General features: G+C 45.2%; 101 protein-coding genes, 1 rRNA gene, 2 pseudogenes and 1 other annotated feature. Of the genes and pseudogenes, 57 read left to right on the plus strand and 47 right to left on the minus strand.

Translation table 11 applies throughout. The features are described 5' to 3' along the window. Both L1D44_RS12435 and L1D44_RS12445 read left to right on the plus strand, forming a co-directional pair. Positions 1-217, plus strand: a 217-nt coding sequence (locus L1D44_RS12435; RefSeq protein ID WP_239891078.1) for a hypothetical protein, incomplete at its 5' end; no start/stop codon positions are given. A gap of 404 nt (positions 218-621) precedes the next feature. Beyond that, positions 622-735: pseudogene (locus tag L1D44_RS12445) on the plus strand (IS110 family transposase); the annotation flags it as partial. Between the two features lie 22 nt (positions 736-757). Here L1D44_RS12445 and L1D44_RS12450 read toward each other — a convergent pair. Then, complete coding sequence (locus tag L1D44_RS12450) at positions 758-1183, minus strand: GNAT family N-acetyltransferase (protein WP_239891080.1); 426 nt, start codon at positions 1181-1183, stop codon at positions 758-760. 783 nt (positions 1184-1966) lie between these two features. Between L1D44_RS12450 and L1D44_RS12455 the strand changes: the two are divergent. Both L1D44_RS12455 and L1D44_RS12460 read left to right on the plus strand, forming a co-directional pair. After that, positions 1967-2175, plus strand: a pseudogene (locus tag L1D44_RS12455) (site-specific integrase); the annotation flags it as partial. A 96-nt stretch (positions 2176-2271) separates the two neighbouring features. Then, the gene (locus L1D44_RS12460) at positions 2272-2667 is read left to right on the plus strand and encodes a tyrosine-type recombinase/integrase (RefSeq protein WP_239891217.1); all 396 of its coding nucleotides are present in this window, start codon (positions 2272-2274) and stop codon (positions 2665-2667) included. A 47-nt stretch (positions 2668-2714) separates the two neighbouring features. Here the strand turns inward: L1D44_RS12460 and gpt are convergent, their stop codons facing one another. The 3 genes from gpt to L1D44_RS12475 form a co-directional block, all read right to left on the minus strand. Continuing rightward, complete coding sequence (gpt, locus tag L1D44_RS12465; protein WP_220767506.1) at positions 2715-3170, minus strand: xanthine phosphoribosyltransferase; 456 nt, start codon at positions 3168-3170, stop codon at positions 2715-2717. Positions 3171-3455: 285 nt separating this feature from the next. Beyond that, positions 3456-3809, minus strand: a complete 354-nt coding sequence (locus tag L1D44_RS12470) for a hypothetical protein (RefSeq protein ID WP_239891082.1) — start codon at positions 3807-3809, stop codon at positions 3456-3458. Positions 3810-3985: 176 nt separating this feature from the next. Further along, on the minus strand, positions 3986-5047 hold the full coding sequence (locus L1D44_RS12475; protein ID WP_239891219.1) for an isoaspartyl peptidase/L-asparaginase: 1062 nt from the start codon (positions 5045-5047) through the stop codon (positions 3986-3988). Between the two features lie 169 nt (positions 5048-5216). Between L1D44_RS12475 and L1D44_RS12480 the strand changes: the two genes are divergently transcribed. Together L1D44_RS12480 and L1D44_RS12485 are read left to right on the plus strand one after the other, a co-directional pair. Beyond that, the gene (locus L1D44_RS12480) at positions 5217-7043 is read left to right on the plus strand and encodes an autotransporter assembly complex family protein (RefSeq protein WP_239891221.1); all 1827 of its coding nucleotides are present in this window, start codon (positions 5217-5219) and stop codon (positions 7041-7043) included. After that, a complete protein-coding gene (locus tag L1D44_RS12485; RefSeq protein ID WP_239891084.1) occupies positions 7040-11014 on the plus strand; it encodes a translocation/assembly module TamB domain-containing protein in 3975 nt (1324 codons plus the stop codon). The genes L1D44_RS12480 and L1D44_RS12485 overlap by 4 nt, the downstream gene beginning before the upstream one ends. 132 nt (positions 11015-11146) lie before the next feature. On the opposite strand, the gene fadR is transcribed toward L1D44_RS12485, so the two are convergent. After that, entirely contained in the window at positions 11147-11866 is a 720-nt protein-coding gene (gene fadR / locus L1D44_RS12490; protein WP_239891086.1) for a fatty acid metabolism transcriptional regulator FadR, read from the minus strand. Positions 11867-12159: 293 nt separating this feature from the next. Between fadR and nhaB the strand changes: the two genes are divergently transcribed. Further along, on the plus strand, positions 12160-13746 hold the full coding sequence (gene nhaB / locus L1D44_RS12495) for a sodium/proton antiporter NhaB (RefSeq protein ID WP_239891088.1): 1587 nt from the start codon (positions 12160-12162) through the stop codon (positions 13744-13746). Positions 13747-13838: 92 nt separating this feature from the next. Then, entirely contained in the window at positions 13839-14348 is a 510-nt protein-coding gene (dsbB, locus tag L1D44_RS12500) for a disulfide bond formation protein DsbB (protein ID WP_239891090.1), read from the plus strand. A gap of 100 nt (positions 14349-14448) precedes the next feature. Here the strand turns inward: dsbB and L1D44_RS12505 are convergent, their stop codons facing one another. The 3 genes from L1D44_RS12505 to L1D44_RS12515 form a co-directional block, all read right to left on the minus strand. Next, positions 14449-14889: a YcgN family cysteine cluster protein gene (locus tag L1D44_RS12505; RefSeq protein WP_239891093.1), complete on the minus strand. Its 441-nt coding sequence runs from the start codon at positions 14887-14889 to the stop codon at positions 14449-14451. Positions 14890-15096: 207 nt separating this feature from the next. Then, a complete protein-coding gene (locus L1D44_RS12510; protein WP_239891095.1) occupies positions 15097-16092 on the minus strand; it encodes a lytic murein transglycosylase in 996 nt (331 codons plus the stop codon). Between the two features lie 42 nt (positions 16093-16134). Then, the gene (locus L1D44_RS12515; protein ID WP_239891097.1) at positions 16135-16416 is read right to left on the minus strand and encodes a YcgL domain-containing protein; all 282 of its coding nucleotides are present in this window, start codon (positions 16414-16416) and stop codon (positions 16135-16137) included. A 120-nt stretch (positions 16417-16536) separates the two neighbouring features. Between L1D44_RS12515 and minC the strand changes: the two genes are divergently transcribed. The 3 genes from minC to minE are packed head-to-tail and all read left to right on the plus strand — an operon-like array spanning position 16537 to position 18306. After that, complete coding sequence (gene minC / locus L1D44_RS12520) at positions 16537-17202, plus strand: septum site-determining protein MinC (RefSeq protein ID WP_239891099.1); 666 nt, start codon at positions 16537-16539, stop codon at positions 17200-17202. A 30-nt stretch (positions 17203-17232) separates the two neighbouring features. Continuing rightward, positions 17233-18042: a septum site-determining protein MinD gene (gene minD / locus L1D44_RS12525; RefSeq protein WP_220767514.1), complete on the plus strand. Its 810-nt coding sequence runs from the start codon at positions 17233-17235 to the stop codon at positions 18040-18042. Between the two features lie 3 nt (positions 18043-18045). After that, positions 18046-18306: a cell division topological specificity factor MinE gene (gene minE, locus L1D44_RS12530; RefSeq protein WP_202720173.1), complete on the plus strand. Its 261-nt coding sequence runs from the start codon at positions 18046-18048 to the stop codon at positions 18304-18306. A gap of 80 nt (positions 18307-18386) precedes the next feature. Here the strand turns inward: minE and rnd are convergent, their stop codons facing one another. The 7 genes from rnd to tsaB form a co-directional block, all read right to left on the minus strand. Next, entirely contained in the window at positions 18387-19496 is a 1110-nt protein-coding gene (gene rnd / locus L1D44_RS12535; protein WP_220767515.1) for a ribonuclease D, read from the minus strand. A 95-nt stretch (positions 19497-19591) separates the two neighbouring features. Continuing rightward, positions 19592-21259 carry a long-chain-fatty-acid--CoA ligase FadD gene (gene fadD, locus L1D44_RS12540; RefSeq protein ID WP_220767516.1) on the minus strand — a complete coding sequence of 556 codons (1668 nt, stop codon included), beginning with the start codon at positions 21257-21259 and terminating at the stop codon, positions 19592-19594. Between the two features lie 186 nt (positions 21260-21445). Beyond that, entirely contained in the window at positions 21446-22321 is an 876-nt protein-coding gene (locus tag L1D44_RS12545) for an alpha/beta hydrolase (RefSeq protein ID WP_220767517.1), read from the minus strand. Positions 22322-22329: 8 nt separating this feature from the next. Beyond that, positions 22330-23154: a methyltransferase gene (locus tag L1D44_RS12550; RefSeq protein WP_239891101.1), complete on the minus strand. Its 825-nt coding sequence runs from the start codon at positions 23152-23154 to the stop codon at positions 22330-22332. Positions 23155-23228: 74 nt separating this feature from the next. After that, positions 23229-23972, minus strand: a complete 744-nt coding sequence (locus L1D44_RS12555; protein WP_239891103.1) for a M50 family metallopeptidase — start codon at positions 23970-23972, stop codon at positions 23229-23231. After that, positions 23965-24273, minus strand: coding sequence for a hypothetical protein (locus L1D44_RS12560; RefSeq protein ID WP_239891105.1), 309 nt, complete (start codon positions 24271-24273; stop codon positions 23965-23967). Before L1D44_RS12560 ends, L1D44_RS12555 begins: the two co-directional genes overlap by 8 nt. A 50-nt stretch (positions 24274-24323) precedes the next feature. Beyond that, positions 24324-25040 (minus strand): tRNA (adenosine(37)-N6)-threonylcarbamoyltransferase complex dimerization subunit type 1 TsaB, encoded by a 717-nt coding sequence (gene tsaB, locus L1D44_RS12565; RefSeq protein WP_220767521.1) that lies wholly within the window; start codon positions 25038-25040, stop codon positions 24324-24326. Positions 25041-25392: 352 nt separating this feature from the next. Here tsaB and L1D44_RS12570 point away from each other — a divergent pair, with 352 nt between their 5' ends. Further along, on the plus strand, positions 25393-25818 hold the full coding sequence (locus L1D44_RS12570) for a hypothetical protein (protein WP_220767522.1): 426 nt from the start codon (positions 25393-25395) through the stop codon (positions 25816-25818). Here the strand turns inward: L1D44_RS12570 and L1D44_RS12575 are convergent. Next, entirely contained in the window at positions 25811-27736 is a 1926-nt protein-coding gene (locus L1D44_RS12575; protein WP_239891107.1) for an ATP-dependent DNA helicase, read from the minus strand. The two genes, L1D44_RS12570 and L1D44_RS12575, sit on opposite strands and share 8 nt — an antisense overlap. Before the next feature lie 391 nt (positions 27737-28127). Continuing rightward, positions 28128-28246, plus strand: a sequence feature (His leader region). Positions 28247-28303: 57 nt separating this feature from the next. Between L1D44_RS12575 and hisG the strand changes: the two genes are divergently transcribed. The 9 genes from hisG (at position 28304) to L1D44_RS12620 (ending at position 37073) form a co-directional block, all read left to right on the plus strand. Next, a complete protein-coding gene (gene hisG / locus L1D44_RS12580; protein WP_220767525.1) occupies positions 28304-29203 on the plus strand; it encodes an ATP phosphoribosyltransferase in 900 nt (299 codons plus the stop codon). A 5-nt stretch (positions 29204-29208) separates the two neighbouring features. Beyond that, complete coding sequence (hisD, locus tag L1D44_RS12585) at positions 29209-30540, plus strand: histidinol dehydrogenase (RefSeq protein WP_239891109.1); 1332 nt, start codon at positions 29209-29211, stop codon at positions 30538-30540. Then, complete coding sequence (hisC, locus tag L1D44_RS12590; protein ID WP_239891110.1) at positions 30537-31604, plus strand: histidinol-phosphate transaminase; 1068 nt, start codon at positions 30537-30539, stop codon at positions 31602-31604. The genes hisD and hisC overlap by 4 nt, the downstream gene beginning before the upstream one ends. Positions 31605-31707: 103 nt before the next feature. Further along, positions 31708-32787 (plus strand): bifunctional histidinol-phosphatase/imidazoleglycerol-phosphate dehydratase HisB, encoded by a 1080-nt coding sequence (gene hisB / locus L1D44_RS12595; protein WP_239891112.1) that lies wholly within the window; start codon positions 31708-31710, stop codon positions 32785-32787. Next, positions 32784-33545, plus strand: coding sequence for an imidazole glycerol phosphate synthase subunit HisH (gene hisH / locus L1D44_RS12600; protein ID WP_239891114.1), 762 nt, complete (start codon positions 32784-32786; stop codon positions 33543-33545). Before hisB ends, hisH begins: the two co-directional genes overlap by 4 nt. Next, entirely contained in the window at positions 33542-34279 is a 738-nt protein-coding gene (hisA, locus tag L1D44_RS12605) for a 1-(5-phosphoribosyl)-5-[(5-phosphoribosylamino)methylideneamino]imidazole-4-carboxamide isomerase (RefSeq protein WP_239891117.1), read from the plus strand. Before hisH ends, hisA begins: the two co-directional genes overlap by 4 nt. Next, positions 34261-35034: an imidazole glycerol phosphate synthase subunit HisF gene (gene hisF, locus L1D44_RS12610; protein WP_239891119.1), complete on the plus strand. Its 774-nt coding sequence runs from the start codon at positions 34261-34263 to the stop codon at positions 35032-35034. Before hisA ends, hisF begins: the two co-directional genes overlap by 19 nt. 51 nt (positions 35035-35085) lie before the next feature. Beyond that, entirely contained in the window at positions 35086-35727 is a 642-nt protein-coding gene (hisIE, locus tag L1D44_RS12615) for a bifunctional phosphoribosyl-AMP cyclohydrolase/phosphoribosyl-ATP diphosphatase HisIE (RefSeq protein WP_239891121.1), read from the plus strand. Positions 35728-35969: 242 nt separating this feature from the next. Next, the gene (locus L1D44_RS12620) at positions 35970-37073 is read left to right on the plus strand and encodes a phosphoribosylaminoimidazolesuccinocarboxamide synthase (RefSeq protein ID WP_239891123.1); all 1104 of its coding nucleotides are present in this window, start codon (positions 35970-35972) and stop codon (positions 37071-37073) included. A 147-nt stretch (positions 37074-37220) separates the two neighbouring features. Here the strand turns inward: L1D44_RS12620 and lpxM are convergent, their stop codons facing one another. The 4 genes from lpxM to pheS form a co-directional block, all read right to left on the minus strand. Continuing rightward, positions 37221-38159: a lauroyl-Kdo(2)-lipid IV(A) myristoyltransferase gene (gene lpxM, locus L1D44_RS12625; protein ID WP_239891125.1), complete on the minus strand. Its 939-nt coding sequence runs from the start codon at positions 38157-38159 to the stop codon at positions 37221-37223. A 77-nt stretch (positions 38160-38236) separates the two neighbouring features. Continuing rightward, a complete protein-coding gene (ihfA, locus tag L1D44_RS12630; RefSeq protein WP_012142935.1) occupies positions 38237-38533 on the minus strand; it encodes an integration host factor subunit alpha in 297 nt (98 codons plus the stop codon). A gap of 4 nt (positions 38534-38537) precedes the next feature. After that, positions 38538-40925 carry a phenylalanine--tRNA ligase subunit beta gene (gene pheT / locus L1D44_RS12635; protein WP_239891126.1) on the minus strand — a complete coding sequence of 796 codons (2388 nt, stop codon included), beginning with the start codon at positions 40923-40925 and terminating at the stop codon, positions 38538-38540. 16 nt (positions 40926-40941) lie between these two features. After that, entirely contained in the window at positions 40942-41925 is a 984-nt protein-coding gene (gene pheS, locus L1D44_RS12640) for a phenylalanine--tRNA ligase subunit alpha (protein WP_202720151.1), read from the minus strand. Between the two features lie 441 nt (positions 41926-42366). Between pheS and L1D44_RS12645 the strand changes: the two genes are divergently transcribed. Both L1D44_RS12645 and L1D44_RS12650 read left to right on the plus strand, forming a co-directional pair. After that, positions 42367-43863 carry a methyl-accepting chemotaxis protein gene (locus tag L1D44_RS12645; RefSeq protein ID WP_239891128.1) on the plus strand — a complete coding sequence of 499 codons (1497 nt, stop codon included), beginning with the start codon at positions 42367-42369 and terminating at the stop codon, positions 43861-43863. A gap of 195 nt (positions 43864-44058) precedes the next feature. Next, on the plus strand, positions 44059-46665 hold the full coding sequence (locus tag L1D44_RS12650) for a PAS domain S-box protein (RefSeq protein ID WP_239891130.1): 2607 nt from the start codon (positions 44059-44061) through the stop codon (positions 46663-46665). Positions 46666-46747: 82 nt separating this feature from the next. Here L1D44_RS12650 and L1D44_RS12655 read toward each other — a convergent pair whose 3' ends face one another. From L1D44_RS12655 to speA, 7 genes are all read right to left on the minus strand, one after another. Then, positions 46748-47623 carry a RimK/LysX family protein gene (locus L1D44_RS12655; protein WP_239891132.1) on the minus strand — a complete coding sequence of 292 codons (876 nt, stop codon included), beginning with the start codon at positions 47621-47623 and terminating at the stop codon, positions 46748-46750. Positions 47624-48207: 584 nt separating this feature from the next. Continuing rightward, the gene (locus tag L1D44_RS12660; protein WP_220767538.1) at positions 48208-48561 is read right to left on the minus strand and encodes a DUF3802 family protein; all 354 of its coding nucleotides are present in this window, start codon (positions 48559-48561) and stop codon (positions 48208-48210) included. A gap of 252 nt (positions 48562-48813) precedes the next feature. Continuing rightward, positions 48814-49389 carry a YceI family protein gene (locus tag L1D44_RS12665; protein WP_239891134.1) on the minus strand — a complete coding sequence of 192 codons (576 nt, stop codon included), beginning with the start codon at positions 49387-49389 and terminating at the stop codon, positions 48814-48816. 201 nt (positions 49390-49590) lie between these two features. Continuing rightward, on the minus strand, positions 49591-50229 hold the full coding sequence (gene pdxH / locus L1D44_RS12670; RefSeq protein WP_220767539.1) for a pyridoxamine 5'-phosphate oxidase: 639 nt from the start codon (positions 50227-50229) through the stop codon (positions 49591-49593). 147 nt (positions 50230-50376) lie between these two features. Beyond that, complete coding sequence (gene speB, locus L1D44_RS12675; protein WP_220767540.1) at positions 50377-51306, minus strand: agmatinase; 930 nt, start codon at positions 51304-51306, stop codon at positions 50377-50379. A 24-nt stretch (positions 51307-51330) separates the two neighbouring features. After that, positions 51331-52251, minus strand: coding sequence for an S-adenosylmethionine decarboxylase proenzyme (locus L1D44_RS12680; protein ID WP_239891136.1), 921 nt, complete (start codon positions 52249-52251; stop codon positions 51331-51333). Positions 52252-52538: 287 nt separating this feature from the next. Beyond that, the gene (gene speA / locus L1D44_RS12685; RefSeq protein ID WP_220767542.1) at positions 52539-54452 is read right to left on the minus strand and encodes a biosynthetic arginine decarboxylase; all 1914 of its coding nucleotides are present in this window, start codon (positions 54450-54452) and stop codon (positions 52539-52541) included. 624 nt (positions 54453-55076) lie between these two features. Here speA and L1D44_RS12690 point away from each other — a divergent pair. The 4 genes from L1D44_RS12690 (at position 55077) to L1D44_RS12705 (ending at position 58514) form a co-directional block, all read left to right on the plus strand. After that, on the plus strand, positions 55077-55910 hold the full coding sequence (locus L1D44_RS12690) for a S1-like domain-containing RNA-binding protein (protein WP_239891139.1): 834 nt from the start codon (positions 55077-55079) through the stop codon (positions 55908-55910). Between the two features lie 119 nt (positions 55911-56029). Beyond that, complete coding sequence (locus tag L1D44_RS12695; protein ID WP_239891141.1) at positions 56030-56677, plus strand: DUF480 domain-containing protein; 648 nt, start codon at positions 56030-56032, stop codon at positions 56675-56677. Positions 56678-56802: 125 nt separating this feature from the next. Continuing rightward, positions 56803-57612, plus strand: coding sequence for an ABC transporter permease subunit (locus L1D44_RS12700; protein WP_239891223.1), 810 nt, complete (start codon positions 56803-56805; stop codon positions 57610-57612). Then, on the plus strand, positions 57609-58514 hold the full coding sequence (locus L1D44_RS12705; RefSeq protein ID WP_239891143.1) for an ABC transporter ATP-binding protein: 906 nt from the start codon (positions 57609-57611) through the stop codon (positions 58512-58514). Before L1D44_RS12700 ends, L1D44_RS12705 begins: the two co-directional genes overlap by 4 nt. A 486-nt stretch (positions 58515-59000) precedes the next feature. Here L1D44_RS12705 and L1D44_RS12710 read toward each other — a convergent pair whose 3' ends face one another. After that, on the minus strand, positions 59001-59207 hold the full coding sequence (locus L1D44_RS12710) for a cold-shock protein (RefSeq protein ID WP_011865413.1): 207 nt from the start codon (positions 59205-59207) through the stop codon (positions 59001-59003). Between the two features lie 304 nt (positions 59208-59511). Next, the gene (gene rlmA, locus L1D44_RS12715; protein WP_239891144.1) at positions 59512-60318 is read right to left on the minus strand and encodes a 23S rRNA (guanine(745)-N(1))-methyltransferase; all 807 of its coding nucleotides are present in this window, start codon (positions 60316-60318) and stop codon (positions 59512-59514) included. Between the two features lie 540 nt (positions 60319-60858). On the opposite strand from rlmA, the gene sbcB reads away from it, so the two are divergent. Together sbcB and cdd are read left to right on the plus strand one after the other, a co-directional pair. After that, positions 60859-62271 (plus strand): exodeoxyribonuclease I, encoded by a 1413-nt coding sequence (sbcB, locus tag L1D44_RS12720; protein ID WP_239891146.1) that lies wholly within the window; start codon positions 60859-60861, stop codon positions 62269-62271. A gap of 95 nt (positions 62272-62366) precedes the next feature. Next, entirely contained in the window at positions 62367-63257 is an 891-nt protein-coding gene (gene cdd, locus L1D44_RS12725) for a cytidine deaminase (protein WP_239891148.1), read from the plus strand. Between the two features lie 89 nt (positions 63258-63346). Here the strand turns inward: cdd and L1D44_RS12730 are convergent, their stop codons facing one another. From L1D44_RS12730 to L1D44_RS12785, 12 genes are all read right to left on the minus strand, one after another. Further along, positions 63347-64222: an NAD(P)-dependent oxidoreductase gene (locus L1D44_RS12730; protein WP_239891150.1), complete on the minus strand. Its 876-nt coding sequence runs from the start codon at positions 64220-64222 to the stop codon at positions 63347-63349. A gap of 153 nt (positions 64223-64375) precedes the next feature. Next, on the minus strand, positions 64376-64867 hold the full coding sequence (locus L1D44_RS12735; protein ID WP_239891152.1) for an acyl-CoA thioesterase: 492 nt from the start codon (positions 64865-64867) through the stop codon (positions 64376-64378). A gap of 65 nt (positions 64868-64932) precedes the next feature. Beyond that, positions 64933-65301 carry a hypothetical protein gene (locus tag L1D44_RS12740; protein WP_239891154.1) on the minus strand — a complete coding sequence of 123 codons (369 nt, stop codon included), beginning with the start codon at positions 65299-65301 and terminating at the stop codon, positions 64933-64935. Between the two features lie 238 nt (positions 65302-65539). Further along, positions 65540-66778, minus strand: coding sequence for a beta-ketoacyl-ACP synthase II (gene fabF / locus L1D44_RS12745; RefSeq protein ID WP_239891156.1), 1239 nt, complete (start codon positions 66776-66778; stop codon positions 65540-65542). Between the two features lie 256 nt (positions 66779-67034). Next, complete coding sequence (gene acpP / locus L1D44_RS12750; RefSeq protein ID WP_011496723.1) at positions 67035-67268, minus strand: acyl carrier protein; 234 nt, start codon at positions 67266-67268, stop codon at positions 67035-67037. 156 nt (positions 67269-67424) lie between these two features. Further along, a complete protein-coding gene (fabG, locus tag L1D44_RS12755; RefSeq protein WP_239891157.1) occupies positions 67425-68171 on the minus strand; it encodes a 3-oxoacyl-ACP reductase FabG in 747 nt (248 codons plus the stop codon). Between the two features lie 9 nt (positions 68172-68180). Beyond that, positions 68181-69107: an ACP S-malonyltransferase gene (gene fabD / locus L1D44_RS12760; protein ID WP_239891159.1), complete on the minus strand. Its 927-nt coding sequence runs from the start codon at positions 69105-69107 to the stop codon at positions 68181-68183. Positions 69108-69185: 78 nt separating this feature from the next. Continuing rightward, positions 69186-70145, minus strand: a complete 960-nt coding sequence (locus L1D44_RS12765) for a beta-ketoacyl-ACP synthase III (protein WP_239891161.1) — start codon at positions 70143-70145, stop codon at positions 69186-69188. Positions 70146-70155: 10 nt separating this feature from the next. Next, on the minus strand, positions 70156-71184 hold the full coding sequence (plsX, locus tag L1D44_RS12770; protein ID WP_239891163.1) for a phosphate acyltransferase PlsX: 1029 nt from the start codon (positions 71182-71184) through the stop codon (positions 70156-70158). 15 nt (positions 71185-71199) lie between these two features. Continuing rightward, positions 71200-71370, minus strand: coding sequence for a 50S ribosomal protein L32 (gene rpmF / locus L1D44_RS12775; RefSeq protein WP_020913118.1), 171 nt, complete (start codon positions 71368-71370; stop codon positions 71200-71202). A 17-nt stretch (positions 71371-71387) separates the two neighbouring features. After that, positions 71388-71912, minus strand: coding sequence for a 23S rRNA accumulation protein YceD (yceD, locus tag L1D44_RS12780; protein ID WP_220767556.1), 525 nt, complete (start codon positions 71910-71912; stop codon positions 71388-71390). A gap of 413 nt (positions 71913-72325) precedes the next feature. Next, a complete protein-coding gene (locus tag L1D44_RS12785; protein ID WP_239891165.1) occupies positions 72326-72520 on the minus strand; it encodes a hypothetical protein in 195 nt (64 codons plus the stop codon). Between the two features lie 339 nt (positions 72521-72859). On the opposite strand from L1D44_RS12785, the gene L1D44_RS12790 reads away from it, so the two are divergent. Both L1D44_RS12790 and L1D44_RS12795 read left to right on the plus strand, forming a co-directional pair. Next, the gene (locus L1D44_RS12790) at positions 72860-73441 is read left to right on the plus strand and encodes a Maf family protein (RefSeq protein WP_239891167.1); all 582 of its coding nucleotides are present in this window, start codon (positions 72860-72862) and stop codon (positions 73439-73441) included. Positions 73442-73728: 287 nt separating this feature from the next. Further along, positions 73729-75099, plus strand: coding sequence for a GGDEF domain-containing protein (locus tag L1D44_RS12795; RefSeq protein ID WP_239891169.1), 1371 nt, complete (start codon positions 73729-73731; stop codon positions 75097-75099). Positions 75100-75279: 180 nt separating this feature from the next. On the opposite strand, the gene L1D44_RS12800 is transcribed toward L1D44_RS12795, so the two are convergent. Both L1D44_RS12800 and rluC read right to left on the minus strand, forming a co-directional pair. Next, entirely contained in the window at positions 75280-75927 is a 648-nt protein-coding gene (locus L1D44_RS12800; protein WP_239891171.1) for an HAD-IA family hydrolase, read from the minus strand. Then, complete coding sequence (gene rluC, locus L1D44_RS12805; protein WP_220767561.1) at positions 75924-76883, minus strand: 23S rRNA pseudouridine(955/2504/2580) synthase RluC; 960 nt, start codon at positions 76881-76883, stop codon at positions 75924-75926. Before rluC ends, L1D44_RS12800 begins: the two co-directional genes overlap by 4 nt. A 595-nt stretch (positions 76884-77478) precedes the next feature. On the opposite strand from rluC, the gene rne reads away from it, so the two are divergent. After that, positions 77479-80733, plus strand: coding sequence for a ribonuclease E (gene rne / locus L1D44_RS12810; protein ID WP_239891173.1), 3255 nt, complete (start codon positions 77479-77481; stop codon positions 80731-80733). A 130-nt stretch (positions 80734-80863) separates the two neighbouring features. Then, a complete protein-coding gene (locus tag L1D44_RS12815) occupies positions 80864-82423 on the plus strand; it encodes a SulP family inorganic anion transporter (protein WP_220767563.1) in 1560 nt (519 codons plus the stop codon). A 101-nt stretch (positions 82424-82524) separates the two neighbouring features. On the opposite strand, the gene L1D44_RS12820 is transcribed toward L1D44_RS12815, so the two are convergent. Beyond that, complete coding sequence (locus L1D44_RS12820; RefSeq protein WP_239891176.1) at positions 82525-83430, minus strand: bifunctional methionine sulfoxide reductase B/A protein; 906 nt, start codon at positions 83428-83430, stop codon at positions 82525-82527. Between the two features lie 418 nt (positions 83431-83848). On the opposite strand from L1D44_RS12820, the gene L1D44_RS12825 reads away from it, so the two are divergent. Together L1D44_RS12825 and ylqF are read left to right on the plus strand one after the other, a co-directional pair. Continuing rightward, the gene (locus tag L1D44_RS12825) at positions 83849-84688 is read left to right on the plus strand and encodes a 2OG-Fe(II) oxygenase family protein (protein ID WP_239891178.1); all 840 of its coding nucleotides are present in this window, start codon (positions 83849-83851) and stop codon (positions 84686-84688) included. 117 nt (positions 84689-84805) lie between these two features. Next, on the plus strand, positions 84806-85744 hold the full coding sequence (gene ylqF, locus L1D44_RS12830) for a ribosome biogenesis GTPase YlqF (protein WP_220767566.1): 939 nt from the start codon (positions 84806-84808) through the stop codon (positions 85742-85744). A gap of 204 nt (positions 85745-85948) precedes the next feature. Here ylqF and L1D44_RS12835 read toward each other — a convergent pair whose 3' ends face one another. Then, positions 85949-86281 carry a hypothetical protein gene (locus L1D44_RS12835; RefSeq protein WP_239891180.1) on the minus strand — a complete coding sequence of 111 codons (333 nt, stop codon included), beginning with the start codon at positions 86279-86281 and terminating at the stop codon, positions 85949-85951. Positions 86282-86754: 473 nt separating this feature from the next. Between L1D44_RS12835 and L1D44_RS12840 the strand changes: the two genes are divergently transcribed. The 4 genes from L1D44_RS12840 to glpK all read left to right on the plus strand — a co-directional run bounded on the left by L1D44_RS12840 (position 86755) and on the right by glpK (position 90318). After that, on the plus strand, positions 86755-87240 hold the full coding sequence (locus L1D44_RS12840) for a transposase (RefSeq protein WP_239891182.1): 486 nt from the start codon (positions 86755-86757) through the stop codon (positions 87238-87240). After that, a complete protein-coding gene (locus L1D44_RS12845) occupies positions 87240-88079 on the plus strand; it encodes an IS3 family transposase (protein ID WP_239891184.1) in 840 nt (279 codons plus the stop codon). The genes L1D44_RS12840 and L1D44_RS12845 overlap by 1 nt, the downstream gene beginning before the upstream one ends. A 211-nt stretch (positions 88080-88290) precedes the next feature. Beyond that, the gene (locus L1D44_RS12850; RefSeq protein ID WP_239891186.1) at positions 88291-88824 is read left to right on the plus strand and encodes a nuclear transport factor 2 family protein; all 534 of its coding nucleotides are present in this window, start codon (positions 88291-88293) and stop codon (positions 88822-88824) included. 12 nt (positions 88825-88836) lie between these two features. Next, positions 88837-90318: a glycerol kinase GlpK gene (glpK, locus tag L1D44_RS12855; protein WP_239891188.1), complete on the plus strand. Its 1482-nt coding sequence runs from the start codon at positions 88837-88839 to the stop codon at positions 90316-90318. Between the two features lie 17 nt (positions 90319-90335). Here the strand turns inward: glpK and L1D44_RS12860 are convergent, their stop codons facing one another. After that, complete coding sequence (locus tag L1D44_RS12860; RefSeq protein WP_239891190.1) at positions 90336-90692, minus strand: hypothetical protein; 357 nt, start codon at positions 90690-90692, stop codon at positions 90336-90338. A 504-nt stretch (positions 90693-91196) separates the two neighbouring features. On the opposite strand from L1D44_RS12860, the gene mraZ reads away from it, so the two are divergent. From mraZ to lpxC, 15 genes are all read left to right on the plus strand, one after another. Next, positions 91197-91655: a division/cell wall cluster transcriptional repressor MraZ gene (mraZ, locus tag L1D44_RS12865; protein ID WP_220769547.1), complete on the plus strand. Its 459-nt coding sequence runs from the start codon at positions 91197-91199 to the stop codon at positions 91653-91655. A 28-nt stretch (positions 91656-91683) separates the two neighbouring features. Continuing rightward, the gene (gene rsmH / locus L1D44_RS12870; RefSeq protein WP_239891192.1) at positions 91684-92631 is read left to right on the plus strand and encodes a 16S rRNA (cytosine(1402)-N(4))-methyltransferase RsmH; all 948 of its coding nucleotides are present in this window, start codon (positions 91684-91686) and stop codon (positions 92629-92631) included. A 16-nt stretch (positions 92632-92647) separates the two neighbouring features. Beyond that, entirely contained in the window at positions 92648-92962 is a 315-nt protein-coding gene (gene ftsL, locus L1D44_RS12875; protein WP_239891194.1) for a cell division protein FtsL, read from the plus strand. After that, positions 92959-94695 carry a penicillin-binding transpeptidase domain-containing protein gene (locus L1D44_RS12880; protein WP_239891196.1) on the plus strand — a complete coding sequence of 579 codons (1737 nt, stop codon included), beginning with the start codon at positions 92959-92961 and terminating at the stop codon, positions 94693-94695. Before ftsL ends, L1D44_RS12880 begins: the two co-directional genes overlap by 4 nt. Next, entirely contained in the window at positions 94695-96161 is a 1467-nt protein-coding gene (murE, locus tag L1D44_RS12885; RefSeq protein ID WP_239891199.1) for a UDP-N-acetylmuramoyl-L-alanyl-D-glutamate--2,6-diaminopimelate ligase, read from the plus strand. Before L1D44_RS12880 ends, murE begins: the two co-directional genes overlap by 1 nt. Then, entirely contained in the window at positions 96158-97537 is a 1380-nt protein-coding gene (gene murF, locus L1D44_RS12890; RefSeq protein WP_239891200.1) for a UDP-N-acetylmuramoyl-tripeptide--D-alanyl-D-alanine ligase, read from the plus strand. The genes murE and murF overlap by 4 nt, the downstream gene beginning before the upstream one ends. After that, the gene (gene mraY, locus L1D44_RS12895) at positions 97537-98619 is read left to right on the plus strand and encodes a phospho-N-acetylmuramoyl-pentapeptide-transferase (RefSeq protein WP_239891202.1); all 1083 of its coding nucleotides are present in this window, start codon (positions 97537-97539) and stop codon (positions 98617-98619) included. Before murF ends, mraY begins: the two co-directional genes overlap by 1 nt. A gap of 51 nt (positions 98620-98670) precedes the next feature. After that, positions 98671-99990 (plus strand): UDP-N-acetylmuramoyl-L-alanine--D-glutamate ligase, encoded by a 1320-nt coding sequence (gene murD / locus L1D44_RS12900; protein ID WP_239891205.1) that lies wholly within the window; start codon positions 98671-98673, stop codon positions 99988-99990. Further along, entirely contained in the window at positions 99980-101197 is a 1218-nt protein-coding gene (gene ftsW / locus L1D44_RS12905) for a cell division protein FtsW (RefSeq protein ID WP_239891207.1), read from the plus strand. The genes murD and ftsW overlap by 11 nt, the downstream gene beginning before the upstream one ends. 11 nt (positions 101198-101208) lie before the next feature. After that, positions 101209-102306 (plus strand): undecaprenyldiphospho-muramoylpentapeptide beta-N-acetylglucosaminyltransferase, encoded by a 1098-nt coding sequence (murG, locus tag L1D44_RS12910; protein ID WP_239891225.1) that lies wholly within the window; start codon positions 101209-101211, stop codon positions 102304-102306. 1 nt (position 102307) lies between these two features. Further along, on the plus strand, positions 102308-103777 hold the full coding sequence (gene murC / locus L1D44_RS12915) for a UDP-N-acetylmuramate--L-alanine ligase (RefSeq protein WP_239891208.1): 1470 nt from the start codon (positions 102308-102310) through the stop codon (positions 103775-103777). A 105-nt stretch (positions 103778-103882) separates the two neighbouring features. Next, positions 103883-104647 (plus strand): cell division protein FtsQ/DivIB, encoded by a 765-nt coding sequence (locus L1D44_RS12920; protein ID WP_239891209.1) that lies wholly within the window; start codon positions 103883-103885, stop codon positions 104645-104647. Positions 104648-104650: 3 nt separating this feature from the next. Then, a complete protein-coding gene (ftsA, locus tag L1D44_RS12925; RefSeq protein WP_220769536.1) occupies positions 104651-105886 on the plus strand; it encodes a cell division protein FtsA in 1236 nt (411 codons plus the stop codon). A gap of 31 nt (positions 105887-105917) precedes the next feature. After that, positions 105918-107105 (plus strand): cell division protein FtsZ, encoded by a 1188-nt coding sequence (gene ftsZ, locus L1D44_RS12930; protein ID WP_239891211.1) that lies wholly within the window; start codon positions 105918-105920, stop codon positions 107103-107105. Positions 107106-107282: 177 nt separating this feature from the next. Continuing rightward, positions 107283-108203: a UDP-3-O-acyl-N-acetylglucosamine deacetylase gene (gene lpxC, locus L1D44_RS12935; protein WP_220769534.1), complete on the plus strand. Its 921-nt coding sequence runs from the start codon at positions 107283-107285 to the stop codon at positions 108201-108203. Between the two features lie 7 nt (positions 108204-108210). On the opposite strand, the gene L1D44_RS12940 is transcribed toward lpxC, so the two are convergent. Next, positions 108211-108663, minus strand: a complete 453-nt coding sequence (locus L1D44_RS12940) for a DciA family protein (protein WP_220769533.1) — start codon at positions 108661-108663, stop codon at positions 108211-108213. Positions 108664-108690: 27 nt separating this feature from the next. Here L1D44_RS12940 and L1D44_RS12945 point away from each other — a divergent pair, with 27 nt between their 5' ends. The 3 genes from L1D44_RS12945 to L1D44_RS12955 form a co-directional block, all read left to right on the plus strand. Beyond that, positions 108691-109590, plus strand: coding sequence for a M23 family metallopeptidase (locus tag L1D44_RS12945; RefSeq protein ID WP_239891213.1), 900 nt, complete (start codon positions 108691-108693; stop codon positions 109588-109590). Positions 109591-109650: 60 nt separating this feature from the next. Then, on the plus strand, positions 109651-112374 hold the full coding sequence (secA, locus tag L1D44_RS12950) for a preprotein translocase subunit SecA (RefSeq protein WP_239891215.1): 2724 nt from the start codon (positions 109651-109653) through the stop codon (positions 112372-112374). 1024 nt (positions 112375-113398) lie between these two features. After that, positions 113399-113577, plus strand: a 16S ribosomal RNA gene (locus L1D44_RS12955); the annotation flags it as partial.

Genomic DNA, 113577 nt, shown 5'->3' on the forward strand with positions numbered 1-113577 from the left:
ACCAAATATTTTAAGTAATTGGTCTATTTTGACGTGCATTACACCGCCCGCTGAATCAAATATGTTCAGCATAAAGCGCAATACCAAGCTCAAATATCGAAACCCCGACTACGATATACATCGCAATAAGGACTATAAATGTCATACATTTTTTTACGGTGCGCATCAAGGCAACAGCGTTACTGATCCGTTTATCTACCAAAGCCATACTCCTTAAATGTATAACGTCAATTTAGTCGTGAGCGCCGCTCACTACCTAACCTAAACCATTGTGCTATAAACACAAGGCTCATTACTTCAAATAATAATCCAAAGCGCTGAGGAATGATCTTAAATGCTGTGCTAAATGAACACGCTTCCGCGCCTTAATCCTTTATTGTTATATGCCATTGCCTCGCTCAACTTTTGCAATACGAACCTTGAACGCCTCATACCATAACTTACCACCCGTTTTTTGAGCTTCTCAATGCTCAGTATTCTTTTGGCAGTTTCACCATAATCATTATCAGCAATCGTCCGAAACGCAGTGAAAACAGTCGCATAATATAGTGGCTTGGGGTATTGACTGAAAGAGACTTAAAACACCTTGCTAATGAGTAAGGGCATGTGCTGCAACAATAGGCATGAAAGCCAAAGAAAGTGGCGGTAATTGCCTGTGTCAGAAAGGTGGTTGTAACGTTAAATTCGATGCTAAGAGATGGTGTAATGTGGGAAGCGCCAAAAGCTCAAAGTTAGCTATTGGCGCCATAGTCTCTTGTTATAGCTCTTTTACAAGGCAGTATGTCGTATGACCTTTTGGATAATCGGGCAACTCACCAAAAACTTTGTACCCACGTTTTTCATAAAAGGGTCTAGCCTGAAAGCTAAGAGTTTCCGTGCGTATGTATTGAAAGCCTTTTACTTTAGCAAAATTTTCTGCGGCGTCCATGAGCCTTTGCCCTACACCTTTACCTCGAGTTTCCACTGAGAGCCAAAGTAGCTCAAGGATGCAATAATTCCAGAATCCTGTTGCTCTAATACCACCTAGCACTTTGCCATTTTCATCTTTCGCAAATGCCGCAAATTTTGTATCAGGCTCGAACACAACTTCATCAGGAATATGTTGTTGATTAAACGACTGAATACCTTTACTTATTACTTCAAGGTCATTTTTATTTGGATTATCTGTTACTTCAATATTCATTTTTCATCCGAACTGCAGAGCGTTATAACGCCCCAATAAGGGGCTGGTAAATGCTTGGCTAAAATTTGCGAGGCACGAGCGCGAGCCAAGCTTTACGCGTCCGTTTTTTTTAATTGCCTTGTTAGAGGTATCTTATTACCAACCTTCTAAGTGTGAGCCTACTTCTTTCCCTTTTTCAGTATCACTTTTTTGCAAATACCCAAACCTGTTATTTTCGTCTCTAAGGCTTAACCTGTGAAATATTATGCAGAACAATAAATATACTAACCAGAAAAACATTAAAAAGGCTAAACACAAAAGAAACTTTTCTAATAAATCTAGCTCGCCACGAAAGAATATAATCGGAGCCCCAATTAATGAAATTAGCCAAGAAATATGAAGAAACGCTGTCTTAGCAGCGCTTTTTAATATTGAAAAGTTGTAATACGACACTATCAGTTCCCTCTGATACCTCTAACATTTTAATATAACGCTTGCGCGCTTTGTCGATCGTGACCGGAAAAACGCGCATAAGAACACAGACTAAATTACAAACAATAATAATACGTTAAGTGTTCTAGAGCAAAATTGTATGCAATACCACTTTTGCAAAAGCGCGCGAGCGCACTTTATTCGTTTTACATCCCAGCGAAGAAAACGCGCCCTACTCTATGCTTTTGAATTTACAATACATTTAACAAATTAGCAACAGCCGAGTCTCTGTCATTCCTGACAAAGTGCGCTTGCATTCTTACAAACACAGATAACACTGTATAAAAACACAGTTAGAAGCGAGAGACTAAAATGACACATTCCAGTCCTTTTTTAAAATCGATTAGACAAGAGATTCGATTACGAGGCTATAGTCTTCGCACAGAAAAAGCTTATCTTTACTGGATCAAGCGCTACATTTTATTTCATCATAAAGCTCACCCTGTTACGCTCTCTTCTGTTGACGTAAAACTTTTTTAAGTTGGTTAGCTAACAAACAGAATGTCGCGGTTAATACGCAAAAAGTCGCACTTAATGCATTAGCTTTTTTATACCAGCAACACTTAAAAATTGAATTAGGCGATCTAGGTTTTACGTTAGCAACAAAGCAGCGCACATTGCCTACGGTCTTATCTTATCAAGAGATTGCTCTGATATTGTCACACATGAGTGGACTAGCAAAATTTGTGGTGGAGATGCTTTATGGGAGTGGATTACGAGTCAACGAGTGCCTGCAATTGAGATTACAAGATATTAATGTCGAAAACCTCTCACTCGCCATTCGAAATGCAAAAGGCAATAAAGACAGACAAACATTATTAAGCCAATCATGCACTAATCAGCTTGATGGATATATTCAACGCGCGATAAAAATTCAACAGCAAGATAATCAGCATAGAGTCGGCCCATCATTGCCACACTCATTAGCTAAAAAATATCCTAATGCTTACTCGACCACTTTTTCTTTATTGCTTCACCCTATACGATTAACCGCGACAAAAAAAACCGAATAGCGGACTATTCGGTTTTGATTTGCGCCTTAAAACTTTAATTCAGGCAATCACTTACAAAGCGGCTCTCTAAAGCTCACACCTGTATCCCAAGGCTGCTCGATCCAAGTGTCTTGTGGGATATCAACGATGTAATCATCAACTAATGGCTTACCAGCTGGTTTAGCACACACGGTAACAAACTTAGCCTTAGGGTAGATTTCGCGGACGATTTTAGCAGTAGAGCCACTATCAACCAGATCATCGACAACGATAAAGCCTTCACCGTCTCCTGGCGCCTGCTTAATGATTTTAGTCTCACGCTGATGATCGTGATCGTAGCTAGAGATACAGATAGTATCTACATTACGAATACCTAACTCTCGAGCTAGAATAGCTGCAGGTACTAATCCACCGCGGCTAACTGCAATAATGCCTTTCCATTGTTCTGCAGGTAGCTGGCGCTCTGCCAACTGGCGGGTGTAACTTTGCATTTGATCCCAAGTGATCAGAAATTTCTTGCTCATGTGCAACCTTTTATGCGTATACGCTATTTTTAGGGGAAAGAGATTGCGCGGCATTTTGGCTTTTTATTCAGAACCATACAAATATATGTTCGTGATGTATTTCACAGATTTTGATTAACTCACCATTGATGATGAACCACACTGGCACTCTTAGGCAAAGCGTTACACGATCGGTAATGACTCTATAGGTAATTGTTAGGGATTTTGTAGAAAATGAGCTAAAAGTGGCTTAGCAATAGCCCGTGAAACTTGATAACAACAAAACAACGTCAAACTGAGGAGCAGTTAAGAATGGCTGCCAAATTTAACCCTATCATTTTTTAGCTGCTGATATTTATCTAACACACCATTACGGTCCAAGCCTCGCTTTACATTGGTACACAACTTACCAAAGCGACGGATCTCATCAAATTGTGGTGTTTGTCCGTTCGATATCGCGGCCTCCCAATAGCTCAATTCGCTATCTACTAACTCTAACAGCTTTTTAGGGCAACCTAGGCAACTCCCCTCTGGCCCACAAACAAAAGTTTCAGACTCATACAACGGCAGCTCCTGCTTAACCTGCTCGATGATTTGTTGCATTGCGGTGGTTCTATCTGGCTTTGAAGTTGCTGTGCTTGGTCTCTTTTCTGCAGTCATAAGATACTTTACCAGGTTAAATTTCACTCATTATATAACCTTGTAAAGAGTTTTATTAGTGAATAATAATTTAATGTACTTATTAAGAAGAGCTGTCGATAACATGAATACAGAAGTTAAACGAATATAAGCGCACTGAGCTCGGCTAGTTGAGCTTAATGCGCTTCATCTTTAGGTTATAGATCTGACCAGATCATCACCTGAGCGGGTTCATTTTGTTTTCGAGTTGCACGGTACATGCCTTCGGTATTAAATGGCGTAGCGATGTTACCTCGCTGATCGATAGCAATCACACCGCCTGTGCCACCAGCGGTGATCAGACGTTGATTAATCACCTCATCGGCCGCTTGAATAATTGATTTCTTCTGATATTTCACCTTGGCGCAGATATCACCCGCCACATGATAACGAATAAAGTACTCACCATGGCCTGTCGCAGAGACGGCACAGACGCCGTTCTCGGCATACGTTCCCGCGCCAATAACGGGCGAGTCACCGATACGGCCAAATCGCTTAGCCGTCATCCCGCCTGTTGAGGTGCCAGCCGCTAGATTGCCATCTTGATCTAGCGCAACAGCCCCCACTGTACCAAATTTATAGTCAAACTCGCTGTAATCTAGGGCGCTTTGCTGATAATTATGGTGTGTGTTAGAGCCTGTGCTAGCTTGGTAATCGGCGTTAGATTCCGCTTTCTGGATTTTTTCTTTGGCACTTTTCAGTTGCTGATAGCGGCTCTCGCTATCGAATGTGTTTACTGGAACTAACTGATAACCCTGAGTGAGCGCGAACTCTTCTGCACCTTGACCAGATAACATCACATGGGGTGACTTTTCCATCACAGTGATGGCTAAATCAATGGGATTTTTAATATGTTTTACCCCGGCAACCGCACCAGCATTCATGGTTTTACCGTCCATGATCGATGCGTCCAGTTCGTGCCCCCCATCATAGGTATACACAGCGCCAAGGCCCGCATTAAAAAGCGGGCTGTTTTCTAGAATATTAATCGATGCCCGAACGGCCGATAAGCTAGTTCCCCCTTTAGCAAGAATATCGTAGCCCGCGTCAACCGCTTGCTGTAATTTCTCGCGATAAGCCTTTTGCTGCTCTGGGGTTAAATTTGCCTTAGAGATAGTACCAGCGCCGCCATGAATCGCGATTGAAAAAGGCCTATCACTGGCCATGCCACTTGCCGAGATAACTGTCGATAATATAAGCAAGGCTGTACGAGTTAGCATCTTGTAGTTCACAAACTGTATCCTATTGTATTTATTTGCTCTCTTTGTAACCATTTTCGGTCATAATTACAATCAGCAACTTGCTTGAGTTAACGATTCTAGTGACAATAGCTTGGTCTAAATTAAACTATTAATAAGAGTCTAATTTTTGTTGAAAAGTTTGCTTCGTGTGCTAACCACTTCCTTACTGCTTATCGGTGTTACATCTGTAACATTTTCAGTGCGGGCGAATGATTGGTTAACACTCAAGATTAACGGTGTCGAGGGTAGCTTGGCACGTAACGTCAAGGCTCACTTAGGCAGCTTGCCTGATTCGAGCGTGCAACGCCGTGCTTTTATCTTTAATGCCGAGGATAATATTGAAGCCGCGATGCACTCTATGGGCTACTACCATAGTAAGGTGTCGCAAAGCGTCACTAGTCATGACAAGCGCCCTTGGGTACTAACGCTAGATATTGATGCTGGAAAGCCCACCTTAATTAGCTGGATTGATATTCAGGTTAAAGGTGAGATGCGTAATGACCCCGTTTTCGAAAAATGGCTTAGCCAGTTAAACGTGCGACCCGGTGACCGACTCAACCATGGGGTTTATGAGGATATCAAGGCGCAGCTACTGACACTCGCCCTCGCTCGCGGTTATTTTGATGGCAAATTCGATTTATCACAAATAGCCGTAGACCGTGACTTTAATACTGCAAAAATCTCTCTATATTATGATTCTGGCAAGCGTTACCACATCGGCAAAGTCAGTTTTACTGGTTCGACCTTAGAACCTAGACTCCTTGAACAGCTTATTCCGTTTGAGCTTGATGCTCCCTATAGCACCGGGAACCTAGGCCAGTTAAATCGTCAGTTATTAGATACAGGATACTTTTCAAACATCAAGGTACTGCCATTAGTCGATCAGGTCGAAGGACTACAAGTTCCAGTACGTGTCGAGCTAAGTTCGCGCCCCGATCACTCAATTGAGTTAGGTCTGGGTGCTGATATCGGTAATACGGTTGATAATAACCTAGAGCCTCGTGTTCGAGTGACTTGGCGGACTCCACAAATCAATCGATACGGTCATTCTCAGGAGACAACTGCCGAGTGGTCGCCTGATAAGCCTAAGTTTTTGACAACTTACACCATCCCCTTAACTCACCCTCTCGATGACCAATTAAAAATACGAATGGGCATGCTCAGAGATAAATACGGAGTTACGCAGGTTTACGATCCTGAAGAACGTGACTTTAATAATACGGGTCAGCTCGAAGCATCAAAAATGATGTTCGCACTCATTCGCCAGCAACGGCTGCAAAGCAAATGGCTATTTAATTACTCGGCAGAAGTCATGCGTGAAGACTATACCCAGTCAGGTGTGGATTATGATCCAAGATTTGTGTTATTTGGCACAAGCCTGTCTAAAACTACCCGTGGGGATAACTCGCTGGATCCCAAGTCGGGCTTTTTCCAATTTTATAGCCTCGAGTATGCCGACCCCAGCCTTGGATCCGAGGTCAGACTGGCCCGTTTACAAACCAAATTTAAATGGATCAACACCTTTTTTGATAAACACAGAATCGTCTCGCGTTTAGATATGGCGGCCAACCTCACAAGTGATGGCTCGCTCGAGAGTATTCCGCCCTCTTTACGTTATTTCGCCGGTGGTGATCAGAGTATTCGTGGTTATAGTTATAACGAACTCGGTCCCTCGATCGACTCGGTTAATGACGAAGGTGAAATCGTTCGAGAAGTTGTCGGTGGACGCTACTTGATGGTTGGCAGTATCGAATATCAATATTATGTCACGCCAACTTGGCGAGTCGCGACCTTTATCGATGCGGGTAATGCTTTTGATGTGAACCAGATTGAGCTCATTACTTCCGTTGGTGCCGGTATCCATTGGATCTCGCCAATTGGCCCAGTAAAGCTCGATGTGGGTATTGGATTAAAAGAGACTGATACCATAAGTCGTCCTTGGCGTATTCACATTACCATGGGAGCCGAGCTATGACCGCTTCCAGTCAAGGTCCCAATGAGGCCAACACTAACACGACCGCTAAAAGTAGACCCTGGTATATGCGCATATGGGCCTGGTTTAAGCTAATAAGCCGCTTCGCCATCTACACACCTTTACTCGTGCTAGTTTGCTTTGCAATCTTGTTCGGTACCCAGTTTGGTAGCCATATCGCCATCAAGCTTGCCGACATTTTTGTTCCTGACTTAGAGCTCGATTATAAGTCTGGCCAACTCAACCGCCAGATTGAGTTAGATTATGCCGCTTGGCAGATGTCGGGGGTAAAAGTTGAAATCACCGATCTGGTCTTGGCTTGGAACCCTGTGTGTTTAATGCAAAAACAGCTGTGTGTAGAGCAGCTTGCAAGCTCAAAGGTGAATGTTGAAATCGATACCGCACTTATCGGGGAAGAGGTCGCCTCTATTGGCGGCCAAGCATCAGGGACTGACCTTGACTCAAATTTAACCTCGGCGACGGATGATACCTCTGCTGACGAAGAGGAAAATCAAGAGATCACCCTTCCCTTTGGGATCACCCTCGTCAGTGGCGCGCTCAAAAATGTCACTGTTCGAGTCAACGATATGGACTTTAATGCCAATCAACTGGATTTAAGTGCTGAATGGCTGGCAACCGGGATCCGCGCAAGCTCTATCTATTCTGAAGGTCTATTGGTATCCATCCCCTTCTCCGAGTCCGCTGATGATAGCAATAACCCCGCAGTCGAGCCGAGCAAGAAAAAAGTCGCAGCCAGCAATACGCAGGTCAAAGAAGAACAACAAAGCAAGAAACAAGAGCCGAAAGAGAGTGAGTGGGTTATGGCCAACCTGCCCCAAGTCTTTATGCCTATTCCAGTCTTTGTAGACGCCTTGGATATCGAAAACGGTGACTTGATCCTCGGCCCCAGAAAAGATCATTTCTCCAAACTCCATTTAGCGGGCAGCTACCAGCAATTTCTAATCAATATCGATGACTTTAACGCTAGCCATAGCTACGGCGACATTGAGCTGAGCGGACAGATCTCACTGATAAACGATTATCCGATGGATATTCAGTCCTCGATAAACCTCACCCATATAAAGGAGGTCCCAGGCCTCGAAAACCAACAGCTAGTGGTGACTGTTAAGCATGGCTTTAAGGGGCTTAACAGCCATATTATAGGTAGCGGTCAGTTTAACTTCGATATTGAATCGACAGTCGAGCTCGCTAAGCCACAGATCCCATACCAGCTGACATTAAAGGCTGAGCAACTACAATGGCCACTAAAGAAGGCTAAATTTAGCGCAAGCAATGTAAGCCTTAGTAGCCAAGGCAACCTAGACGCGCAGCAGGTTGAGCTAAAAACTCAGTTCTGGTCACAATATCAACCAACACTCGATATCGACACGGTATTTAGTCACGCCAATAATCAGTTAGTATTTGATAAGCTCTACGGCAATAATCCAGATTTGGGCGATATCGCTGTTCAAGGCTCATTTGAATATGGAGAGGTGTTAGCATGGCAGGCCAAAGTCGCAGCGCAGCAGTTCGATATCGGTCAATTAGACCTAGGCTTATCTGAGCCTTTACCAAATAGTGAAATCACTGGACCTTTTAATAGCGCAGGCCGATTCAATCTCGCCGATAATTCGTGGGCAATCGACGTTGAAGATGCAAATCTTAGCGGCCACATCATGCATTACCCGCTACAGATCGATGGTGCAGTGTCCATCGACAGTAAATGGCACTTAAGCTCACAAGGCTTAAACGTCAGTGCATTACAGAGTCGATTGTTTGTTCAGGGTGAGGTTGACAAACAGTGGTCACTTAGCGGCGAATTAACCGTGCCAGACTTAAGCTTATGGCAGGCAGACGCCCAAGGAAATATTAAGGCCGATATCGATGTTTCAGGAGCGAGTGACCATCCCAATATTGGCGTGTCATTAAAGGCGAGCGATTTACAGATTTTTGAAGTGGAACTCGCCGACCTTGGTTTAACGGGTCAATATAAACCACTCGATAATCAAAGCTTTATTGCATCGTTCAATCTGCATGATTTTAAGTATCAGGATCTTGAACTTTCCAATATCTCCCTTAACGCACAGGGTGACTTAACTAAACAGTCGCTCATAATGACAACACTGGGAGACTTGGTCTTAAACACCGATTTAACGAGTGAGTATCACGAAGAAAAGCAGCAGATTATTGCTCAAGTCAAACGGCTATCATTAGCCTCTAAATTAGGTGATATCAATCTAGAGTCTCCCTTTAATGCCGAATATCACTTCGATTCACTGACGGGAAATGTTGCGCCATTCTGTTTATCCCATGTTGGCGGTAAATTATGCGCCAAAGAGCCGATACAATTAGGCTTAGATGGCCATGCCGCCCTCGAGTTTGTGGGCGATCTTGGCGTCCTTGCTGAGCCTTGGCTGCCGGAAAGCCTCGACTGGACGGGACCAGCAACACTCAGCTCCAAGCTACAATGGTTTGAAAATGCCAAGCCTATTGGCAGCGTTGAACTTGAGCTTCAACCAGGTAATATCGACTTCCAAGCAACCAATAATAGCGAAGTTGCCATCGGCTATAAATCCGTACAGTTACGCAGCCGCTTAGATGAAAAGCAGCTGATGACCTCACTGTCATTAGAGTCTTATGATATTGCAAGTATGGAAGCCAATCTGGGAATTAACGTCACTCCAGATAGAAATATGCACGGCCAGCTCTCATTAGACCAAATTAACTTACAAGCCCTAGCTGAGTTGCTACCTGAGCTTGAGGTCTTAGAAGGTAAGATCTCCAGTGAGTTACAAATAGGCGGTAGCCTAAGTGAGCCACAAGTTTCTGGCGAGATCTCACTCAATGACGGCTCAATTATGGCAACAGCCAACCCAACGTTGTTGGAAGATGTCGATCTCGACTTTATCTTTTCCGGCAAGAAAGCCAAAATCGATGGCGAGCTAAAAATGGGAAAAGGCCAAGCCTATGTCGATGGCGAGTTAGATTGGGCCCAACAACAGCTCAATGGTGCCTTTGCCATAAAGGGGAAAGATCTAGCAGTGATCCAACCACCACTGGCTATATTAAACGTCGGAACCGATCTACAAGTTAAGTTCACCAACGAGTCTTTCGATATCCAAGGTGATATCAACGTCCCATCAGGACGCATTACCATAGTGCAGCTACCGGAAGGCGGCGTAGCTGTTTCTAAAGATGTCGTATTTGAAGATAGTCTAGCGACCACAGAGCAGCAGGTTTCGCCGCTTGCGGTGTCAGCCCAAGTTAACCTCAATGTCGGCGACCGGCTACGTGTCGATGGTATGGGGCTTAAGGGGAGGCTAAAAGGTAAGCTGGAGCTTAAACAAAGCCCATTTAGGCCACCGCTACTCTTTGGTGAGATAAAAGTCATCGATGGTAATTACAAGTTTATGGGGCAAACCTTAGATATACGCGCGGGAGAAATGCAGTTTATCGGCCCTATCGATGTCCCGAACCTTAATATTGAAGCCGTTCGTGAGATCAAAGATGAAGATGTTATCGCTGGTGTACGTATAACCGGTACGCCGATGAAGCCGGTCGTCAACCTCTTCTCATCACCCGCAAAAGAGCAAGCTGAGATCTTAAATTATATCGTACGTGGTACTGGCCTCAATAACACCAGCGTCGATCAAAACAGTGGCTTAATGATGGGGGCGGCTCTGTCGTTAAGCAACCAGATTGGTGGCGGCGCCATCGGCAATATTGGTAATACCGCCGCTGGCATCATCGAGAAAATCGGCTTTTCAAATGTACAACTCGATGCAAACGATGATGGCCGCTTTGCCATCAGTGGCTTTATCGGTGACAAACTCATGGTCAAATATGGCGTGGGTGTCTTTAACCCTGGTTATGAGATGACGGTGAGATATTACCTTCTATCTCAGCTATATCTTGAAACCGTCTCAGGCACCATAGAACAATCTCTCGATCTCTACTATCGCTTCGACTTATAGCTAACAGTCGATGTTAATGCTCCTCTATTAGCTGGTTTAGGAAATAAAAACTCCACCTTCTGAAGGTGGTTTAGGGCTCAAAATAAAAAAAGCCATCTTTACGATGGCTTTTTTTAACACAGACAGGCTTGTTTAGGTATCTGAATGCCCCAAGTCCACAGGCATATCGTCGCGAAGGCTTTGCCACATCACGCCACTATTAATGCCATAGGTTCGCATTAATGCTGGGACATCTGAATAATTTTTATCGATTGCGAGCTGCTGTAACTGCTTATAGAAGTCCATTGCCAATGCGCGCGCTTCGGCACTAGAGAAATAGTAGCGCCCCACTCGGCTATATAGGCCTTTAAATCCATTTAAGATCAAAACATAAAGTGGATTACCCGAAGAGAAGGCCAAGGTATGTTGTAATTGATAGTCAAATTCAGCATAAGCTTGAGCGGTATCTTCTAGCTCATCGAGATGAGATAGAGCTTCTATCGCTTCATCAGGGTTATTACGAATAGCTCCTCTGAAATAAATAGCACTGACACTGCTTCTTGCCGATAACAACTGATCGACCAACTCTGGGAAGCCCTCAGGGTTCAACTCGGCAATCGTCTCTAAGATATTTAAACCAGAAGTTTCCCAAAAGTTATTCACTCTTGTGGGTTTACCATGTTGAATCGTCAACCAGCCATCACGCGCGAGACGCTGCAGCACTTCTCGCAATGTCGTGCGGGTAACGCCTATCAGTTCTGAAAGCTCGCGTTCTGCGGGCAGAATAGAGCCTGGAGGAAACTTATTTTCCCAAATGGATCGTACAATATACTTCTCTGCGAAACTTGCAGGACCTTTGGCATTGATGATCATTAACCTACTCTATCCAATTATTAGTGTTGTTCTCCGACAGATCATACCAGAGCGGCAAAAAATGAAAACCAAAACAGACCGATTCGGCGCTCTCTATTCAAATAAATTGCTAAAAGCGAGTATTTTTTACGCTAACAGCGCGTTTTAAGTGATATTTTTTTGATATAGATAGCTGTTTCGTCATAATGGGCGGCTTAAGTCATCAAAAAAGCTTTTACCTTTTCATCATCACGAGTAGCATACGGTGCAAATTTGCTACTCGTAACCATAGAAAAACAAATAGAGAGGACTCCATGCCTGTGACAATGAGTCGGGCGTTTCTTGACAACTTCTTGGGTAATTCACCGAAGTGGTTCAAACTCGCGATCATATCATTTTTGGTGATCAACCCAATCGTATTTTACTTTAATCCGTTTATTGCAGGCTGGCTATTAGTTGTCGAGTTTATCTTCACCTTAGCTATGGCTCTAAAATGTTATCCACTGCAACCTGGCGGTTTATTAGCGATTGAAGCCGTGGCCATCGGCATGACTTCGCCAAGTCAGGTGTTACATGAAATTGAGGCTAACTTAGAAGTAGTACTACTGCTGGTCTTTATGGTCGCCGGTATCTACTTTATGAAGCAACTGTTGCTGTTCGTCTTTACCAAGATGATCACTAAGGTCCGTTCAAAAGTTGCTGTATCACTTCTTTTCTGTATGGCATCAGCATTCTTGTCGGCTTTCTTAGATGCACTGACTGTTATCGCGGTTATTATTACGGTTGCGGTCGGTTTCTACTCGATTTACCACAAAGTTGCATCGGGTAAGACCTTTGGTGACACTCATGATCACACTTCTGACGGTCATCCTCAGTTATGTGAAGAGGAGCTTGAGTCGTTCCGAGGCTTCTTACGTAACCTACTTATGCATGCTGGTGTAGGTACTGCGTTAGGTGGTGTTTGCACCATGGTGGGTGAACCACAGAACCTAATTATTGCAGCCCAGGCTAACTGGCAATTCGCAGAGTTCGCGATTCGCATGTCCCCTGTGACGGTTCCGGTATTTTTTGCGGGTATTACTACTTGTTTCTTAGTAGAGAAGTTTAAAGTCTTCGGCTACGGTCAACAGTTACCAGAAGCGGTTCACAAGATCCTATCTGACTACGATGCACATGAAGATGCAAACCGAACTAAACACGATAAAGTTAAGCTTCTGATCCAAGCGGTTATCGGCGTATGGTTAATCGCAGGTCTTGCACTGCACTTAGCCTCTGTTGGTCTAATTGGTCTATCGGTGATTATTCTAGCCACTGCATTTAACGGTATCACTAACGAGCACGCACTAGGTAAAGCCTTCGAAGAAGCCTTACCGTTTACCGCGCTATTAGCTGTATTCTTTGCCGTTGTAGCCGTAATTATCGATCAGCAGTTATTCGCACCAGTTATTCAGTGGGCATTGAGCTATGAAGGTAACACTCAGTTAGTAATCTTCTATATCGCAAACGGCCTACTTTCAATGGTGAGTGATAACGTATTCGTAGGTACCGTTTATATTAACGAAGTGAAAGCGGCGCTACTTAACGGCCAGATCACCCGCGATCAGTTTGATCTACTTGCCGTTGCCATTAACACAGGTACTAACCTACCTTCTGTTGCAACACCAAACGGTCAGGCAGCGTTCCTATTCCTACTAACATCGGCAATTGCTCCACTTATTCGTCTTTCATACGGAAGAATGGTGTGGATGGCACTGCCATACACTATCGTATTGTCTATCGTAGGTATCCTCGCTATCGAGCTAGGTGCCCTAGAACAGATGACTCAGTATTTTTATGATACACAAATGTTGATTCATCACTCTGCTCAAGCAGCAACAGATAGTGTAGTATCAGGACATTGATAAGCATTTTCTGAACTATTGAACAAATAGTTAGTCATATAAAACGCCCTATTCAATAGGGCGTTTTTTTATCTGCAATGGAGACCCTGTCGTTGAATGCACTAATTCGTTTTTCCCACTCAAAAGCCGCTTGGCTAATCCTGATGATGTCTGCAATAGCCCTAGAACTGGCTGCACTATTTTTCCAACATGTCATGAAGCTTGATCCTTGCGTTATGTGTATCTATCAACGCGTAGCGGTTTTTGGTTTACTCTTTGCCGGGATCATTGGTGTTGTAGGTTACCGCTCTCGTATTGCTCGCGCTATTGGCGTTGTTGTTTGGGGTGTGAGTGCTATTTGGGGGTTAAAGCTCGCATTGGAGCTTGTCGATATGCAGATGAACCCGTCTCCGTTTGCAACCTGCTCATATCTTCCTGAGTTCCCAAGTTGGCTCCAACTCCATGAATGGTTGCCCTCTCTATTTATGCCTACAGGCATGTGTACAGATATTCCTTGGGAGTTTATGGGGGTGACTATGGGGCAATGGATGATTGTCGCCTTTAGCGGCTATCTGCTGGCACTAGCTATCTTCTTTATTCCAGCGTTGAAGAAGTCTGTTTAACCACTGGCGTAGATATTTGCCATAGAGACATTTGTCATCGATAAAAGATTGATACAAAAACGCCCTATTGAATAGGGCGTTTTTTTACTTCGGATCTTGACTATTCAACGTCTTTCATTGGCCAAAGAACAATGTGATCTTCGATATCTCGGATCTTAGTTTCGCAGGTCACCTTACCCGCAACCGACATGCCAGCCAAGATCATCGCCTCTTTTGATCCCGTTCTCAGCGGATGCCAGCTCGGCAACTCTCTCCCCATAAATAAGCGTCGATAAGCGCAGCTATCGGGTAACCAAGTCAATGATTCAATATTATCTACGGTAACCTTAGTGCAGCTCGGAACAAACTTAAAACGCTGCTCATAGCTTTTACAGTGGCCTGCTTTATTATCGAGTAACTGACAAGCGGCATTTGTGTAATAAAGATCTTCGGTTTCATCGTCGATTAATTTATTCAAACAACACTTACCACAACCATCACATAATGACTCCCACTCTTGGGTGCTCATCTGTGCTAAGGTTTTTTCATTCCAAAACGCCATGCTTAAAATCATCTACTCATATAAACCGATTAGCCGCGCATTATACAACGCACACGCCACTCGGTGCACTAGTGGCAAGACGGTCGATATGAATCGAATTAAAATTTGTGACCTTGATGGTCAAAATTAAATCAACAGCGACTTATCTATACAAAAATAGCGGCCAAGGCCGCTATTTATTTGTACTCACTCATCGCAGGTGAAAAATTAGATGATCGGAGGATATTTAATTCTTTCTGAAAGATAAGTTACTGAAATGGCAAAATAGTCCGACGCGTTCCACTGCAGTAGTCCCCGGTAATTATCATAAACTAGGTATTTACGACCATTTATGCCATCGGGCATCACCATGGAGATCTGCATATCTTCCCGTTTAGGTAAGTCACTGCCATCGAAACGCCTCACTCCCAGCGCTTGCCACTCATTGAACGTTTTCTTGACGCTTAGGCTGGCAACTGACGGCACAAACTGCTTAGGAACCCAGACTTGCCGGCCCCAAGTTTCTGACTCTTTCCAGCCAGTCTGCTGTAGATAATAAGCCACAGACGCTAAAGCATCACTGCTATTACCCCATATGTCCTTCTTACCATCTCCATCGCCGTCTTGGGCATAGGAGAGGTAAACACTAGGTAAAAAGAACGCCTTGCCCATAGAGCCAGTCGCGTTACTTTTCAGATCAGCAAAACTGAAACCACCTTGGTCAATAATCTTTAACGCCGCAAAAAACTCCGAACGAAAATATGTTTCACGTTGGCCTTCATAGGCAAGAGATGCGGTGACGGATAACACTGGGTAGTTTGCAGGGGACTGACCCAGATTAGACTCTATGCCTAATAACGCCACGATAAAACGTGGCTGCACTCCATAGCGTTTACCAATTTTCTCGAGTTCAGCGTAATGCTGTTTATAAAATGCTCGAGCCAAATCGACCTTAGATTGAGGCACTACCTGCGGTAGGTAGGTTTCGAGGGTAACGGGTGTTTCGGCCTGGTTATTTTTGGTGGCCTTGGCCTTTTTAAACATCTTAATTTTAGGGAAAACCGCATCTATGGTTTGCTGACTGAAACCTTTATCTGCAGCTTCTTGCTTTAACACCGCAACATAATCAGAAAAACTGCCCTGAGTTTCACTTTGTGCCATAGTTGTGACGGGCAATAAACTCAAACAACAGGTTAAAGCCAGAATCTGTTTCCCTAAAACCATAAATCCCCTTTATGAGAGCTTTTAATAGACTTAATCGCAGACTTACTCAGGATTAAAACCTATCTCTTTCTTATGTTGTTCTAATAAATTAACCACAGGCGGTGGCAACTGTAAATAGAATCCTTTTTCTTTCAGTTCAGATCTCACTTTTTTAATATCGGCAAAGCCCAAGTGTTCTCTTTTATCTATCGGCAACATCATCACTAATTGTGGCTCGCCAAACATCGCCATTAATGCTTCTGGAACACGCTCAAAATCGTTGCGTTTTTCAACGAAAAGGTAACTTTCAGCCTTTCGTAGGCTTTTATATACTGCACAGATCATATACGACTCAATTTCCAAACTATTCAACTTGCCAGCTAAGGGAGCACACTATACCATGGTCCGTTAGGAATATAATGGATATCGGCCCTGCGCTGACTTTTTCTAGAGAGCAATACAGGAATGCAAACACCTAGCCTCGAATTAAAAGGCTCTTCTTTTACTCTTTCTGTACTGCATATCAACAGTGATGATATGGCAGTTATCGCGGCGGAGTTAGATGCTAAGCTCGCTATTGCACCGCAATTTTTTCTAGGTGCACCTTTAGTGGTCAACCTGAGCGCCATTCAAACGAGTAATTTTGACATACTTGGATTAAAAGAGATATTAACCAGTCGTCAATTGATCATCGTTGGGATCACAAGTGCGTCAACTGAACTCACTAAACAAGCTAAAGCGATTGGTCTGGCCACGGTTAAATCGGGGAAAGAATCCAATTCACAACCTCAACTGCCTAAGACCACCAAAATCGTTAAACAAAACGTCCGCTCAGGACAACAGATCTATGCAAAAAATGCCGATCTGATTATTGTTGGCGCGGTTGGAAATGGTGCAGAAGTGATCGCTGATGGCAGTATCCATATATACGGAACTTTACGTGGTAAAGCCATGGCTGGCGCGTCGGGCGACAGACATGCCGTTATCATGGCAAAAAAACTTGAAGCAGAACTGGTATCGATTGCAGGTCAATACTGGTTAACTGAGAACCTTCAGCAAAACGGAGCCGCACCAAGCGGTTGCATTCGTCTAGAGGGCGAGTCGCTTACGGTTGAATCATTGCCTCTATAAAGAGCGCAAATATAGAAAGGATTATAATAAATGGCACAGATTATTGTTGTCACATCGGGTAAAGGTGGCGTGGGTAAAACCACCTCAAGTGCTGCAATTGCCACTGGTCTTGCAATGAAAGGCCATAAAACGGTTGTTATCGATTTTGATATAGGACTGCGTAACCTAGACTTAATCATGGGCTGTGAACGCCGCGTAGTCTACGACTTTGTCAACGTCATCAATGGCGAAGCCAATCTTAATCAAGCACTCATTAAAGATAAGCGATGTGGGGATCTTTTTGTTCTGCCCGCCTCTCAAACTCGTGATAAAGATGCCTTGACTAAAGAAGGCGTAGGTAAGGTTCTTGAAGATCTAGCCAAAGATTTTGAATACATCATCTGTGACTCTCCTGCAGGTATCGAAACCGGCGCTATGATGGCACTTTACTTTGCCGATATCGCTATCGTTACCACTAACCCTGAAGTTAGCTCTGTGCGCGACTCAGACCGAATTTTAGGTATGTTACAGAGTAAATCTAAGCGTGCAGAAGAAGGTTTAGAGCCAGTCAAAGAGTATCTATTGCTGACTCGTTACTCACCTGCTCGCGTGACAACCGGCGAAATGCTAAGTGTACAAGATGTCGAAGAGATCTTAGCGATTCCACTACTGGGCGTGATCCCGGAATCACAAGCCGTATTAAAAGCCTCTAACTCTGGTGTACCTGTCATTATCGATCAAGAAAGCGATGCGGGTATGGCCTACAGCGATGCTGTAGAAAGGTTATTAGGTGAAGAACTGCCTTTCCGATTTCTTACGGAAGAGAAGAAAGGTTTCTTAAAACGAATTTTTGGTAGCTAATTTATGTCTCTTCTTGATTATTTTAAAACGAAAAAGGAACCAAGCACTGCGGTGACAGCAAAAGAACGACTGCAGATCATCGTTGCACATCAACGTGGAGAGCGTGACGCCCCTGATTACTTTCCTCAAATGAAGCAGGAAATCATCGAGGTGATCCGTAAGTATGTTCAAGTCGGGCCCGATCAAGTCTCAGTTCAGCTCGAGCAGACCGATGACCACTTCTCAGTGCTTGAACTAAATGTCACTTTGCCAGAGCAGAATTAATCCTCCCTCGGTATTGACGCTTACATCTAACAAAAAAGCCCGCTTTCGCGGGCTTTCTTTTGATATTAATACTAACGATATTACAGCTTAAGCTCAGATAACGGCTGAGCGACAATCGCTTCTCTCCAGCCCTTTAAAATTAGAGGTTTATCGCCTTTTTTGCCATCCCAAACCCACTGCAAATATTCATGAATATACTTCTTAGAGCCTAATAACTCCAACGGAATTCCCTTCGACTCCGCTTGCTCTGCAATACAGGTCTTGATGCTCTTAAACGCATTTTTATATCCAGTTTTAAGGGCGATAACGTCAAGAGGCTTAGGCGGATTATCATAGCTGACGTTACTGATGATCTTAATAATCTCTTTACCGTGAATACGCTTTTCCTGTTCGGTAAGCTCCGTCATCTTATAGAGATCATTCGTTGACTTAGGCTGTTTCTTAGCCAAACCAATCAGGGCGTGATCTTTAACGACAAAGCCTAACGCCAGATCTTTTTGTAGAGCACGCTTAAGGCGCCATTGGGACAAATCTCTTAATACAGCAAGCTGATTTGAGCTAAGCTGGAAAGCATTCTTGACCTTAAGATAAGCGGTTTCAGGGGCTGGCGTCTCTAAACGCCCCTGCGTCATACGTACGCCTTCTTCATAAACCCAATCAAGCCTGCCCTGCTCTTCTAACAACTTAACCAGCTGCGGGTAAAGCTTATAAAGATAATAAACGTCATTTGCGGCGTAATTAAGCTGTGCCTCCGTTAATGGGCGTTTTAACCAATCGGTACGTGACTCGCCTTTATCAATGCTAACTTCCAGCATCTGCTCGACAAGTTTTGCATAGCCTAAGCCATGACCCATTCCAGCAAGGCTTGCTGCAATTTGACTATCGAATAGATTCGTAGGCTGTCGCTGGCCGTAACGTGCAAAGACCTCTAGGTCTTCACTGCATGAATGCAACAGTTTTACGCAGCCCTCTTTGGTCAATAACTGCCAAAATAGGTCCAAATTATTGACCGCTAAAGGATCGATAAGTGCTAGCGTCTTTCCATCATAGGCTTGGATTAAGCCCAATCGCGCATAGTAGGTACGAGTACGAACAAATTCAGTGTCTAGCACCAATAAATCAGCTTCTTGGTATTGCTCCACAAGCGCCGCTAAACTGGCATCATCTTCAATATATTGAAACACTAACAAAGTTGTCTACTCCATAAATATGCAAAAGCCGGCGATTGCCGGCTTTAGTATAACCAAAAGTGGCAATCGCCACTTAATGACTGATGAGGGGATTCTTACTTAACCTCATCTCTCAATTCCCTACGCAGGATCTTACCTACGTTGGTTTTAGGCAGTTCATCTCTAAATTCTACCAGCTTAGGGATCTTATATCCCGTCAAATGCACTCGACAATGCTTGATTACGTCCTCTTTGGTCAAAGATTTATCGTTTGCGACCACAAATACCTTAACCAACTCGCCAGACACTTCATGGGGTACACCTACTGCGGCGACTTCAATCACTTTAGGGTGCAATGCAACCACTTCTTCAACTTCATTCGGGAACACGTTGAAGCCAGATACTAAAATCATGTCCTTCTTACGGTCAACGATGTAGAAGTAACCTTTATCATCCATATAGCCGATATCACCGGTAGCTAAATAGCCATCTTTATCGATAACTTTACTCGTTTCTTCTGGACGCTGCCAATAGCCAACCATGACCTGCGGCCCTTTTGCAAATAATTCACCCGTTTCGCCTTGAGGCAGTACATTTCCTGCGTCATCACGGACCTGCATATCGGTATTAGCAACAGGGAAACCAATTGATCCGTTGTAGCCGTCTAGGTTATAGGGACAACAAGTCACCAATGGTGCAGCCTCTGTCAGACCATAACCTTCAAGAAGGCGCGTCTTTGTTAACCCTTGCCATTTATCGGCAACAGCACGCTGCACAGCCATTCCGCCACCAATCGATAGCTTGAGTTCTGAAAAATTAAGCTTGCCAAAATCTTCGTTATTAACCAGCGCGTTAAACAAGGTATTTACACCTGTTAAAACAGTAAACTGATGCTTGTCTAGCTCACTAATGAATGCAGGCAGATCTCTAGGATTGGTGATCAACAGGTTATTCGCACCCTTATGGATAAACAACAAACAGTTAACCGTCAATGCAAAAATATGGTATAGCGGCAGTGCCGTCACCACGAATTCTTTACCATTATCAAGCATAGGACCGTACGCGGCGTCAGCCTGTAAAAGGTTGCTCACCACGTTACTATGGCTAAGCATGGCGCCTTTAGAAACACCAGTTGTACCACCTGTGTATTGTAAAAAGGCAAGATCATCTCTTTTCACGTTAGGCTTAACATACTGTAAGCGGCGACCTTTATAGAGTGCCTTGCGCATAGAGATTGCATGTGGCAAATGGTACTTAGGCACCATTTTCTTGATGTACTTAACAACGAAGTTAACCACGGTACGCTTAGGCGCGCTTAAGAGATCACCAAGTCCTGTCAGGATAACGCTTTCAACTGGCGTATCGGCAACCACTTTCTCTAGGGTGTGCGCAAAGTTAGACACAACAACAATCGCTTTAGCCCCAGAATCTGTTAGCTGGTGCTTGAGTTCGCGTGGGGTATACAGAGGATTGACGTTCACTACAACCATACCGGCACGTAAGATACCGAATAGAGCGATAGGATATTGCAACAGGTTCGGCATCATAATAGCGACACGGTCGCCTTTATTTAGCTTTAACTCGTTTTGGAGATAGGCAGCAAAAGCTCGGCTACGCTCTTCCAGCTTACGGTAGGTCAGTGTTGCACCCATATTCACGAACGCTGGTTGATCTGCATACTTTGCCACTGAAGTTTCAAATAGATCCACAAGTGATGCATATTGTTCTACATCAATTTCAGAAGGCACATCATCTGGTAGATTATTAATCCAAAGTTGGTCCACAAAAATCTCCTAATATCTCCACCTGCGGTGGAAACAATACCGCAATGGTCGTTAGCAGCTTGCCAATAAGCAAGCTAAAACACTGTCAATTCATTATATTTATTGCAAACGCCAATAAATCATACGAGCGTTTAAATTTTGATTATCATCACATAAATGAAACAAAAAACCTAGCTTCTTTTTTGTTTACGTTTTTAAGAAATCCCGAATGAGATTAGACACCTCCTCGGCACCTCCCATATGAAGATGGTGATCTCCCTCGACTTTTACACTTTTTAGCCGCTCAAACCAACGATTAGCCATAGGGATCGCCTCTCGCAACTGAGAAAAACCTCCGCTACCAGAAATTAATAGAGTGTTGACTTTATGGGCTTGCATTAAGGCATCGACTTGCGAAAAAGTCAGTCTTAAAGGGGAGTCTAATTTTAAACGAGGATCACTGCGCCAGCATACCCCAGAATCAAGGGTTTGCATATTGCGCTGTGTCAATAATTCGCACCATTGTAGCTCTAGTGCGGTTAATTTGTGCCGTGCTTGCACGGCAACCGCCATATCACGATATACACTGACTGGTTTTGCCATTGAGGCAAGAAAACGTCGATGACCGCGAAAGCTATTATCTAACCTTTTTTTGGCTTTAACTTCATCCTCATAGAGGGGGGCCAAAGCCTCGATCAAGATTAAATTTTCTACTTTATTAGGAAACGCTGCCGAGTAGGCTGACGCGATTATGCCGCCGAGGGAATGGCCTAAAAGGGCCACGGGGCGCTGGTTGATAGAGAGTACATCTAGCAAGGCATCGAGATCGTACAAGTAATCTATCCAATGCAATGGATAAGCACCGGGACGATGCTCCGAGGCTCCATGTCCCGGCCAGTCGATGGCGAGAATTTGATAATCGGTTAAATAGTCACTCAAAGGTTGAAAACTATTGGCGTTATCTAACCAGCCATGCAGCGCCAATATCAGTGGCTTGTCTGCCGCCCCCCACAAACGTCCAGCCAATTTAATATGAGGCAACTGAATACTGACTTCGTCACCAAACTCACGCGCTAAGCTCATCTACACTCTTATTTTTTTACAAATTTCAGCGTCATTCTATCGCTTTCACCGATTGCGAGATACTTTTCTTTGTCTTGATCTTCAAGGGCTAGCCTTGGAGGCAGTGTCCACACGCCTTTTGGATAATCTTTACTATCCTTAGGGTTGGCGTTCACCTCAGAGCTGGCGACAAAGGTAAAACCCGCATTCTCGGCAAGTTTAATCACTTCAGCCTGATCCATATAACCAGTTTTAGCATCCACACCTGGCTCGCCTCTATGCTCAACAATGCCAAATGTCCCGCCACTCTTCAGCACCTTATAAGCCGATTCAAATACAGGCTCTAAATAGCCTTTCATTGCCCAGTTATGCAAGTTTCGGAAGGTCAGTACCACATCGGCACTGTTATCGGGACCCATAGTGTAATAGTTTGGAGGATCAAAGGTCACCGTGGTTGCGTTACCTAAACTAGCCTGATGTTCTTTTAGCCACTTTTCAAACTTCTTACCTACTTTTGCTCGGTATCCATTGCGGGCCTTTTCATCACTGGGATTAGTGTCGAAATTACCCGCAATATAATGGCCATCTTTAGCTAAATACGGAGCGAGAATTTCGGCGTACCAGCCACCACCAGGCCAAAGTTCGATAAGGGTATCGCTAGGCTTGATATCAAAGAAACTAAGAGTTTGTTCTGGATGGCGGTATTGATCACGAGCACTATTTTTAGCTTGTCTGAAGTCACTACTGACTGCGGCTTCTAAAGCATGATTCTCATGTGCATTTACTGCGGTAGATAACGATAGGCTACAAGTGCTTACAAGCAGTACGCTTGCCGCTAACATTGTCTTTTTCATTGTAATTCCCCTTTTGATGACAGGCATCAACCTAACAGCAGGTTAACAAAAAACCAACCACTATAAACAGAGAGTTACATTTTAATCTTATTACTACGCCTTTGTGCCGCGCCATCCACTCTGCGCCAACATAGATAGAGCATCAAGGCACTAGTGACTAACCAGACACCGACCCAAACCCAAGCAGGTACCCAACTCTGCTGAGCCAGCATGTTAGCATCCCCCAGACCTTCAAGTCCGAGTAGCACAACAGGGCTTGCAAGTGCATTTAGAATTATCATCAAGGCGATCACCCGTAGACCGCTAGCAAGAAACTGATTTTGCTTAAGCTTTAGCGGCAATAAAAATAACACTGCCAGCGTAACAAGAATGGAAATAGTGAGCAGATCTCGAGCCCAGAGTAGAATCGTCAGTACAACGGCGCCGCCCAGTATCGCAAAACTTACTCGTATGCCCCGGGGCCAAGTTGCAAACATAAAGATAAGGTAGCCCCACAGCGCGGCACCAAAGTAACCCGCAAAGCCTATCAGCAATGGCCAGCCTCCCTGACTAAAACATAAACCAGCACCGTTGGGAAACAGCTCAATATGACTAACCACACCTCCGCTTATAATCGTTGCTAGCCCATGTGAAAGCTCATGGAAATAACTTTCTAACCATTTAAAGGGGATACTCACAAAAGGCAAGCGAGTGACTATGAAGGCGATAAAGAGTTCAAGCAAAAAGCGCGTACGACCGGGAGCACCTGAAGCCGTTGCTAACGGAGCCGAGTGACTCAAGCTACTGTCGTGACTCGAGCTCGGCTGATGCTTAGGCATAAGTATCTATGCCAACCATTTGTTGGATCTCTTCTCGCTTTGCGGCGTGTTGATTAATCAGATATTGGGCAACGGCTCCACGTTGGCCACCAGTATGGCGTTCATATTCAACATGGGCACCAAGACGCGACTGAAGTGCGGCTGTATCTTCGTGATAGTCATTTATAACGAGCGCTTGGTGGGCCTTAGTCGGCAATACAGACTCAACACTGTCGCTAGTAACAGCCTGGGTCTGCACCGAGGCTGTTGCCTTGTTGCTCTCAAGCTTGTTGGTAACAACTGGATTGGTGTTGATCTGCATTTAATCGTCCTTAATTAACTCGATATAGGCTTAGGAGCTAGCAAGCAACACTACTCTCTGCCAGGCAGTTTTTGCCATGTTACCGTATCACGTAAATAAACCGGAGCTAAGTCATCAACCAATGTACTTAGACCTTTATTCACGCCATCTTGAGCCAATGCCAGCATATATTTCGCTTCTGGAAATTTAGCCTCTTCACAGAGTCCCATTACAGGCACTAACTCAAGTAACTTTGGATAAGCATCAAATCCGGTTCCACAAGCCGTGATGGGTAACGCCTCGTCTAAGCTTAGTACGATAGCCTCAGGTGCACTAACCACTTCTTCATTGACTAAAGTGGCTAATCCGTCAACTGCGATATATTGCCCCCAATACACCTCCCCCATACGCGCGTCGATAGCGGCTAAAACTTGCTTTGCCCCTTTATCGATAGCCGATTGCGCCATCGCGGCTAGGGTTGAAATGCCAATGACGGGGAGCTCTTGGCCTAAAGCTAGACCTTGGGTAATACTGGTACAAATGCGGATCCCAGTAAAGCTACCAGGGCCTCGACCGTAAGCAATCACATCGACATCTTGCAACTTCAACTGAGCTTGAGCCAAAACCGACTTAACCATTGGCAATAAGCGCTGGCTATGTTCGCGGGGGGCATCGGCTTGCTCACTATAAACAACACCTAGATGGCTAACTGCTGCAGAACACGACTCAGTGCAGGTATCGAGTGCTAAAATACTCAGCTGTGTCGTATCGTTAGATTGTTTTGTCATGAATTACTTACCAAACCTATTATTTATCTGATTTACCATCGCAACGATCTGTAAAGTTCTCGCATTAAAAAAGGCGATGATAAAAAGCCAAGTCAATGCACAACTTGGTTAATGTCAATTTTGCCAATTATACCCCAACTTAAACCAAAGCATTAAGTCCTAAGGCCAAATTACTTACCTCATACTTTAATCCCGGCATTATTCCCCCCTATGACAGCTCACCTCAACGCCCAAAACAGTAATTCGTTGCTTTTAATTCGTGCTAAAAAAGCGCTAAAGCAGAAAAATTGCTCTAAATTTAATAACAGACAACCTCCATGCTCACCGCATGGTCAAAGCCTAGGGAGGAAGAATGCGACAGATCACCATAGATTGGTTTCGTCTATTTCGTTACTCACTACTGTTTGTCATTTTTTCTATGCTAATGACCATTTTTATACTGATCTGGTTTTCTAATAGCCTAGAGGAAGCTTGGCAGAAAGGCTTGATGTTAACGTTTGCTGAGTATGAAATGACCGTCGAACTGACGCTAACACTGCTCATATACATTAGCTTTCCGGTGCTGCTGTTTCGATTCCTCTACTACTTTTCTAAAATGCTCTATCGCGGTCGTAATCCTGGGGTTGCCATCATTAGTCATAAAACCTTATTTAACCCGCTAAATTTTTTATTGTTTCCAAGCTTACTCAATCCACAGGGGCTCAATTATCGTCGGCGCTGCTTGTTGGCCCTCATCTTACTGACCGCCATCTACTTGGTCATATTACTGATCACTTAATCTGTTCTAAAAATGCAGTCGCCTTATCAAGGTCACGGGTTCTGGCCATGGGCGGTAAGGAGTTTAAAAAAGCCTGCCCGTAAGGTTTATTGACGATTCTGTTATCACACAAAATCAGGACTCCCCTGTCTTTTTCATCGCGGATCAATCGACCCACTCCCTGATTCAAGGTGATCACCGCCTGAGGCAAGGATATTTCACTGAAGGGATCTTTACCTTCACGCTCAATGCTCTCACTGCGAGCACGGAACAAATTATCATCCGGTGAGATAAAGGGCAGCTTGTCGATGATCACACAGCTAAGTAACCGCCCACGCACGTCTACGCCTTCCCAAAAAGCGCCAGTGCCAAGCAGCACTGCATTGCCAAGTTGGCGATACTTTTTCAACAAGCTCTGTTTACCCGCCTGACCTTGTACCAAGATAGGGTAAGCTATACGTCTCTGTAGTGCTGGCGCGACAAGGTTGAGCATCCTGTGACTTGTAAACAAGATAAAGGTGCGCCCTTTCGCAGCATTAATCGCCTTAACGCAGACATCGACAAATTGTGTCAACGCAGCATGATGGTTATTCACACTAGATAAGTGCCGAGGCACGCAAAAAAGCGCATTTTTGGCATAATCGAAAGGGCTTTCCAGTAACATCTCTTGGCTCTGGGTTAAGCCAAGCTGGCGCGTAAATAAACTCAAATCACGGTTAATTTGCAGTGTCGCCGAGGTAAAAATCCACGAAACATTAGACTCAAACAGTTTTCGACACTCTTTGGCCACATCAATTGGCGCAATACGCAACACTAAATAACGGTGTCCATAATCGATACTATAGGCCGCCTGATTGTTCTCACATAAGAAAAATAGCTCTAGTTTGTTGGTAAGCACTTCGAGTTTTTCGATGACATCGTCGAGGTTATCGCTGCGTCCTGCATGACCAATCAACAGGCTCTGTAGCACTTTAATTTCTTTGATTAATGACCAAGAGAGCACCGACAACGCTTTATTCGCTAGCAAACGCCGCCAATCGTTATCGCCTAGCTCAAATAGCACTTGATGCCACTCGTTTAAAAGCGCTGAGCAGCGGGCACTGAGCAACTCTATCTGCTTGGCATCTCTCAATTCTTGACGGTATATATCAATCAACTTCTCAAATAGCTCAGACAATTGCCTCGTCGAGCACTGTTGACCAAAGTAAGTTACGGCGATATCGGGTAACAGGTGCGCCTCATCGAAGATCACCACATCTGAATCTGGTAATAACTCGGCAAAGCCTGTTTCTTTGATGATCCTATCGGCTAAAAAGAGGTGGTGATTAACCACAATAACCTTGGCGTCCATGGCACGATTGCGAGCCTTACGGGTAAAGCACTCATCGTAATAGTCGCAGCGCTGACCGATGCAGTTCTCTTTGCTACTGACAATTAACGGCAACGCGGGAGAGTTTTCGGACACCGCCATTAAACCGCCAATATCCCCATCCGTCGTCTGACCCGCCCATTGATTGATCCGCAAAAGATCGTCTAATACTTGGGTCTCCATCGAACTTGCGCCCGACAGTTCCTTCTCCATTAGATGTTGACACAAATAGTTATTGCGCCCTTTCAATAACGCCACCTTAGGTGTTAGCCCAAGCATGGCCAATAAGGCTGGTAAGTCTTTGTAAAACAATTGCTCTTGAAGGTTTTTACTGCCTGTGCTGACTATCACTTGCTTGCCACTTAATAGCGCAGGGATGAGATAAGCAAATGTCTTGCCTACGCCTGTTCCAGCTTCAACCACTAAGTTATTGCGGCTATGAATTGACTCCGCCACGGCCTTAGCCATCTTGGCCTGTACCTCGCGGCGACTATAGCCTTTTATCGACTGAGCCAATACACCTTGGCTTGAAAATGCCGCAGCAACTTGTTGTGTTAATCGAACATTCAAGAGGTAACGAACCTTTAATTTAGCTAAGCAGGCTTGCTTTTAGAAATTGCGGTGCAGTTTATCTCAATTAGCTCGGCAAGATTAGCTTTTGTTTTGTTTTATTTGATCCAGAGTTGCGAAACTTCTAACCTCACTAACCATTGTCCTGTTTTTAGAACAAGGCACTTAAAAGCACCATGTTTATTATCGATTTTCAGTTAAAAATGACATTTAGATGAAGTTTACTCATCTGCCGAAATAAGAGGTTGCAATCATTTTTAAAACTGATTAGTTTAAATACCAAGACAAGCAAGTCGCTTAGGCTAATAAGCAAGCCTTGAGCATTCTGAGCCATTAAAGCTCACAGATTTCAATTGAGAGAAACGAACATGACACAGCTTTTGAACACTATCCATCATCATCACCATATGCGGTAGCCTTCGGAAGCTTACTGCCGAAGGACTATTTCCTTCCGGCGGTTGATTTAAAAATATCAAAAACCCTTGGAAGGAATTCCAAGGGTTTTTTGGTTTTATCTTAACAGATTGTTTTATAAGAATTTTTGAATCAACCAATAGGACGTTATCCATGTCAGAGTCAAATAGATTACGCATCGCCATCCAAAAGTCAGGCCGTTTATCGAAAGAATCACAGAAGCTATTAAAGAGCTGTGGGGTTAAATTTAACGTTAATGAGCAGCGCCTTATCGCTCACTCTGACAACATGCCAATCGATCTTCTTCGAGTGCGTGATGACGATATTCCAGGGCTTGTTATGGACGGTGTTGTTGACCTTGGGATCATCGGTGAGAATGTTCTGGAAGAGGAACAGATTGAACGTCAAACCTTAGGTAAGCCAGCGGACTGCATTAAGCTTCGTGAATTAGATTTTGGCGCTTGCCGCCTCTCTTTAGCTGTGCCTAATGAATTCGACTACCAAGGTGTGGGGTCATTGGAAGGGCTGAGGATCGCCACCTCTTACCCTAACCTGCTACGCCGCTACATGGAGCAGAAAGGCATCAATTATCGTGACTGTATGCTTAAAGGGTCAGTCGAAGTCGCGCCCAGAGCCGGACTTTCAGACGGGATCTGCGACTTAGTATCAACTGGTGCTACCTTAGAGGCAAACGGCCTCTACGAAACCGACGTGATCTACCGCTCTATGGCCTGCATCATCCAATCGAATCAATCACAGCCCGATGATAAACAAGCGCTCATCAATAAAATCTTATCTAGGATCAATGGCGTGGTACGCGCAAAAGAGAGCAAGTACATCTTGCTACACGCACCAAACGAGACCCTAGAGCAGATTGTCGCTCTGCTACCAGGTGCAGAGAACCCAACAGTGTTGCCACTAAATGACGATACCAACCGCGTTGCTATCCATGCCGTCAGCACCGAAGATCTGTTCTGGGACACCATGGAGCAACTGACGCAATTGGGCGCTAGCTCTATTCTAGTTATGCCAATTGAAAAGATGATGGGGTAAAAGCCATGCAGATCCTCAACTGGCAATCACTCAGCCCACAAGCGCAGTCAGCGGCACTGAAGCGCTCGCCATTAATTGGCGATAACAGCCTTGAGCAAAGTGTGGCTAGGATCATCGAAGCCGTCGTAGCCAATGGCGACGATGCCCTTAGGGATTTTAACCGAGAGTTCGACAGCATAAGCCTAGAGACACTAAAGCTAACTACAGCTGAAATAGCTCAAAGCTGCAAACAGGTACCCGATGAACTGAAACAGGCCATCGCCCAAGCTAAGGCCAATATCGAACGCTTTCACCAAGCGCAGCAACAGCCAAAGGTGGATATCAAGACTCAAACGGGGATCCGCTGTGAGCTTCGCTCCGAGCCTATTGAACGCGTAGGCCTCTATATTCCTGGCGGCACGGCGCCACTTATCTCTACCGTGCTCATGTTAGCACTGCCAGCCAAGATAGCTGGTTGCGCTAAACGAGTATTAGTGAGCCCGCCTCCTATCAATGATGCCATCGTCTATGCCGCTAATGCTTGTGGAATCGATGAGATCTACCAGATCGGCGGCGCTCAAGCCATCGCCGCATTAGCGTTCGGCACCGAGTCAATTCCACAGGTCGATAAAATTTTTGGGCCAGGTAACCGCTTTGTCACCGAGGCAAAGCGCGCCGTGAGTCAAGATAATCGCTGTACGGTCAGTATTGATATGCCAGCGGGTCCATCTGAAGTGCTTATCATCGCAGATACTCAAGCGAATGCTGACTTTGTTGCCGCCGATCTTTTATCTCAGGCCGAGCACGGCGCCGACTCACAGGTAATGCTTGTTACTGACTCCAGCGAGCTAGCAGAAGCGGTCGACTCTGCACTTGCTGAACAGCTTAAGCTACTACCGCGCGCAGAGATAGCGACGATTGCACTTGAGAGTAGCCGCACACTAATCGTTGAAGATCTGCAGATGGCGGCTAAGGTCTCAAACCTCTATGGGCCTGAGCACCTGCTCATTCAGACCCAAAACCCCAGAGCCATTCTTAATGATATTCGCGCCGCCGGCTCGGTGTTTTTAGGGGCATACACCCCCGAATCGGTGGGAGACTATGCCAGTGGAACCAACCACGTATTACCCACCTACGGCTACAGTAAAACCGTTTCGAGCCTGTCTCTGGCTGACTTTAGCCGTCGATTCACGGTGCAAGAGCTCACACCTCGAGGGCTGCAAACTATCGCTGATAGCGTGATGACACTAGCAGCAGCCGAGCAATTAGATGCCCATAAGAATGCCGTTGCAGTCCGTCTAGCAAGCCTTAACAAAAGGGATACAAGCACAGATGACACCAATGAGGAGTGGTTATGAACACAGCACTCAATAACCCAACGAGCGAGTTAAATCTTGCTCAGCGCCTTGCCAGATCAGAGTTACTCGATCTGCAGGTCTATCAATCGGCTAGGCGTATAGGGGGTCAGGGCGATATCTGGATCAACGCAAATGAGTCGCCCTTTAATAATAGTGAGCTTGAAGGCTTAAACCGTTATCCAGAATGTCAGCCACCTGAGCTTATTGCAGCCTATAGTCGTTATAGCCAAGTCGCTACTGACAGCATTATCACCAGTCGCGGCGCAGACGAAGCCATAGAGTTACTCATTCGCGCCTTTTGTGTACCCGGTAAAGACTGCATAGCCACCTTTGGCCCTACTTATGGCATGTACGCTATCAGCGCAAAGACCTTTAATGTCGAAGTAAAAGCGTTATCGCTGACAGCTGATTTTCAGCTCCCCACTGATTACCAGACTCAAGTCAGTGGCGCCAAGTTAGTGTTTATCTGTAATCCCAATAATCCAACGGGCAGCGTGATCCCGCGAGATAAAATCATCGATGTTATCGAGAACTGCCAAGACGCTATCGTGGTTGTGGATGAGGCGTATATCGAGTTTAGCCCTGAGTACAGCGTTGCCGATTTAGTTGCTAGCTCTACTAATCTCGTTGTTTTACGCACGTTATCAAAAGCCTTTGCACTCGCAGGCGCTCGCTGCGGCTTCTTGCTGGCTAATCCAAACATTATCGACATTTGCATGCGAGTGATTGCCCCGTATCCGGTGCCCCTTCCCGTCAGCGACGTCGCCACCAAGGCACTGAGCACAGCAGGACTCGAGACCATGGTTAAGCAAGTCAGTGAAATGAAGCGCCAAGGCCTTAGGTTAGCAGCCGCATTACAGCGATATGGAGCCAAGGTGGTAAAGGCCCACGGTAACTATGTGCTTGCCGAATTTGATGACAAACAAGCTGTGCAGCAAAAGCTCAAGGCCGCAGGCGTTATTGCTCGAGCTTATAGCGATCCGCGTCTTAGCCAAGCTATCCGCTTTAGCTTTACTAACCAGAGACAAACGGATTACCTCATCGACCTATTCCAGAATGAATAAGAGCCAAGGATAAGTACGCATTTAATTAGCTGATATAAATAAAAAATTACAAAAGCTTGTTGATTTTAGTTAGCCAAGCTGAACACTGAAAGGTAGCCACACAATGAAGCAGAAAATATTATTTATCGACCGCGATGGCACTATCATCGAAGAGCCCGTCACTGATAAACAGGTCGATAGTTTAGCCAAGCTAGTGTTTGAACCCAATGTGATCCCTGCGTTACTCAGACTACAAAACGCTGGTTTCCGTTTGGTGATGGTCAGTAACCAAGACGGCTTAGGTACCCCCTCTTTTCCGAAGAACGACTTTGACGCCCCACAAAATATGATGATGCAGATCTTAAATAGCCAAGGGGTGTTATTTGATGATGTGTTGATCTGTCCTCACTTTGACGATGAAAACTGTAGCTGCCGCAAGCCCAAGCTCGGGTTAGTCAAAGAGTACCTGACATCGGGCAAAATTGACTTTACTCAATCAGCTGTCATCGGCGACCGTCATACCGATCTTGGGCTTGCCGATGCAATGGGTATTTTAGGCTTGCAATATAATCCACAAACTCTGAACTGGAACGCCATTACCGACCAGCTACTGAGTAAAAACCGTAGTGCAACCGTCACCCGTACAACCAAAGAGACGGATATTCGTGTCACGGTGGATTTAGACTCAAGCGGCAAAGGTGCCATTAATACCGGCATCGGCTTTTTTGACCATATGCTTGAGCAGATATCCACTCACGGTAATTTTAAGATGGATGTACAGGTCGATGGTGACCTAGAAATTGACGATCACCACAGTGTAGAAGATACGGCACTCGCTATCGGTGATGCACTGCGCCAAGCCCTAGGCGATAAGCGCGGTATCGCCCGCTTTGGCAATGCGTTCGAGCAAGCGATCCCAATGGATGAAGCCAGTGCAAGCTGCCTATTAGACCTATCTGGCCGCCCGTTTATTAAGTTCGATGGCGACTTTGAGCGTGAACTCGTTGGCCAAATGGCCACCGAAATGGTACCGCACTTCTTCCGTTCTTTTGCCGATGGCCTACGTTGCACCTTACACATTAGCACTCAGGGTGATAACAATCACCACAAGGTTGAGAGCTTGTTTAAAGTCCTCGGCCGTACCCTACGACAAGCCGTTGCGATAGAAGGCGACGCGCTGCCCTCAAGTAAAGGTGTGCTATGAGCCAACAAGATAAAACAGCCTTGAGCGAAAATTTAGCCCTGGGCAATGAGTCAGCCGTGGGCAATAAAAAAGCGATCGTCGGCAACACCGTCATCATCGACACAGGTTGCGCCAACTTAAGCTCTGTGCGTTACGCCTTTGAGCGTCTAATGACCGAGCTTGAGCGCGAACGTCTTTTTGTTACCGATGACATTGAGACGATCAAGGCCGCCGAGCGCGTCGTCTTACCCGGCGTCGGTACTGCCGCAGCTGCGATGACGTCACTGCAAAACAAAGGCTTAGATAAGCTTATCCCCACTTTGACACAACCCGTGTTAGGTGTCTGCTTAGGCATGCAGATGTTGACACGAGTATCTAAAGAGCGCGGCAACCAAAGCGATGATAGCCCCTGTCTTAATATCATTACAACCGATATTGACTTGCTCGACACTCAAGGGCTCCCCCTGCCCCATATGGGCTGGAATCAGATAGTCCCAAGCGCACACCCTATTTTTAATGGGATCACAGCTGGCAGCTATGTCTATTTTGTGCACAGTTACCGCGCGCCAATCAGTAAGTACACGATTGCGACGGCTGAGCACGGCGAAACATTTAGCGCCGCAATCGCTGAAAATAACTTTATCGGCCTGCAGTTTCACCCGGAAAAGAGTGCCAAAGTGGGCGCAACAATGCTTGAAAACTTCCTCATGATGGACAGGGCAACCTTCACTCAAACAGATGATAAGCTGGCTAATAGCCAGCAAGGGGCGCAGTTATGATTATTCCAGCAATCGATCTTATCGACGGCCAAGTCGTTCGCCTCTATCAAGGCGACTATGCTCAGCAAACCACCTTTAACTTAAGCCCGTTAGACCAACTTAAGTCTTATCAGCAACAAGGCGCCAATCTACTGCATATCGTCGACTTGACCGGGGCGAAAGATCCCGCGAAACGCCAGACAAAGCTTATCTGCGAACTGGTCAATAACCTTGAGACGCCAATCCAAGTTGGTGGCGGCATTCGCACCGAAGCCCAGTTAAGCGAGCTTCTGGAGATAGGTGTCAGTCGCGCAGTGATTGGCTCCCTAGCGGTTAAGGAGCCTGAACTGGTGAAAAGCTGGTTTGTTAAATATGGTAGTGATGCTATCTGCCTCGCATTAGATGTGAATATTAATGAGCAAGGCGACAAGATTGTCGCCGTATCGGGTTGGCAGTCTGGCGGCGGAAAGAGCTTAGAGTCACTGGTAGAAGAGTTTAAATCCGTAGGCTTAAAACATGCGTTAGTCACAGATATTAGTCGTGATGGCACGCTCAAGGGCGCCAATACCCAGCTTTATAAAGAGATCGCCGAACGTTACCCAGATATTCAGTGGCAGGCCTCCGGCGGTATAGCCACCTTAGATGATGTCAGTGCAGTTAGAGATAGCGGCGCCTCGGGCATTATCATAGGTAAGGCGCTGCTCATTAATCAGTTTAGTGTTGAGGAGGCTATCACATGTTGGCCAAACGCATAGTTCCCTGCCTCGATGTTAAAGCGGGCAAAGTGGTAAAAGGAGTGCAATTTAGAAACCATGAGATCGTCGGTGATATCGTGCCTCTCGCCCAACGCTACGCCGATGAAGGTGCGGATGAGCTGGTCTTTTACGATATTACCGCCAGTGCTTACGATAGAGTGGTCGATAAGTCTTGGGTCAGTCGAGTAGCCGAGCGCATCGATATTCCTTTTTGCGTGGCTGGCGGCATTAGAACCATCGAGCAGGCGCGAGAAAAGCTTGCCTTTGGCGCCGATAAGATCTCAATCAACTCTCCCGCGCTGACCGACCCAAGCCTTATCAGCAGGCTGCAAGATGAATTTGGTCGCCAGTGTATCGTAATAGGTATCGACTCTTACTACGACGCCAATAGCGATAGCTATAGGGTCAAACAATTTACAGGAGATGAAGCGGCAACCAAGGATACCCAATGGTTTACCCAAGATTGGGTTGAAGAGGTGCAGAAACAGGGCTGCGGCGAAATCGTCTTAAATGTGATGAATCAGGATGGCGTACGCCAGGGCTATGATATTAAGCAGCTGTCGATGATCCGAGCCATCAGTGATGTACCGTTAATCGCATCGGGCGGTGCGGGTACCATGGCGCACTTTAAGGATGTATTTAGTCAAGCCAATGTCGATGCTGCGCTGGCAGCAAGCGTATTTCATAAAGGGATCATCGATATCCAAGAGTTAAAACTGTATCTTAAAAATAACCGGATTGCAGTACGCGTTTAAGGGAGTTCGAATAGATTCAATTAAACGAGTTAATCAAATTAGGGACTTAATATGACTAAGATTGGCCAATCAAAGCCGATAGACAACAAGCTTGTTAGTCTATTGGACTGGGAAAAAACTAACGGGTTAATCCCGGCGGTAGTGCAAAACTTCCTCACGGGGAAAGTACTGATGCTCGGCTACATGGATAAAGCCGCACTAGATAAGACGCTATCGACGAAACAGGTGACCTTTTTCAGTCGAAGCAAGCAAAGGCTCTGGACCAAGGGGGAAACCTCAGGTAACACCCTTGAGTTAATCGCAATCGATATGGACTGCGACAATGATAGCTTGCTAGTACAAGTGATCCCTAATGGGCCGACTTGCCATAAAGGCACTGAAAGTTGCTGGAAAGACGGTAACGCCCACAGTTTTATCGATAACCTTGCTACTCTCATTGCGTCACGCAAAGGGCAAGACCCAGAGTCAAGCTATACCGCCCACCTGTTTGAGCGAGGTACTAAGCGCATCGCCCAGAAAGTCGGTGAGGAAGGGTTAGAAACGGCATTAGCCGCGGCGACTCATGATAAAGCGGAGCTGATAGATGAGGCCTCGGATCTTATCTACCACTTGTTAGTGCTACTAGAAGATCAGCAGTTGAGTATGCAAGATATCAACTTAAATCTGATGAAGAGACACAATAAGGCCAAGTAGCCGAGTGATAGGGGCGTAAGTTAAATTTACGCCCTCTGTCTTTATACAATCATTCATCCGTGAGAATCACTTTTAACAGCATAATATTTCAATTTCTCCCCTATTTAGTGCTCTATTTTACACTATAGAAAACACTGTTTTTACAACGAGTAAAACTCAGGTTGCCCTAGTGTTGCGACCCCCAACTTCTGATACAATCTGCGCCACTAAAATTAAGCTTCTCAATAATAAAAGTGTGCCCTATGAATCTTGCAGATAAAGTTTTAGTCGTAAATGACAACCTCCCTATTCGAACCAATAAGCCTATTCACTCAGGTAAGGTTCGCAGTGTTTACTGGTTAACCGAAGAAGATAGCGCGCGGTTAATCAAGGACAAAGGTTATGATGTACCAGCCGATGCTCCACTTGCGATTATGGTTATTAGTGACCGTATCTCAGCATTTGATTGTGTTTGGCAAGGTGAAAATGGTCTAAACGGTGTACCAGGTAAAGGTACTGCGCTTAATGCCATCTCAAACCACTGGTTTAAACTTTTCAAAGATAAAGGGCTTGCCGATAGTCACATCCTAGACATCCCCCACCCACTGGTGTGGATTGTACAGAAAGCCCGTCCTGTGATGATTGAAGCGATTGCACGTCAATATATTACTGGCTCAATGTGGCGTTCATACACTAAAGGTGAGCGTGAATTCTGTGGCATTACTATCCCAGAAGGATTAGAGAAAGATCAAAAGCTGCCAGAGCTACTGATCACACCATCGACTAAGGGTGTATTAACCGGCCTTGAAGGCGTACCAGAAGCCGATGACGTAAACGTCTCACGTAGCGACATTGAGCGCCACGTAGCAGGCTTTAATTTCAGCAGCCTATCCGATATCGATCTTTACGAAAAGCTACTTAGAGAAGGTTTTGACGTGATTAGCGATGCTTTAGCAGAGCATGATCAAATCTTTGTCGATACCAAGTTTGAATTTGGCTACGTCAACGATGCCGCTGGTAATGAAAAGCTTATCTACATGGATGAGGTGGGTACCCCTGATAGCTCACGTATTTGGGATGGTTCATCGCACCGTGATGGTAAGATCATCGAGCAATCTAAAGAAGGCTTTAGGCAGTGGCTGCTTAACCACTTCCCTGATCCAGATATCCTGTTAAACAAGAATCGTATGGAAGAGCGCTTTGCCCTTGCAAGGGACAACAAGCTGCCAGAATCTGTGATGATGGATATCTCTAACACTTATGTGGGCATTGCCGAGAAGATCATTGGTGAGAAGCTACATATCAGTGATAATCCTAAGCAGGAAATCATCGATACCTTACGTGACGAGTACCAACTTATCGTCTAATCGAGCGAGTGGCTATAGTTATCGGTTTGATTGATGACCTCAGCTAAACAATAAAAAAGCCGCAATCTCTATTGCGGCTTTTTTGTGAATCAATCTTTCATCCTGAGATAAAATACAGACAATCTCTAAATGAATAACCCAGACAGACTATTTATAAATGGATGCTTCACCTTCTGGGCGAGTCTTAAGCACTTTCAAAAACCACATATATTGTTCTGGGTAAGCTAAGATCACCTGCTCTACCGCCTTATTTAAGGCGATGGCTTCATTTTCTTTACCCTGCATGGTTTCTGGATCAATTGCAGGCATAACGGTTAAATCAAAATGGCGTTTAGCTTGATCGTAACCAATCTTGACTGGCATCACTTGCGCGTTACCCGCCTGAGCTAAGCGGCCCACCACAGGCAATGTCGCCTTAGTGGTGCCAAGAAACGGCGCAAATACACTCTTATCACGTCCAAGATCTTCATCGGGTAGATAAAAGAAGCTGTTATCTTGCTTAAGTTCAGCTAACAAGGCTCTAATACCGGCTTCACGCATATAGATATTGCCCCCTTGAGAGCTTCTCATACGGTTATTGAACCAGTTAAACAGATCATTCTTATGGGCCTTTGCCATCGAAACCATGGGTAAATCGAGGTTAAGCCTTAGACCTGCATACTCAATACCCCACACGTGTGGCATGATAAAAATCACCGGCTGACCTGCAGCTCTTGCTTTTTCAACATGTTCAAAGCCATGTAGCTGTACCCTGCGTCTCATATGAGCACGAGACTTTAGCATCAACTCAGACTGAGCCAGCAAGATCATGACGAAGTTTTCGACGTTATCTAACACTAGCGCGTCGATCTCATCGGCAGACTTTTCAGGAAAACAGGTGGTCAAATTTGCTCTAGCAACCTTAATTGGCTTCTTTGCTATCTTCATGACCAATTTAGCTAGCACACGAGCAATGGGATCCCTTAACCATGCAGGCATAAGACCAAATACCACCAGCACTAGAATAGCGCCCCAAGTTAACCAATATCTTGGGTGCAATAGACTCAGGTTAAAACGTCGGTCAAAATACTTCGGCTTTCTAGACAAGAATAAAACCTCTACAGCAAATGGAAACAGAAAAAGCCACTCAATTGAGTGGCCTCTTCATTACAGTGCTAAAGCAATTACTTCTTTGCGTTAGCCTCTTCGACGCGGCTTTTGAGTTTCTGTCCCGGACGGAACGTCACTACGCGGCGTGCCGAAATTGGGATATCTTCTCCCGTCTTTGGGTTCCTTCCCGGTCTTTGATTCTTGTCCCTCAGGTCAAAGTTGCCAAAGCCAGATAGCTTGACCTGCTCACCACTTTCAAGAGCTTGACGAATTTCTTCGAAAAACGTCTCTACCATCTCTTTCGCTACTCTCTTGTTGATACCTAGCGTTTCAAAAAGATGTTCTGCCATTTCGGCTTTGGTAAGTGCCATACTTTTAGTCCCTCAACGATGCGTTGAACTCGTCTTTCAGAGCAGAAACCACGACGTCTACCATCTCTGCGATCTCTTTCTCTTCCAATGTACGAGCGTTGTCTTGTAATAAGAGTGCTATTGCAAGGCTCTTTTTGCCTTCCTCTACACCTTTACCTCGGTATACATCGAACAAGTTTATGCCAACCAACTGATTTTCGCCAACTTTTCTTATCAATTTTACAACATCATTTGCAGCAACAGCGTCATCAACGACGATGGCGATATCACGGCGGTTAGCTGGAAACTTAGACACAGTCTGGGCTAGCGGCAAATTAGCGTGCAATAAAGCATCTAATTCTAGCTCGAAAATAATTGTTTTTCCGTTTAGGCCAAATGGCTTCTCTAGGCTCGGATGAACCGTTCCTATGATACCAATTACGCGATCATCTCTTAAGATTTCAGCACATTGCCCCGGATGAAGTGCTGGATGAGTCGCCGCTCTGAAACTAAATTCAGCATCAGCAACAGTCAAACCGATGACCGCTTCTAGGTCACCTTTAAGGTCGAAGAAATCAACCGTCTTTGACTCCATTGTCCAATGTTCGTCATTCTGATTACCGGCAATTACCGCAGCAAGCATAGGTTGCTGTGACACGCCCGATTCAGCAGACTCGTTTGGTACGAAACGTAGGCCCGTTTCGAACAGTCTTACACGGTTTTGCTGACGGCTCTGGTTATAACCCACAGCTGTCAACAGACCGGTAAACATAGAAAGACGCATAGCCGACATTTCAACCGAAATTGGGTTCGGTAGGATCATAGCTTCAGCACCTGGGTGAACCAGCTCCTGCTGCTTAGGATCGACAAAGCTATAGGTCACAGCTTCTTGGAAGCCACGTGCCACTAACATGCTGCGAACACGCTTGATGTTAATGTTCGACTCTTTGTGATCAGACATGCTTAACTGCGCGATAGGCGCAATATTTGGAATATTGTTGTAGCCGTAAATGCGGGCAACTTCTTCAATCAAGTCTTCTTCAATTGCCATATCGAAACGGTAAGTGGCGGTAGTGACATTCCACTGCCCTTCACTCACTTCAACAGCAAAACCTAAACGCTCTAGAATTTCTTTAACTTCGCCATCTTCGATATGATGACCCAAAGTCTTATCTAGCTTGCTGCGACGCAATAGGATCTGTACAGGCTTAGGAAGATTCTCTTCAGACTTAGCTTCTACAACTGGGCCAGCTTCACCGCCACAGATCTCAAGTACTAGACGACTTGCACGATCCATAACCTTTTGTTGAAGTTCAGGATCGACACCACGCTCGAAACGGTGTGATGCATCGGTATGTAGACCAATACGGCGTGCCTTACCCAAAATCGCTAACGGTGCAAAATAAGCACACTCAAGAACGATATCAGTTGTATCAGTAGTCACACCGCTATGTTCGCCACCAAATACACCCGCAAGGGCCAATGGCTTAACTTGGTCAGCAATGATCAGCATATCTTCTGGGATAGTGATTTCGTTGCCATCAAGCAGAGTCAGTTTCTCTTCACCGTTAGGCTTACGAACTTGAATACCGCCATCTAACTTAGCTAAGTCAAATGCGTGCATAGGCTGACCGAATTCAATCAACACATAGTTAGTAATATCGACAATCGGATCGATTGAACGGATACCGCTACGACGCAACTTCTCTTGCATCCATAATGGCGTTTCAGCTTTGACATTTACGTTCTTAATCACGCGGCCCAAGTAACGGCCACACTCTTGCTCAGCTTGGATATCCACAGTCACAGCATCATCGATGCTGGCTTCTACCGCTTCCCAAGTAGGCTCTATAACCGCTTGACGGTTTAATACGCCCACTTCACGAGCAAGACCTGCCATACCTAGACAATCTGCACGGTTCGCGGTTAAATCAACATCGATAACCGCATCGTTTAGATCTAGGTAATCACGAACGTCTTGACCAATTGGTGCGTCAAGTGGCAATTCAATGATGCCGTCGCTTTCGATATCAACACCTAGTTCACCAAATGAGCACAGCATACCGAATGATGGCTGGCCACGTAATTTGGCTTTCTTAATTTTGAAATCGCCTGGCAGTACCGCGCCGACCATAGCCACAGCGACTTTAAGACCTAGGCGGCAGTTTGCAGCACCACAGACGATGTCGATTAGCTCTTCGCCACCGACATTAATCTTAGTAACACGCAGTTTATCTGCATCTGGATGCTGACCGCACTCAACGACTTCACCAACGATAACGCCGCTAAAATCGGCTGCAACAGGCTCAATACCGTCAACTTCTAGACCAGCCATTGTAATTTGGTGTGCTAACTCTTCACGATTTACGCTCGGGTTAACCCACTCACGAAGCCAAGATTCACTAAATTTCATGCTATTATAGCTCCGTTTATTTAAACTGCTTCAGGAAGCGTAGATCGTTTTCGAAGAATGAACGTAGATCGTTAACGCCATAACGCAACATTGAAAGACGCTCAACACCCATGCCAAATGCGAAGCCAGAGTACTTCTCTGGATCGATGCCAACACTGCGAAGTACATTCGGATGCACCATACCGCAACCTAGCACCTCTAACCACTTACCGTTCTTACCCATCACATCCACTTCGGCAGAAGGCTCTGTGAATGGGAAGTATGAAGGACGGAAACGCACTTCTAAATCTTCTTCGAAGAAATTACGTAGGAAGTCGTGCAAAATGCCTTTAAGCTCGGCAAAGTTAACGTTTTCAGCAACTAACAAACCTTCAACTTGATGGAACATCGGTGTGTGAGTTTGGTCGTAGTCATTGCGGTATACACGGCCTGGAGAGATGATGCGTAAAGGTGGCTTCTCGTGCTCCATAGTGCGGATCTGCACACCAGAAGTTTGCGTACGTAACATGACTTTCGGATTAAAGTAGAAGGTATCATGGTCAGCACGTGCTGGATGATGCTCAGAGATGTTTAACGCATCAAAGTTATGAAAATCATCTTCGATCTCTGGGCCATCTTTAACGGTAAAACCAAGCTCGCCAAAGAAAGCTTCGATGCGCTCAATGGTACGAGTAACTGGGTGTAAACCACCGTTTTCAATACGACGACCAGGAAGACTCACATCGATGCTTTCAGCCTTCAACTGAGCTTCAAGCTCAGCAGCTTTCAGGCCATCGATGCGAATAGATAATTGCTTTTGAACCGCTTGCTTAGCTTGGTTCACAGCTTGACCAAAAGCTGGTTTCTCTTCTGGAGGAAGTTTCCCCATCATTTTCATCATGTCGGTGATTTGACCTTTCTTACCAAGGTAATCGACACGGAGGTCATCGAGAGCTTTTAAATCTGTAGCTCCTTCGATGGCGGCTAAAGCCTGTTCTACGATCTCTGTTAACTGTGACATCATCTCTTCCAGTGCAAGTAAGTCCTAGACCTACGACTTTTGGGCTAACGTATTTTCTTTGTGAAAATAGAAAAAGACTAAAATTTTACGTTAGACAGGGACATTTGACTAGGGCTAATTCACTTTTTTCGATGCTAACTGTTTATTTTGCTTAGTCCTTATACAGCAGATACTAAATCACCGAACAATTAACCTTAAGTTTCTCTTATAGGTGGCCAGCCACTGAAGCTTGCGAACCTTCGAGTAACAGACTCGGTAGCGCTTGCTAGATTGTTTTTCTAACAAATGCCCATCATTTAGATATGACGTTATTCAATAACTTAAGTAATCCTTGGAATAAAAAGTCACCAAATACACCCCGTATCGTAAAAAAATAGTTAAGGAACGCCCTGACCTTCCGATAAATAACTAAGTCGCCGCTAAATATAAAAAGAGAATACGATGAAAGAAGTGAAGTTCCGTTGGGTCGATAAATACCTTATCCATATGACCCTTAAATCAAAGTTTGCCTTATTAGCGATAATTCCCATCATTACCCTTCTCGGCCTGTCGGCTCTGCTCAATAGCGAGTACAGGCAAAACTTAGTCGATAGCCAAGTCGCGCAAACTCAAGAGTTCAACCAAACACTGAGTCATACCCTCGACACGGCCTATCAATATATACCTGCAGAAAATAGAGATGCATTTCTTAACGCGTTAAACGGCCAAGTCGCTGTTCATCAGCAGAGCAATGCTAGCCACCAAATCTCATCCTTAGCTGCAAAAGGTGGCGAAGCCGCCATTGAAGGTGACAAGATCCGAAGTGTGAGTCCACAAAGTCCGCTCGGGCTAATTACAGTTTTAACCACCAAGCAGAACACTGAAAGCCATAACGAATATCTTGCCTATCTTGCGACCGCCATATTGATCTGCATTATCTTAATCGTCAGCTACTATATTTCGAGTTTCGTTGGCGGTGCGCTCTATACCAACGTCATGGCGCTAAAAAGAGCAGCTGAAGGCGATCTCACGGGGCGGCTGAATTTTTTCGAGGTTAAAGATGAGTTTAGTATTCTAGCGATAAGTATCGACACCCTCGTCGAGCGTCAGCATAAATTGGTTACTGAAATGACCAATGCTAGCCTACAGATCCGCAATGTCGTTCAAGCATTTAGAAACACTGCGCAGGAAGGACAATCTTTAGCGATGAATCAGCGCCAACATATTGACTCATTAGCGACCGCCATGGAGCAGATGACCGCAGCGGTATCGGAAGTCGCCCGCAATGCTGAGATGTCATCTACAGAAACCCAAGAAGCCAATGTTCAGGTCGATGCTGGTTCTCGTGATATCGCTATCACAGTTGAAGCGATCGGTAGCCTGTCAGTAGAGATCGGTGATGCTTCAGAAGCGGTGAACAATCTCAATGACAATGCAGCCAAAATTGATGAGGTTGTCACCACCATTAACGCAATCTCAGAGCAAACAAACCTACTCGCGTTAAATGCAGCGATTGAGGCGGCCCGCGCCGGAGAGCAGGGTCGTGGATTTGCGGTAGTTGCCGATGAGGTCAGAACTCTTGCAGGCCGCACGCAAGCCGCAACCGTTGAGATTAAAACCATGATTGAGGCACTACAATCAGGTGCGCGTAACTTAAAGTTAGTAATGAGCCGCACCGTAGAGAAGGCCGAAGAAGGTAAGAAACACGTGCTAGATACAGGCAAAGATCTACAAGGGATAGCCCATCACAGTGCCAAAGTCTATGAAATGAGTGTTCTGATCGCCACCTCGGCAGAGGAACAATCCTCCGTCGCTAACGAGATTGCCACCAACCTGATGGACATTCGAAATCAATCTCACGATGTCGAACAATCGGCAAACCAATCGGTATCTGGCTGTGATGAATTACATGCAACGGCAGAGCAACTGGATAAATTGCTTATTGGCCTAAAGATATAATTTAAAAACTGCGGTAAAAAAGCAGCCTTTTGGCTGCTTTTTTTTGATTTAAAAGAAATTTACGCCCCCAGTCGACTGCATTTGTTTTACAAAAAAACAACAAGGCTTATATAATTAGCTCAGAATAAAAACCATACCTTTTTTAGTACGGATACCAATTGAGGGGCGTGTTCATTATTTAAGCAGACAACTATCATGGTAAAGCCTAACAAACAGAGTTCAAAATTAACCGACTGGCGCACAAACTTACCGATGCTGTTTATGTTGGTTCAGCTGTTCGTGGCAGCGGTCATCATTATCGCCAGCGTTGGGTTTCTCAAATCCATTGAAACTGACCGTTTAATCGATAATCAAGAGTTTTTAAGCATAAACCTCGGAAAGACTATCGTTGCGAAGCTACAGCAAAAAACCAATAAAATTGAAAATCTCGCCGTTTCTATTGGCGCTTTAGGTGAGCTGTACCAACATGATCCTAAGCAATTAAACGCAGCGATACCTGCACTTTTAGAGCAACCAGGGCAACAAGAGGTAATACTCGGTGGAGGCGTTTGGCCTGAACCCTTTTCATTTGACCCAAGCAAACGAAAAGACAGTTATTTTTGGGCGCGAGACTTTGCCGCTGAGCTGATTAAAGTCAATGACTATAACGCCGATAGCATCTCCCCCTACTACAATGAACCCTGGTACGTACCCGCCAAGTACTATCCGACAGATACCACATACTGGTCTAAGTCCTATATCGACCCCTATACTCAGAATGCGATGCTAACGGCATCGGTTCCTATGTGGCAGGAGCATCGTTTCATCGGCGTATCCACGGTAGACATCGCCCTATCGAGCCTAGACAACTTCTTTAACAGTGCCATATCGAGCCATGGCGGCTATGTCTTCGCACTCGATCAACAAAACCGTTTGCTATCTTATCCAGACACAGATTTAGACACGAGTGAACCACTCAATAATCGAACCCTGTTTCAGCCTTTTAGCGCATTTTCCACAGAACACCCCTCTTTCGCACCGCTGCAACAGACTATCAAAAAAATAGATACCGATTTTATTCGTCAGGCTAATCTGAATAAGGCCTATGAAGATTCACAGCTCACAGATGTGATTAAAAATACCCCCGAACATGAGCGCGCTAAACTTGTGGCGCTGATTAACCAAAATGCTAATAACAAGCTCCAGCAAGTCGAGCTTGTTGCAACTAAGCGCTTAACTAGCGACCCTAGGCTTAAAGAACCCGTCATAGTCACAGTCTTCTTAATGCCGGGAACCTACTGGAAAATCATCTTAGTGACGCCCATGTCGAGTATTACCTATAACGCGCAGTCATTGGCAAGCTCCATCGGTATTTACCTAGTGAGTATACAAATATTTGCCCTAATACTACTTTTCATTGTGCAAAATAAGCTCTTTATCGCGCCTATTAGCCGCATGGTTCGTGCTTTGAATGACTCAAACCCTGCCAAAATCGAGCTAGAAGCTACCAACCGTAAAGATGAAATAGGCATGCTTGCCAAGGCCTTTAGCTCTCGGACACGCCAGTTAGAAGTTGCCCTCGCGAGTCTAGACGCCACCAACCTCGCCCTAGAACAACAGCTGGATGTCCAGCAGCAATCGAAAGCGGAGTTACAAGAGAAAAAAGAGCAGCTTAACTCAGTATTAAACTCAGCCCATAACTTAATTTTTATCATGAATTTAAACGGGGAGTTCACCTTAGTAAACGACCAATTCTGCCAGACCCTGTCGCGCAAAAGAGAGAATATCTTAGGAACAAAAGATCACCTCGTGATGCCAAAAGAGATAGCCAGTCTTAATCAACAGAAAGATCGGCTCGTGATCAAGGATAAAGTTGAACTAAGTTATGAGCAGAGCTTCCCTGTTGAGGGAAAACAGCATATCTACCTTGTGACTAAGTTCCCGATTTTCGATGACAACATGCAACTGACTTCTGTAGGAACCATTGCTTTCGATATCAGTGCAACAAAAGAAGCAGAACTTAAGAAACGAGCTCAATTTGAAATACTTAGGCAGGAAACTTCCGATAACATCCGCTTTATTGAAAAACTTGAACAGACGAATAGACGTTTACAAAGCGAGAGTCAGCAAGCCAAATTAGAGAGCTATCGCCAAAACAGCTTTGAGAAAGTGAAACACGAAAATCAAACGATTTATCCCTCTTTAGTCGCGGCAATTGTAAAACCGATATTTAGAAAGCAAGATGATTTAGCAGCCAGCGCATATCGTCTGGCCAGTGGCGAGCTGAGTATCGCCGACTTTAACAATAAATTAGCTAATCAAACCGAACGCCTCAGACATCTCGAATATCTGTTCTCAGCCCAAGACTATATCGCTAAACCTATCGACCTAGTCTCCTTGCTTGAGCATGTTGTTGCCCTATTACAACCCAAGTTAACGGCTAAGAATATCGAACTCAAAATTGAGAGTGATAGTCGGCTTATTGTTGAGGGGATCCACTGGCACTACTTACTGATCTTTTACCGTGCCATTAGCAACACCATTACCGATGCGTTTTACCAACAAGCTAATGCACAGAAGATGAAAGTCAGCTTAAATAAAGAGGCTCAACAAGTCGTCATGAAAATATGTGATAACGGTAAAGGCTTTAATGAAGAGCAATTAGCCGTGCTGCAGAACACACTCGATAGTGACAAAGTTGCAGGCACCCTATCGGCGCTTTCTGTCTGGCTAAAGAGTGAGTTTCAGGGCCAGCTCACCGTAACAGCCTTACCAATAGAGTCAGGGTTTAAGACCTTGGTAAGCTACCAGTTACTCAATTGATAAAACAAAAGGCGCCTACACGATACTCGTTCGTGTAGGCGCCTTTATGATCCGTGTAAAAGCTTAGCTGTGGCGCTGAGGCCTATTTCGATACATCGACAATATAGTGCCCTTGTAACCAGTTTCGACCAATCAAGAGTTTATAAGACATCTTACTTCTGTCTCTCAGGTTAACCTTAACTTTATACTCGTGACCAGGCTCGCCAATTTTGAGTTCGACCATATAGCGGATCTCGCTTCCTTGAGCATTTCGGATCAATGATGTTTCCACGATACGAGACTTCACCACATGAGACTCTCCCTTCTCATTTTCAGTGGTAAAATGTATCACCTTGCCGACATTTTTTTCCATGTCAGGATCTTCATTGTCAATCTTCATATCATAGGCATGCAACGAGTTTTCAACCGCGCCGGTATCGATACGGGTTTTAAAAATTAACCCTGACTCAACAACGCTAATCGGCGCCGTTGGCCCAATGAGCTTTTTCTCTGAGACATCGACGACATAACGCCCCTTAAGCCAGTTTCGGCCTATCAAGAGCTTGTAATCCATATGGCTGCGATCTCGCAAGTTAACGCGAACCTTTCGCTCTTTGCCCTTAAAGCCGACATCTAGATCGACCATATAGCGGGTTTCGGTGCCTTGGGAGTTACTCACCGTAGAGGTCTTAACTATCTTGGCTTTTAGGCGCTTTTTTTCACCAGCGTTATTCTCTGTTGTAAAAGAGACCATCTTGCCAATGTTGTCTTTCATATTCTCAGCACTTCCGCCCTCAACCTCGATGTCATAGGCATGCAGTGAAGTATTAACCGCTCCAGTGTCGATACGCGCCACATAAGAAAGGTCGGCATGGGCCACCGACATCTTGGCGGTAGAACCTATTACCGCTTTCTCACTCGCGGCTACAGAGAAAGAAGATGTGAGAATCAATAAGCACAATCCTGCTTTTTTAAGCATGGTGTTTCCTTAATATAAGAGTCATAAACCTAGACTTGTTTAGCTTTATGATAGCAAGAAATAAAGGTGAATAAAGACTGCGGTACTATGACATAAGAAAGCTGTATGAATACTGGCGTTAAAGAAAAAATCACCGCAAAGATTCATTAACACCAATTAAGATAATCACTGCCTCCAACTCATCCAATTTAGTAAATAAACTGAAAAACAAATAAACTAAACAGTACTGATGTACAGGTACAATGACATGCGTGTAACTTTCGATTAAAGTGGCTGTTAAATAGTCTTAGGTGCCGATAAAACTGCACAGCCAACCAGACTAAGATAAAGGGCACAAATGGCAAAGACACGACTAACGGAAAAAAGCCCCAGCCAAAACCGAAAGCATTATCACTAAAGAGCCTAAGGAAAAACCAAAACAGCAGTAGACAGGCATACACTAACATATGCTGTCTATTTATAGATTTTCTCAGCTCATTTAGCATTAGATCCCCTCGTATCGATACTGCAACATTAGGCTTTTAAGCCAAAGCTAACAAGCTGATAGCATGAGAGAACTGTAACTAAATATAAAGTTGCTGACATTAAGCTGCGGTTAATCTCGCGACTTCTTGATCAAACAGATTCTTAATCAAACCCGAAAATTCGCTAATAAATCGAGTTTGCTCTACGGTAGCCTTATGATCGGCGACTCGGGCTAAGATCTCCTCAAGATCATACACGATGGCATCGACTTCTCGAATGACCAAATTTCTCTGGGAAAATGTCAGAGAAGGGTTTTGACCACAAACCATGATAATTTGTGCGGCAAGTTGCTCTTCAAATAGCTCCATGACTGTCTCATCACTGGGGCTATGTTGCTGTGAGTTTTCAAATATTCCTAAATGCTCAGTCAAGTACTGAATCAAATGTATATATCCGTCTTTATCGGTAACCATAGTCAACCTAAAATACACAAACCTATGCGCACAGCAATCTATACCGTTTACGCAAAGGGCGTAGTCAATTTATTGTTTATCTTCTTGCAAGGATAGTATCTGAGTTTGTTTCTAATTGAAATCATCCCAGTTTAATCGACACCACTTTTCCCGCAAAGCGCCACACTTTACAAAATAACTTAAGCGCCCCCAACTAAAACGTTCAAAGCCACTCTAATTCACTCAAAGTCAGCGCTAATCCTACAACTTTGTCTACCGTTTAAGATTCAGCATAAATGACACAGGCACCGCTTTACTAATTGCAGACAACCCAGCGATTTCACGTAATTTATCAACTCCGGAAGACAGACCAAAACTGTCTGCATTAACAATAACTGGGGCAACGCTCGCAACGAGGATGTGAGAATCTGAGAGCTTTGCGATACTCACCGTAAACGCCATCTTCTGCTTTTTACCATGTAACGAAACTTCAGCGTCAATTGTCGCCACTTTCACAGAGCCTACTGCAAGATCTGCGAGTATCTTTGGATCGACATTAGCTTTTAGCATCAGTTTTGGATATTTATCAACCTCAAACAATAAGGAGTCCATACGCTCATCACGAATATCGATGTTGGTTGCCACACTAGCTAAGGCAATTGAAAAATTGAATTGGCCCTTATCAGTCAAGTTACCAGCGATGGATTTAAAATGATGAACCTCTGCAATATCGCCCTTTTTAATGGATATAAAGTTAACTGCAGAGCTGTCGTTTTCAACAGTCCAATTGCCAGCCGATGCCATCAGCGAAAAAGGCAGCAATAATATACCTATAATTAAACTTTTCATCTCCATTCCCTCTCGTGATCTCGTTATTCACCTTAACAGTTAAGCTTAACCTAATTTAAAAATTTACTATCCACAAGCGCCTATTTTTTACACCAAAGCCCTATATTGATTCTTTATACCTATATACATTCTTTATCTTAGGACGGATTGCCAAAAACACAAAAGCCGCAAACAATGCGGCTTTTGGAATACGGGTTGGTATTATGGGGCTAAGCGGCTGTGCTGCCAGCCGTCCTCAACCTTGGTATAGATAAATCGGTCATGCAGACGGTGCTCGCCTCCCTGCCAAAACTCAATACTCTTTGGCCTAACAAGATACCCCCCCCAAAATTTAGGCAGCGGCACTTCACCTTTAGAAAACTTTGCTTTCATCTCGGCAAACTTACTCTCGAGTGCTTTTCTTGCGCTTATAGGGCTAGATTGTTTAGACACCCATGCTGCAATTTGGCTCTCCTTAGGTCTGCTCATAAAATACTTAAGCACCTCAGTTTTTGATAACGGCTCTGCGATACCAGTAACCGCAACCTGCTTATCTAAGCTGTGCCAAGGGAATAAAATGCTAACCTGTGCATTATTGGCAATATGCTGAGCCTTACGGCTTTCAAGGTTCGTAAAAAACACAAAGCCATCATTATCAAACCGCTTAAGCAATACAATTCGTTGAAAAGGTTGACCATTTTCATCGACTGTCGCTACGGACATCGCCGTTGGATCTTTGATGTCAGAGTCACGAATGACTTCCAACCACGCATTAAATAGGTCCATAGGATCACTAGGCACCTCTTCATTATGCAATTCACCTAATGTGTATTCGCGTCTGATATCACTGATCTCTGACATGTAAAAATCCTTTCAAAGCACATAAAAAAAGAAGCGCTCATTGAGCGCTTCTTTAATCATAACAATCTTAGCCGTTAGGCGGGAACCTTTTAACACGTTCCCGAGCTAGATATTTTCATCTAACATGTTAGCGTTAGCTAGGATGGCTTATTTGATCTTACCGTTAGACTCAGCCCAAACATGCAGCATCTCTAGACCTAAGGTAGCACCAGCTAAAGCAGTGATCTCTGCGCTGTCATAGGCTGGTGCGACTTCAACCACATCCATACCCACAATCTTCATGCCTTTAAGACCACGAATGATTTTCATCGCCTTATCGCTAGTTAAACCACCACATACAGGCGTACCGGTACCTGGTGCAAAAGCAGGGTCTAAACAGTCAATATCGAAAGTCACGTAAAGTGGCATGTCACCAACACGCTCACGAATTTGTGCAACGATTTCATCTGCTGTCATTTCATTGGCAGCTGCCGCATCAATCACTTTGAAAAGGTGATTTGCTGTATCGTACTCAGTACGAATACCAACTTGAATTGAGTTTTCTGCAGCGATGATGCCTTCATTTGGCGCATGGTAGAACATGGTACCATGATCATACTTGCTACCTTGGCTATATGTGTCGGTATGCGCATCAAAGTGCAATAACGCCATCTTACCGTGCTTCTTATAGTGAGCACGTAGCAGAGGTAGTGTCACGAAGTGGTCGCCACCAAAGCTTAGCATCGCCTTGTCTGCTTCTAGGATCTTAGTCGCGAAGTCCTCAACACGCTGAGTGAAGTCTGCAGAGTCACCACAGTTATAAACTAAATCACCAGCATCGACGATTTTTACGTGCTCGCTTAATTTAAACTGATAAGGCCAGCGAGTCTCTTCCCAAGCCAAGTTAACTGAAGCGTTACGGATAGCGCCAGGCCCCATACGTCCACCAGAACGCCCCGTTGTCGCCATATCAAACGGTAAGCCTAATACAACAACATCCGCATCACCTTCTAATGGTTTAAAGTCCAGCGGCTGTCTTAAGTAACCAAATGCATTTGAATAAAGCGAATAATCAGGCTTATCTGCAATAGTGGTCATAAATACTCCATAAAGTGTCTAGAGTCACAATACTTCGGCAAACAGAGTTTCGCTGCCGCCCTGTGTATAGTGATTGTAATTAAATTCATTGAGCGGATTTAACTGTAGATCACAATTGGCAATCCTTCGATGAGAAGGAAAGTCCTTATTGGCGACCTGCATATTCATCCCAATGATGTCCCAACTGCTGGGGTTCAATATTTTCAACAACTCTGCAAAAATATTGAACGGATACTGCGAAAAATTCAAGTTTGTTTCAATACTCACATAAGAGCTGTGCTCTTGAGGAGTGATATGTATAGTCAGAAACTTATCTTCAAATATGCCATTAACCGAATAACCACAGGGCTTAAACAGATAATCATCGAACTCAAACATGGGCAATAATCGCTCAAGTTGTAATCGCTTACGGATCTCATCACTCGATTGATTGTTACAACGTAAATACTCAGCCAGCTCACCTTTTATGTGATACATCAACAAGCAAGCACTCGCATCACTCTGTACTACTTGCTCGCTACAAAAAAGATAATGATGATGATTATCTAAATGGCCGACTCGATAGGCGGTACCCGGAAGTTGAGCCCTTAGCCTTTGAACATCTTCTTCAAAACGACTTGCCTGTAAATAGGATAGAAACTCACTCTTACGCTGATAAGTTAAGCTTGATATGACGTCTATCCCGATTTGCTCGATCACATAGTTAACCGCATCGATTAAACGAGTGTTACCACAGGTAATTAATAAAAGTTTGCGCTCCCAAACCAACAGAGTCGACTCGCTGAGTACATAGGCATCACAAGCTTGATTAGAAAGCTGTGATAAGATCTCGGCTCCGGCCAGCGATAGTGTTTGCTGCCAAAAATCCAATGGCAAAGATCGCAATGAAACAGCACTGCAGTTGACCTGTAGCTCTATTTTCTTCTCCGACCCTTCAAAAAACATCCTATCGCGATTCCTTCAAATAGCAGCTAAGTAATGAGAGCGATTAACTTATGCAAACGAGTGTAAGTTGTTTGAGCAGCTAGACTGAATTAAGTTCCTAGCGTCTTACTAAACCAAAATCTAGCCAGCGGTTTTTGATAACTCATACAGGCTTCTAAAGGCTTAAAAACAAAACCAGCTTCAAGCGAACTTAAAGCTGGTTATACATATCTAGCTCGGTCGTTAGCCCCAGTTAAAACGCTTCGGCTTCAACAAACACTGGGCCGACTCCCCAGCTAACAATCTGCTTATGAGAAGTCTTCTAGGTAAGTGTAACCCTTTAGACCTAACTGTAACTCTTCTAGAATGTTAGCACGCTCGTCTTCAGCAATATGCTTGTTTACTAACTCTTCATAGGTTCTCATAAATGAAACCGCGTCCAAGTTCACATATCTAAGTACGTCAGCGACCGTGTCACCAGCTAATACTGACTCAACGTTAGTGCGCGCATCTTCGTCCAAACGGACGACCGCTGAGTTAGTGTCGCCAAACAGGTTATGCATATCACCCAAAATCTCTTGATATGCACCAACCAAGAAGAAGCCGATTAAATATGGGCTCTCTTGCGTCCAAGCCGGCACAGGTAGCGTAGTCTCAATACCTTGACCTTCTACGTACTGATCGACAGTACCGTCAGAGTCACAAGTAATATCTAGCATTACCGCTCTGCTCTCTGGCGCCTTATCAAGACCTGATAATGGCATCACTGGAAACACCTGATCGATACCCCATGCATCTGGTAGCGACTGGAACAATGAGAAGTTAACAAAGAACTTATCTGCTAACTTTTCGTTCAACTCATCAATAATCGGTCTATGGAAGCGATACTTAGAACTCATACTGCCCTGAAGTTCGTAGCAAACTCGTAGGTTTACCTGCTCAGCCCATGCGCGTTCGGCCAAACCTAACTGACCAACAGCAAACAGAGAGTGAGCTTCTGACAGATCGCTTTGACAATCATGGAAAATCTCAATCAAGGCGCGCTGATCGGCTTTGCCGCTCACTTCAACCCATGACTGCCACATGTTGTGCAGTAACTGAGGTGCATCTTCAGCTGGCGGTTGAATGTCCTCAGGTTTATAGGCCTCAGTACCAATTACGTCAGTTAGTAGTACCGCGTGATGTGCAGTCAAGTAACGGCCAGATTCTGAGATGATTCTCGGCATTGGCTGCTCATACTCTTTACACATATCGGTCAATACACTGACGATATTGTTAGCGTACTCAGTCAGGCCATAGTTCATTGAGTGACTGCTTTGGCTGCGAGTACCATCGTAATCAACCGCTAGACCACCACCTACGTCAAAACACTTAACGTTTGCACCAAGCTTCATCAATTCACAATAGAAACGACCCGCTTCGCTTACACCTTGGCGAATATCACGAATGTTGGCGATTTGCGAACCTAAGTGGAAGTGAAGTAGCTCTAATGAATCAAGCATATTTTCTTGCTTGAGTGAGTTAATCACCTGCAATACCTGCGCAGCACTCAAGCCAAACTTAGACTTTTCGCCACCACTTGCCTGCCACTTACCTTTGCCTTGGAACGCCAAACGAACACGTAAACCAAGACGTGGCGTCACGCCTAGCTCTTTAGCTTGTTCAAGGACGACTTTAAGCTCAGACATCTTCTCAAGGACGATATACACCTTGTGGCCTAGCTTCTCGCCGATTAGGGCAAGTCGAATATATTCTTTATCTTTATAACCGTTACAGATAATGACCGAACTGGCTTTTTGTGCCATCGCTAACACAGCCATTAGCTCAGGCTTACTGCCCGCCTCTAAACCTAACTGTGGTACTTCTTTCGCGACCTGACTGGCTAGGATCTCTTCAACAACCGTTTGCTGTTGGTTTACTTTAATCGGGTATACCAGCAAGTAATCATTTTCATATTGATACTTTTGAATCGCCTGATTAAATGCCTGACACAGGCTATTTACTCTATGATGTAAAATTTGTGGGAAACGCACCAAAACGGGTAAAGCCACACCTGACTTAACCATATCTTTTGCCATTTCATTCAAACCAATTTTACAATCTGGGCGGCTAGGATCCGGTGACACTGTCACCTCGCCTTCATCGCTAATGCCGTATAGTCCTTGGCTCCAGTGATTTACGTTATAACTTGCGCGTGCATCATCAATAGACCAATTGCTCATATTTGTCCTAACCTGTCTATTTAACTCAAATAAGCTGATCGAATCTTTGTTATTTCAATCAACTTGCGATTATTTAAATCAGTAACATCCCGATTCGTCTACAAAGTACAAATTGTCTGGATCAACACTCGGTAACATCGCAAGCGTTACCCTCAATAAGTATTAACTATACCCAGTAAAACCGCCTACTTAAATCGCTGCGATTCACTACTTTTATGGTTACTAATGAATGTATGCTGTAAAAGCTAACATGTAAAACCGAATCCATAAAAAACTATTTGTGACTTTAAATATTACCTAACCGCAGTTCGGTATTTTTTATTCAAAAAATGAGAGCACGAACGACGCACTTTTCTCACTGAATTTTTGCGGCGCAATTAAACCTTGAGACTGTTGAGAATGCAAGACTCAGATGCGCATTTAGTGCTAATTTATTATCACCTTATAATAGCGCGGTAACATAACGTACCATTTATGACTCTAATCGTGATAAATCCCCCATTTTAATTACAGTGACCTCGCCACTTTGAGCCATTAGTTTCAACGGGCTAAAGCATATTGGAATGTTTTCCACTATAATCGCAGCTGAATTTAATCGTTACTGTTTTTAAAGTAGAGAACATCATGATCCAGATAGGCAAAACCTGTAAGCTAGAAGTCGTCAAACAAGTTGATTTTGGTGTCTATTTAGACGCTAAAGAGATGGGCCAGGTACTTCTTCCTCGCAAAGCTGTACCAAAGGATTGCCAAGTCGGAGATCTGATCAATGTGTTTCTCTATTTAGACTCAGAGGATATGATCATTGCCACGACTCGTCGCCCTTATGCGCAAGTCGGACAGTTCGCCTATCTTGAAGCAACAGCTAACGGCCCATACGGTGCCTTCCTAGACTGGGGATTAGATAAAGATCTACTCTTGCCATTTGGTGAGCAGCACCGAGAAATTGAGGTAGGTAAGTCATACCTAGTTTATATCTATACCAGCCATGTTGATGACCGCATCGTCGCCTCTTCTAAAATCGAGAAGTTCCTCGATCTGACTGAGCCAAAGTTCAGAGAAGGTGAAGAAGTTAACCTTATCATTGGTGGCAGCACCGATCTGGGCTATAAGGCGATTATCAATAACACCCATTGGGGCGTACTCTATAAGAACGAGGTTTACACTCGTTTAAGCTTTGGTCAAAAACTGAAAGGCTTCATCAAACGCATGAGAAGCGATGGTAAAATCGACCTGATTTTACAAAAAGGCGCCAAAGAGGAACTCGATAAGCACTCTGTGACAATTATGATCAAGCTTAAACAAGCTGGCGGTTTCCTGCCCCTAAATGATAAGACCGATGCAGAGGTGATCTACTCTCAACTATCTATGAGTAAAAAAGCCTTTAAAAAGAGTATCGGCGGCCTTTATAAGAGCAAGCAGATCACCATCTCACCAGATGGGATCCGTCTAGCAGACTAATCTAAACTCTGATATTGCTTATAAACTCAGCAACTGCATAGTTAGGACTTCTAAACCACCTTTGCATTAAAGCATGGCTCTGTTATAACAAAGCCATGCTTTTTTATTAAGAGGTTAATATGGAACTGACTCCACATGAAGCGCGCGTAATCGGGGTTTTACTCGAAAAAGAGATCACCACCCCAGAACAATATCCTCTATCCCTCAACAGTTTAACCTCTGGCTGCAACCAAAAAACCAGTAGAGAGCCCGTCCTTAACCTTAGCGAATCTGAGGTACAAAACACCTTAGATGCATTGAGCAAAAAACGCTTAATCTCAGAGCAGTCTGGTTTTGGTAGCCGAGTGGTGAAATACAAGCACCGTTTCTGCAATACCGAATTTAGTGATCTCCAGCTTAAACCGTCAGAGCTTGCCGTTATCTGTCTTTTACTACTAAGAGGTCCGCAAACGCCCGGTGAGCTAAGAACTCGTAGCAACCGTCTGCATGAGTTTCACGATGTTAGCGAAGTCGAAGCCACATTAAACGATCTGCACAGACGAGAGAAACCACTGGTTGTCCAATTAGCTAAAGAACCTGGTAAGCGTGAGGCTCGCTATCGTCAACTCTTTAGTGAAGTCGATGCCAGTCAAATACCAGCAGTGTCTGCTCCAACGTCAGAAACATTTGGCGCACAGGATAGCAGCGATCTGCACGCGAGAGTCAGTACCCTTGAGCAAGAAGTGGCGGAACTGAAGGCCCAATTGCAAAGCTTACTCAATAATTAAGTCGCAATAACATCCTTTTACAAGGTTAAGATTAACGCCTACCGACAATAGGTGTTAATCTGGAACTCACGACAATACCTAACGATTAAGGGATTAGTTTGCAAAACAGCTCCCCAAAAAATAGCATGCTTAAAAATACGCTATTACTCGCTCAGTTTGAGCTAAAAAAAATGCTTTTTAACCCTAGAGGGTTAATCGCACTCGTGGCCTTTTCGCTCGTTTGGCTACTTATTTTACTTTACCCCATAAGTGGTGCATCAAGCTTCTTGCTTAATCCTGACTTTAGAGGACTTATCGAAGGGATCTTCGGCCAGCAAGCCGTGAGTGAACTGTTTAAGTGGCCTGTTGCTGAAATGGCCGTTTATTGGATTGCAGCGCTTTATATCTTCCCACTGTTCAGTATCTTTGTATCCGCCGATCAGTTTGCTACCGATAAGTCACGGGGCACCTTTCGCTTCTTGACCCTTAGAGTCGGTCGAGACAGCCTATTCTTTGGTCGCTACCTCGGCCATATGGCACTACAGAGCCTGCTACTTGCAATGACGGTTATCGCTACCATAGTGCTTGCAGTAAGCCGAGATGCTACCCTGTTAATGCCTGCTCTGTTCTCAGGACTCATTGTCACACTTAATCTCATCATAGTATTACTGCCCTACACCGCCTTGATGGCGCTGTTATCCCTTTATGCCAATTCGGCTCGCCAAGCGACTATCTACGCCATCTTAGTGTGGGCCTTGATGTCGATCAGCATCGCGATTATCAACAACTATTTACCTATTATTAGTGAACTGAAGTGGCTCCTTCCGGGCTCTCAGATCTCCTTAATGATAAATACCCAAGGCCTAGGCAGCTTTGTCTATGCTCCAGTGCCGTTATGCCAAGCCTTTGTGTTGCTGGTATTAGGCAGAATGTATATCAATAGGAGCGCACTATGAGTTTAGTTAGTTGCAAAGGCTTATCTAAAACCTACGGCAGTAAACAAGCCTTAAGACAAGTCAGCATCACACTTGAAGCCGGCAGCCCTATTGCGTTAGTCGGCCCAAATGGCGCAGGTAAAACGACGCTATTTAGTCTTCTATGTGGGTACATTAAGCCATCGGCAGGTGAAGTCTCCTTGTTGGGAGCCAAGCCTGGTAGTGCAGAATTATTGGGAAGAGTCTCATCTTTGCCACAAGATGCGGCGCTAGATCCAAACCTTGATATCATCACTCAGTTAACCCTATTTGCCACTTTGCAAGGGTTTTCGACTAAATCGGCTAAGGCCGAGGCGCTGCGTGTGCTGAGTCTGGTCGATTTGGCCGATAGTGCCCAACAGAAGCCAAAATCTTTGAGCCACGGTATGTCGAAACGTGTCTCTATTGCTCAGGCACTTATTGGCTCGCCAGAGTTAGTGTTACTCGATGAACCAACCGCAGGCCTAGATCCCGCTAATGCCAAGAAGATCCGTGAGTTGGTAAAGACACTTTCAGGTGAAACAACCTTTATCATCAGCTCACATAATTTAGATGAACTGGAAAAGCTTTGCGATCAAGTGCTCTATCTAGAGCAAGGTCAGTTAAGCCAATCGGTATCGGTGAAGCAATCCCAGCATGAAGATTACCTAACACTGACCATGCAGCAATGTGATACAAGCGAATTAGTCTCTGCGGTGATGCAACTTGCTGATATTTCCGCCATCGAAGAACGTCAACCCAACGAGTTCTTAATTAAGCACAATAGTGGCGAAAACTATGCCATTGAGCTCGCTCTACTCAACTTATTTAAGCAGCAAAACTGGCAGTATAAGGCGCTCTTAAAAGGGAGAACATTAGAAGAGAAGCTATTCTCAAAAGCTTAAGCCTCGCTTGTACTATTAAGCTTATATCTTCAGGTTATTACCTTGAGCTTTAAACCAAAACAGAATGGCGCCAACAGGCGCCATTCTTATTATACGCTCACTCCTCTTTCGCTTCGCCCTATCTCCTAACCCCATTGAATCCTATATTAATACTTTTCAGCGGTAGCACACTGCGCTTTTCCGCAGCGGCCTGTGATTCAACACTCTAGGGCTCTGGCTTTAAATATTAGGTAACGGAGAACCGTAGCTACATCATGATGACAAACCACAAGTAAGATGGATTCAAGAGCGAACAGGGAATGTTTAGCGAGAGGTGAAACTTGAACTTATGGATACGCTACGAGATGAGCTTTGAGTTTTAGCTCTGGAAGTGTTGAGCGTTGCTTTAAAACGATTATTTCTGGCTTTAAACGAAAAAAGAGCCGTGGTAAAACCACGGCTCTTCGAAATTCTGTGTGATTAGCGAGTGCTAATCAAGCTGGTAACTTAGATAACAGTTACGTTCTCAGCTTGTGGGCCTTTTTGACCTTGAGTAACAGTAAACTGAACTTTTTGACCTTCGTCAAGAGTCTTGAAACCGTCAGAGTTGATAGCGCGGAAGTGTACGAATACGTCTGGACCAGACTCTTGCTCGATAAATCCGAAACCTTTATCAGAGTTGAACCACTTAACAACGCCAGTAACTTGAGACATAATATTGAATCCTGTAAATATAAATTAAAGCCTTAACGGCAGTAGAGCTGGAAAATGCCGGTTTACTTAATGTTAACAGGACGAACGTTGTCGTATTGAACACATAAAAATAAGCCTAACCTTCAAGCTGCAAACACTATAAACCATTCTCACCATAAGTCAACACACATTAGTATCGATATTTTGAGTCTTTTTACTTATATTTCTGCGGCTTGCTAATTAGATCAAAAAATTAAACTATATCAGTTCAAACTTAAGTCACAACAACTGCTTAAAAAACAACCACCAAGCTACAACCTTTGATTTATAAGGCTCGGAAGACTTCTACTTTAAAATCTAGCTCACAACTCAAACCTGAATTAGCCAAAGCTAATTTTTGTTCTTCTGTTAATTTCCAGTTATAGGGTGTCATTTTTAAGAAGTGACCAATGTCATCAGAATCACTCAGTGTTAACACTTGCTCAATCCGCTCCTGATGGACCAGCTCAAAGCCCTCAATTTGCGATGCCTCTTGGGTGTGCTCTTTCGGATTATCATAAATAAGCTCTTTAAGCGCGAAATGATGTCTCGGGCCAGCACATACGGTTATCAAGATCCCGCCCGACTTAATCACCCGCTTAAGTTCTACATCTAAAGACGGCGCATAGATGCGTAACATAAAGTCGAAGCTATCATCAGGAAACGGCATATCAAACGCACTGGCGACACTAAAGGCAATCTTAGGATAACGCTTGGCTGCATACTTAAGCGCGGACTTACTGATGTCGACACCATAAAGCGAAAATGTTTCAGGTAAACTCTCAACCAAGCGATTTGAGTAGTACCCTTCCCCACAGCCAATATCCAATCCATAACGGGCATCTTCAAGATACTCATTGGCTAGCAGGTTAACCTTATCGCTAAGTACTTGGTAATACCCCTTATTAAGAAACTCACGTCTAGCAAACATCATCTCTTTATTGTCACCAGGATCGTTCGACTTCTTCTTTTGTACTGGTAACAGGTTTACGTAACCTTCTTTAGCACAATCAAATCTGTGATTTGCAGGGCAGCACCAGGTTTTATCTTGTTTTGATAAAGTCTGTTCACATAATGGGCAGCGGTAAATCATTTTTCAATCTCCAAAAAGTACCATGCTTTGAAAAAACAAGCTCAGGATTACACTTTAATTAGCATCCTAATAAGAGTGATACTATTTAATTGGGCTATCAACAAACTCAACATAGCGTCGACTCCTCCAAGAACGGGAGCTGATAACACGAGAACAATAGATAGAGGGCTCATAAGCGCCAACTCTTTTATAGGACAGACAAGCAAAGCTAAGAAGCAAGGTAACCTAGACAATCAACTACAACGGTCACCACCACATTGTTCGGTTTGGTAGAAATTGATTGAGAGACATAACTTGATAAATGCTCGGCTAGACAGTTTGCATTATGCCTCACTAATCCGTAGCAGCTATAAACGCGCTTCAAACTTAACCTTTATCCTAAAAAGGGCGGCTATTCTACTGCGCTTAGCTTTTTCGATCCAGTCAGTAAACTGCATGAACTCAGGCAAATAGGACGATTGTGTTCAAGGAAACTAAGACATTCAAATCACTCAAGTGCTATGATAAGCACAATTATTATTTGTGATAGCCAATCAATATATGTCTACCAATAACCAACCCACCCTCTTCTGGCACGATTATGAAACCTTTGGTGCCAACCCAGCGAAAGACAGGCCTTCTCAGTTTGCTGGCGTGCGTACGGATATGGACCTTAATATCATCGGTGAGCCTGAAACCTTTTACTGTAAGGTCGCTAATGATTACCTGCCGTCACCAGAGGCTATCTTGATCACAGGTATTACTCCGCAACTCGCTAACCTTAAAGGTATGCCGGAAGCCGAGTTTATGGACAGGATTAACGGCCTGTTTAGTCAACCTAAGACCTGTGTCGTGGGTTACAACTCATTGCGCTTTGACGATGAAGTGTCACGCTATGGCTTCTATCGCAACTTTATCGACCCCTATGCCCGTGAATGGCAAAACGGCAACACCCGCTGGGATATTATCGATCTCGTTCGTGCTTGCTACGCCTTTAGACCCGAAGGCATTAACTGGCCAGAGAAAGAAGATGGCTCGCCTAGTTTTAAGCTTGAGCAACTTACCGTTGCCAATGGCTTAAGCCATGAGAAAGCCCATGATGCCATGTCTGATGTGTATGCCACCATCGACATGGCAAAACTGATCAAAACGGTGCAGCCTAAGCTATTTGATTATTACTTTAGCCTGAGACAGAAGCAGCAGGTATCTAAGCTGATTGATGTGCTTGATATGAAGCCTCTTGTCCATGTTAGCTCAAAAATTAGCGCGCTAAACGGTTGCACCACCATTATCGCGCCTGTTGCTTATCACTCCACCAATAAGAACGCGGTTATTTGCGTTAATCTGGCCATGGATATCTCGCCGCTTATTGAGCTTAGCGTTGAAGAGATCCGTGAGCGCATGTATACCCGCCGCAGCGATTTAGCACCCGATGAGTTGCCTATCGGCATTAAGCAGATCCATATCAACAAGAGTCCTTTTATTGCTGCTGCTAATACTTTAACCGATGAAAACGCTGCCAGACTCGACATTAATAAGGCATTTGCCAGAGAGCAATACAGAAGGCTTAAACAACATCCGGAGCTGCGTGATAAGTTGGTTGCAGTGTTTGATGTTGAGCACGAAAACAGAAGCGTTGATCCCGATCAAGCTCTCTATAGCGGCGGTTTCTTCAGTTCGGCCGATAAAGCTAAAATCGAGATCATCCGCAACACTCAGCCAAATAATCTAGCGGCCCTTGAACTGGATTTCGATGACTCAAGACTCTCAGAGATGCTGTTTAGATACCGCGCCCGTAACTATCCTGAAACCCTCGATGATACTGAGCAATATCGCTGGCGTGAGTTCTGCCAATCGAGATTAAACGATCCCGACTATATCATTCGCTTAGAAAACTTACTTGAAGAAACCGAGCAAGATGAATCTAAGCAAAAATTATTACAGGCTTTATGTCATTATCTTAGAAGCCTATAAGCTTTATCGGCGACAACTGAGATCTTCGTCTCATTCTAATTGTAACAAGATTACTAGAATGATACTTCTTTAGTGTTAATAAAAGGAAATAGCATATGCAGGACAGGTTCTTAAAAAGCGTAGCTAAGTTACCAGAGCCACTAGCAACCGCTATCGTACCAATACTGAATAAAGACTTTGCGGGCCATATCGATGCTCAGCAACTAGAAGAGCTTCAAACGGCAACCAAGATGGAGCTAAACGAACTACTTTTAGCCCTACTTCCCATTGCAGCGGCTTTAGCTAGACCGCCTATCAGTGATTTTCACGTGGGGGCAATCGCTAGAGGTAAAAGCGGCGATATTTATATGGGCGCGAATATTGAACTTCCAGGTGAAGCACTATTTCATTCGGTTCACGCAGAACAGAGCGCCATTAGCCACGCATGGCTAAGCGGCGAAAGCATTATTGAAGATATCATAGTCAACGCGTCCCCTTGCGGACATTGCCGTCAATTTATCAATGAGCTTGTTGAGGGTGGAAAAGTGAACATCCACCTACCGCTGCAGAAAGTTGAGCCCCTGTCTCATTACCTGCCTTATGCATTCGGCCCAAGCGATCTCAACATCACCGAGCCTTTACTTTCTAAGCAGCAGCATACGCTGACATTAGATTCTAACGATCCGATGATCATCGAAGGGCTCGATCATGCAGGGCTAAGTTATGCGCCTTATACCAAGACCTACGCAGCTGTCGTGTTAGAGACAAAAGATGGCGCGACCTATTGCGGTCGTTATGCTGAAAACGCTGCATTTAACCCATCGATGCAACCTATGCAGATGGCGTTATCTACCATGGCGCGTCATAACCGCGATTTCAGCGAAATTAACCGCGCTGTATTGATAGAGTCTTCTAAAGGGGTTATTTCACTCGTAGGCGCCGCTATGGACGCCCTACACAGCGTAGCTGCGGTCGAGCTTGAACATATTGTGGTTGAGCCTGAATAGTCGTAGTCGCCACTCTGTTCAACAAAGAAAAGGACCACAACTGTGGTCCTTTTTTAGTATGGCTATCTATCACCTTAAACTAAGCTTGCTTAGCTACGGTTTTTCTCGAGCTTTGCAAATAAACTCGACGTATCCCAACGCTTACCACCGATGGCCTGCACTTCTGAGTAAAACTGATCAACTAAAGCCGTTAACGGCAAGTGAGAACCATTGCGGCGCGCCTCATCTAGCGCAATACCTAAGTCTTTACGCATCCAGTCAACGGCAAAACCAAAATCATATTCGCCTTTCCACATAGTTTGATAACGATTTTCCATCTGCCAAGATTGCGCCGCGCCCTTGCTGATCACCTCAACAACTTTCTCACCATCTAAACCCGCACTTCGCGCAAAATGCAGTCCTTCAGCCAGCCCCTGAACCACACCTGCAATACAAATTTGATTGACCATCTTGGTAAGCTGCCCAGCGCCGACCTCGCCTAATAGTTCTGCGCAGCGGGCATAAGAGTCAATAACAGGCTTAGCGCGCTCAAACGTTGTTTGCTCACCACCGGCCATCACTGTCAATACGCCATTTTCGGCGCCCGCCTGTCCGCCCGATACCGGAGCATCGATAAAACCGATATCCAATAGCTTAGCCTCATCAGCTATCTCTCGAGCCACATCGGCGGATGCGGTGGTATGGTCAACCAAAATGGCCCCCGCACTCATTCCCGCTAATACACCGTTATCACCCAGTGTCACTTGGCGAAGGTCGTCATCATTGCCGACGCATACAAACACCATATCTTGGCCGCTTGCCGCTTCTCTTGGAGTCGTGCGGTGCTCACCATTAAATTCTTTTACCCAAGCTTGGGCTTTTGCTTCAGTACGGTTATAAACCGTAACCTGATGACCATGCTTAACTAAGTGACCCGCCATGGGATAACCCATCACACCTAAACCTATGAATGCAACCTTAGCCATTTTATGTCCTATTGTAGGGAATGTTGTTGGGAATATTTATAGTAATCTGTCCATTCTAAGGGCAAGGAGTACTAGAAACCAACTTTATTGAGGCAATAAAAAAGCTAGCCTAGGGCTAGCTTTAATGAACATAAACTTTAATGAGCTAACTCACTAAACTTGTGGCTGCAGATCCAGATGGGCCTGCATCTCTGCACCAATCTTCTTACGCATCTCCATCAATCGAATCGCTGACTCACGTAATTCAATATCCGCAGCTGATGTCGGCTTCCAATCAGGCACTTCCGTCGGTTGGCCTTCATCATCAACCGCTACCATGACTAGCACACAGTGAGTCGTTAATGCGCGCTCTGAACACTTAGGATCGCCAGCTCTTACATCGATGGCAAGGTGCATAGAGGTTCTACCCGTGTAGATAACCTTGGCCGTCACCTCAACAATATTCCCCACGTGAATCGGCTTTACGAAACGAATGCCGCCAGCATAAGCGGTAATACAGTACTTTCCGCTCCAACCTGCCGCACAGCCATAACCAGCGAGGTCAATCCACTTCATTACGGCGCCGCCATGTACTTTGCCGCCAAAGTTTACATCTGCAGGCTCTGCTAAAAACCTCAGTGTCAATTGTCTTTCTGTACCTGCCATATCTGGCCTCAATAATTTTGCTGACTATTGAGTATTTTACGCCAAATTCTTTACATCAGCACCTTTTAGCCAAACTGACTGACGAAAAAGCTACCAACTAACACTGTCGGTAGCGCTAAACGATAAAGCCAAAGCTGTGACTTCTCTCCTAACAATCTGCCACCATTAAACAGAGTGTAAGCACCAATGCCAGCAAGGAACAATGCCATCACTTGAATGCCGGCAAGAACGCTGTTGGCGTTACTCACATCGATCGCGGCAATCAGTAGCGCGAACCAAACCACAGTAAATGCGGCGACGGCTAAGTTGAAAGTTTTAACTCCCAATTGCAACTTGGGAAAGCGTGCTAATGACTCGCCCCGAATAAGCTCATTTATATTGGCAGTAATAATGCCTAGGATTGGCATGATAGGAATAACAATTGGATTAAGCACTTTTCGTGTTCCTCAGGTATGATCTGCGTTGAGCTCATCTGCGTGAGCTAAGAGCTGCAGTATCTGCCTAATAAGATCCGAATTCTAGCGACTTATCTTTACATTAAACAAGGTTAATCTAGCCGATATACTGTTTTAATATTTGGCTTAAATTGTGTGAATCACTTCAAATATCAAACTGCAAACGACATAAAAAAAGCGCCCTTAGGCGCTTTTTTTATGTTCGGAAAATCACCGACTACATTTTTTTAAACAGTAATGAGCCGTTAGTGCCACCGAAACCGAATGAGTTACATAGTCCGTATTCGAACTTATAATCACGGGCAGTGTGAGGCACAAAGTCAAGATCACAACCCTCATCTGGGTTATCTAAGTTTAGCGTAGGTGGAACCACCTGATCTTTCAGTGCAAGAATCGTTACGATCGCCTCAACTGAACCTGCGGCGCCTAATAGGTGACCAGTCATAGATTTAGTTGAGCTCACTAACAAGTCGTAAGCATGATCGCCAAATACAGACTTAACCGCGGCAGCCTCGGCCTTGTCACCAGCCGGTGTTGAAGTACCATGAGCGTTAATGTAACCGATCTCTTCACGGGCAACTTTTGCATCATTAATCGCATTAACCATTGCTGCAGCAGCGCCAGCACCATCACTTGGTGGTGATGTCATATGGAATGCGTCACCGCTCATACCGAAACCCACTAACTCGGCGTAGATTGTGGCACCACGAGCTTTAGCATGCTCATACTCTTCCATCACCATGACGCCAGCGCCATCGCCAATAACGAAACCGTCACGATCTTTATCCCAAGGACGACTCGCCGCTTCTGGATCGTCATTACGAGTTGATAGTGCTTTAGCAGAACCAAATCCGCCAACAGCTAGCGGACAAGTTACATCTTCTGCACCGCCAGCAACCATCACGTCCGCATCACCGTACGCAATGGTACGCGCAGCAAAGCCAATATTATGCACGCCTGTTGTACAAGCCGTGGTCACAGCAAAGTTAGGACCAGTCATGCCATATTTAATCGACAGATGACCCGCAATCATGTTGATAATCGTGCTTGGCACAAAAAACGGAGAGATTTTACGTGGGCCGCTTTTTAGTAAAGCAGCATGGTTTTGCTCAATCAGTGGCATACCGCCCATACCGGCACCAATTGCGGTACCTACACGAGCAGGATTAAGTTTATCCATCTCAAGGCCTGAGTCTTCAACGGCTTGAATGCCTGCAGCCATACCGTATTGAATAAACAGATCCATCTTACGCGCGTCTTTGCGAGACATGTACTGCTCGACATCAAAGTCTTTAACAGAACCGCTAATGCGAGTAGAAAACTCACTAGCATCAAATTTAGTTATCGGCGCGATACCACTCTTACCAGAAACTAGGGCCTTCCAAGAAGACTCCACTGTATTTCCCACAGGGCTGACTAAGCCTAAGCCCGTTACGACTACTCGACGTTTAGACACGCGGTCACCTTTTTACTTTAAAAATGAATAATGATGATAGCTGCAAAGAGATTGAACTACCAATACCTATACCCAGCATTTGAAAATATGGTTTCAACGGGTATGTGCCAGTTCTGGTTGGAATAATACTTAATCTCGATCGACAAGTATTTAGGGTAAATCGAAAAATTTAACTGCTAAAAAATGAACATCAACCAGCGGCTTTTACAAACAAAAACAGGCGGCAAAAATGCCGCCTGTTTTCAAGAATTCTAGATTACTGATTCTTAGAAACGTAATCGATCGCTGCTTGAACAGTAGTGATCTTTTCAGCTTCTTCATCAGGGATCTCGGTGTCAAACTCTTCTTCTAGAGCCATAACCAACTCAACAGTGTCTAGAGAATCTGCACCCAAATCGTCAACGAAAGATGCTGCTGATTTAACGTCTTCTTCTTTAACACCTAGTTGCTCGATGATGATTTTCTTTACACGTTCTTCGATGTTGCTCATTAGTTTTCTTTCCTATTCAAATTACGCACTTGCGCAAGATTGCGAGTAGTTTATTGAATTTGGCAGACATTGCAAGCTTAACTTTCGTGGTCTAACCACAATCGAGCCTACAGTTGATACAGATCACCCTAGAGTGATCACAGCCTGCCGATCCCTTTAAACCATGTACATGCCACCATTCACATGGAGAGTTTCCCCTGTGATATAAGCAGCAGAGTCAGACGCTAAAAAGAGGACTGCGTGAGCAATTTCCTGCGCCTGACCAAGTCTTTCCATTGGCACCTGAGACATAATAGCTTGTTGCTGCTCTTCCGTCAGCTCATCCGTCATATCTGTCTGGATAAATCCAGGGGCAATAGCATTAACTGTAATCTGACGAGATGCAACCTCTCTTGCAAGAGATTTTGTAAATCCAATCAGACCCGCTTTAGCTGCAGAGTAGTTAGTCTGCCCTGCATTGCCCATGGTGCCTACAACTGAGCCAATGTTAATAATACGGCCATGACGTTTTTTCATCATAGGTCTCATCACCGCTTTCGAGGTGCGGAACAAAGATGTCAGGTTAGTATCTATGATATCTTGCCATTCGTCATCTTTCATGCGCATTAATAAATTGTCACGAGTAATACCTGCGTTGTTAACCAAAACATCAACATCGCCTGCCTTTTCTTTTATCGTTTCAAACAAAGCTTTAACAGAATCAGCGTCAGTTACGTTTAAAACAAGACCGTGACCTTTATCGCCTAAATAGGCTTGAATCGCTTCTGCGCCACGCTCACTGGTTGCAGTACCGATAACGACTGCGCCAGCTGAAACTAATGTTTCTGCGACGGCACGTCCAATACCACGGCTAGCGCCTGTTACTAAGGCTACTTTACCAGTCAAATCAAAACTTATACTCATCAGATTTCCTTATTCGGTCAACGCCGTTAAAGAGGCCACATCGTTTACAGCTTGTGCTGAAAGCGAGCGATTAATACGTTTTGTTAGACCTGTTAGTACTTTACCAGGCCCTATTTCAAACAGATTGGTGATCCCATCGTTAGCCATTAACTCTACTGTTTCAGACCAACGTACAGGGCAATATAATTGACGCACTAGTGCATCTTTGATATCAGCAGCGGCATCTGGGCTTGCTACATCAACGTTGTTAATAACTTTTACTGAAGGCGTGTTGAACTCAATTGACTCCAGTGCCACTGCTAGCTTATCGGCAGCAGGTTTCATCAATTGACAGTGTGATGGCACACTAACTGGCAAGGCAACAGCCATCTTAGCGCCATTGGCTTTACACAGTGCTGCAGCGCGCTCAACAGCTTCTTTTTCACCAGCGATAACCACTTGGCCTGGGCTGTTGTAGTTAACTGGGCTAACCACTGCGCCTTCTGCAGCCTCTTCACACGCCTTAGCGATAGCGTCATTATCTAAGCCAATAATGGCAAACATAGCGCCAGTACCAGCTGGAACTGCTTGTTGCATCAGTTGCCCACGCAGCTCAACTAATTTAATCGCCGCTTCAAAGTCAATCACGCCAGCACATACAAGTGCAGAGTATTCACCTAAGCTATGGCCAGCCATAACACTTGGAAAACCTTTACCCGATGCTAAATAGGCACGGTAAATCGCTACGCTTGCAGCTAACAGTGCAGGCTGAGTCTTATCGGTTTCATTTAGGGTTTCTACAGGTCCTTGCTGAACCAGCTCCCATAAATCGTATCCAAGAACGTTGCTTGCTTGAGCGAAGGTCTCACCGACTACCGAATGAGTTTCGGCTAGTTCGGCTAGCATTCCTAATGCTTGAGAACCTTGTCCTGGGAATACAAAAGCTGTATTTTCCATATTAATCTACCTTCTAAATCGACGCCTGCTGACGGTTATCAGTCAGGCGTTATCTTAAGATATTATCTAAGACGATAATTAAAAACGAACTAAAGCACTTCCCCAGGCGAACCCTGCACCGAAGGCTTCAAGTAGCAATAGCTGACCACGCTGAATACGACCATCTCTAACGGCTTCATCCAGTGCGATAGGCACTGATGCCGCAGAGGTATTACCGTGCTTAGCCAGCGTTAGCACCACTTTATCTAAACTCATATCAAGTTTCTTTGCGGTTGCTTTAATAATTCTAAAGTTAGCCTGATGTGGCACTAGCCAATCGATCTCAGACTTATCCACGTTATTATGGCGCAAGGTTTCAGTTACAACATGAGATAACTGAGTCACTGCAACTTTAAATACATCATTACCTTTCATTGTCATATAACCGACGGCTTCAGAGGTTTCTCCTTTACGCGGCGGGATAGAACATTTTAGCAGATCGCCTTGGCGACCATCGGCAAAGATATGCGTCGAAATAATACCAGGCTCATCTGATCTACCGATAACCGCTGCGCCAGCACCGTCACCAAATAAAATAATCGTTGAGCGGTCTTCAGGCTCACACAAACGAGAAAGCACATCGGCACCGATCACTAACACATTTTTAGCTGCACCAGATTTTACAAACTGATCCGCTACAGATAAGGCGTATACAAAACCAGAGCAAGCTGCGGCGATGTCGAAGGCCGGAATAGTATGAACTCCTAACATGGCCTGTATTTCACATGCTGCCGCTGGAAACGCGTTGCTCGCACTCGTCGTGCCGCAGATGATCATGTCAATTTCTGTCGCTTCGATACCCGCCATCTCAATGGCTTTTAACGCAGCTTGATATCCCATGGTCGCAACGGTTTCGTCCGCTGCCGCGATTCTACGTTCTGAAATACCAGTGCGCTCCACAATCCATTGATCTGTGGTTTCAACCATCTGTTCAAGATCGTGATTACTACGCACCTGCACCGGTAGATAACTACCAGTACCAAGAATTTTTGTATGCATAAGGAATTTATCAGCTATTAATGTCTAAAAGAATCGACTCTAGACGATCTTCGATCATCTGCGGGAGTCGACGTTGCGCTTCGGTAACTGCCAAAGTAATTGCTTGTAAAAAAGCAGCTTCATCTGCGCACCCATGACTTTTTACTACAATTCCGCGCAATCCTATCAGACTTGCGCCATTATAGTGGTCGGGGTTCATCTGATTTAACAAAGAACGTATACGTGGGGCGATGATTTTAGCGAGCATCTTGACAAAAAAACCATCACTTAGGCTCTTTTTCAGTTGATGGATCAGTAAACGAGCAATGCCCTCTGAGGTTTTCAGAGTGATATTACCCACAAAACCATCACACACAATCACGTCTACATTACCTGAGTAAATCTCATCACCTTCAATAAAACCGGTATAGTTTATTTGAGGAATTTGTTGCAGTAACTGACCAGCTTGTTGAACCTGATCATTACCTTTAATCTCTTCGATACCAACATTGAGTAACGCGACCTTAGGTGAAACGGTTTTATCAACAGTTTCACTGAGTACCGACCCCATAACCGCAAATTGGAATAAGGTTTCGGAATCACAAGAAATATTCGCGCCCAAATCGAGTAAATAAACGGGGGTATTATTTACCGCGGGTAAACAGCTTACTAATGCTGGACGGTCGATACCTGGTAAGGTTTTAAGTAGTACCTTAGACATCGCCATAAGCGCGCCAGTATTACCAGCACTCAGACATGCCTGAGCCTTTCCGTCTCGAACTAACTCAATGGCTAAACGCATCGAGCTTTGCTTACGGTTTCTTAAGGCATGAACAGGCCGATCAGACATAGTAACCACTTCGGTCGTATGTTTAATCTCAATGCGGCTTTTTATTGCTGGTTCGGCAGATGCTAAATGTTCGTCGATCTGGGTTTTATCACCCACGAGTACGATTTTTAGAAGGGGGTTTAAGCGAAGTGCCTGCAAAGTTGCAGGCACTGTGATGCGGGGACCAAAGTCGCCCCCCATCGCATCTAACGCAAGCGTCAGATTTGTCATAAGGGTCTCAACAAATTACTTGTTGATAACCTTTTGACCACGGTAGAAACCGTCCGCAGTCACGTTGTGACGACGGTGTAGTTCACCACTCGTTGCATCCACAGATAGTTGAGCTGTGCTCAAAGAATCGTGTGAACGACGCATACCGCGCTTAGAACGAGATTTTTTATTCTGTTGTACAGCCATTGGCCCTGTCTCCTAGATTACTTGCTCTTCAGTTTTTCTAACACTGCAAACGGATTTGGACGCTCCTCTTGAGCGGGTTCGATCTCGCCTACAACTATGTCTTGTTTGCCTAGATGACAATCTTCATTCTCATGCATGGCAATCAAAGGCATAGCAATTATCAATTCATCTTCAATCAATTGATGTAGACGAATTTCGCCAATTTCATTGCACTCAATAGGCTCATACGCATCCGGGAGCTCATCGATTTCAGCTTCAGTCTTACAAAGTCCAAAACTAAACTCGACCGTAACCTCAGTGGTAAATAGTGTCATACAACGTTGACAATCCAGAGTGAGCTCCGTCACAGCCTTCCCGTTAAGGTAGACTATCCCCTGTATATCGACGCCGCATTCAAGCGACACTGCCACGTCAGAACAGTCGCCGGCACATAATTCATTTAATCGCTTTAACTGCTTACCAGGCACCATGCCTTCATATGAAATCTGGCTACTGGCAGCGCGAACGGGATCAATTGAAACCGGTATCTTTACTGTTTGCATAAGGCGCGCATTTTAGGTGAATTTTAGCAGAAGTCAATACTCTTGTATGTCCAAGATGAATAACCACTGTTTGATTCAGCTAAGTGAGTTGTTAGGTAACCGCATTGTACAAGAAACACAGCCGCCAATACATTATATTTCACCTATAAATGTGTTTAAGTGTTCGTAATTCCAGCGGCGCATTGTATTTTTGTGACCTTGTTAATAAAGCGCATCTATAAAAGGCTACTGTAAAAGTACTATCACGTTAAATTTATGGGTCAAATTTAGCGCTAGCATGCTCTAAGCTAACTTGTTGAATAATTTGATAACGACAAAAAGCCACCATTTGAGCTGAGGTTTTTCAGCCATAAGCTGATGCCCCTTGCCCAGCAGCGCAGCGTTAAAAAACGTTGTATAAATATAGGTTAACTTTAGCGTTCACTGGCATGCTTAACACCTGACGCCCAATGCACGACTACGTGGTCAAGTCTTGCAATCCCCTCCCTTGCAAGGGCACCGAGTACCATTGCAAACAAAATCGTAGGATAAAAAGGACGACTTACATCGCCACTAATGTGAACCACTACAGACAACATAATCAAAATCGCAATCCATAATTTAAGCATAATCTTAATCTTCTCTATAACCTATGTTCCAGCACACAATACGGTTTACGCCCTGTACCCAAGCTGAACATTACCTATTGATATCGATTTATATCAAATTACGATACAGACAGCACTTTTAGCCAGCCACCAGCGACTCTGTTACTGTTATTGCCATAATACTTACCGCCGTAACTAGTAAGCTCAATTACTCTCGATAAAACTTGCTTCGATGTAGCTACTTTAGTGACAATACTCTCTTCGCTACTAACGAGTTAAACTTGAGCTTGCTTAATTTAGTCTCCTTGTATAAGACTTCAGCAATAGATTCTAGCTTCCGTAAATATCACAAGGTCCATTATGTCCACTTCTATCGTTTTGGCTTCAACCTCCCCCTTTCGGCAACAACTATTAAAAAAGTTAGCATTGGAATTTGACTGCTGCTCTCCAGATGTCGATGAAACACCACTTGAGAACGAGTCTCCCACTGAATTGGTGTCGCGCTTAGCCAAGCTAAAAGCCGCTACAGGGGCAAAACAAAAGCCTAACTCGATTGTGATCGGCTCAGATCAAGTTGCCGTGATCAATAATCAAATCATCGGTAAGCCACTAAATCGTGAAACGGCCATCGCCCAGTTGACAGCAGCAAGTGGTCAATCGATTACCTTTTATACAGGGCTTGCCGTCCACAATGGGGTAACTGGTGCTGTAGAAACGATTGTTGAGCCGTTCATCGTGCACTTTCGCAGTCTGACCCTTGCACAAATCTGCAATTATGTTGATCTCGAACAACCTTATTACTGCGCTGGCAGTTTCAAGAGTGAGGGGCTTGGGATCGCACTGTTTGAAAAGCTAGAAGGAAAAGATCCAAACACCCTAATAGGTTTACCTTTGATCTCACTTATCGATCTTCTCCACCGTCAAGGTGTCGATGTGCTTTAAGCATTCGAATTGCCAGCCCAACACCGTCTGACAAATCCCCTGCAAACCTAGCGTTATTCAACTAAAATTTACGCTAGCAATTAAGCTTAGTCGTGAGTGCTTTTACTAAATGTTCGATGCAATTAGCTGAACCCAAAAAATTTTCAGTTCAATTACGAGAAGTTACGTCACTTACGGCTAATTTACCTTCTAGAAGGCAATGCTTAACGGCTTAATCACTCCATACTTCACGTGGCTCGATATAAGTTAATGGACTAGCTGGCAATATAGGTTTCTGGAATAGGGATATGACGGACATAGAACAAGCATTCGCTCTACTTGCAGCACCTTGCACCGATGAACAGTTTTTTTCTCGAGCATTAAAAGCTCTCACTCTCTTCACTGGTTGTCGCTGGGCAGGCTTTGCTCAACCGTCCGATATAAAAGGGTACGGGGAAGTCATAGCATTTTTCGATGGTGAGAATAACTTCCCACGCTTTAAATTTGAGCTAAAAGGTTCACCTTGTGAACGAGTATATCAAGATAACAAATGCCACCTTATCTTTAGCAGCGGTCTGCAGCAGATGTTCCCTAGTTTTGAGCTGATTAGAAAATTAGGCGCAGATAGTTACCAGGCAGAGAAAATTGTAAATGATAGTGGGGAGGTGTTTGGCCACATCTTCGTGTTGGACAGCAAGCCTCAGAAAGAAAACAGTAACTCAAATGAATTTTTTAGAGTGGTTGCACAACGAATAGGGGTTGAATACCAGCGTCATATCGTGAATCAAAAGCTGGAACAACGACATAAAATGATCGCTTCATCTGAACATTTAATGTCGTTTGTCGATAGACACTATATTTATCGAGTGGTATCTAAGGGCTATGAAACTCTATTTAATCTAACGCAAGAGCAGATTATCGGTAAAAGCGTTACCGAGCTGCACGGACTGAACGTATTCAAAAATCAAATAAAACCTCTACTCGACCGCACGTTTCAAGGAGAGCAGATCCAAACACAAGTTTGGGTACACCCACCTCAGCTTAGAAAGCCTCTTTTCTTGAGTGTCCACCATAATCCTTACTATGATCCCTTTGGGGAAATAAAGGGTTCAATTGTTTCTGCTCATGATATAACCGAACTTGAACAGACTAAGAGCAAAATCGAATATTTAGCAAACCATGATAGCTTGACAGGACTTGCCAATAGGCGCTCGCTGTTTTATCAGCTTGAAAAGCGACTCGAAGGGGAACGCAATAGTCACAAGGGACTCGCCATCGCCTATCTGGATATAGACAACTTTAAATCAATTAACGACAACTATGGCCACCAGGTTGGCGATCAAGTACTGGTAGCCGTGGCAAATATTCTCACTCGCACGGCCCTACACCAAGATACTATCTCGCGAATTGGGGGAGATGAATTTATCTTAGTGACGACTTTTGAGTACCAACAGACACATATAAGCAACCAAGTTCACCTCAATAGCTTACGACAGCAATTACACAATGCACTGTGTACCCAACTATTGATTAATGGTCACCGAATAAAAATCAGTGTCAGTGTAGGACTGCACCTAGTTAATGACTTTTCAGCCGAGCCCTCTTCATTAATTAATCACGCCGATAATGAAATGTTCAAACAAAAGCAAAGCCGAAGGATTGTTAATGGCCGAGAGTAACTTGCCGTTTGAGCGGAAATTATCATCAGACTATTTTCATCGTCTGATGATAATAGTCTTAAAAGATGTGAAATTTTAGCCCCGAGTCTTTTTTCGGGGCTATATTCGACTAACAAGCTAGAGTTAAGGGCTGTCAGGCTAGGTCTGAGCTAATTCAATTAGCAGCATAGCGACAGGAGCCTAGGCTAATATATTAAGTAACTCTATCGGTCTGTGAATAATGGCTTTGGGCTTAGCTAAGAGTAATTTAGATTCACTATGAGCTCCATAACTGACGCCCACTGCGTCGATACCTGCATTATTCGCCATATTCAGATCATGTAATGAGTCCCCAACCATTAAGGCCCGATTGGGATTGACTTTCAGCTCGTCTAACAATTCATGGATCATATCGGGATTAGGCTTGCTCTTTGACTCATCCGCGCAACGACTTGATTCAAAGTGATGGCCCAAACCTGTTTCAGCTAATACTCTATTTAGGCCATTACGCCCCTTTCCAGTAGCCACGGCTAACCGGTAATGACTCGCACTGAGCTGGCTCAATAACTCTTCACTACCGTCAAACAGTGGGCTTGGCGTCGTATTTAATGTTAAATAATGGTCTTTATACGAATTAATCATGGGTTCGAAGTCGACTGACGGCAACGTTGGATAAAGGGTCTTAAGCGCCTCCTCCATCGATAAACCTATCACGTCGCGGATTGCTAATTCTGAAGGCGCTGTGATCGATAGCGATTGCGCCATCTGCTGCATACAGGTAACAATTTTACTGATGGAGTCCATTAAGGTTCCATCCCAATCAAAAATGACTAATTCGTAAGGCTTCATACTTTCTTTAGCTTCTTTAAGGTTGATTCGAGTATTGTGTCTAATGGCGCTTTAACTTGCATCACCTCTTCCGTGTCTGGATGAGTAAATTTTAGCTGCGCCGCATGTAAAAACAGTCGATTTAAGCCTCGCTCGCGCATCGAGTCATCAAACTTCTGCTCACTGTATTTATCATCACAGGCAATAGGATGGCCTGTGTGTTGACAGTGAACGCGGATCTGATGAGTACGACCTGTAACCGGGCTTGCCTGCACTAATGTAGAGTCGCTATAGCGCTGCAAAATTTTAAAGCGCGTCTCAGACTCTTTACCCTCTTTGTTAACGCGAACAATACGTTCACCAGATTTAAGGGTTAATTTAAGTAAAGGCGCTTTAATCACCTTATCATGACTCTGCCACTCGCCTCTTACCAGCGCGACATAATCCTTTTGCATCTTCTTATAGCGAAGTTGATCATGCAGGTGCTTTAACGCGCTACGTTTCTTGGCAATAAGTAACACGCCCGATGTTTCTTTATCGAGTCTGTGTACCAATTCCAAAAACTTCTGTTGTGTACGTAGAGAGCGCATCGCCTCGATAACGCCAAACTCCACTCCGCTACCACCATGTACTGCAATACCAGAAGGTTTATTGAGTACAATGAGGAATTTGTCTTCATATAAAATGCGATCTTCAAGCTGAGACACTTTGGTTAATTTAGCTGAAGGACCCGGACGGCCTTCAGATTCAGAAACCCTAACAGGAGGAACCCGCACAACATCGCCATCGGCCAACTTATATTCCGGCTTAATACGCTTTTTATTAACCCGGACCTCCCCCTTACGCACGATCCGATAGATCATACTTTTAGGAACGCCTTTAAGTTTTGTCAGAAGAAAATTATCAATACGTTGTCCAACGTGATCTTCATCAATAGTGACCATTTGAACTTGTGCTTTTACGGGTGGAGTATTCATGCTGCGCCATCGTGTATTTCGTTGCCACGCATTGTACACAACTCAAAAGATTTATGCCTTTCCATTTGCTGATTTTATCTATTATTGCTATATTTCCCCCGCTATCGGTGATAAACAGTGGATAAAGTGTCCACAACTTACCGCAGCATAGCGTTACAGTATGAGACTAAAAATGTTTTAATTTTGATAGTAAATCATTGATTTACGGGTCGTTGTATCAATTAAAAAGCTAAACACACGCTTTCACGACTAAATCGAAATCAAAACCCAACTTACAACTGGTTTCTCTGCTGCATACGCCCAATTTCGAAGAATAATTTTAACTCGTCGTCAGACGCTACCGTTTCGAATTGGCATTACTGGAAAGTATTTAAAGAATTTATGGGGTTGGTTGACGTTTAACAACGAATTCCTTGTTTTTGTAAACATTAAAAAATAAGCCATAAATAGGATGCGACACGCAGAGAATGCGTCTAACAGCAATGCGCACCTTGCCTAGAGGCCGGCCGTGAGGTCCTGTTTAATAATCCTAGGCCCGTAATGCAGTGAAATAAGTATCGTTTGATGACCTATATTAAAGAAGAATTACGTCATCATGAAACGGATGTTAATCAATGCGACTCAATCTGAAGAGTTGCGCGTTGCCCTTGTTGATGGGCAACAACTTTATGATTTGGATATCGAAAGCCCAGGTCATGAACAAAAGAAAGCCAATATTTACAAAGGTACAATCACACGAGTAGAGCCGTCTCTTGAAGCGGCTTTCGTTGATTATGGTGCTGAACGTCACGGCTTCCTACCTCTTAAAGAAATAGCTCGTGAATACTTCCCTAAAGGTTACTCTTTTCAAGGCCGTCCTAGCATCAAGGAAGTGGTTAAAGAAGGTCAGGAAGTTATCATTCAAATTGATAAAGAAGAGCGTGGCAACAAAGGTGCTGCACTAACTACCTTTATCAGTCTTGCGGGTTCTTATCTTGTTCTTATGCCAAATAACCCTCGTGCAGGCGGTATTTCACGTCGTATCGAAGGTGATGAGCGTACAGAGCTTAAAGCTGCACTAGCAGAGCTTGAAGTGCCACAAGGCATGGGGCTAATCGTTCGCACCGCAGGTGTAGGTAAAGACCCAGCAGAGTTAAAGTGGGATCTTAAAGTACTACAACACCACTGGGCTGCGATTAAAGAAGCGGCAGAAAGTGCACCAGCGCCTTTCCTAATCCATCAAGAAAGTAACGTTATCGTTCGCGCCATTCGTGACTACTTACGCCGTGATGTTGGCGAGATCTTGATCGATCACCCACGCATCTATGAGCAAGCAAAAGAACACGTATCTCTTGTTCGCCCAGACTTTGTCGAGCGTATTAAGCGTTACGACGCTGAAGTGCCGCTATTTACGCATTACCAAATCGAAACTCAAATCGAATCTGCGTTCCAACGCGAAGTACGTCTACCATCTGGTGGCTCGATTGTAATCGATCCAACAGAAGCTCTTACCTCTATCGATATTAACTCAGCCCGCGCAACTAAGGGCGGCGATATCGAAGAGACAGCACTGAATACTAACCTTGAAGCAGCAGATGAAATTGCACGTCAATTACGTCTCCGTGACTTAGGTGGTTTAGTTGTTATCGACTTTATCGATATGACACCAGTACGTCATCAACGTGAAGTTGAAAAGCGCATGCAGGATGCCGTTCACCACGACAGAGCACGCGTGCAATTGGGCCGTATCTCTCGCTTTGGTTTGATGGAAATGTCACGTCAGCGTTTGCGTCCATCACTTGAAGAATCTGCAGCGCACCTATGCCCACGCTGTCATGGCCAAGGCACAATTCGTGGTACTGAATCTCTTGCGTTATCAATTCTTCGTCTAATGGAAGAGGAAGCCATCAAAGAGAACACATCGCAAATTGAAGCGGTTGTTCCTGTTGATGTTGCAGCTTTCCTACTAAACGAGAAGCGTAAAGCGATCCGTATTACTGAAAAACGCCATAACGTTGAAGTGTACGTGATCCCAGATCCAAATATGACGACACCGGATTACCGTGTTGTGCGTCATCGTAAAGATGATGAGATCAGTGAATCTAGCTATAAGCTACTTGAAAAAGAAGAGTCCAAGCTATACGAGCCGCGCAAACTGGAAAGAGCTGCCGCTCCACAGCCTGCGTTAAAAGGCTTCTCAACACCTAAGAAAGCCGCTGTCGAAACCAAGCCAGCAGCCCCTAAGAGAGCAGAACCTGGTTTATTTGCTAAGATCGCTGCTGCAATTAGTTCACTATTTGGTAGCAAAGAAGAGCCAAAAGCTGAACCAAAGAAGCAAGAAAAAGACAGCCGCAACAACCAAGGCCGTAACAATAACCGTCGTAATAGTAATCGCCGTAATGACCCACGTCGTAACCGCAATGAAAACCGTAACGACACTGAGCAGACTAAAGAGAAGCGCAGTAAGAACAGTCGTAATGATAGAAACGAAGACCGTTCACAGTCTCAGGAAGAGACTAGCAAGCGCCAACCTCGCGGTGATAAAAATCGCTCTCGCCAAGAGGCCAGCAACGAAAATGAACAGCCTAAGCAAGAAGCAGCACGTGAACGTCGTCAACGTCGTAACATGCGTCGCAAAGTTCGTGTAAGTAACGAAGCTGAAGAGGTAAAAGCGGAAGTGGCTAAAGTTGATGCTCCAGCGCCAACAAAAGCAACTAACGAAGACAAGCCTGCTAAGCCAAAGCGTCAACCACGTAAGCCTAAGGCTAAAGTTGAGGCGGTTGAAGCTGCAGAACAAGTTGTTGCGGCTACAGTGGTTGAAGCGCCTGCTGAAGCGCCAAAGCCTGCAGTTGAAGATAAAGTTGAAACTAAGGTAGAAGCTAAGGTCGAAGCACCTGCTGAAGCGAATGTAGAAGCCAAGGTAGAATCAGCTGAAGAAACGACTTCAGAAGAAAATGCTCGTGAGCCTCGTGAAGGTCAACGCAGAAGCCGTCGTAGCCCGCGCCACCTACGTGCTGCAGGACAGCGTCGCCGCCGTGATGGCGAAGCAGCTCAGCAAACAGAAGAAGGTCAAGCAGCAGTTGTGGCAGTAGAGCCTGTAACAACGGTAGTTGAAAGCACCTCTGATGTTGTCGTTGTCGCACCAGCCGAAACTGTTACTGCTGAAGCTAAACCAGTAGTTGAAGCCAAAGCTGAGGCTAAGCCTGTAGTTGAAGCTAAGCCAGAAGCTGAAGCTAAACCAGAAGTTGAAGCTAAGCCAGAAGTTGAAGCTAAACCAGAAGTTGAAGCTAAGCCAGAAGTTGAAGCTAAACCAGAAGTTGAAGCTAAGCCAGAAGTTGAAGCTAAGCCAGAAGTTGAAGCTAAGCCAGAAGTTGAAGCTAAACCTGWAGTTGAAGCTAAACCAGAAGTTGAAGCTAAGCCAGAAGTTGAAGCTAAGCCAGAAGTTGAAGCTAAGCCAGAAGTTGAAGCTAAGCCAGAAGTTGAAGCTAAGCCAGAAGTTGAAGCTAAGCCAGAAGTTGAAGTTGAAGCAAAACCAGCAGCAGAAGCTAAAAAGGTAGAAGCATCTTCAAAGACCGCTTCAGCTCCAATGGCAAAACCAGCAGCAATTGATCCAAGCGTTGAAAAAGTCGCTGAAGCCGCTCCAGTAGCAGAGCCTAAAGAAGTTGCACCTGCCGCTGAAAGCAAACCTGTTGTAACAAAACCAGTAAGCCGTTTTGGTTCTATGGTGATGTCAGAAACGACCAAACCCGTCGTTGAGAGCAGAGAAAATGTCGCTACCCCAACGGGTCGTCAATATGAAGCCTCTGAATCAAGAGAAGCTGCTAAGCCAAGAACAGCAAATAGCGCTAACTCAGATATGACTCGTGCATAAACTCGGTTAACAATTTGCATTAAAAGCCATGCTTTATAGCATGGCTTTTTTATTTTAAAGCAGGCCAAATTTTGTTAGTATTCGCGGCCGACACTCACTACTAATTCAACAGTTTTTTAACAGAGGCTAAATGTTCGATCTTATTCGTCACAAAACCGCTAGTCATAGAGCAGATTTACTTTCAGGACTCACCGTAGCCTTAGCTTTGGTCCCAGAGGCGGTTGCATTTGCATTCGTTGCTGGTGTGGAGCCTATGGTTGGCTTATATGCCGCTTTCATCATGGGCCTTATCACCGCACTAATTGGCGGCCGTCCTGGCATGATTTCAGGTGCAACTGGCGCAATGGCCGTTGTGATGGTAGCCCTTGTCGCCGAGCACGGCGTTCAATACCTATTTGCAGCCGTGGTACTTGCAGGCTTAATTCAAGTCTCGGCAGGTGTGTTTAAGCTAGGTAAGTTCATTCGAATCGTTCCCTACCCTGTCATGATAGGTTTTGTAAACGGTTTGGCTATTGTGATCTTCTTAGCACAACTTGGTCAATTCAAAGCGCCTGACGCCAACGGTGTACTCAGCTGGCTACCGCAAGATCAGCTACTGCTAATGCTAGGCCTAGTTGCTCTTACAATGGCAATTATTCAGTTCTTACCTAAGCTGACAACCGCAATACCATCGTCTCTGGCAGCTATCTTGACAGTGACCTTACTGGTTACCTTCTTTAACCTAGATACTCGTACCGTATTAGACTTCCTAAAGTCGATGAGTGGTAACGAAAATGCGACGATTGCGGGTAGTCTACCGACCTTCTCTATTCCTGCTGTTGAGTTCAATTTAGAGACGCTTTATATCATTCTTCCTTACTCGCTTATCCTTGCGGCTGTGGGTTTGATTGAGTCACTGCTAACGCTGACTGTTATCGATGAGATGACTGGCACCCGAGGACGTGGTAATAAAGAATGTATTGGTCAAGGTGTGGGTAACATTACTAGCGGCTTCTTCGGTGCAATGGGTGGCTGTGCCATGATTGGTCAGTCGATGATTAACATTAACTCTGGCGGACGCGGACGTCTATCGGGGATCACTGCCGCACTTGCTCTGCTTGCTTTCATCCTATTCGGTTCAGCACTTATCGAGATGATCCCACTAGCGGCTCTCGTTGGTGTGATGTTTATGGTGGTTCTCGGTACATTCGAATGGGCTAGCTTTAAGGTAATGCGCAAAGTGCCTAAGCACGATGCATTCGTTATCATCCTTGTGACCATTGTGACTGTCTTTACCGATCTAGCATTTGCGGTATTCGTTGGTGTTATCGTTTCAGCTTTGGTTTTCGCATGGGAACATGCAAAGCACATCAACGTAGAGATCAGCGAAGATCAAAACGGTTGGAAAGTTTATAAGCTAAACGGCCCGCTATTCTTCGGTTCTGTTGCAGAGTTCCTAGAGCTGTTCCATGCTAAGACAGATCCCCAAGATGTTATCGTTGATTTCCAAAATTCACGTGTATGTGATCACTCAGCATTAGATGCCATCGATACACTTGCAGAGCGTTACGTAGGAGCAGGCAAACGATTACACTTACGCCATTTAAGTCGTGACTGTAAGAAGCTACTGGATAAAGCTGGTGACTTAGTAGAGGTCAACCTGATTGAGGATCCTCACTATAAAGTGGCTGACGATAAGTTAGATTCGTAAATCGATTCAAGCAGATACAAAATCATAAAAAGACGGGCAGTGCCCGTCTTTTTTATTTCCTATTACCGGCTCAAATAATTACTTTACCTCAAAAAGGAAGCTTATTTTAACCTATCAGCAAACAGAGCTTTCACTTTATCAACCTTAGGTTTCACCACCATTTGGCAATAGGGTTGCTCTCCGTGTCGCTCAAAGTAATCGTTATGGTAATCTTCAGCAGCAAAGAAACCATCGTAGGCAACCACTTGGGTCACGATTGGATCCGGCCACGCCGCAGCTTTTGTTAAGTCGTCTATCATTTTATTGGCGATTAAAGCCTGTTGCTCATTATGAATAAAGATCACCGAACGATATTGCGGCCCCACATCATTACCTTGCCGGTTTAATGTCGTAGGGTCGTGACTTTGCCAAAACACTTCAAGCAAATTTTCAAAGCTAACTTCTCGTGGATCAAACGCTATCTGCACCACCTCAGCATGTGCGGTATTACCACTGCATACGGCTTTGTAATTCGCATCATCAGCTTCTCCACCTGCATAACCAGAAGTCACTTTGCTAACCCCTTGAATCGCAGAAAATACCGCCTCAATACACCAAAAACAGCCCCCACCGAATGTCGCAAGCTCAGTGTTTTTTGAATCGTCCAGCAATTCATCGATAGGTTTAAAAATCATAGAGACTGAATTAACACAATGCCTAATATTGTTAGCTGTTAACTGCTCACCTTCAAACACATGCCCCAAATGAGCATCACATTGGGCACATACAATCTCGACTCGCATTCCGTCCGCATCAATATTGCGCCTTATAGCCCCTTCTATCTCATCATCAAAGGCAGGCCAGCCACAATGGGCGTTAAACTTGCTTTCAGAACGATATAAAGGCGCATCGCACTTTTTGCAGCAATACACACCTTGGGCATCATGCTGATAATACTCACCACTAAAAGGCCGCTCGGTCCCTTTTTGCTCAATTACATACTTTTCAAATTCTGTTAGTTTACGCATCTATGCTTCTCTACCAAAATGTTAGCTATAAACGTCTCTAGGCTAGACTCATTGCCAATACCTATCATTGGCCTCTTAAGCGCGCTTCAGTACCAATAGACCCTGTACATTAGCAAAAGCTTTCAAGTTAGTGTTCAACCTTACCGCAAAAAATCCTCATCTTCCTAACTAAGAATAGTCACTCAATATCGCTTAATTGCTAGCAACAAACACAACCAAAAAAATCGAACATATTTTACAAAAATATATAACCGCCTTGTCGATAGCTAACTGACTAACTTTTCACAGATTATCAAGAGAATTACTCACACTATTTTTAATGCCAAACAATCGAGATGGTGATCTATATCACATTGGTTTGCGTCACTCGTTTGTCATCGTTACACTTGTTTTGGGTTTAATAATAAGAAGAATCAAAATGATATTAGAAACAATAGATTACCAAACAAACGATGCAGCTGAGAAATTTGTATCTTCACTCAGAGAAACAGGGTTTGGTGTACTAACTAACCATCCTATCGACAAGGATTTGGTTGAGAAGATCTATCAAGAATGGCATGCATTCTTTAACACGGAAGAGAAGCGCAGTTTTCTATTTAAGCCAGAAACCCAAGATGGTTTTTTCCCTGCCGAAATATCAGAAACCGCCAAAGGTCACACGGTTAAAGATATCAAAGAGTATTTCCATATTTACCCTTGGGGCCGCATTCCGGACTCACTGAAAGATAACATATTAACGTATTACGATAACGCCAATACTCTAGCCGCAGAGCTACTACAGTGGGTTGAAGACCATTCCCCAGAAGAGGTTAAGCAGAAGTTTTCAATCGCCCTACCCAAGATGATTGAAAACAGTCAAAAGACACTATTAAGAGTACTGCACTATCCGCCTATGTCTGGCGATGAAGAGCTGGGGGCGATACGCGCCGCCGCTCATGAAGATATCAATCTATTAACTGTACTTCCTGCTGCAAATGAGCCTGGGTTACAAGTACAGCTAAAGGATGGAAGCTGGATCGATGTACCCAGTGATTTTGGCAATTTAATCATCAACATTGGCGATATGCTACAAGAAGCCTCCGGTGGTTATTACCCATCAACAAGCCACCGCGTGATTAACCCAGAAGGGATGGACAAAACCAAGTCTCGTCTTTCACTACCGCTCTTTTTACATCCAAATCCAGAAGTTAAACTGTCAGATAAATACACAGCCGACAGCTACCTGATGGAACGCCTCAGAGAATTAGGGGTAATTTAGGCTTATTCACACTCAATAAGTGCCCAATAAGCGCCTTAGGGCGCTTTTTGTTTGTTAAACTTAAACAGAACAAGGTAAAATCCCCATAATTTAGTAATTTGATAGTAGAGCGCACACATGGCAATTCAGTGGTATCCGGGACACATGCACAAGGCACGAAAAGAGATCGAAGAGGTAATGCCTCAAGTCGATTTGGTGATAGAAGTGCTTGATGCGCGGATCCCTTACAGTAGCGAAAACCCTATGGTGCAGACGCTTCGCGGCGATAAGCCTTGTATCAAATTACTCAACAAATCTGACTTAGCCGATCCAGAAACCACACAGCAGTGGATTGAATACCTTGAGCAAGAGCAAGGCGTTAAGGCAATGGCGATTACCACATTGCAGTCATCACAAGTGAAAAAGATCCCAGACTTATGCCGCAAGTTTGTGCCTAGCCGAGATAAAATCGAAAAAGATATTCGAACCATGATTATGGGGATCCCAAACGTAGGTAAATCCACCATCATCAACACGCTTGCAGGCCGCATGATTGCAAAAACCGGTAACGAGCCTGCAGTGACGAAAACCCAACAGCGGATCAATCTTCGAAATGGTATTGTTCTATCTGACACTCCGGGTATTTTGTGGCCAAAAGTCGATAACGAAAAGAGCAGCTACCGCTTAGCCGTAACGGGGGCTATTAAAGATACTGCGATGGAGTATGAAGATGTGGCCATGTTTGCCGCCGAATACTTCCTTCAAGCCTATCCAGAAGCAATTGCTGAACGTTACAAGATCAAGCAGATGCCAGACACCGACATTGAGCTGCTAGAAGCTATTGGTCGTAATCGCGGCGCATTGCGACCAGGTGGAAGAATCGATCTTCACAAGGCATCAGAAGTATTACTCCACGATTACCGTGCAGGACGTATTGGTCAGCTATCGCTAGAAACCCCTGCAATGGCTGAAATTGAAAAGGCCGAAGTCGCAAGAATACTTGCAGAGAAGCAAGCAAAAGAAGAAGCTCGTAAAGAGCAAGAACGCTTAAAACGCTCCGGCAAACGCTTAAGCTAAACTGTATTAGTTGTATTAGTCCCTTAATAAAAAAGCGCTTAATTGCGCTTTTTTATTATCTGCCTTAACCAACATAAGCCTATATCGAGTGACAGGCAGTAAACATGCTAAATCCAGCTTGCTGTCTTCCCCGGTGCGATTAAAAGACAAATGCTCTACAACAGCCCTCTTTGAATACGCTGCAGCAGTTGGCTAGAACTATTCTCAAGCAGGTCTAGCACCAGCACTAACACCAACTTGAAACCCCTTTTTAAGACTGACTGCACCATCCACTTTCCCACCATTAGATACATTTTTAACGCCATCATGCTCGGTTGATACTTGACCAGCAACTAAATCTGCTTTACCTCTCACTGCAACCAAACCAATATCACCATTAACAGAACCTGTTAAAGATGCTTGGTTGCCCATTTTGACAATATCAGTTACCGTTGTTCCGCCACCGACACCTGCCGTTGCACCTACTCTAACACCACCAGTTCCCGTTAATTGCAAAATCCAATCACTCTCAGCAGGCATTCCGAACAAAGTCAGCATCAGATCCAAAATAAATTGGCTGGCTATTCCGAGGAATTTCGGCAGAAGATACAAAGAAACGCTAATTTAAACCTTACGGTCAGCGAGTGCATAGCTTCTGGTTCATTTCTGGATGGCCTTAAAAGCAGCCAAAAATAAAGCCTCTTGATGCCCAACAACAAAAAGCCCCGCGAATTGAAGTGACCCCCAATAGTTGGACGTTCCAATTACTGGGGGTCTTTTAATGTCTACATACAGTAGAGAGTTCAAACTAGAAGTTGCAGCGCAAGCCAACACCCAAAGTTCGCGTCTGCTTTCAAAGCAATTTAACGTCAGTTCACGGCAAATTCGATACTGGTGTTTAGTCTTTCGTATTCATGGCGAACATGCTTTTTTGCACAAACAAAAACCTTACACGAAAGAAGCTCGCCTAGAGATAATCCANTTGAAGTGACCCCCAATAGTTGGACGTTCCAATTACTGGGGGTCTTTTAATGTCTACATACAGTAGAGAGTTCAAACTAGAAGTTGCAGCGCAAGCCAACACCCAAAGTTCGCGTCTGCTTTCAAAGCAATTTAACGTCAGTTCACGGCAAATTCGATACTGGTGTTTAGTCTTTCGTATTCATGGCGAACATGCTTTTTTGCACAAACAAAAACCTTACACGAAAGAAGCTCGCCTAGAGATAATCCAACGAATGGAATGCGCAGGATGGTCTTTAACTTACACCAGTGCCTTTTTCGATTTGTCTTCTCCGGGCATGTTATCCGAATGGTTTTGTGCTTATAATTCGGGAAAATTAACTCACTTGAAACCACTCAGAGCAAACATGCCCAAATCCGCCAAAGCTAAAAGCTCGAAAGACATGACTGAAAAAGAGCTAAGAGAAGAGCTTGAGTACCTCAGAGCGGAGAATGCTGTCCTAAAAAAGTGGAATGCCTTAGCTCAGGAAAAACAAACAACGAAAAAGCAAAAGTAGTGAGTGAGCTAAAGGCTAAATTTAAACTATCGCATTTACTCAAGGCCTGTGAGCTGCCTAAAAGTGTTTACTATTACCATTGCAACAAAAGTGATAGTCATAACAAATATGATGCCATAAAACGGCAAATTACGACCATATTCCATGCTCATAAAGGACGGTATGGTTATAGACGCATAACGTCAACATTGCGCAGCACAGGCACACTTATTAACCACAAAACGGTTCAACGCTTGATGCTACAATTATCGCTGAAATCAGTAGTAAGACCAAAGCGCTATAAGTCTTATAGGGGCGCGGCAGGTAAGCATATCGACAATACGCTTAACAGAGACTTTAATGCTGTGAAACCGAATCAAAAATGGGTAACTGATATCACAGAGTTTAAGGTAGCTAACCAGCGTGTCTACCTGTCACCAATCATTGATCTGTTTAATCAAGAAGTCGTTAGTTATGAGATTGGTAATTCACCGAGATTAAATCTAGTCACTGATACATTAAATAAGGCGATTAATCAGTTAGCATGGCATGAGCGACCGCTCATTCATTCTGACCAAGGTTGGCAATACCAACATCAATTGACCAGAAAAATCATTGCAGAGAACAGGTTAACACAAAGCATGTCTCGAAAAGGAAATTGCTTAGACAATGCCGTTGCAGAAAACTTCTTTGGCATATTGAAAACGGAAATGTATCACGGTTATGAGTACAAAAGCGCGACCGAGTTAGTAAATGCCATTAAAGAATATATAGAATATTACAATCACAAACGAATTAAGCTGAAACTAAAAGGCCTGAGTCCGATAGCATATCGAAATCAGGCCTTGGTAGCCGCTTAGAAATGAGTCCAACTTAACGGGGTCACTTCAATTTGCGGGGCTTTTTTGTACCTGCTCTTTGGCGAAGCTACGCTTGAGTTGGATTGGCTATCCGGTTTCATGATAAAAGAGATACTGCTTGCCTAGGATGACGCTTCTGTATTAATCATTCATGGCTGTGCTATTACTAATCTATTAGCTTTAACATATCAAAATAGACAAGAGGTTCACCATGAAACCCAAAATTTGGTTGCTCGCCGTAGGTTCTGTATTTTTAACGTTAGCGTCACAGGTCGGGGCGAATGAGACACTAGGCTCAGATGCTCAGCCTAAGTCTGTGCAGGTAGTAAAGCAGTTTATTCAAGGCTTTAATAATCATAGCGTAGAGCAGTTACTACAGCATACAACGCCTAATGTGCACTGGTTTAACTTATCAGGCACTAAGATGGATATCGAGACCTCGACTCAGCAAGAGCTTGGTGCAGCGATGACAGACTACTTTGCTAGCCTCACAGATGCTAAGGCTAGCTTAAGGCAGATCTTGGTTTCGGCTAACTACGTGAGTACGGTGGAAGAGGTGACTTGGAGCCATGAAGGAGAGTTACATAGCCAATGTAGCCTCGGTATTTATCAGCTAGCAGGTGATAAAATTAATGCTGTATGGTTCTACCCTAGTCATGTCTGTGATGAGACGCCTTGGGTAGAAGTGACCAGCCCTGAAATTGTTCAGCCAGAGATCGGCTTATTAAAAGAAACCCGCCAATAAGGAAAAGTATAAGTGTCAAAGAAATACATCATAGCACTCGACCAAGGCACAACGAGTTCTAGAGCGATTGTGTTCGATCACGGTACCAAGATGGTTGCCAGCTCTCAGCGCGAGTTTAGTCAAATGTATCCCCAACCTAGTTGGGTAGAGCATGATGCGATGGAGATCTGGGCGTCTCAAAGCTCGACACTTATCGAAGCCTTGGCTCGGGCTGACATTCACAGCGAAGATGTGGCGGCTATCGGCATTACTAATCAGCGTGAAACAACGGTCGTTTGGGACAAGATGACAGGCAAGCCTGTTTATAATGCGATTGTATGGCAGTGCCGTCGTAGCAGTGGCATCTGTGATGAACTCAAGGCCAGGGGGCTAGAGGATTACGTTAAACAAACCACGGGCTTGTTACTCGATCCCTATTTCTCTGGCACAAAAATAAAGTGGATTTTAGATAACGTCGAAGGTGTGCGCGAGCGAGCCGAGAAAGGTGAACTGTTGTTTGGCACCATAGATACTTGGCTCGTTTGGAAGCTTACCGAGGGCAAGGTGCATGTCACGGATCCGACCAATGCCTCACGCACTCTGTTATTTAATATTCATACCCAAGAGTGGGATGAGAAGCTGTTGCAGGCATTCGATATTCCCCGCTCACTTCTGCCAGAGGTAAAGCCCTCTTCTGCAATTTATGGTTATACCCGTATCGCGGGAGAAGGCAGCCATATTGCGATAGCGGGAATGGCGGGCGATCAGCAATCGGCGCTATTTGGTCAGCTCTGTATCGAAGAGGGGATGGCGAAAAACACCTACGGTACCGGCTGCTTCTTGTTGATGAATACCGGAACAGAAGCTGTTCTGTCTCAGCATGGGCTATTAACCACCATAGCGATTGGTGCCGATGGTGGAGTTAACTACGCGCTAGAGGGCTCGGTATTTATGGGGGGAGCAACGGTGCAGTGGCTCAGAGATGAGCTGGGGCTTATTCGTGATGCGCAAGATACCGAATACTTTGCCAAAAAGGTGGAAGATACCAATGGCGTGTATCTGATCCCTGCATTTGTCGGATTGGGAGCGCCCTACTGGGATCCTGAGGCGAGAGGGGCGTTAGTGGGGTTAACCCGAGGCGCTAATCGTAACCATATTATTCGAGCGGCGCTTGAGGCTATCGCCTATCAGAGTCGCGATCTATTAGACGCCATGTCTAAAGATAGCTGTGTCGAGCTTAAGCAGATCAAGGTCGACGGTGGTGCGGTGGCAAACGATTTCTTAATGCAATTTCAGGCAGATATTACTAACGTTGAGGTGATGCGCCCCGAATTGACTGAAACCACAGCGCTGGGGGCCGCATTCCTTGCGGGCCTAGCTGTAGGATTTTGGAGATCGACCGATGAGCTAAAAAATAAGGCGGGAATAGAGCGCAACTTTACACCGCAGATAAGTGCACAAAAGCGAGAGAGTCTATATCAAGGTTGGCAAAGCGCGGTGGATAGAACCCGTTAAAGCAGCGAAAGTCTCAGCTAGACATCGATGTCGATTCGAGTATGAATCGACTCCGGATCCTCTCTGCTTGTACTCGGCTGTGATGGTTTTTGCGCTAACTTTTGCTTTGACTCTTCTTGGCCGCGCTTACCTCGCCTTGGGCTTTTCCTTCTCTCAAGGCTTGGATCCAGCTGATAAGCAATTTGCTGATTTTTACGCCTATCGTTAGTCGAGGTGCGCCTTTCCAAATGTGGTGGCAGTTGTGACTGTGGCGGCTCATGGCTGTCAGCTGCTATCTGGGCAGTATTATCAATTTTTTTAATCTGTTTCTTAGTCTTAACCTTAGGGGAGACAGGTCTCGCAAGCATGGCGTAAACACTATCTAAGCTAATCATTTTCAGCTCCTCGTTTTCAATGGAGTTACCTATATATCGACCGCTTTTGGTTAAAGTTTAGCCGTTTATTGTGGCGGGAGGGGGGAGTGGGGGGCGAGAACTGGAAATAAATTTGGTTAGTTAATTAATTATGTTTAATATTTTCTGTATTTTTAGTGCAGCTTCTAAGAGGTAAATGGCTCTATCGGGTTAATTCCTCCTCCCAATAACATTGTCATTATGGGAAAAAAGTCCACAATATGGCCTGTTCTATTACAGTTAACACCACTCTTCTGTCTGTTTTTGCTGCTTTTTAAGCTTTATAGGGTCGTAAATCTCCACATAAATCCCCTTTAACAGCTTTGTTTAAAATGAAACAAAATTGGCTGCTAGCCCGCTTGGTTGCTGGATTTTTAAATCTGCGGCTTTCCTTGACAAGCCTTGCGTTCTATCCCTAAACTTAGCTGTTGTGGGGAAATGTGGATATTTGTGGGATATTTTATAGAGCAACAGGGATGATATAAGGTGTTTTCAGGGGCAAGCGCTATTAATCTAGATGCAAAAGGCCGGATCGCTATACCTAAGCGATACCGTGAGACCTTGCATGCCCGCCATAATAATCAACTTGTTATCACTGTAGATATTCAATCCTCTTGTTTACTGCTGTATCCCATTCATGAGTGGGAGCAAGTTGCTGCTAAACTCGCATCTCTTTCCGACACACAGCCTACCGAACGAGCGATGAAAAGATTATTGCTCGGATATGCCCATGAGTGTGAATTAGACGGTAATGGCCGCATGTTATTACCGACCCCATTGCGTCAATATGCCAACTTAGATAAGCGGGCAATGTTAGTCGGCCAACTCAATAAGTTTGAGTTATGGGACGAAGCTGCATGGCAGCAACAGATTGAGCAGAGTCGCGAAGCGATTCTTAATGAAGACTTGGCTGCTAACGAACGTTTGGCAGATTTCTCACTGTAACCAGTGATACTTAAAAGTAGAAGAAACCATGACACAAGAATTTGAACACCTATCAGTGCTGCTAACGGAAACCGTTGCAGGCTTAAACATAAGACCCGATGGCATCTATATCGATGGCACATTCGGTCGCGGTGGTCATTCTCGAAAAGTTCTTGAAGAGCTTGGACCGAATGGAAGGCTGATTGCTATCGACCGCGATCCGCAGGCTATTGCTGCGGCAGAGCAGTTTAAAGACGACAGTCGTTTTCAGATTGTTCATGGTGGTTTCGGCCAGTTAGCTGAGTATGTTGAAGATTTAGGCTTGAAAGGCCAGATCGATGGTGTGCTACTGGACTTTGGTGTGTCATCGCCGCAGTTAGACGATGCCGAGCGTGGCTTTAGTTTCTTGCGTGACGGTCCTCTGGATATGCGTATGGATAACTCCCAAGGTGAGACCGCTGCACAGTGGCTTGCCCGCGCAGAAATTGAAGATATGGCATGGGTATTTAAGACCTATGGCGAAGAGAAGAATGCTCGCCATATCGCTCGTTGTATCGCGGCCGATCGTGATAAGACGCCATTTTTGCGCACCAAAGAGTTAGCAGACTTAATTGCTCGGATCACTAAGAGCAAGGAGCGCAATAAGCATCCAGCGACACGTGTATTCCAAGCCATTCGTATCTACATCAACAGTGAACTAGAGCAGATCGATCAAGCCCTAGAAGGTGCACTGACGGTCTTAGCGCCGGAAGGACGACTATCGGTGATCAGCTTCCACTCACTTGAAGACCGTATGGTGAAGCGTTTTATTCGCCGTAATAGTCAAGGTGAGAGCGTACCTCACGGTTTGCCAATTACTGAGGCTGAGATTAATAAGTCACGCAAATTAAAGGCCGTGGGTAAGGCGATTAAGCCATCCGCGGAAGAGGTTGAACGTAATGCAAGGGCACGAAGCTCTGTACTGCGTGTCGCCGAGCGTTTGCCATACGAAGCATAAGCGATAAGAGGCTTAGGTGAGTAAAGCTCAATTGAATTTAACCCGCATCGTGTTGCTCGATCTATGGCACCACAAATGGGTCATGATGCTAGCAGTGCTAGTCATCATGAATGCGATTGCGGTGGTGTATACCAGCTATGAAGGCAGAAAGTACACCAGTCAATGGGAGCAGTTATTACAAGAGCGAGACAGGCTAGATATTGAGTGGCGTAACTTGCTACTCGAAGAGCAGTCTCGTTCAGAACATAGCCGAATAACCCGGATAGCGACTAAAGAGCTCAACATGAACCGTCCATTACCAAAAGATGAGGTTGTGGTAAGAGTGCCATGAGTAAACAAGCGAAGCGTAAACAAAAACCACAGTTGATCCAATGGCGTCTATACGTCGTTGTGGCTTTTGTCTGCCTGATGTTTACCAGTTTGGTTGGTCGTGCGGCTTACATCCAGATTATTGAGCCTGAAAAACTACGCCACGAAAGTGATATGCGTACCCTGCGTACCACCAGTCGTGAGGTGCAGCGTGGACTGATTACCGACCGCAATGGCGAGATGCTGGCGGTTAGCGTACCGGTTAAGGCGGTCTATGCCGACCCTAAAGTGGTGCATGATAAAAATGGCTTTGCAGATATGCGTCGCTGGCAAGCGCTGGCGGATGTATTGCACGAGCCAAAAGATGAAATTTTAGATAGAGTCCAATTAAATCCACGTAAGCGTTTTACCTACCTTAAGCGTCAAGTGACACCAGCCGTTGCCGACTATATCAAGCAGCTAAAGCTACCTGGCGTCTATCTTAAATCTGAGTCTCGTCGTTACTACCCAACGGGTGAGATCTCGGCGCAGCTAGTCGGTATTACCAATATCGATGACAAAGGTATCGAAGGGATAGAGAACACCTATAACGATTGGCTCACGGGAACCCCAAGCAAGCAAAAAGTGCGTAAGTCCCGAGACGGTCATGTTGTTGAGCGCCTAGATATGGTGCAAGAAGGCGAGAGCCCGAACGACTTGGTGTTGAGTATTGATCAGCGTATTCAGCAGCTTGCCTACCGTGAATTGAAAAAAGCCACCGAGATCAACCAAGCGACTTCTGGCTCGATTGTGGTGTTAGATGTGCACACGGGGGAAGTGTTAGCGATGGCGAATACGCCCTCCTATAACCCTAACTCTCGTGAAGGGCTGCAGAGCTATCGTATGCGAAATCGTGCGTTAACCGACTCTTACGAACCCGGTTCAACCATCAAGCCATTTGTGGTCGCAGCCGCGCTTGAAGCGGGCACCATTAAAGCGGATGACATCATCAAGACCAATCCTGGGCGAATGCGCATTGGTGGTAAAATTGTCCGTGATGGTCGCAACTATGGCGACCTTTCCCTAAGTGGTATCTTGGTGCACTCCAGTAACGTTGGTATGACCAAGATTGCGTTATCAATGCCTGTGCAAGAGCTGTTAGGAGCCTACCAGACAATGGGGCTAGGTAACTATTCGGGTATTAACTTAGAGGGTGAAAGTGCAGGCCTTATTCACGACCGTCGTCGCTGGTCTGAGTTTGAGCGAGCCACGCTATCATTTGGTTATGGCTTGATGGCAACACCATTGCAGCTTGCCAGAATGTACTCAATTTTAGGAAACAAGGGCGTACTCTACCCGGTTTCAATCTTAAAGCTTAAGCAAGAGCCACAAGGCACCCAGGTACTCTCACCAGAAGTGGCACAAGGCGTAATGGAGATGCTAGTGGGGGTGACCGAGAAAGGCGGCACCGCACGTAAGGCCCATATCGAAGGTTATCCTGTAGCGGGTAAGACGGGCACCGCGCGTAAGGCGGTTGCTGGTGGCTATGGTGAAGACTACGTCGCGTTATTTGCCGGTGTTGCGCCAGTACATAATCCCAAATTAGCCATTGCTGTGGTCGTTAACGAGCCTAAAGGCGATCGTTATTATGGTGGTGATGTGGCGGCGCCAGTCTTTGCATCTGTGATGTCTGGTGCACTGCAGATGCTCAATGTAGAACCGATTTCAAATCGAGAGAAGGTGCGTCTAGCGGCACATTCTAGGAGTGTAGAATAATGCTGATCCGCGATCTGCTGGCACCATGGTTTCATTATTCAGGATCTGAAGATTTCTTGGATATCACCTTGGATAGCCGCGCAGTAAAAGAGGGCGACCTGTTTGTCGCAATTCCAGGTTATCAAGTCGATGGCAGGCAGTTTATTGCAGGGGCATTGGAGCGCGGCGCTAAAGCGGCGCTGGTGCACACAGATTCACCGGAAAAGCACGGCACCGTGGTTAACGAAGGTGGATTACAGATCCTATTTTTTCAGCTGAACAGGCAAATATCTGCCTTGGCGGCTCAGGCTTATCCTCTGTCTCAAGCGCGGCCGCAGATTGTCGGTGTGACAGGAACCAATGGTAAAACCTCGGTGACTCAGCTGATTGCTCAGCTGCAGTTATTACAAAATAAACACACAGCTGTAATGGGTACCTTAGGCAATGGTCTATGGGGCGAACTTGTCGATAGCGGTAACACCACCGCCGATCCTGTCACGCTTATTAAGCAGTTGCAGGAATTTGAACAACGGGGCGCAGATACTTGTGCGATGGAAGTCTCTAGCCACGGTTTAGTACAGGGGAGAGTCGAAGCAGTTCCCTTTGATGTGGCGGTGTTTACCAACTTAAGCAGAGATCACCTCGATTATCACCATACGATGGAAGCTTATGGCATCGCCAAGAAGCGCCTATTCCAGTTCGCCAACCTGCGCGGTGGTTTAATCAATACCGATGACCCCGTCGGCCGTGAGTGGCTGACCGATTTAGCCTCTGACAAGTTATTAGGCTTTAGTGTCAAAGGGGATGCTACGGCTGCAATTTATACCAAAGACAACCATTTTCATGATGGCGGCGTGTCTTGCACCTTAGTGTGGCCAACTGGCGAAGCTCAGCTTAGTTCACCACTACTGGGTGATTTTAACCTGTCTAATTTGGTTGCGGCGCTCGGTGCGCTTTACCTGCTGGGTGAAGATATGCACGTGCTTGTAGCGCTTGCGGCCAAGCTTGAGCCTGTAGCTGGACGAATGGAGCGCTTCACCGGTAAAGATGGCGTCACACTAGTGGTTGACTACGCCCATACGCCGGATGCAATCGAGCAGGCGTTAAAAGCGCTGCGTGTGCACTGTAAAGGGCAGCTGTGGTGCTTATTCGGTTGCGGCGGTGATAGAGACAAGGGTAAGCGTCCAATGATGGCGGCGAGTGCAGAGCAGTTTGCCGACCGCGTGATGGTCACCAGTGATAACTGCAGAAGCGAAGAGCCTAAGGCCATTATTGCCGATATTTTTACGGGCTTGCAGCGTCCTGAAGCTGCCTTGTCGCAGGTAGACCGTCAGCTAGCGATTAAAGAGATTATCGCTCAGGCAAATGCAGGCGATATGGTGTTACTGGCAGGCAAGGGCCATGAAACCTATCAAGAAGTTAACGGTAAAAAGTTGAATTACGATGAAAGGGCATTCGCAAAAGCGCTTGCCGAAGGTGATGCATGATCAGGGTTTCTTTAGCCGAGTTAGCGGCGCGCCTCAATGGCCAGCTGATTGGCGACGATCTGCCAATCGATAGTGTCTCTAGCGACAGTCGAGCGGTAGATAGCAAGACGCTTTTCGTGGCGTTGAAAGGTGAAAATTTTGATGGCCACAATTTTGCTCAAGCGGCGGTTGATGCCGGTGCGAATGCATTGTTGGTAGAAAGAGAGTTACCGATAGACGCTGCACAAATTGTCGTGGCGAATAGTCAGCGCGCGATGGGTGATATTGGCGCCTATGTGCGCGAGCAGATTGCTCCTACTTGTGTGGCACTAACTGGTTCCAATGGTAAAACCAGCGTCAAAGAGATGATAGCGACTATCTTGTCGCAAGAGCACCAAGTGCTCTATACCGCGGGTAACTTCAATAATGAAATTGGCGTGCCATTAACCCTGTTGAGATTAGAGCAAGGTGACGAGTTTGGCGTGTTTGAACTTGGTGCTAACCATGCTGGCGAAATTGATTACACCTCTAGCCTAGTCAAACCTTGCGTGGCCATGGTGAATAACGTTGCTTCGGCTCATCTTGAAGGGTTCGGTTCGCTGCAAGGTGTTGCCAAGGCGAAATCTGAAATCTTTAATCATGTTGCAAGTGGTGGCACAGCGGTGATCAATGCCGATGATCCATTTGCAGATGTGATGCTTGATGCTTCGGCTCATCTAAAGCAACTGCGCTTTGGCATAGAAAGTGACATTAGCCGAGATCTCGATATTTCGGCGAGTGAATTGAGTAGCGATAACTACGGCCGCTATAGCTTCACCATTAATCATAATAACCAAACGCAACAGGTGTCTTTGCCCTTAGCTGGGCGTCATCAGGTTTCAAATGCCCTAGCGGCAACCAGTATCTGTCTCGCGCTTGGTTTATCTTTGAGCCATATTTGCCAAGGACTTAGCCAGCTAAAGCCAGTAAAGGGACGCATGTTACCAAGCGCTCTTGGGCGGGTGACGGTGATCGATGATAGCTATAACGCAAACCCGGCTTCTGTTGGCGCTGCAATTGACTGGCTTCAAGAAATTAAAGGAAATCGCTGTTTAGTACTGGGCGATTTGGGCGAATTAGGCGACAATGCCGCCCTTTTGCATCGTGAGCTTGGGGAATTAGCCAAGACGAAAGGCGTCAATGCGCTATTTTGTGTTGGCACACTAAGTGAGGGTGCGAGTCATGCTTTTGGTTCCAAACACTACACGGATATAGATGATCTGGTTGCGGGGTTAATTCAATACATTAACGAATTACCTGTCGAAATTACCGTGTTAGTGAAAGGTTCTCGCAGTGCGAGAATGGAACGTGTAGTCGAAGCTTTAACAACGGCCTTTGGTCGCGGGGAGTTTGTTTAATGCTGGTTTACCTGGCTGAGTATTTAACCCAATTTTATAGTGGGTTTAATGTATTTTCATATGTGACGTTTCGAGCCATTTTAGGCTTGATGACAGCAATGGTGTTTAGTCTTTGGTGGGGACCAAAGATGATCGAGCGTTTGCAGTTAATGCAGATTGGTCAAGTCGTGCGTAACGATGGTCCTGAGTCGCATTTTAGTAAGCGTGGCACGCCAACCATGGGGGGCTTGCTGATCCTTGCGGGTGTGTTTATCAGTGTCTTGCTTTGGGGCGATCTGGGTAGCCGCTATGTGTGGGTCGTGCTCTTCGTTTTGGCAACTTTCGGTTTGATTGGCTTTATCGATGATTATCGTAAAGTGGTCAGAAAAGACACCAAGGGATTGATCGCTAAGTGGAAATATCTGCTGCAGTCTTTGGCTGCACTGGTGATTGCCGTTTATCTGTATGCATCGGCGCAAAGTCCAGGCGAAACTCAACTCGTTGTACCTTTCTTTAAAGACATCATGCCCCAGCTTGGTGGCTTCTTTATCATATTGGTTTACTTCACGATTGTCGGCTCAAGTAATGCGGTGAACCTAACCGATGGGCTAGATGGTTTGGCAATTATGCCGACAGTTATGGTTGCAGCGGCATTTGCCTTGATTGCCTACCTTTCCGGTCACGTTCAGTTTGCTAACTACTTGCACCTGCCTTATCTGCCTGGAGCGGGTGAACTAGTGATTGTGTGTACGGCGATTGTGGGGGCTGGTTTAGGCTTTTTATGGTTCAACACCTACCCGGCACAAGTATTCATGGGTGACGTAGGCTCGTTATCTTTAGGCGCGGCATTAGGTGCAATCGCGGTACTTGTGCGTCAAGAGATCTTATTGGTGATTATGGGCGGCGTGTTCGTTATGGAGACCGTGTCGGTAATCTTGCAGGTGGGCTCGTACAAACTACGTGGCCAGCGCATCTTCCGTATGGCACCTATTCATCATCATTATGAGTTGAAGGGCTGGCCGGAGCCACGAGTCATTGTTCGATTTTGGATTATCTCTTTGTTCCTAGTTCTGCTTGGGCTAGCAACCTTGAAATTGAGATAATCGAGTTAAATTAACTAACTCATTTTATATAGAAGAGTAGATAGGTCTGATATGGCGCAGCAATATTCACACATAGTTTTAGGTTTAGGTGCAACAGGTTTATCTGTTGTGCGTTACCTGTGTGGGCAAGGAATTATTCCTTTAGTCATGGATAGTCGAGTTCAACCGCCAGGGGCTGAGAGCTTGGCTGCAGAGTTTCCGCAAGTGACTCTTATCACCGGCGGCTTCGACTGTCGTTACTTGGTGCAGGCACAGCAGATCATCATTAGTCCTGGTATTGCGTGCGAAACCCCAGAGGTTAGGGTTGCGTTTGATATGGGCATCGAGGTGATCGGTGATGTTGAGCTGTTTGCCCGCGCTGTGGCTGAAACGTCAGCCAAGGTTATCGGTATCACAGGCTCTAACGGCAAGACGACTGTCACCACCTTAGTGGGTGAGATGGCTAAAGCCAGTGGCTGCTCTTACGCTGTCGGTGGCAATATCGGTGTGCCAGCACTGGATCTACTCCTCGAGCCTAAAGATCTGTATATCCTAGAGCTATCGAGTTTCCAGTTAGAAACGACCCATAGCTTGCAGTGCGTTGCGGCAACTTGCCTCAACATTAGTGAAGATCATATGGATCGCTACAGCGACCTTGAGTCATACCGTCAGGCCAAGCTTAAGCTCTATAAACAGAGCAAAATGGTGCTGTTTAATCGCGAAGACGCGTTAACTATCCCTAAGAATCCAACTAACCAACAAAGCTTCGGTTTAGATGCTCCAGAGGTTGATGATTGGGGGATTGCTGGCGGCATGATAGTACAAGGCAGCAGCCAGATAATGCCTGTGAGTGATGTTGCACTTGTGGGGAGTCACAACCAAGCGAACATTATCGCCGCGATGGCGTTAGCCACGGCGGCAGGTATTGAACGTGATTTCCAGATAGAGGTTGCTAAGGCATTCTTAGGCCTCGCTCACCGTTGTGAAGTGGTTGCTGATATTGCCGGTGTGACTTATGTCAACGACTCTAAGGCGACAAACATCGGTGCTACGGTTGCCGCCATTGACGGCTTAAGTGAACACTTAGGTGAATTGATTTTGATCGCCGGTGGTGATGGTAAAGGCGCAGACTTTAAACCGCTAGAGCCAGTGCTTGAGAAAGTCAGTCAGTTAATTGTTTTAGGTAAAGATGCTGACAAAATTGCGGCATTAAAACCCGAGGCGATAAAAGTCTCCACCATGGCAGAGGCCGTGGCGAAGGCCAATGAGTTAGCCACCGCCGGTGATATCGTGATCTTGTCGCCCGCTTGCTCAAGTTTAGATATGTATTCCAACTTTATGGCCCGTGGAGATGAGTTCCGCAGCCTAGTTGAAGCGATCCATGGCGAGTAGTGAGAAGCAGTTAAGCCTGTTTGGCAACCGCATTAAATGGTCGTTGCCAAATCTGTTTAGTGACAGATCTGCGCCTGGGATGCAGCTGTACGATAGAGCATTATTATTTGCCGTTTTGTCGTTGATCTGTTTTGGCTTTGTTATGGTGATGTCAGCCTCTATGCCAGAGGCGCAGACTTTAACGGGAAACCCGTTTCATTTTGTTTGGCGTCATGGCGCTTACCTTGTGGGCTGTGTAATCATTGCCGCAGTGGTTTTACAAGTAGAGATGCGTCATTGGCAAAATTTTAGCCCGCTGCTGTTGCTGATCGTAGGCATCATGTTGGTGGCGGTGTTAATTGTGGGAACCACGGTAAACGGGGCGACCCGTTGGCTATCTATCGGGCCTATCCGTATTCAGGTTGCCGAGATAGCTAAGTTTGCCTTCGCCATCTATATGGCGGGTTACTTGGTAAGGCGCCACCAAGAGATCAGGGAAAATGCTAAAGGCTTCTATAAGCCGATTGCTGTTTTTGCCGTGTATGCGTTTTTGATTTTGATGCAGCCTGACTTAGGGACGGTTGTGGTGCTATTTGTTGGCACGGTCGGCTTGCTGTTTTTAGCCGGGGCGCGATTACTGGATTTCTTCGCGCTGATCTTAACCGGGATCCTGGCATTCGTGGCGCTTGTACTGTTAGAGCCATATCGTATGCGACGAGTCACCTCGTTTCTTGACCCATGGCAAGATCCGTTTGGCAGCGGTTATCAGCTGACTCAGTCACTGATGGCCTATGGGCGCGGAGATTGGTTTGGTCAGGGTCTAGGTAACAGTATTCAGAAGTTGGAGTATCTGCCTGAGGCACATACCGACTTTATCTTTGCGGTGATTGGCGAAGAGCTTGGGTTTATTGGCATTATCGCTGTTTTGTCAGTGTTGCTGTTTGTGGCACTGCGAGCGATTAAGCTGGGCAACATGTGTTTGGCACTGGAGCGTGCATTTGAAGGCTATTTAGCCTACGGCATCGGCATCTGGATCTGTTTCCAGACGGTGGTAAACGTCGGTGCCAGTATCGGTATGTTGCCAACCAAAGGATTAACCCTGCCATTTATTAGTTATGGCGGCAGTAGTTTATGGGTGATGACGGCGGCAGCTATGATGCTGATCCGAATTGACCATGAAAGAAGATTGAGTGTTATCCAGGCCATCGAAGGCCGGACAAACAAATAATGAGTGAGATGATGACTAACCAAGCTGAAGAAAAACGCATTTTAATCATGGCAGGCGGTACCGGCGGTCATGTGTTTCCTGCGTTAGCAGTAGCTAAGTATTTAAGCCAGCAAGGCTGGAAAGTACGTTGGTTAGGCACGGCTGAGCGAATGGAAGCGAGGCTTGTGCCTCAACATGGCTTCGATATCGACTTTATCGATATTAAGGGCGTACGTGGTAATGGCTTGATGCGTAAGTTGGCCGCGCCTTTTAAGATCCTGCGCTCGGTGATGCAAGCGCGCGCTGTCATTAAGAGCTTTAAGCCCGATGTGGTGATGGGCATGGGCGGTTTTGCCAGTGGTCCTGGTGGCGTCGCTGCCAAGCTTTGCGGTATCCCACTGGTGTTGCATGAGCAAAATGCCATTCCTGGCATGACCAATAGATTATTGTCGCGCATCGCATCTGAAGTGCTGTGCGCCTTTGAAGGCACCTTTACCGACATCAAGGCGGAAACGGTGGGTAACCCTATTCGTAAAGAGTTGATTGCCCTTGGAGATAAGCGCGAGCATTCCTGTGATGATGACTCGCTAAAGGTACTCGTTGTTGGCGGTAGTTTAGGGGCGAAGATTTTTAATGATGTGATGCCGAGCGTGTTGCAGGGGGTGAGCAAGACTCACTCTATGACGGTTTGGCATCAAGTCGGGCGTGATAACCTGGCAGCGGTGAAGGCGGAATACCAGCGACTAGGCCAAGATGGTAGCGTCAGTGTTGCCGAGTTTATCGACGATATGGAAGCGGCATATCGTTGGGCCGATGTGGTGGTTTGTCGTTCAGGCGCGTTAACCGTATCTGAGTTGGCCGCCGTAGGCTTGCCGAGCTTATTGGTGCCTTACCCACATGCGGTAGATGACCATCAAACGAAGAATGCCAAAGTTTTAGTTAACGCTGGGGCAGCTTTCCTGTTGCCACAGCCGATCGTAGATACCAGCAAGTTGATGACTAAGTTGTCGATGCTGGCATCTGACAAACAAGAATTATGCAATATGGGCCAACGTGCTCGAGACGTAGCGATCTTAGATGCAACGCAAAGAGTCGCCAACGTCTGTATTCGATTAGCACAGAAGGGTTGAGATGAGTAACAAAGCAGAGAAGTATTCGCAGCTAAGATCCATGATCCCTGAAATGCGCAGGGTTAAGCACATCTATTTCGTTGGAATAGGTGGTGCCGGTATGGGCGGCATAGCGGAAGTGCTTGTTAATGAAGGTTACAAGTTAAGTGGTTCTGATATCGCCCAGAGTGCGGTGACTGAGCGATTAACTCAACTTGGCGCGACTATCTATATTGGCCATGATGCCAGTCAGATTAAAGATGTGGATGTGGTCGTTGTTTCTACGGCGATCAGTGCTGATAACCCAGAGTTAGTGGCAGCAAAAGAGCTAAGGATCCCTGTGGTACGCCGTGCTGAGATGCTAGCGGAGCTGATGCGTTACCGTCATGGCGTTGCTGTTGCCGGCACCCACGGGAAAACGACCACGACTAGCTTGATCGCCAGTGTTTATGCGCAGGCTGAACGCGATCCAACATTTGTGATCGGTGGCTTGCTCAATAGTGCTGGCACCAATGCCAGATTAGGTCGCAGCCGTTATCTTATTGCCGAGGCGGATGAGAGTGATGCGAGCTTCTTGCATCTGCAGCCGATGGTTAGCGTAGTGACGAATATCGAAGCTGACCATATGGATACCTATGAAGGCGATCTAGAGAAGCTTAAAACAACCTTCGTCGACTTCCTGCATAACCTGCCTTTCTATGGTGTTGCAGTGGTGTGTATCGACGACCCTATTGTGCGTGAGCTTATTCCACGTATCGGTCGCCGCATCGTGACTTACGGTTTCAGTGAAGATGCCGATGTTCGTGCGCTAGATTTCAAGCAGACAGGCTATAGCTGCGAGTTTACCGTTAGACGTGCTGGTTTTGAGGACCTGCAGTTATCGGTCAACCTGCCTGGCGAGCACAATGTATTGAATTCGCTGGCTGCAATTGCGGTTGCGACTGAAGATGATATTGAAGATGAAGCGATTGTTGCTGCTTTGGCTGAGTTTCAAGGTATCGGTCGTCGCTTCCAGCAGATCGGGGAGTTCGCGACAAGCAAAGGCGAGATTAAATTGGTCGATGACTATGGTCATCACCCAAGCGAAGTCGCTGCAACCATTAAGGCTGCCAGACTGGGTTGGCCTGAGCGTCGTCTAGTGATGATCTATCAGCCCCACCGTTATAGCCGTACTCGCGATCTTTATGAAGACTTTGTTGAGGTCTTATCACAAGTCGATTGCTTATTGATGCTCGATGTTTATGCTGCGGGCGAAGCGCCTATTCCAGGTGCCGATAGCCGTGCACTATGTCGCTCGATTCGAGTGCGTGGTCAGGTTGAACCGGTATTTGTTGCCAGCACCGAGCAGTTAGAAACGGTATTACCGGAGATCTTGCAAGACGGAGATCTGCTGCTGACCCAAGGGGCAGGCAGTATTGGCATGTTGTCACGCAGTCTCGCTGAGTCGAATTTAGGGTTTGATTCTGCGTCGACAGATGAAAAAAATGCGTAATTTAGAGCGATATAGCTTAACTTACTCATCAAATTTTGACGCTTGGAATAAGGGCTATATAATGGCCGATTTTCCGGGCTTACGGTTGCAAAAGGAAGCCTAAAGGTGTCTTGGCGCGATAAAGGTCAGCGTGTTCGGGTTTTGCTTTCGCAAGCCGATTGGTATCTGTGTTTCGGAGTGGTGTTTTTACTGTGTGTATTGATCGGTTTATCGATGGCAGTAATGAAACTCAATTCCGTACTAAATGATGCCGATGCGCTACCTATTGAAGCGGTTGCGATTAGCGGAGAGCGGTTATATACCAGCGACAAGGAGATCCAAGTTGCACTGCAGGATTTAATGCAGCGAAGCTTTTTCTCCGCCGATGTTAATCAGGTGCAAGATGCGTTAGAAGATTTACCTTGGGTGTATCAAGCCTCGGTGAGACGAGAGTGGCCTGCGAAATTGAAGGTCTATCTGGTTGAACAAAAGCCAGTCGCACATTGGAATGGTGATGATTGGCTCAATATTTATGGCGAAGTGTTTGATGCACCAATAAAAGAAGGTATACCTAACTTACCTTTCTTGACCGGCCCTGAAGAGCAAAGTAAGTCGGTGCTAACTACTTACCAGCAGTTGGGTGAACTATTAAGAATTAATGGCTTTAACTTACAGAGTTTAAGTTTGAGCCCAAGGCATGCTTGGCACGCACAGCTCAATAACGGCATAAAGCTGGAATTGGGCCGCGAAGACAAGATGGCAAGGATACAAAGATTTATCCACGTCTACCCGCAGCTTACTAAGCAGGATAAGCAGGTAGCGATTGTGGATTTGCGCTACGACACAGGTTTGGCCGTAGGTTGGGATGATGCAAAGAAAGAGAGCCGTTAATTAATGACCAAGAATCTAGATAGAAATCTGATCGTGGGATTGGACATAGGGACATCAAAGGTCGCTGTGATCATTGGTGAAGTGTTGCCTGACGGTGAGATCAGTATTGTCGGCCTTGGAAATCATCCTTCAAGAGGGATGGATAAAGGTGGCGTTAACGATCTCGACTCTATCGTTCGTAGTGTGCAAAGAGCACTAGACCAAGCTGAGCTCATGGCGGATTGCCAAGTCTCTTCGGTTTACTTGAGTATCTCGGGTAAACATATCGAATGTCAGAACGAAAATGGCATGGTATCGATTAATGACGAAGAGGTGACGCAGGAAGACGTTGATAATGTCATCCACACGGCACGCTCGGTAAAGATCCCAACGGAACGTCGTATCTTGCATGTATTGCCGCAAGAGTACGCAATCGATGTGCAAGATGGTATTAAGAGCCCAATAGGCATGTCAGGTATGCGTATGGAAGCCAAGGTACACATCGTGACTTGCGCCAACGATATGGCTAAGAACATTACCAAGAGCGTTGAGCGCTGTGGATTGAAAGTCGATGATCTAGTGTTCTCGGCGATTGCTTCGGCCGACTCTGTGTTGACCGACGATGAGAAAGACTTAGGTGTCTGTTTGGTCGATATGGGCGGTGGTACAACTGATATCGCGGTTTATACCAACGGTGCACTGCGTCATTGCGCAGTGGTTCCAGTTGCGGGTAATCAGGTGACTAACGATATCGCTAAGATATTCCGTACCCCTTTATCTCACGCTGAACAGATTAAGGTACAGCACGCCAGCGCTCGTAGTTCAATGGTGAGCCGTGAAGACAGTATCGAAGTGCCTTCTGTGGGCGGTCGTCCGTCTCGTAGCATGTCGCGTCATACGCTGGCGGAAGTGGTTGAACCTAGATACCAAGAATTATTTGAACTGATCTTAAAGCAGTTACGCGATAGCGGTTTAGAAGATCAAGTTGCGGCGGGCATTGTTATTACCGGCGGTACGGCATCGATTGAAGGTGCTGTGGATATTGCCGAAGCGACATTTGGCATGCCAGTAAGAATGGCACAGCCGCTGCCAGTTAAAGGTTTACATGAATATGTGGATCAGCCTATTTACTCTACCGGAGTTGGGTTGCTTCACTATGGTGCGCGCAGAGTGATCGAGCGTCAGTTCGAGCGTCCTGAGCGACAAGGGGTCACCAGTCTTTGGAATCGGGTCCAGAGTTGGTTTAAAGGTGAGTTTTAGTTAATAACGCAGGCAGAACGGAGAAAAGACCATGTTTGAGATCATGGATAGTCATTCAGACGAAGCGGTGATTAAGGTCATCGGTGTCGGTGGTGGCGGCGGTAACGCTGTCGAGCATATGGTTAAACACAACATCGAAGGTGTTGAGTTTGTGGCAACAAATACTGACGCACAGGCGCTGCGTAAGTCTGCTGCATCAACCACAATTCAATTAGGTCGTGACGTAACTAAAGGTTTAGGGGCTGGCGCAAACCCTGAAATCGGTCGTTTAGCGGCAGAAGAAGACAAAGAAAGCATTCGTAATGCGATTAAAGGTTCAGACATGATCTTTATCGCTGCGGGTATGGGCGGTGGTACCGGTACTGGTGCAGCTCCAGTGGTAGCAGAGATTGCTCGTGAAGAAGGCATTCTAACGGTTGCTGTTGTGACTAAGCCTTTCCCATTCGAAGGTAAGAAGCGCATGACCTTCGCAGACCAGGGTATTGAGCAGTTAGCGAAGCACGTGGACTCGTTAATTACCATCCCTAACGAGAAGTTACTTAAAGTGCTAGGCCGCGGTACTTCTTTATTAGATGCGTTTGCTGCAGCTAACAACGTATTGCTTGGTGCTGTTCAAGGTATTGCTGAACTTATTACTCGTCCAGGTCTAATCAACGTCGACTTCGCCGACGTGAAAACCGTGATGTCAGAAATGGGTAATGCCATGATGGGCACCGGTGTCGCAAGTGGTGAAGACCGCGCAGAAGAAGCGGCGGAAGCTGCTGTGGCTAGCCCGCTACTAGAAGATATCGATCTTGCTGGCGCTCGCGGCGTGCTTGTGAACATCACTGCAGGCATGGATATGAGTATCGAAGAGTTCGAAACTGTGGGTAACCATGTTAAGGCTTATGCGTCTGATAACGCTACAGTCGTTGTGGGTGCGGTTATCGATCCAGAAATGTCTGACGAGCTACGCGTAACGGTTGTTGCAACGGGTATCGGCGCAGAGAAGAAGCCTGACATTCAGTTGGTTTCAAAGCCTGCTCCGCGTCCAGAACCAATCGTTCCTGCTGAAACTCGCGTTGAAAACATTACCCCTGAAGATACGATTACACCGACTGTATCTCATGGTAATACTGCTACCGCAGCTCAGCCACAAGTGGCGACACCTGTGACCGAGAAAAAGAATGAACTTGACTACTTGGATATCCCAGCATTTTTGCGTAAGCAAGCTGATTAACTTAAGTGTTAATAAATAGTTAAGAAATATAAGGCAATACTAAAGTGTTGTCGAAAAGCTGAGTGAATTTTGGTGAATTTGCAAAGATATGCTAAGATATCCGACCAGCATCGCCTACACACGACTAAAAAGTGTGTGGTTAGTGCTTTTTTGTTGAGATAATAAACGGGTAAATACATGATTTTTCAAAGAACTGTAAAAGAAATGGTTAAGACTACTGGTGTTGGATTGCATTCCGGCAACAAGGTGACTTTGATCATTAAGCCCGCACCAGTTAATACCGGCATTAAGCTAGTTCGTACCGATTTGACGCCAGCAGTGGAAATTCCAGCTGTTGCCGATCAAGTGCGTGAGACGACTATGTGTACCGCTTTGGTAAATGACGATGGTGTTCGTATCTCAACAATTGAGCATCTATTTGCAGCGCTAGCCGGACTAGGCATTGATAACGCAGTTATCGAAGTTGACGCGCCTGAAATTCCTATTATGGATGGCAGTGCGAGTCCTTTTGTTTTCCTACTGCAATCAGTTGGTATTCAAGAGCAGAGCGCAGCTAAAAAATACATCAAAATTACTAAACCAATCCGTGTCGAAGACGGTGATAAGTGGGCTGAGTTGAAACCTTTTAAAGGCTTCAGAGTTGATTTCGCAATTGACTTTAACCACCCAGAGATCGCTCGTAGTCAGCAGCATATGGTTATGGATTTTTCATCGTCTGCTTTTGTTAAAGATATCAGCCGTGCAAGAACTTTTGGTTTTATGCGTGATATTGAATACCTAAGAGCGAATAATCTTGCACTAGGCGGCAGCATGGAAAATGCTGTTGTACTTGACGAATATCGCGTCCTCAACCCCGATGGCCTGCGTTATGAGGACGAGTTCGTTAAGCACAAGATTCTTGATGCCTTTGGTGATCTATATGTGGCTGGTCATGCAATTGTTGGTGAGTTCTGTGCTTACAAAACAGGACATGCACTTAACAACCAGTTAGTGCGTGCCATGCTTGCACAGCAAGACGCTTGGGAAATCGTGAGCTTTGAAAAAGAAGCCGACGCACCTGTCAGCTTCTCAGTTCCCGCGGGGGCTGTATTCGCTTAACTGCGAACTAAGATTGCCTTGAACGGCTGGCTAATGCAGCCAGCCGTTTTAGTTTTAGCGCTAATGTCCCCTCTGTATGTTCAGCTAACGCCTCTATATGAGCGGCGGCATTTTCACTAATTAGGTTGTGAGCGGCCTTGGGTTTTGTTTCATACATTAACAAGCTTGGGTTGACTTTAACTTCGATTGCGGTAAGCATGGGTAGCGTTTCGGCTTGTAGCAATTGTAGTATTTTGGGTTTTTGGAAGTTTATTCTTGCCGCCCATGCAGCCGTAGTTGTTTCAATAACCAAGATCCCTTGACGTAAATTGGCAACCTTAAGTTGCTCTGTCACTGGACCAGTTAGCACTTGTTTCACGTAGTGATCTAAGTGTAGTAACAGTTCTGCTTTTTCAGCTAGATTAGGCATAGTGCCCTGCTGATGCAGTAATTGACTGAGATCCTGAGGGGGCTTTTTCATATGATAATAAAATGGCTTAATTAGGCTATGAGTGTAACAGTTTTTATTCAAGGTCGAAATGGTGCCACCCGCTGGCAACCAGGAAAGCGTTGGCTGCTTTTACCTATACTGCTCATCGCAGCAGGTACAGGCCTTTATCAGCACAATGCTAAGCAACTTACACAGCAGCAAGCTAATGTCGATAGTGAGCGTATGGCTCGTGAAGAACAAAAGGATGAGTTAATTGCACTGAAGAGTGCGACTGAAACTCAGCTTTCGATGTTGGTGGCTCATGTTGCCCGTATGCAGGCTAAACTTACGCGCTTAGAAGCGCTGGGCCAACAAGTTGCAGTAAATAATCAATTAGAAGATCAATTTGATTTCTCTTCAGAAGTCGGTGTTGGTGGTATCAGTGAATTAGGTACTAACATCGAACTCGATCAGCTTATCGCCGATATGGATGAGCTGGTATCTCGAATAGATAATAATAATGTTCAGCTTTCACTACTTGAAACAGTAGCATCTAATCTCCATATAGATGAAGAACGTTATATATCTGGGCGACCAATTCAAAAAGGTTGGTTATCTTCGCCCTACGGTTTACGTAATGATCCTTTTAACGGTAAACGCACGATGCATAAAGGCATCGACTTTGCCGGAAAAGAGGGCTCCGATGTAATCGCAACAGCAGGTGGTGTGGTTACATGGGCAGACAAGATGTTTGGTTATGGTGAGTTAGTCGAAATTGATCATGGAAATGGTCTAAGCACTCGCTATGGTCACAATAAAGCTTTGTCAGTAAATGTGGGTGATGTGGTCGCTAAAGGCGATAAAATCGCAGTTATGGGGAGTACTGGGCGCTCAACTGGGCCTCATGTACACTATGAAGTGTTGCGCGGTGGACAACAGATAGATCCGCAAAAATATGTCTACCGCAAGGCAGGGTAATCGTAAAATCGGCTTTCAGACTCTAAAAGGGACTTGGCCAATAACATAGAAGTGGTTCAGATGTTTGGTAAATTACTGACAAAAGTATTTGGTAGTCGCAACGATCGTACACTTAAAGCATTTGGTAAAGTCGTTAATAAGATTAACGCACTAGAAGCTGAGTATGAAAAGCTATCAGATGAAGAATTAAAAGCAAAAACCGCCCACTTCCGCGAGCGTTTAGACGGTGGTGAATCATTAGAAGGTGTTTTACCTGAAGCATTTGCGACGGTACGTGAAGCATCGAAGCGTGTCTTTGAGATGCGTCATTTCGATGTGCAGCTTATCGGTGGTATGATTTTGGATAGTAACCGCATCGCAGAAATGCGTACCGGTGAAGGTAAAACCCTAACGGCAACTCTGCCTGCATATCTAAATGGTCTAACAGGTAAAGGCGTACACGTTATTACAGTGAACGACTACCTAGCTGCTCGTGATGCTGAAAATAACCGTCCTCTTTTTGAATTCCTAGGCTTAACCGTTGGTATTAACGTTGCGGGTCTTGGTCAAGTTGAAAAGAAAGCCGCTTATGATGCCGATATCACCTACGGTACAAACAACGAATTTGGTTTCGACTACCTGCGCGACAACATGGCGTTCTCGCCAAGCGAACGTGTACAACGTCCACTTCACTATGCGCTAATCGATGAAGTCGACTCAATCCTTATCGATGAGGCACGTACACCGTTAATTATTTCTGGTGCTGCCGAAGATAGTTCTGAGCTGTATATCAAGATCAACACGCTAATTCCTAACCTTATCGCTCAAGAGAAAGAAGATACTGAAGAGTATGTGGGTGAAGGTGATTACTCTGTTGATGAGAAATCAAAGCAAGTTCATATGACTGAGCGCGGCCAAGAGAAGGTCGAGGTGTTGTTAACTGAGCGTGGCATGCTAGCAGAAGGTGATTCACTATACTCTGCTGCTAACATCTCATTGCTGCACCATGTTAACGCCGCATTACGTGCTCACACATTATTTGAAAAAGACGTCGACTATATCGTTCAAGATAATGAAGTCATTATTGTCGATGAACACACTGGCCGTACTATGCCAGGTCGTCGTTGGTCAGAAGGTCTGCATCAAGCAGTTGAAGCTAAAGAAGGCGTTCATATTCAAAATGAAAACCAAACATTAGCATCGATTACTTTCCAGAATTTCTTCCGCCAGTATGAAAAGCTTGCTGGTATGACAGGTACAGCTGACACAGAAGCGTTCGAGTTCCAACACATCTACGGTCTAGATACCGTTGTTGTACCGACAAACCGCCCAATGGTACGTAAAGACCATCCGGATCTGGTTTATCTAACGGCTCAAGAAAAATATGCGGCTATCGTAAAAGATATCGTTGGTTGTCGTGAACGCGGCCAGCCAGTATTGGTGGGTACGGTTTCGATTGAGCAATCAGAACTATTACACAGCTTGCTGAAAAAGGAAAAGATCCCCCATGAGATCTTGAACGCCAAGTTCCACGAGCGTGAAGCAGACATCGTTGCTCAAGCTGGTCGCACTGGTGCGGTAACTGTTGCCACTAACATGGCAGGTCGTGGTACCGATATCGTGTTAGGCGGTAACTGGAACATGGAGATTGACGCGTTAACCAATCCAACTGATGAACAGAAGGCCAAGATTAAGGCCGACTGGAAAATTCGTCATGATGAAGTGGTTGAAGCCGGTGGTCTACACATCCTTGGTACTGAGCGTCACGAATCTCGCCGTATCGATAACCAGCTACGTGGTCGTTCGGGCCGTCAGGGTGATGCGGGTTCATCACGTTTCTACCTATCTATGGAAGATAGCCTAATGCGTATCTTCGCTTCTGACCGTGTTTCTTCAATGATGAAGAAGTTAGGTATGGAAGAGGGCGAAGCGATTGAGCATCCATGGGTGTCACGTGCTATCGAAAACGCACAACGTAAAGTTGAAGCGCGTAACTTCGATATCCGTAAGCAGTTACTTGAGTTCGATGATGTTGCCAATGACCAACGTCAAGTTGTTTACGCCCAGCGTAATGAATTGATGGATGCTGAAAGCATCAAAGATACGATTACTAATATTCAAGAAGATGTGGTTAATGGTCTAATCGATCAGTATATTCCACGTCAGTCTGTAGAAGAGCTTTGGGACGTAGAAGGTCTAGAGAAGCGTCTTCAGCAAGAATATGCGATGAGTCTGCCTATTCAAGAGTGGTTAGATAAGGAAGACGACCTACACGAAGAGACATTGCGTGAGCGTATTGTTGAGACTTGGGTTAATGCATATAAAGCCAAAGAAGAGATGGTAGGCGAGCAAGTTCTACGTCAATTCGAAAAAGCGGTAATGCTACAAACCTTAGATGGTCTTTGGAAAGAACACCTTTCTGCGATGGATCACCTTCGTCAAGGGATCCATTTACGTGGCTATGCACAGAAGAATCCTAAGCAGGAATATAAGCGCGAGTCGTTCGAGCTATTCCAGCAAATGCTTGAGTCATTAAAGCACGATGTGATTAGTGTGTTGTCTAAAGTACAAGTACAGGCACAATCTGATGTAGAAGAGATGGAAGAGCGCCGTCGTCAAGAAGACGCAAAGATCCGTCGTGATTATCAGCACGCCGAAGCAGAAGCGTTAGTTGGTGCAGAAGAAAGTGCCGCGCTAGCTGCTACTCAGCCAGTTGTTCGTGATGGTGAGAAAGTTGGCCGTAATGATCCATGCCCATGTGGATCTGGTAAGAAGTATAAACAATGCCACGGTAAGCTAAGCTGATAACACTGCTATACCGAATAAAGCTATAGATAGAAGGGGGACTTAATATGAGTCCCCCTTTTTTATTGCTCTTATATATGGAGTGAAGTTATTCAACGCTGAAGTAGGCAGCCAAAAACGCTCCAGAATGGCGAGTTTTAGCGGCTCTGATACTGCGTTAACAAGCTTGAACGTAGAATAACTATGCTCTTCACTCGTTGCCTTGTCTCAGTGCCGCTAAACTCTCGCTGAGCGACCAAATCTTTATACTAATTGGTATTACAGGGCACATTGGCAGTATAGAGAAAGTTAAGCTATATATACTGGCTAGGTTAAACCGGACTAGATAGTTAAGAGTCACCAGAGCTTATAACTTAAGGGGAACGACTACCATTTAGGTGAAGGGATAGAATCGTTTGGAAGTGTGAAAAAACGACAATTCTGGAGGTGGTTGTGGATAACTCTGAGGGTAACTAGTGACTAAATTGTGCCTAACTAAATACCTTAAAAAAAGTCTAAAATTATAGGAAAAAGCGCTTGCGCTCTTTTAAAATCTCCCTATAATGCGACCCCACTGACACGGCGCAGCAGGCCACCTACCCAGCGTTAAGCTAGATAGGGCGGGACTTGCAGCAGAGTTAGAGAGATTAACTTCTACGGAAATTAACCTCAGGTGACAACCGCTTTAAGAGCTTCGGGTAGCGACTTCTGATTAAGAAATCACCGCTTGAAAAACTTCTTAAAATAAGCGCTTGACGCCGACACTGGAGAGTGTAGAATACGCCTCCTCAGCCAAACGACCTAAGCGTCTAAGGCGAAGTCTGAAAGACGACTTCACGCTCTTTAACAATATGACAAGCAAATCTGTGTGGGCACTCACAGAGATTAAGTTATTCGAAACTGTCTTCTAACGAAGCAGTCAAAAATTTACTTAATGAATGAGTGTTCATAGCAATATGACTTTTGTCTTCACTTTTTTTTAAAAAGTGAAAGCAAAAAATACAGAATTCATTGAGCCGTTCGACGTAGTCGAACAAAAAAACTTTAATTGAAGAGTTTGATCATGGCTCAGATTGAACGCTGGCGGCAGGCCTAACACATGCAAGTCGAGCGGTAACACAAGGGAGCTTGCTCCTGAGGTGACGAGCGGCGGACGGGTGAGTAATGCCTAGGTATCTGCCCAGTCGAGGGGGATAACAGTTGGAAACGACTGCTAATACCGCA

This window comes from Shewanella sp. Isolate13 (assembly GCF_022398325.1).
Taxonomy (GTDB): domain Bacteria; phylum Pseudomonadota; class Gammaproteobacteria; order Enterobacterales; family Shewanellaceae; genus Shewanella.

Coding starts and splice junctions, on each gene's coding strand:
- L1D44_RS12450 (WP_239891080.1), bottom strand. CDS start 1,183: ATGAATATTGAAGTAACAGATAATCCAAATAAAAATGACCTTGAAGTA.
- gpt (WP_220767506.1), bottom strand. CDS start 3,170: ATGAGCAAGAAATTTCTGATCACTTGGGATCAAATGCAAAGTTACACC.
- L1D44_RS12470 (WP_239891082.1), bottom strand. CDS start 3,809: ATGACTGCAGAAAAGAGACCAAGCACAGCAACTTCAAAGCCAGATAGA.
- L1D44_RS12475 (WP_239891219.1), bottom strand. CDS start 5,047: ATGCTAACTCGTACAGCCTTGCTTATATTATCGACAGTTATCTCGGCA.
- L1D44_RS12485 (WP_239891084.1), top strand. CDS start 7,040: ATGACCGCTTCCAGTCAAGGTCCCAATGAGGCCAACACTAACACGACC.
- fadR (WP_239891086.1), bottom strand. CDS start 11,866: ATGATCATCAATGCCAAAGGTCCTGCAAGTTTCGCAGAGAAGTATATT.
- nhaB (WP_239891088.1), top strand. CDS start 12,160: ATGCCTGTGACAATGAGTCGGGCGTTTCTTGACAACTTCTTGGGTAAT.
- L1D44_RS12505 (WP_239891093.1), bottom strand. CDS start 14,889: ATGGCGTTTTGGAATGAAAAAACCTTAGCACAGATGAGCACCCAAGAG.
- L1D44_RS12510 (WP_239891095.1), bottom strand. CDS start 16,092: ATGGTTTTAGGGAAACAGATTCTGGCTTTAACCTGTTGTTTGAGTTTA.
- L1D44_RS12515 (WP_239891097.1), bottom strand. CDS start 16,416: ATGATCTGTGCAGTATATAAAAGCCTACGAAAGGCTGAAAGTTACCTT.
- minC (WP_239891099.1), top strand. CDS start 16,537: ATGCAAACACCTAGCCTCGAATTAAAAGGCTCTTCTTTTACTCTTTCT.
- minD (WP_220767514.1), top strand. CDS start 17,233: ATGGCACAGATTATTGTTGTCACATCGGGTAAAGGTGGCGTGGGTAAA.
- minE (WP_202720173.1), top strand. CDS start 18,046: ATGTCTCTTCTTGATTATTTTAAAACGAAAAAGGAACCAAGCACTGCG.
- L1D44_RS12545 (WP_220767517.1), bottom strand. CDS start 22,321: ATGAGCTTAGCGCGTGAGTTTGGTGACGAAGTCAGTATTCAGTTGCCT.
- L1D44_RS12550 (WP_239891101.1), bottom strand. CDS start 23,154: ATGAAAAAGACAATGTTAGCGGCAAGCGTACTGCTTGTAAGCACTTGT.
- L1D44_RS12555 (WP_239891103.1), bottom strand. CDS start 23,972: ATGCCTAAGCATCAGCCGAGCTCGAGTCACGACAGTAGCTTGAGTCAC.
- L1D44_RS12560 (WP_239891105.1), bottom strand. CDS start 24,273: ATGCAGATCAACACCAATCCAGTTGTTACCAACAAGCTTGAGAGCAAC.
- tsaB (WP_220767521.1), bottom strand. CDS start 25,040: ATGACAAAACAATCTAACGATACGACACAGCTGAGTATTTTAGCACTC.
- L1D44_RS12570 (WP_220767522.1), top strand. CDS start 25,393: ATGCGACAGATCACCATAGATTGGTTTCGTCTATTTCGTTACTCACTA.
- hisG (WP_220767525.1), top strand. CDS start 28,304: ATGTCAGAGTCAAATAGATTACGCATCGCCATCCAAAAGTCAGGCCGT.
- hisD (WP_239891109.1), top strand. CDS start 29,209: ATGCAGATCCTCAACTGGCAATCACTCAGCCCACAAGCGCAGTCAGCG.
- hisC (WP_239891110.1), top strand. CDS start 30,537: ATGAACACAGCACTCAATAACCCAACGAGCGAGTTAAATCTTGCTCAG.
- hisB (WP_239891112.1), top strand. CDS start 31,708: ATGAAGCAGAAAATATTATTTATCGACCGCGATGGCACTATCATCGAA.
- hisH (WP_239891114.1), top strand. CDS start 32,784: ATGAGCCAACAAGATAAAACAGCCTTGAGCGAAAATTTAGCCCTGGGC.
- hisA (WP_239891117.1), top strand. CDS start 33,542: ATGATTATTCCAGCAATCGATCTTATCGACGGCCAAGTCGTTCGCCTC.
- hisF (WP_239891119.1), top strand. CDS start 34,261: ATGTTGGCCAAACGCATAGTTCCCTGCCTCGATGTTAAAGCGGGCAAA.
- hisIE (WP_239891121.1), top strand. CDS start 35,086: ATGACTAAGATTGGCCAATCAAAGCCGATAGACAACAAGCTTGTTAGT.
- L1D44_RS12620 (WP_239891123.1), top strand. CDS start 35,970: ATGAATCTTGCAGATAAAGTTTTAGTCGTAAATGACAACCTCCCTATT.
- ihfA (WP_012142935.1), bottom strand. CDS start 38,533: ATGGCACTTACCAAAGCCGAAATGGCAGAACATCTTTTTGAAACGCTA.
- pheT (WP_239891126.1), bottom strand. CDS start 40,925: ATGAAATTTAGTGAATCTTGGCTTCGTGAGTGGGTTAACCCGAGCGTA.
- pheS (WP_202720151.1), bottom strand. CDS start 41,925: ATGTCACAGTTAACAGAGATCGTAGAACAGGCTTTAGCCGCCATCGAA.
- L1D44_RS12645 (WP_239891128.1), top strand. CDS start 42,367: ATGAAAGAAGTGAAGTTCCGTTGGGTCGATAAATACCTTATCCATATG.
- L1D44_RS12650 (WP_239891130.1), top strand. CDS start 44,059: ATGGTAAAGCCTAACAAACAGAGTTCAAAATTAACCGACTGGCGCACA.
- L1D44_RS12655 (WP_239891132.1), bottom strand. CDS start 47,623: ATGCTTAAAAAAGCAGGATTGTGCTTATTGATTCTCACATCTTCTTTC.
- L1D44_RS12660 (WP_220767538.1), bottom strand. CDS start 48,561: ATGGTTACCGATAAAGACGGATATATACATTTGATTCAGTACTTGACT.
- L1D44_RS12665 (WP_239891134.1), bottom strand. CDS start 49,389: ATGAAAAGTTTAATTATAGGTATATTATTGCTGCCTTTTTCGCTGATG.
- pdxH (WP_220767539.1), bottom strand. CDS start 50,229: ATGTCAGAGATCAGTGATATCAGACGCGAATACACATTAGGTGAATTG.
- speB (WP_220767540.1), bottom strand. CDS start 51,306: ATGACCACTATTGCAGATAAGCCTGATTATTCGCTTTATTCAAATGCA.
- L1D44_RS12680 (WP_239891136.1), bottom strand. CDS start 52,251: ATGTTTTTTGAAGGGTCGGAGAAGAAAATAGAGCTACAGGTCAACTGC.
- speA (WP_220767542.1), bottom strand. CDS start 54,452: ATGAGCAATTGGTCTATTGATGATGCACGCGCAAGTTATAACGTAAAT.
- L1D44_RS12690 (WP_239891139.1), top strand. CDS start 55,077: ATGATCCAGATAGGCAAAACCTGTAAGCTAGAAGTCGTCAAACAAGTT.
- L1D44_RS12695 (WP_239891141.1), top strand. CDS start 56,030: ATGGAACTGACTCCACATGAAGCGCGCGTAATCGGGGTTTTACTCGAA.
- L1D44_RS12700 (WP_239891223.1), top strand. CDS start 56,803: ATGCTTAAAAATACGCTATTACTCGCTCAGTTTGAGCTAAAAAAAATG.
- L1D44_RS12705 (WP_239891143.1), top strand. CDS start 57,609: ATGAGTTTAGTTAGTTGCAAAGGCTTATCTAAAACCTACGGCAGTAAA.
- L1D44_RS12710 (WP_011865413.1), bottom strand. CDS start 59,207: ATGTCTCAAGTTACTGGCGTTGTTAAGTGGTTCAACTCTGATAAAGGT.
- rlmA (WP_239891144.1), bottom strand. CDS start 60,318: ATGATTTACCGCTGCCCATTATGTGAACAGACTTTATCAAAACAAGAT.
- sbcB (WP_239891146.1), top strand. CDS start 60,859: ATGTCTACCAATAACCAACCCACCCTCTTCTGGCACGATTATGAAACC.
- cdd (WP_239891148.1), top strand. CDS start 62,367: ATGCAGGACAGGTTCTTAAAAAGCGTAGCTAAGTTACCAGAGCCACTA.
- L1D44_RS12730 (WP_239891150.1), bottom strand. CDS start 64,222: ATGGCTAAGGTTGCATTCATAGGTTTAGGTGTGATGGGTTATCCCATG.
- L1D44_RS12735 (WP_239891152.1), bottom strand. CDS start 64,867: ATGGCAGGTACAGAAAGACAATTGACACTGAGGTTTTTAGCAGAGCCT.
- acpP (WP_011496723.1), bottom strand. CDS start 67,268: ATGAGCAACATCGAAGAACGTGTAAAGAAAATCATCATCGAGCAACTA.
- fabG (WP_239891157.1), bottom strand. CDS start 68,171: ATGAGTATAAGTTTTGATTTGACTGGTAAAGTAGCCTTAGTAACAGGC.
- fabD (WP_239891159.1), bottom strand. CDS start 69,107: ATGGAAAATACAGCTTTTGTATTCCCAGGACAAGGTTCTCAAGCATTA.
- L1D44_RS12765 (WP_239891161.1), bottom strand. CDS start 70,145: ATGCATACAAAAATTCTTGGTACTGGTAGTTATCTACCGGTGCAGGTG.
- plsX (WP_239891163.1), bottom strand. CDS start 71,184: ATGACAAATCTGACGCTTGCGTTAGATGCGATGGGGGGCGACTTTGGT.
- rpmF (WP_020913118.1), bottom strand. CDS start 71,370: ATGGCTGTACAACAGAATAAAAAATCTCGTTCTAAGCGCGGTATGCGT.
- yceD (WP_220767556.1), bottom strand. CDS start 71,912: ATGCAAACAGTAAAGATACCGGTTTCAATTGATCCCGTTCGCGCTGCC.
- L1D44_RS12785 (WP_239891165.1), bottom strand. CDS start 72,520: ATGCTTAAATTATGGATTGCGATTTTGATTATGTTGTCTGTAGTGGTT.
- L1D44_RS12790 (WP_239891167.1), top strand. CDS start 72,860: ATGTCCACTTCTATCGTTTTGGCTTCAACCTCCCCCTTTCGGCAACAA.
- L1D44_RS12795 (WP_239891169.1), top strand. CDS start 73,729: ATGACGGACATAGAACAAGCATTCGCTCTACTTGCAGCACCTTGCACC.
- L1D44_RS12800 (WP_239891171.1), bottom strand. CDS start 75,927: ATGAAGCCTTACGAATTAGTCATTTTTGATTGGGATGGAACCTTAATG.
- rluC (WP_220767561.1), bottom strand. CDS start 76,883: ATGAATACTCCACCCGTAAAAGCACAAGTTCAAATGGTCACTATTGAT.
- L1D44_RS12815 (WP_220767563.1), top strand. CDS start 80,864: ATGTTCGATCTTATTCGTCACAAAACCGCTAGTCATAGAGCAGATTTA.
- L1D44_RS12820 (WP_239891176.1), bottom strand. CDS start 83,430: ATGCGTAAACTAACAGAATTTGAAAAGTATGTAATTGAGCAAAAAGGG.
- L1D44_RS12825 (WP_239891178.1), top strand. CDS start 83,849: ATGATATTAGAAACAATAGATTACCAAACAAACGATGCAGCTGAGAAA.
- ylqF (WP_220767566.1), top strand. CDS start 84,806: ATGGCAATTCAGTGGTATCCGGGACACATGCACAAGGCACGAAAAGAG.
- L1D44_RS12835 (WP_239891180.1), bottom strand. CDS start 86,281: ATGCTGACTTTGTTCGGAATGCCTGCTGAGAGTGATTGGATTTTGCAA.
- L1D44_RS12840 (WP_239891182.1), top strand. CDS start 86,755: ATGTCTACATACAGTAGAGAGTTCAAACTAGAAGTTGCAGCGCAAGCC.
- L1D44_RS12850 (WP_239891186.1), top strand. CDS start 88,291: ATGAAACCCAAAATTTGGTTGCTCGCCGTAGGTTCTGTATTTTTAACG.
- L1D44_RS12860 (WP_239891190.1), bottom strand. CDS start 90,692: ATGATTAGCTTAGATAGTGTTTACGCCATGCTTGCGAGACCTGTCTCC.
- rsmH (WP_239891192.1), top strand. CDS start 91,684: ATGACACAAGAATTTGAACACCTATCAGTGCTGCTAACGGAAACCGTT.
- L1D44_RS12880 (WP_239891196.1), top strand. CDS start 92,959: ATGAGTAAACAAGCGAAGCGTAAACAAAAACCACAGTTGATCCAATGG.
- murE (WP_239891199.1), top strand. CDS start 94,695: ATGCTGATCCGCGATCTGCTGGCACCATGGTTTCATTATTCAGGATCT.
- murF (WP_239891200.1), top strand. CDS start 96,158: ATGATCAGGGTTTCTTTAGCCGAGTTAGCGGCGCGCCTCAATGGCCAG.
- mraY (WP_239891202.1), top strand. CDS start 97,537: ATGCTGGTTTACCTGGCTGAGTATTTAACCCAATTTTATAGTGGGTTT.
- murD (WP_239891205.1), top strand. CDS start 98,671: ATGGCGCAGCAATATTCACACATAGTTTTAGGTTTAGGTGCAACAGGT.
- ftsW (WP_239891207.1), top strand. CDS start 99,980: ATGGCGAGTAGTGAGAAGCAGTTAAGCCTGTTTGGCAACCGCATTAAA.
- murG (WP_239891225.1), top strand. CDS start 101,209: ATGACTAACCAAGCTGAAGAAAAACGCATTTTAATCATGGCAGGCGGT.
- murC (WP_239891208.1), top strand. CDS start 102,308: ATGAGTAACAAAGCAGAGAAGTATTCGCAGCTAAGATCCATGATCCCT.
- ftsA (WP_220769536.1), top strand. CDS start 104,651: ATGACCAAGAATCTAGATAGAAATCTGATCGTGGGATTGGACATAGGG.
- ftsZ (WP_239891211.1), top strand. CDS start 105,918: ATGTTTGAGATCATGGATAGTCATTCAGACGAAGCGGTGATTAAGGTC.
- lpxC (WP_220769534.1), top strand. CDS start 107,283: ATGATTTTTCAAAGAACTGTAAAAGAAATGGTTAAGACTACTGGTGTT.
- L1D44_RS12940 (WP_220769533.1), bottom strand. CDS start 108,663: ATGAAAAAGCCCCCTCAGGATCTCAGTCAATTACTGCATCAGCAGGGC.
- L1D44_RS12945 (WP_239891213.1), top strand. CDS start 108,691: ATGAGTGTAACAGTTTTTATTCAAGGTCGAAATGGTGCCACCCGCTGG.
- secA (WP_239891215.1), top strand. CDS start 109,651: ATGTTTGGTAAATTACTGACAAAAGTATTTGGTAGTCGCAACGATCGT.